The sequence below is a fragment of the Cobetia sp. Dlab-2-AX genome, from assembly GCF_024124625.1.
GTDB lineage: Bacteria > Pseudomonadota > Gammaproteobacteria > Pseudomonadales > Halomonadaceae > Cobetia.
Genome location: NZ_JAMXRV010000001.1, coordinates 576,716 through 692,058, shown reverse-complemented (window position 1 = coordinate 692,058; position 115,343 = coordinate 576,716). Strand labels below are relative to the sequence as shown.

Genomic DNA, 115,343 nt, shown 5'->3' with positions numbered 1-115,343 from the left:
ATCGGCATCGGTCTGATCGGCATCGCCGATGGCCTGGGGCTGTCCGAAGCGATCACCGCCGGTGCGGTGATTTCCGGAGCCTACTTCGGTGACAAGCTCTCGCCGCTGTCCGATACTACCAATCTGGCGCCAGCAGCGGCCGGCACCACGCTGTTCGCGCATATCCGCCACATGCTGTGGACGACCGTGCCCAGCATCCTGCTCGCGCTGGCAGGCTTTCTGTGGCTCGGTCACGACTCCGTCTCCAGCCTGCAGACGCCGGAGCAGGTCGCCAACCTGCGTGCCCAGCTGGGCGAGCAGTTCAACATCGGCCTGCATCTGCTGATTCCCCTGCTGATGCTGCTGGTGATGGCCGTGCGTCAGATGCCCGCCTTTCCGGCGATCTTCATCGGCGCGGCGCTGGGCGCCGTCTTCGCGGTCATCTTCCAGCCGCAGGCGGTGGTGGGGCTGGCAAGCGTCACTGACATGTCCACCGCCATGGCGCTGCTCAAGGGGGTGTGGATGTCGATGTTCGATGGCTATGTCTCCCACAGCGGTGATGAGGTGATCGACTCGCTGCTCTCCAAGGGCGGCATGAGCAGCATGCTCAACACCGTGTGGCTGATCCTGTCGGCGATGACCTTCGGTGGCGTGATCGAGCGCCTTGGCCTGCTGGAGCGTCTGGTGCAGAGCCTGCTGGGCGCGACACGCAATGCCGGTTCGCTGGTCATCACCACGCTGGGCACCTGCCTGGCCTCCAATGTGGTGACCGGCGATCAGTACATCTCGGTCATCCTGCCGGGGCGCATGTATCGCGCCGAGTTCCGTCGCCGCCGCCTGGCGCCGGTCAACCTGTCACGCGCGCTGGAAGATTCCGGCACCATCACCTCGCCGCTGATTCCCTGGAACAGCTGCGGCGCCTACATGGCGGCCACCCTCGGCGTCGCGACCTTGAGCTATCTACCCTTTGCGCTGTTCAACCTGACCAATCTGGCGCTGGCGGTGGCCTACGCCATGGTCGGCTTCAAGCTGGAGCGCCTTGAGGAGGGTGAGGGAGCTGAAGGTGTGGAGCCGACGCCGCTGGCCGAGTCGCTGGTGCTGGATACGCCCCACGACACCTCGGAGTCACGCTGACTCAGCCCTGAGGGATAAAGAGAAAAAGCCCGCCACGTGGATCACGTGGCGGGCTTTTTGCTGTCTGCAGGGGTCAATCAGACCGTGCAGGATTGGCGCAGCTTACTTGTAGGCAGCGGCCTTGAGCGCGGCGATACGGTCATCCAGCGGCGGGTGGCTGGCGAACAGTTGCTCCATCAGCTTGCGGCTCTTGCCGGTGGTGATGGCGAAGGCGGTCATGGTGTCGGGCATCTGGTCCGGCAGCTCATGTTCCTGCTTTAGGCGAGCCAGGGCGTTGATCATCGAGCCGCTGCCCGCCAGGCCTGCGCCTGCGGCATCGGCACGGTATTCGCGCCAGCGCGAGAACCAGGCGACGATCATCGAGGCCACCAGGCCCAGCAGCAGTTCGAGCACGAAGACCACGGCCATGTAGCCGAAGAAGCCCAGGCCGCCATTCTCGTCATCGCGCTTGAGGAAGGCGTCGATGGCGTGTGCGGCGATACGCGCGAAGAACATCACGAAGGTGTTCACAACGCCTTGGATCAGCGTCAGCGTCACCATGTCGCCGTTGGCGACGTGGCCGATCTCGTGCGCCAGCACGGCGCGCACTTCCTCGGGGCGCATGCGATTGAGCAGGCCGGCCGAGACGGCGACCAGCGCATCATTGCGGTTCCAGCCGGTGGCGAAGGCATTGGATTGCTGCGCCGGGAAGATGCCGACTTCCGGCATCTTGATGCCAGCGTCACGCGCCAGTTCACCGACGGTGTCCAGCAGCCAGCGCTCGGTGTCGTTCTGCGGCTGTTCGATGATCACGGTGCCGGTCGAGGACTTGGCCATCGTCTTGGACAGGAACAGCGAGATCACGGAACCGGCCATGCCGATGATGAAGCAGAAGATCAGCAGCGCCGTGTAGTTGATGCCGTTGGCTTCCATGTAGCCATCGAAGCCCAGCAGGCGCAGCGTGACACTGGCCAGCAGCACCACCGCCAGGTTGGTGATCAGGAAAAGGGCTATCCGCATCATGGGGTCAGGTCTCCAATGCCAATATATCGGTAGGGCACAATTATCTGCCCGCGATACTGACAGTGAGATGAATCACTGGCGGTGGCGCGGGCAGAAATTGCGTCGATAGTCTGCAAGAACAGTCTGCAAGAACGATCTGCAAGGACAGCAAGGTATCACCACTGGAGGCGACCTGCGTAGCCCCTTGATCGCGGGGCCGGGCCGATGTCAGGCCTTGCGACGTCGCGCCAGGAAGCGGCCGAGGCGCTCGATGGCTTCTTCCAGCTGGTCGGCGTAGGGCAGGGTGACGATGCGCAGGTGGTCCGGATTCGGCCAGTTGAAGGCGGTGCCCTGCACCAGCAGCATCTTCTCTTCCAGCAACAGCTCCAGCACCATCTGCTGATCGTCCTCGAAGGGGTACATCTCGGGGTCGAGCCGCGGGAACATGTAGAGCGCGCCCTTGGGCTTCACGCAGCTGACGCCGGGAATCTCGTTGAGCTTCTTCCAGGCCGCGTCACGCTGGGCCAGCAGGCGTCCGCCCGGCAGTACCAGATCATTGATCGACTGATAGCCACCGAGCGCCGTCTGAATGGCGTGCTGCGCCGGCACATTGGCGCACAGGCGCATGCTGGCCAGCATGTCGAGGCCGGAGATGAAGTCGGCCGCCGGGCGCTTGTCGCCGGAGAGAATCATCCAGCCGGAGCGGAAGCCCGCGCAGCGGTAGCTCTTGGACAGACCGTTCATGGTCACGACCAGCAGATCATCGGCCAGCGCGCCGGTGGAGACGTGCTCGGTACCGTCATAGAGGATCTTGTCGTAGATCTCGTCAGAGAACACCACCAGACCGAATTCGCGCGCGACCTGCAGGATGTCCTTCACCACCGCGGGCGGGTAGACCGCACCGGTCGGATTGTTCGGATTGATCAGCACGATGCCCTTGGTGTGGCTGGTCACCTTGGCGCGGATGTCCTCGATGGAGGGCGCCCAGTCCTGCGCTTCGTCACACAGATAGTGCACGGCGCGACCACCGGCCAGGTTGGCGGCAGCAGTCCATAGCGGGTAATCCGGCGCCGGTACCAGCAGCTCGTCGCCATCATCGAGCAATGCCTGCATGGCCAGCACGATCAGCTCCGAGACGCCGTTGCCGACATAGATGTCCTCGATCCCGACACCCTGGATATCCTTGCGCTGGCACTCCTGCATGATCGCCTTGCGCGCAGAGTAAAGCCCCTTGGAATCACAATAGCCCTGCGCTGTCGGCAGGTTGCGCATCACGTCCTGCAGAATTTCTTCCGGTGCCTCGAAGCCGAAGGGCGCCGGGTTGCCGATATTGAGCTTGAGAATGCGATGGCCCTCGTCCTCGAGACGCTTGGCGTGTTCGAGAACCGGCCCGCGAATGTCATAGCAGACGTTGTCCAGCTTGTGTGACTTGCGAATTTCGCGGGGCTTTCTTTGCTCGGTATCCATGATGCTTTCCGTAGATCTCCGTCACGTAAGGTGTAGGGGCGAGCGTCCAGCATATCGCGGCGCTGGCCTGCCGCGCCACGGCCAAGGGCCAATAGCGTGGTTAAATTTGTGGTTTGAGATGTTCAGGCAGAAAAAAATCCCGCCAGAGGTTTTCTGGCGGGATTTTCAACTGGTATTCAAGCGTCCCCCGCAGGCGGGGGCCAGGTGAGAGTCGCGTTAGCGCCTTGTTCTGGTAGCGTTATTCGCTCTCTTGCTCACGCGTCTCGGCTCCATCTTCTGTCTCGCCACTGGCTTCCGGCACCGGCTCGGCAGGAATGTCGGCGGGTGTTTCCAGTGTCAGGCGCCCCAGCTTGCCATCGCGCAGTTCATGCAGCAGCACCTCGGCGCCGCGGTGCAGATCGATGATGCCACCGGCACGCAGGCCGCCGCGCTTGCTGGCGATCTCTTCCAGAATCGCGACCCCATTGAAGCCGGACAGCGCCATCAGATCGACCTTGCGCGGCCCGTCACTTTCGACTCGCTCGGCGTCAGGGTTGGCGCTGTAGGCCGGCAGTGACTTCAGCTTGTAGCGTGCGGTCAGCTCCGTGGGGTAGCGCTTGGCCAGCTCCGCCGCGACGATCACCGCCACATCGGTGTAATCGATGGCGGTGTCGCGGATCGCGCCGCTGCCGGCCAGACGATAGGCGCTGGCCTGGTCCTCGATCTTCGGCCACATCACCCCGGGGGTATCGATCAGGGCGATGCCACCGTCGATGCGAATCTTCTGCTGGCGCTTGGTGACGGCGGGCTCGTTGCCGGTCTTGGCGATCTTGCGACCCGCCAGACCATTGATCAGCGTCGACTTGCCGACGTTGGGGATGCCCATCACCATCACGCGCGCATCACGATCGACGCGGATATGGCCGGCCATCTCGCGGCACAGCCGCGGGATCTGCTTGAGATCACGCGCCTCAAGCGTGGTGATCGCCAATGCACGAGTATTGGGCAGGCCATCGAAATACTCGACCCATTCGCGGGTGCGTGCCGGGTCCGCCAGATCGGCGCGAGACAGCAGCTTGAGTACCGGCTTGTGGCGGGTCAGTTCGGACAGCACCGGATTGGTGCTGGAGTAGGGGAGGCGGGCATCGAGGACTTCGATGACCACGTCGATCTCGGGCAGCGCGTCCTTTATCTGACGGCGTGCCTTGTGCATATGTCCCGGATACCAGCCCAGCATGTCGCTTCTCTCCTGCCGTCAGGGGTATGACGGTTGATCTGTCACCTCTGTCCTGCCTCCTTCTTCCCGCATGCCAGGCAGGACGCTCATCCATCAGGGATGGCGCTACATGGCATGCGAAAGAGGAGGGGACGCGTATGGCGACGCATTCTATCAGAGGCGGCCTGGCCATGGAGGCGCGCTATCCGGTCATCACTGCTCGGCGCCTCTATCGACTCTCCATGCCCCGGGCGTCAGGCGCGTATCGGCTTGAAGCGCAGCGCGACGGAGTTGATGCAGTAGCGCTGGCCGGTGTCAGTCGGGCCATCCGGGAAGACGTGCCCCAGATGGGATTCGCAGCGGCGACAGCGCACTTCCACGCGACGCATGCCATGGCTGGTATCGAAGTGCTCCTCAATGGCGGCATCGGCATGGGGGCGGTCGAAGCTTGGCCAGCCACAGCCGGAATCGAACTTGGTGTCGTTGTCGAACAGCTTGGCGTCACAGGCGATGCAGTGATAGGTACCCGGCGTCGGGCTGACTTCGTGATCGCCGGTGAAGGGGCGCTCGGTCCCTGCCTCGCGCGTCACCCGGTATTGTTCCGGCGTCAGTCGCTTGCGCCACTCCTCTTCACTGCGAATCAACTTGTCCTGAGTCTGCGGGTCTTGTTCGCTCATGATCTCTTCTCTCTATCTATGCGTTTCTCGAATGCGTGCTCGTGTGAACCTGCCAGCAAGTTCTCCTGCGCGGCAATTCGAAAAAGAGTGGTTGCCGGTCTTCACGCGAAACCCGGTACATACCCCAAGAATGCGGGCGTCAGGGCGTGACCACAAGCATGTGGTGGATGTACTTGGCCAACGCCGGAAAAATCCTGTTGAAGCAGGGGGTTGACGAAGGGGGAGGGGATTTGTAATATACGCGCCACCTCGACGAGGCAAGAACGTTACGTCCCATTCGTCTAGTGGTCCAGGACACCGCCCTTTCACGGCGGTAACAGGGGTTCGAACCCCCTATGGGACGCCACTTTCTTGCAGCGTAGAGACCGGAGTGCGGGAATAGCTCAGTGGTAGAGCACAACCTTGCCAAGGTTGGGGTCGCGAGTTCGAATCTCGTTTCCCGCTCCATTCGGAACAAGTGGTGTGACAAGGTCGCGAGCTGAACGTCAGCCCGGTCGAATCTCATCTCTCGCTCCAAAGGAAAAGGCAATGCGACAAGGTCGCGAGCTGGTTCGCCAGTCCGATCGAATCTCGTTTCCCGCTCCATTTAGATCAGGCATGTCTTGTTCTAACGTGTGTCCCATTCGTCTAGTGGTCCAGGACACCGCCCTTTCACGGCGGTAACAGGGGTTCGAACCCCCTATGGGACGCCATCTTCGGTCTTGTGTGGTCGCATGATCTGCTTGTGTTGCGGGAATAGCTCAGTGGTAGAGCACAACCTTGCCAAGGTTGGGGTCGCGAGTTCGAATCTCGTTTCCCGCTCCATTAGGAACAAGTGGTGTGACAAGGTCGCGAGCTGAACGTCAGCCCGGTCGAATCTCATCTCTCGCTCCAGAGGAAAAGGCAATGCGATAAGGTCGCGAGCTGGTTCGCCAGTCCGATCGAATCTCGTTTCCCGCTCCAGTACGTCCCATTCGTCTAGTGGTCCAGGACACCGCCCTTTCACGGCGGTAACAGGGGTTCGAACCCCCTATGGGACGCCATGCAGAGCATGATGGTGTGGCAAGCCAGCAGTAAGACAGATGTCGTGATCACAGGATCATGACACCCGGTGCGGGAATAGCTCAGTGGTAGAGCACAACCTTGCCAAGGTTGGGGTCGCGAGTTCGAATCTCGTTTCCCGCTCCAAAGGAAAAGGTAATGCGACAAGGTCGCGAGCTGGTTCGCCAGTCCGATCAAATCTCGTTTCCCGCTCCAGTACGTCCCATTCGTCTAGTGGTCCAGGACACCGCCCTTTCACGGCGGTAACAGGGGTTCGAACCCCCTATGGGACGCCATTCTGTTTTACGCCGCAGTTTTTGTGTTTCGACAGGCGGGAATAGCTCAGTGGTAGAGCACAACCTTGCCAAGGTTGGGGTCGCGAGTTCGAATCTCGTTTCCCGCTCCAGTCGAATGTAACGTTGCAAGCAAAAGCATGACATAGCAGTACACCATCGCCTGACAGGCACGATCATCGTGTTACGTCACTGGCGATTTTTTTGTGCCTGGAATCCCTCTCCACCCTGTTCTGCACCTCTCGCTGGTGCTGTCCCCCGTGTGATTTTCTCTCTCTACTTGTTTCCCGTGGCGCACTAATGCCTTTCTGCCGTGTGTCTGATGTGGCAGCGCCGAATGCGTTACCATGCGCATCCAATATCTTGCGTCTGATTTTCATGTTCGCGGACGGCGAAACGGTGCCATCACTGTTGCGCAATTGTTCTCAGATGCGTCTTTTCTGCTGTGCTGGCTGACAGCGTCAATCGATTACAGGTGTCCGATGTCACGACCTGCCTTGTCTATCCGTGGCCTGACCAAGGTCTACGGCAACGGTTTTGAGGCGCTCAAGGGGATTGATCTTGACGTCCCCGAGGGCGATTTCTTCGCGCTGCTGGGCCCCAATGGGGCCGGCAAGTCCACGACCCTCGGCGTGGTGAGTTCGTTGGTGCAGAAGACCACAGGCAAGGTCGAGATCTCAGGAATCGATATCGACAAGGACTTCTCGAAGGCCAAGTATCACCTCGGTGTCGTACCGCAGGAGTTCAACTTCAATCAGTTCGAGAAGGTGCAGGACATCGTGATGACCCAGGCGGGTTATTACGGTATGCCGATGAAGGAAGCGCGCCCGCGTGCCGAGCGCCTGCTAAGGGACCTCGGGCTTTGGGACAAGCGCGATACCCCGTCACGCATGCTGTCCGGTGGCATGAAGCGCCGCCTGATGATTGCCCGTGCGCTGATCCACAAGCCACGTCTGTTGATTCTTGATGAGCCGACGGCCGGTGTGGATATCGAATTGCGCCGCTCGATGTGGGAGTTCATGCGCCGCATCAATCGTGAGGAGGGCACCACCATCATCCTCACCACGCATTACCTGGAAGAGGCCGAGAGCCTGTGCCGCAATATCGCCATCATCAACCATGGCGAGATCGTGCATAACACCAGCATGCGTGAGCTGCTCAAGGAGCTGGATGCGGAAACCTTTCTGCTTGATATTCGTGAGCCGTTGAGTGAGGCGCCGGCAATTGACGGCTTCGAGGTGTCCTTGAGCGATTCCCAGCAGCTGGCGCTCGCCGTGCGCAAGGGCCAGTCGATCAATACCGCCTTCGCGGCGCTGGATCGCGCCGGTATCACCGTGGTGTCGATGCGCAATCGTGCCAATCGTCTCGAGGAGCTGTTCGTCGACCTGGTCGAGCGCTCCAACGCCGAAAGCGGTATCGCCTCCAATGTTGCCAAGGAGATCACGCAGTGAACCCCCGTCAGCTATGGGTGGCTCTGGTCACCATCGTCGTCAAGGAAGTCCGTCGTTTCACGCGCATCTGGCCGCAGACGCTGTTGCCGCCTTCCATCACCATGACGCTCTATTTCGTCATCTTCGGCAATCTCATCGGCTCGCGCATCGGCACCATGGACGGCATCAGCTACATGGATTACATCGTGCCGGGGCTGATCATGATGTCGGTGATCACCAACTCGTATTCCAACGTGGCTTCATCATTCTTCTCCAACAAGTTCCAGCGCAGCATCGAGGAGCTGATGGTCTCGCCACTGCCCTCGTGGATCATCCTGCTCGGCTACATCATCGGTGGCGCCGTACGCGGTCTGGGGGTCGGCATCATCGTGACCGCCGTGGCCTTCCTGTTCACGGACCTGGATATCCATCACCCCATCCTGACCGTCGTGGTCGTGGTGCTGACGGCGCTGCTGTTCTCCATCGGTGGCTTCATCAATGCGCTGTTCGCCCGCAAGTTCGATGACATCTCGATCATTCCGACCTTCGTGCTCACGCCGCTGACCTACCTGGGGGGCGTCTTCTATTCCATCCACATGCTGCCGGAATTCTGGCAGGCGGTGTCGCTGGCCAATCCGATCCTCTACATGGTCAACACCTTCCGCTACGGCATTCTGGGCGTCTCGGACATCAGCGTCGGCCCGGCGATGGCGGCTATCGTGGCCTTCATCATCGGCCTGTTCGCCTTCGCGCTGTGGCTGCTGGAGCGTGGCAAGGGCATCCGCAGCTGAAGATGTCGCCCAGACGATGATGGTAAGATGCGCGCTATCGCGCCAGTGCATGCAACGCCGGCTTCTGCCGGCGTTCTGCTGTCTGCGCCCCTGATACCGATACGTTATTGGCCTATTTCACTGGAGTGCTGTCATGGCTCACCCCACTGCTGTCAACGTGCCCGATGAGGCGCGCCCCGAGACCCTAAAGGATGCCCCACTCGGGCGAGAATCCGCCTATCCCGAGCACTACGATGCCAGCTTGCTGTTCCCCATCGCGCGGGCAGCCAACCGTGGCCCCATCGGCATCGATGACGCGGCGTTGCCGTTCGTCGGTGAGGATGAGTGGCACGCCTTTGAAGTCTCCTGGCTGGATGAGGCCGGCAAGCCGTGGGTGCGCGTGGCCCGTTTCCGCCTGCCGGCAGCCTCGCCGAACCTGATCGAATCGAAGTCCTGGAAGCTCTATCTCAACAGTCTCAATCAGAGTCGTTTCCCCGATCAGGCAGCGGTGCAGGCAACGCTGGAGCGTGACCTCGCCGCCGCGGCCGGTGCGCCGGTCGAGGTGCGTCTGCTGGAGCTGGACGATAGCGAGCTGGACGTCGGGCGTCTGCCGGGAGAGTGCCTCGATGACTTGCCGATCAGCGTCGAGCACTACACGCCGTCGCCGGAGCTGCTCAGCGCCGATGCCGCCGACATCGTCAGCGAAGACCTGCACAGCCATCTACTCAAGTCCAACTGCCCGGTCACCGGTCAGCCCGACTGGGGCAGCGTCTGGATTCGTTATCGCGGCCCGCGTATTGATCGCGAGCGCCTGCTGGCCTATCTGATCAGCTATCGCCAGCACCAGGATTTCCATGAGCACTGCGTCGAGCATCTGTTCGTCGACCTGATGGCGCGCGTGAAGCCCGAGTCCTTGCTGGTGATGGCGCGCTATGTGCGACGCGGCGGCCTGGATATCAGCCCGTGGCGTGCTACGCCAGATCTCGAGGCAGAGGCCCGTGCCAGCCTGCCGCTGCGTCTCTCGCGTCAGTAGTTCTCTCTATGCTCATGTCGCCTGATCGGCTTGCCAATCAGGCAGATAGCAGCGAGTGATGAGACGACGTACCGGCGACATGCTAGTGTGAGAATCATTCTTATCTTAAGTCTGTGACAGGAGAGACGATGGACGCGCTGACGTTACTGCATGAACGCAATTCCATGGGCAAGTTGATGGCGCCGGCCCCGAGCGCTGAGCAGATGGAGGCCATCTACCAGGCCGCCCTGCGCGCGCCGGACCACGCCGAGCTGACGCCCTGGCGCTTCATCGAATTCACGGGGGGCGGGCTTGAGCGCCTCGGCGAGCTGTTCGCCGAGGCGGAGCGCAACAAGTCGCCGGCCGGTGACGAGGCCGCCCAGGCCGCCGCCAGCAAGAAGCCGCTGCGTGCGCCGATGGTGATCGCGGTGATCGCCAGGGTCACGCCGAACCACCCCAAGGTGCCGCGTGTCGAGCAGGTGGTCAGCGCCGGCTGTGCCGCTCACGCTATGCTGTATGCCGCTCAGGCCCAGGGGCTCGGTGGCATGTGGCGCACCGGCGGTTACGCCTTTGACCCCATCGTGCACGCAGGACTGGGCATGGGCGACCAGGATGAGCTGGTCGGCTTCCTCTATCTCGGCACCCCGGGCGGACGCCTCAAGCCATTGCCGAACCGCAACAGTGCCGACTTCGTCGAACGCTGGCAGTGAGGCGCTGAATGAACGAGCCGTCGCGCTTGAGTGGTGAGGCCTGGCCACCGTTGCCTTTGCCGCGTGACGGGCAGGGGCGGTTGGGCAGTCTCGTGGCACCGGTCAGCGACGACCTGTCACGGTTTTGTGGTTGGTTGACGCAGGCGATCCCGCTGGCCGCTCATCTGGGGCTTGTCGAGATGCAGTGGTCAGAGCCCGAGCGTGCGACGGGTCAGCTGAGCTGGCATCTGCATCTGCCGCCCAATCTCAACGACAAGGGCACGGCGTTTGGCGGCGCCATGAGTCTCGAGGCGACCCTGTGTGGCTGGAGCTGGCTGACGCTCTGGCTGCGTGCCCGCGGTATCCAGCGCGATATCGTGGTGTCGCAGGCCAGCCAGCAATTTCTGGCTCCGGTCAGTGGCGACTATCACATCCTCTGCGCGCCGGATGACACGGCGGCGCTGCACGAGGTAGGCGAGCGCCTGGCGGCAGGACGGCGAGCACGACTGTCGCTGACCCAGCAGCTGTGGTGTCAGCTCGAAGGGCAGTCCGCTCCGCGACTGTGTTTCGAGGCCCGTGGCGATTACGTGGTGCTGGGGCCGTGATGACGAGCACGGCCTCGGGCCAATGCGCGGGCTGAGAGTGCAGGTTGAAAGCGCAGGGCGGAAGTAGAGTGAGAGCGCTGACGCTATCTATCTGAAAGTTTTTGGAAAAAAGGCTTGCGCCACTCGAAGGTTATCGATAATATACGCCGCGTTCTCAAGGGAAACACGACGCAGTCGGGTGACCAATGAGAGCACTGATCTGGAGGGGTGTCCGAGTGGTCGAAGGAGCACGCCTGGAAAGTGTGTAAGTCGAAAGGCTTCGAGGGTTCGAATCCCTCCCCCTCCACCAGATTCAGAAAAGCCCGCATCTCACGATGCGGGCTTTTCGCGTTTCTGAGGGGGCTGTCGAGCTCGCGCTACAGCGTCTGTCATCCTGAGCTGTTATCATGCCCGCCTTCAGACTCACCCCATCGCCTGTCGAACCTTCCCCGAACGCCTGATCTCGCGTCATGACGCTGTCATGCCGTCAGTGGCGTGGTCGGGTGACGTCGGGCCCGCCTCCGGGATGCCCGGGGCACGAGATGGCGTGAGGCAAGACCGATTCCGCCTGCAAGAGGACATGAGATGGCTCGTATTGCCATGGCACGCCACATTCTGGTGAAGACCGAGGCCGAGGCGCAGCGTCTCAAGCAGTCACTGGAGCGCGGCCAGCCGTTCGAGAAACTGGCGAAGAAGCACTCCACCTGTCCCTCCGGCAAGCAGGGCGGTGATCTGGGCGAAGTGCGTCCCGGCCAGATGGTCGGCGGCATTGATCGTGCCATCTTCAAGGGGCCGCTCAATACCCTGCAGGGGCCGCTGAAGAGCAAGTTCGGCTATCACCTGCTGGAAGTCTTCTTCCGCGGCTGATGTCTGCCAGGCCTTTGCGGCTCCCCGTATCTCCCGGCGCCAGCGTGACGCTTCGTCACCGCCCACCTTTTTCATTTCAAACGGATATTCCCTCGTGATCTCTACCGCCAATCTCACCATGCAGTTCGGTGCCAAGCCGCTGTTTGAAGACGTCTCCGCCAAGTTCGGGCGTGGCAATCGCTACGGTCTGATCGGCGCCAACGGCTGCGGCAAGTCGACCATGATGAAGATTCTCGGTGGCGATCTGGAGCCGTCCGGTGGTCATGTCATGCTCGAGCCCAATACCCGCCTGGGCAAGCTGCGCCAGGACCAGTTCGCCTATGAGGAATACACGGTGCTCGACACCGTCATCATGGGTCACGAGCGTCTGGCCGTGGTCAAGGCCGAGCGTGACCGCATCTACTCGCTGCCGGAGATGAGCGAGGAAGACGGCATGAAGGTCGCCGACCTCGAGGTCGAATTCGCCGAGCTGGATGGCTACACCGCCGAAGCGCGTGCCGGTGAGCTGCTGATGGGCCTCGATATCCCCATCGAACAGCACCTGGGGCCGATGAGTGAAGTCGCGCCGGGCTGGAAGCTGCGCGTGCTGCTGGCGCAGGCGCTGTTCTCCGATCCTGACGTCCTGCTGCTCGATGAGCCGACCAACCACCTGGACATCAACACCATCCGCTGGTTGGAAGGCGTGCTGACCGCGCGTTCCAGCACCATGATCATCATCTCCCACGACCGTCACTTCCTGAACAGCGTCTGCACCCACATGGCGGACCTGGATTACGGAGAGTTGCGTCTGTTCCCGGGCAACTACGACGAGTACATGACCGCCGCTACCCAAGCGCGTGAACAGCTGCAGGCCGACAACGCCAAGAAGAAGGCACAGATCGCCGAGCTGCAGTCCTTCGTCAGTCGCTTCTCCGCCAATGCCTCCAAGGCCAAGCAGGCGACCTCGCGTGCCAAGCAGATCGACAAGATCCAGCTCAACGAGATCAAGCCGTCCTCACGTGTCAGCCCGTTCATCCGCTTCGAGCAGACCAGAAAGGTCCACAACAACGCGGTGATGATCGACAAGCTCGCCAAGGGCTTCGACGGCAACACCCTGTTCGAGAACTTCAGCTTCACGGTCGCCGCCGGTGAGCGTGTCGCCATCATCGGCCCGAACGGCATCGGCAAGACCACGCTGCTGCGCACCCTGGTCGGCGAGATGCACCCGGACGCCGGTGAAGTGAAGTGGACCGACGCCGCGGATGTCGGCTACTACGCGCAGGACCACGCCCATGACTTCGCCAACGACATGAGCCTCTATGACTGGATGGCGCAGTGGACCGGCGGCGGCGAGCAGGTCGTGCGTGGCACTCTGGGTCGCATGCTGTTCTCCAATGACGATATCCAGAAGTCGGTCAAGGTCATCTCCGGTGGCGAGCAGGGCCGCATGCTGTTCGGCAAGCTGATTCTCAAGCAGCCCAACGTGCTGGTGATGGATGAGCCGACCAACCACCTGGACATGGAATCCATCGAGGCACTCAACCTCGCGCTGGAAAACTACCCGGGCACCCTGATCTTCGTCAGCCACGACCGTGAATTCGTCGGTTCGCTGGCCACCCGCATCATCGAGCTGAAGGCCGATGGCGTGGTCGACTTCTCCGGCACCTACGACGACTACCTGCGCAGCCAGGGCGTCATCGTCTGAGACACGCCGTGACTGGCTAGTCTGTCCGGTCTGACAAGACACCCTCATCGTCTCTGACGGTGGGGGTGTCTTGTTTCCCATGTCCGGCCGCTGGCTGCGGCAGGCTTCTGGTAGAATGCCGGCCCGCGTGTGTCTGCACAGCCGATTTCCTTTCCTTTCTTCGCTTCACGGAGTGTCCCGCATGGCCACATACGACGTCATCATCATCGGCGCAGGCGCGGCAGGCCTGATGTGTGCCGCCACGGCAGGCTATCAGGGCAAGCGCGTGCTGGTGCTGGACCACGCCAACAAGGCCGGCAAGAAGATCCTGATGTCCGGCGGTGGGCGCTGCAACTTCACCAATCTGGATGCCGGCCCCGCCAACTTCTTCTCACGCAATCCGCATTTCTGCATCTCGGCGCTCAAGCGCTACACGCCGCACCATTTCCTGGAACTGGTGGAGCGCCATGGGCTGGAGCACGTCGAGAAGAAGCCGGGACAGCTGTTCTGCGCCGATTCCGCCAAGGACCTGCTGGCGATCCTGCTGACGGAGTGTGAGTGGGCCGGGGCGGAGATTCGCCTGAGTACGCGCATCACCTCGCTGGAGCGCGCGGGCGAGGGCATGCGGGTCGAGACCAGCAATGGCACGCATACGGCAGGGCGCGTGGTGGTGGCCACCGGCGGTATGTCGATTCCGACGCTGGGCGCCACTGGCTTCGGCTACGACATCGCGCGCCAGTTCGGGCTCGAGGTCACTGATACTTACGCCGCGCTGGTGCCATTCACGCTGACCTCGCAGTGGAAGGAGCGTCTGTCGCCGCTGTCAGGGCTTGCCTGTGACGTCAGCGTCACCGCCGGCAAGGGCCATTATCGCGAACCGATGCTGATCACCCATCGCGGGCTTTCCGGTCCTGCGATGCTGCAGGCCTCCAGCTGGTGGACACCCGGTCAGCCGCTGGACATCGACCTGCTGCCGGGCGTGGATGCCTACGCCGAGCTGCTGGCCCTGCGTGAGCAGCATCCCAGACGCCAGATCGGCCCCTGGCTTGGCGAGCGCCTGCCCAAGCGCCTCGCCCAGTCGCTGGTCGAGTGGCAGGACGCCGATGCCGGCCGCATCAGCGAGCGCAGTCTCGCCGAGCTCTCCAACGCGCGTCTCGAACAGTTGGCCAAGGCGCTCAATCACTGGCAGCTCAAGCCCGCGGGTACCGAAGGCTGGCGTACCGCCGAGGTCACCATGGGCGGCGTGGTCACCGATGCCATCTCCCAGAAGGACTTCAGCGTGCGCGATCTGCCCCAGCTGGCCTTCATCGGCGAGGTGCTGGATGTCACCGGCGAGCTTGGCGGCTACAACTTCCAGTGGGCCTGGTCTTCGGCGGTGGCTTGCGGCCTGAACTGCTGACCGGCACCTTCTCGCCACTGGCTGCGCCTCACGCCATCTGCTGGCGGATGGCGGGCAGGCGCTGCTCGACCAGCGCGACGAAGGCCTCGATCACCGGACGGGCCGGTGTGGTGGGGTAGTGCAGCTCCAGCGGTACTGCGCCGAGTGCCGGGCGCAGGGGAATGAACTGGCAGCCATCACGTTGCAGGCGGCGAATGCAGCCGGGCGCGATGGCGACTCCCAGTCCCGCCGCCACCTCACTGAGCAGTGTCTGCATCAAGGCCGGTTGGCGCTGGATGCGTGGTGAGAAGCCGGCATCGCCGCAGGCACTGATGATCTGATCGAACAGCCCCGTCGCCTGCCCGCGCTGAAACAGCACGAAATCTTCCTGCGCAAGCTCGCTGAGGGCCAGTCGCTTGCGGTGCGCCAAACGATGCCCCTCGGGCACCACCGCCATCAGCCTATCCTCGTAGACCGCCAGGGCGGTCAGGCTGTCACGCTGCTCGCTGGGAAGCGGGCGCGACAGCCCGATGTCGATTTCGTCACGCGCGAAGGCATCCAACTGCTGCTGGGCGCTCATCTCATGCAATGACAGGCTGACCTCGGGATGGTCGCTGGCAAAGTCGCGCATCAGTTCGGGCACGAAGCTTGCGCAGGCCGAGCTCATGTAGCCGATGCGCAGTGTGCCGGTCTGGCCGCTGGCAGCCATCGCCACGCGCTTGCGTGCCTGCGCCTCCAGCGCCAGCATGCGCTGCGCTTCTTCCAGCAACGCCTCCCCCGGTGCCGTCACCTTCACTTCCCGCGTATTGCGCCATAGCAGGCTGACGCCCAGTTCGGCTTCGAGATCGGCGATCTGGCGGCTGATGGCGGGTTGCACGGTATGCAGCTCGCGGGCGGCGGCCGAGAAGCTTCTGTGCGTCGCCACCGAGACGAAGGTTTTCAGTGTGCGGAGTTCCATGCCGGCCCTCGTGGTTGATTGATGTCCAGTCAGTATAAGTCATATCAAGGATTGTCATTTCTATTATAAGCCTGCACTCGCTAGTCTGAAGGCCTGCCAAATCTCCCTTCGTCAGTCTCTGCCGTCTCGCCTTGTCTCCTGTCTCTTGCTGCTTGCCGCTGGCCTTGCCTCGCAAGCACGCAAGCACGCAAGCACGCAAGCACGCAAGCAGGCGGGGCGCGTAGCGGCTGACAGGAGGGTTCTGAATTCGAGTGGAGCCAATATGACGACATCAACGAGTGGAGTGGCCGCGCAGGATACGTGCGGACCCTCACAACCGCTTTCTGCCGGCGGCCGTTTCACGCTGCTGGCCATTGCCTGTCTGACCATCATGGTGGGCACAGTGGTCGCGCCGGGGCTTCTGAGCATCGCTTCGGCGCTTGAGGTGGCGAGCCATGCCAGCTGGCTGATTACTCTGCCGTCGCTGGGTGCCGTGCTGTTCGCGCCCATCGCCGGGCGCATGATCGATCGTGTCGGTGCCTATCGCTCGCTGGTGGGCGGGCTGTTCCTGTATGGCGTGCTGGGCGCGGGCGGCGCACTGCTGGAAGGCACCGTCGTCGTGTTTGCCGATCGCATTCTGCTCGGGGGCGTGACCGCCGTGGTGATGGCGGGCGGCACCACGCTGATCTCCGAGTGGTATCACGGCCATGCGCGTCTGGCGATGATCGCCCAGCAGGGCATGTCCATCGAGCTTGGCGGCGTGATCTTCCTGTTCGTCAGTGGCGTGCTGGCGGGCATCGCCTGGCAGCTGCCTTTCCTGCTCTATCTGCTGGCATGGCTACTGCTGGTCATGTTGTGGATGATGGTGCCGAGGAAGTCGCCTGAAGCGCCTGCCGAGGAGAGCGGAAATGCCGGCGGTGAGGCCTTGTCCTCCTCGCTGACCAGCATCTACCTGGCCGCGGCCATCTCGTTGACGCTGTTCTTCACCGCCATCGTCATGCTGCCCGAGCGTCTGAGCATGCTGGGATTCGACGAGACCGCGACCGGCATCTTCCTGGCGGCGATCTCGCTGGTCGCGGTGGTGGCGGCGATGCTGATGCCGAAGGTCTCACGTGCCTTGCGCGAGATGCCGACGCTGATACTTGCCTTCCTGCTCTATGCCGGCAGCCTGTTCGTCTTCCAGCAGGCCGAGACCATGACGCTGATGAGTGTCGGTGCCGTCTTGTCTGGCATGGGCTTCGGCTTCTCGATCCCCCTGCTCAACCACATGACGGTGGAGCGCAGCCACGCCTCGGTGCGCGGTCGCAATCTCTCCTACCTGACGATGGCGATATTCCTGGGACAGTTCCTGACGTCCTTCCTGGAGTTCCTGCCCGATGACGGCAGCAATGTCTTCGGCGCCGCCGCCGTGCTGGGACTGATCTTCGCGGTGCTCTATCTGGGCGTGTATCTGCTCAAGCGTGACAGCCGCAGCGCCTGATCGTGGCAGGAGTCACGGAGCTGCACGCTGCAGAGACGAAAAAAGCCCCGCCACCTGAATGTCAGGTGGCGGGGCTTTCGCTGTAATACCGTGATCATTTGTCGAGCAGTATTCTCAGACGGCGAATCATCACCCAGCCCATCAACCCGCGCTTGAGCAGGCTCAGGCCCTTTTTTGGCCGGAACCCGCCCCGCGCCGCGATCAGGCCGCCCACCAGTACCAGCGGGCCGCGGTATTGCTGGACCTTGGCCCAGCCACGGTCGATGGGGGCGGTGGCTTCCTTGAGTTCGCGCATCGCATGGCTGACATCGAGGCGCTGCTGACTGATGCGTGCTTCGAGTTCCGCACGCCGGGCGTCACGCGGATGTGCTGACCGGCGTCCGCTTCCCTGTACGGGGGGCAGCGCCGGCTCGCGTCGCGCGAGGGACTGTCTGGAAGAGCTCATCTCGCCTCCTTGGCAGGCACTGGCAGGCGGGGCATCAATGGTGTTCGCGTTGGCGCTGGCGTTCCAGTGCGTCGGCCCGCACATCCTTGAGGCTGTCGCTGTCACGGCTCAGGTTGCTGAGCGTGGAGCGCAGCAGGCTGCGCTGGGAAGCGATCACCTTGACGCGCCAGGCGATCAATCCCCCCAGAGTCAGCAGGATGCCGCCGCTCAGGGCGATGGCCAGCAGGCGATGGGTATCCCAGAAGGCCACGACCACCAGCAGGATCGCCAGACCGATGCCGAAGCAGATCAGCATCAGGGCGATACCCGATAGCAGCAGCATCACGAATAGCCGCTCGCGCTCTTCCTCGAGTTCCAGCACGGCGAGACGCAAGCGCGTCTCGCCACTCTCGACCAGGCTCGCGGTCAGACGTCGGATGGCGCCAAGTACGCGTTCAACCGGCCCTTGCTCCTGCATCAGCGACGGCCAAGCAGCATGCCGACGACGACACCGGCGGCCGCGCCGATACCGATGCTGGTCCACGGGTTGTCGTGCACGTAGCGATCAGCGCAGTCCACGGATTCGCGCGCGCCAGCGGCGAGGCGATCGCCCTGGGCGCTGAGGCGGGCGCGGGTAGCTTCCAGGCGAGTCTGGGCGCGGGCGCGGGCTTCCTTCATGCTCTCGCGGGAATCTTCAGCCGAGGCGTGCAGCAGTTCCTCGACGGTCTGGGACAGATGGCGCAGATCTTCCTTCAGCTGGTCGGTGTTGGCACCGGTCGCGGAAGTGGTGTGATCGCCGATCTTTTGCATAGCCATGGTGTAACTCCTTCCCGTATGTCGAATCAGATTTCGCGAATGGTGAGCGCGGTGTTGTCTGCGCTTGACTCTCGAACTCTCTCTTCCCTGGGGCGCCGCAGGCGGCAGGGCATGACCTGAATCCGCTTGCGCGAGACTTCCTGCAAGCATCGTCAGCACGTCGTCATGACGCGTCTTGCGTGGTCATGCACAAGTCGTGGGGGTCGAACGCGACAAACACAAGGGCAAGACACGCACAGAGCACGATATCGCCATGTCGCGCGCGGGAGGCATGATCTGGATCATGGATGTGCCACTAGGTCTACATGGGCGTGCCACTAGGTCTACATGGGCGTGCCACTAGGTCTACATGGGCGGTCCACATGAGGAAGGCGCATACGGGCGGGGCAGATGGCAAGACGGGCAGCCTGGGCTGCCCGTTGCGAGAGGGTCATGTGAGTGCTTGCATCAGCACTCTTTGATCAGAATTTCTGGACCAGGTCTCTTTATCAGGTCTCTTTATCAGGTCTCTTTATCAGGTCTCGGGCGAGCCGGCGAAGAAGGTATTGATCGAGAAGCCCAGGCCAAAGCGATTCACGCTGTGGTCGTAGTCGATCAGGCTCTCACCGTAGCCGTGGTAGTACTGCACGTAGCCACGTACCTTGCCGAACAGCGGGAAGGAGTAGTCGAGCTGGTTGCCGTAATTGCCCTTGGAAGGGTTGCCACGCACCATCCAGGTGACTTCGTGCTGATCCGCGGTATAGCCGACCGTGATGTCGCCGTAGCCGATATAGTTGTAGAGATCCGGGTTGTCGTCTTCGTCGGACTCCTCCGGCACGCGCCAGTGCGGCGTGACCGCAATGGCCCAGTCGCCATTCTGGAACATCATGTCGGCGTAGACACGGTTCCAGCTGCGCGACAACGGGTCGGAACGACCGTTGGACTGATGTGCGAAACCGATGCGGTTGCGGGTATTGGTCCAGCCGAACAGCTCATAACGGTTGTCGAACTGCAGGAAGGCTTCCGGCTCGTAATTGGTCTCGCGGAACGGCGCCGAGGCATCGGAGTTGTAGGCCTGCCACCAGCTGCGCTGGGTATAGGCGAAGAACACGTCGCCATTGTCACCGAAGATGTCATCCATCAGCTCGACCTTGAGGCTGAGCTGGTATTTCACCTCGGTCTTGTCCACCTCGCCTTCCCGGGTGACTTCGGCAAAGCCGTTGGCATCCGGGTTGGTGTTGTAGGCCCAGGGCAGCAGGTAATTGCGCTTGTAGGCGGTGATGGCCAGCGGATTCTTCTCGGCATCGTCCTCGAGAACGACACGCTCCTTGGCACGCTGCTGGGCCAGGCTTTCATCGAGGGGCGCATCGATGCTCTGGCCTTGTGCCTGCTCGATCTCGGCCGCTTCCGCCGAGTAGCGCTCGTCATCCGCGTCTTCGCGGTTGGAGAGGAAGACCTGCTCGGTACGCGGGTCACTCTCGACGTCCTCCGCCGTGCCCGGTGCAGACGCCTCCATCTCGCGCCAGTCAGCCTGGCTCATGGCACCCGCGCGGGCCTGGGCGGCAGTCATGCCCAGCGCTTCGGGAGCGAAGCGTTTGCCGTTGGCCAGTACCACGCGTCCCTCGGCATCCATGGTGTAGGGCACGTCGGCCGCTGCCGGTGCGGCGGCACCCAGCAGTACTGTGGCCAGCACTCCCGAGAGGCGTGCAGGTACGGACCGGAATCCGATGGAGGCAAGGCGGAGGGGCATGGAAATATCCTGTCGGTTACACCGCGGCGGGGGAGCAGCGCATTATGGAGCAATGTTCATGACATGTCTGCCATTCTACTGGTGACGCTGTGTCCGGTTCCAGCACGAAGATTCCGACAGGTGCGTCGCCTCGATGCGACGATGTATGTCGCTCACGTTGGCCTGCAAGCACCGCTTTCTCGCCCCGTCATTCTTTGCTGCATTTTCTCGTTCATTCTCCCCCTCATCCTTTGCTGGGCGCCCGCCGGCAGACGTTTGCCGACAAGGATTGCGCGGGATGCAGCGCCAGTCGACAATGCGGCCCTTGCCCGCGTTTGCGGCCTGCCACGATGCCATCCTGCATGGCTGGCGGCGGCCTGGCGGGCAGTAGAGCCGATGAAGAAGCGCGGTGGTGACCATTGAGGAGACAGCTGTGACAGGTAACAAGTCCTTGAGACTGATGGTGTTGGCAGGCGCCTTGCTGCTGATGGTGCTGCTGGCTTGCGTGCCGGCCACGGCCAGTGCGGACGCCCCGAAGCGTGCTGATGTCCAGACTCAGCTTGAAGACCTGCAGAGCGTCGAGAAACCGGATGCCGACACCCGTCAGCGCATCGCGGACCTCAAGGATACCCTGACGGTGCTCGACGACCTCGCCGAGGCCACCAGCAGCCTGAATTCCCTCAAGAGTGAGGTCAAGGAGGCGCCGGCGGAGTTGGCGAAGGCGCAGGCCGAGCTGGCGCGCCTGCCTCAGGACTACACCCCGCCCAGCATCGCCTCGCTGGAAGACGAGTCGGTCGAGGCGCTGGACAAGCGCATGACCTCGATTCTCGACTCGCTGCAGAACCTGCAGGACCGGCTGGCCGATACCAACCGGCGCCTGATCAATGCCCAGAGCCTGCCGGAGCGTTCACGCTCGACCCTGGCCGATGCACAGCAGCAGGTGCAGCGCCTGCAGACCCAGCTGGGTGGCAGCGGCGATGCCGACCTGTCCGGCACCGGGCGTGACCTGATCGAGGCGCGTCTGGCATTGGCCGAGACGCGTGGCGAGCTGAGCCATTCAGAGCTCAATTCAAGCTCCCTGCTGCGTGAGCTGGCCCAGGTGCGCAAGACCCTCTACAGCCGCCAGATCGCCAATCTGGAGCAGGACCTGGAGCAGGTCCAGACGCTGGTCAACGACAAGCGCCGCAACCAGTCCGAGCAGACCATCGCCGATGCCACCAGTGGCGAGAATGCCGCGCTGGCCGACAATCCCATCTTCCAGCAGGTGCTCAACCGCAATCGCGAGCTCAGCAGCCAGTTGCTGGCGATCACCGATCGCGTCAACGCCGTGATTCGCGACGGGCTGGAGGTACGCACCCAGCTTGATCGCGTCACCCAGGTCGAGCGCACCATGAGCGAGCAGATCGAGGCCATCAAGGGCAGCGTCCTGCTGGCACGTATCCTTCGCGAGCAGCAGAGCCGCCTGCCGCAGGTCGATGTGCGCAAGGACTTGAAGGAAGAGATCGCCGACCTGCGCCTCAAGCAGTTCGAACTCAACAAGGTGCGCGAACAGCTCGCCGATATTCCGGGCTATCTCGATTCGCACGTGCTGGGCGAGGCCGCGGCGCTGGAGCGCCCCGGCGGCAATACCGATGTCAGCCAGGTCAGCGCCGAACTGCGTCAGGCGCTGATCGGTCAGCTGGAGGCGCGCAAGGAGCTGGTCGACAAGCTCGACAAGGAATACGACAGCCTGTTGGCACGTGCCATTGACCTGCAGCTCAACCAGCAGCAGTTGCTCGAAGTCTCCGGACGCCTGCGCCAGACCATCGAGGAGCAGCTGTTCTGGGTCGCCAATGGCAAGCCACTGGATCTGGAATGGCTGTCACGCACCCCGGAAATGCTTGCCGAGGAGCTCAAGCCCACCGTCTGGCGCGGCGTGGTGGCGGGGCTGTCCAAGGGCTTTCAGCTCAATGACCTGTGGGTGGCGCTGCCGGGCTTGCTGCTGCTGATCTTCATCACCTGGAAGCGTTCACGCATCCGCGCGCGCCTGGCGGATCTGCATGCCCAGATAGGGCGCCTGAAGCAGGACACCCAGCTGCATACGCCGCGCGCCATTCTGCTCAACGTCCTGCTGGCCATTCCCGGCGCGCTGGCGCTGGCCTTGATTGGCGGTGTGCTGTCGCTGGGTGAGGGCATCATGCTGTGGGCGCTGGGCCAGGCGCTGTTGAAGCTGTCGCTGGCGTGGGGCATCTTCGCCATCTTCCGCCGGCTGCTGGTCAAGGACGGCGTCGCCGAGCGTCACTTCCAGTGGCCGGCCACCTACGTGGCGGAGCTGCGCCGCCACATCTGGTGGCTGGGCTTCGCGCTGCTGCCGGTGGTGCTGACCACCAACATCATCAGCGAGGCGGACCTCAACCTGCTCGAGCGTCCGCTGGGGCTGGCCATTCTGTTCGTGGGCCTGATGGCGATGAGCTTCTGTCTCTCGCGGCTGATCCTGGCGCATGTGCCCTTCTTCGGGCTCAAGCTGTTCCGACTGATTCTGGGCCTTGTGATGGCGCTGGTGCCGGTGGCGCTGGGCGTGCTGATCTGCCTCGGTTACGAGTACACCGCGCTGCGCCTGTGTGGCCGCTTCATCACCACCATCTTCCTGTTCGGGGCCTGGATCCTGGTGGAAGCCACCGTGGTGCGCGGTCTGGCAGTCGCCGCGCGGCGACTGGCCTATCGTCGCGCCGTGGCGCGTCGCCGCGCCCAGGTGCAGGAGGGCGCCGAAGGCGGTGTCGAGGTGGTGGAAGAGCCGCCGCTGGACATGGAACAGGTCAACTCCCAGTCACTGCGTCTCTCGAAGCTGATCCTGGTCATCAGCTTCCTGGCGATCTTCTATGTGGTGTGGGCCGACCTGCTCAATGTGCTCAGCTATCTCGACAGCGTGGTGGTGTGGGAAATCGCCGCCTCCGTCGAGGGCGATTCGGCGACGCCCATCTCGCTGGCGGATCTGATCGCGGGCATGATCACCCTCGCCGTGGCGGTGATGATGGCGCGCAACCTGCCGGGCCTGCTGGAGGTCTCGATCCTGTCGCGGCTCGAGCTCAAGCAGGGCTCCAGCTACGCGATCACTTCGCTGCTGTCCTACGTGATCATGGCGACCGGCTTCGTGATGACATTGGGCAGCATGGGCGTCAGCTGGGACAAGCTGCAGTGGCTGGTGGCGGCGTTGAGTGTCGGGCTGGGCTTCGGTCTGCAGGAGATCTTCGCCAACTTCATCTCGGGCCTGATCATCCTGTTCGAGCGCCCGGTGCGCATCGGCGACACCATCACCATCGGCAACCTGCATGGCACGGTCAACCGCATCCGGATCCGCGCCACCACGGTGACGGATTTCGATCGCAAGGAGATCATCATTCCCAACAAGGTGTTCGTCACCGACCAGCTGATCAACTGGTCGCTGTCGGACAACGTCACGCGGGTGGTGCTCAATTTCGGTGTCGCCCATGGCAGTGATCTGGATCTGGCGCACCGGCTGCTGATGCAGGCCGCCCAGGAAAACAGGCGAGTGCTCAAGGACCCGGAGCCACTGGTATTCTGCCTGACCTACAACCAGGACAACTTCGGTTTCGAGCTGCGCATCTACGTCAATGACCTGACCGATCGCCTCTACGCCACCGATGAGATCAACCGCTGGGTGGATGCTCGCTTCCGTGAGCATGGCCTCAAGGTCGCCTTCCAGCAGATGGATGTCTGGCTGCATCGCGCCGATGGCACCGAGCGCCTCGTCGAGCAGCGCAGCGCCTCGGCGGAGCCATTGCGCCCCGCCAGCGGCTCATTGGAAAGCAGCGAGGCGGAAAGCACGGAGTATCAGAGCAGCGAGCACCGGGAAGGTGGTGCACTGATCGCGCGTCGCAAGCCCGCTGATGGTCTGGCAGGCCGTGAGGACGCCGGGCTGCGTGAGGCCGCTCCGGATGCCGATGGCGCTGACGGTGGTGGAGATGCCGGCGGTGGAGATGCCGGCGGTCGCTGACGCTGAATCCTCTCGCTCATCTCTTGGATTGCCGCATGGCATCACGCACAAGGCGCCCCGCGGGGCGCCTTGTGCGTGATGGGCTCGGAGCTGTGTCCAGTACGTTTACAGAACGAGAGGGGCTAGCCAGCTCTGACGCCACGCATCATTGGTTCAATTCTGGCGGCGTGGCTGACGGGGTCTGCCTCTGAATCTGACCCTGACTCGTCTCACCGACAACGGGAGCGGGTGCCTCGAATTCCAGCACCCAGCGGCTCAGGAAGCTGGCCTGCTTGAGGCGATCGAGCGTCGCCAGCAGGCCAGGGCCGATCTCGATCGGGCGCAGCGCATCGCCCAGCTGTTCGCGCATATGCTGAGCGCTGCCCTCGCCACGCACCTCGGGGTGCAACGCGCCCAGCTGGCTGTCGCTGGCCACTGCCTGCTGGCCTTCCAGACTCAGCCACCAGTCGAGGAAGGTTTCACCAGCCTCGGGGTGAGGTGCCTGCTGGGGGACGAAGGCCAGCCGGCGCTGAATCAGCACATAGTCTTCCGGCACGATCACCACCAGCTCCGGATGGGCACGGGCAAAGGTCACCGCGTAGGGGCCGACCAGGTTGTAGGCGATGTCCACCTTGCCGCTGGCCAGCGCCTCGAGCATGGCGCCGGTGGTGCTGACCAGCCTGGCATCGGCTTGCCCCATGGCGCGCACCAGCGTCCAGTAGCGCGGTGATTGACGGGCGTCGGACACGGCATAGGTAAAGCCGGAGCCGCTGCGGCGCGGATCGTAGCTGATGATGCGGCCGCGCAGCTGCTCGCGGCGCGTCTCGAGCAGGTGCCAGAAGTCGCGATGACTGCGCAGCACATCGAGGGGATTGCGCAGGCCGTCGAGGTCCGCCAGGTGCTTGAGCGCATCACGTCGCGCCACCATCACGATCGGCTCGAAGCTCATCGCATACAGCTCATTGCGCCAGCGTGAGTTGGCCGGCCAGGCGGTCAGGTTGGGGGCCTCGAGTGCCAGAGCATGACCCTGATTGGCGAGTCGGTACTGCAGCCCCATGGCCGAGGAGATCATCAGATCGGCCTGCGGTGTCAGCGGCGCCTGCAGGTACTGTGCTTCAAGTCCCAGGGCGGAGCGATTGACGTAGTGCAGCACGCGCTCAGGATGCTGGCGGCTGTAGCGCAGCAGCAGCGGGCGAATCTCGGGCAGATCCAGCGCGGCGTGTATCGTCAGGTCGGCCGCGAGGCTGGCGCCACTGTCAGGCGCGGGCGCCGTGAGTGGCTGGCCGCCCTGCAACCACAGCGATTGATGCTCTTCGAGCAGCGGATCGAACGCCGTCCGGGCCCCTGTCTGGGTTGCGGCCTGACTGACGGGGCTCAGGAGCATGGCCAGCCCCAGGCAGACCACCAGTCCTCCAGCGCGCTGTCTGCCCGGACCCTGATTCACAGGGCTGTGATTGCCAGAGCCGTGACTGTCAGGGCTGTGTTTGTCAGGGCGCTGCCGCCCGATTCGCGGACGTCGCGCTAGCATGCTGTGCCTCCTGTCGTTGCAGGCTTGCCGGCCTGTGCCGATTCATCGTCCTCATCCTCTCTCACCTCAGGCGCTGCACAGGGTGCCAGATGCAGACTGACGCATAGCCCGCAGGACGCGCCTGTCTCGGCGGCGTCGCCCGTGCGGGTTGCAGGATCAACAGCCTGCGTCACGCTGCGTGCTGTCGCGTCGCTGAGCGTCAGGCGCGCATCGTGGTGTCGCGCGATGCCATCGACGATCGCCAGCCCCAGTCCGGCGCCTTCGTGATGCTTGAGCTCATCGGGCTGCTGCGTCGGCGTCTGGGCATGACTGTCGGGCTGGGTGTTGCGGTGGAAGGGGCGCAGCACCAGCAGGCGCCGTTCGGCGTCGATGCCCGGGCCGTCATCCTCGACACTCAGCCGCCAGCGGCCCGCCAGTGCGGCGCTGTCCGGTTGCGTGAACGTGGCATCGCTCGGTGCCGCCATCCGGCTCAGGGTGAGTGTGACGGTGCGCGCGCCGTGCTTGCAGGCATTGTCGATCAGATTGGCCTGTGCCTCCTCGAGCTGCCATTCGACGCCCAGCGTCCAGGCGGCGCCATCGATGTCCGGGGCGATCTCGAGGCCGAGGTCCACCCCGGCGCGATCACAGCGCAGGAACAGGCGGCTGACGGTGGCGCGCGCCAGCGCCGACAGCTCCAGCGGCACGCGCGGCGGCTGCACTTCCGGGTTGTTGAGTCGTGTCAGCGACAGCAGTTGATTGGCCAGATGGGCGGTATGGCTGGCGGTGGCCTGCATCTGGCCCAGCGCGGCATGCCAGGCGCTGGGGTCCTGCTGACGCAGTGCCAGCTCGGCGTGAGCGGAGAGTCCCGCCAGCGGGGTGCGCAGCTGGTGCGAGGCATCACCGATGAAGCGTTCCTGATTGGCGCGCACGCGGCGCATGCGCGCCAGCAGGTCATTGATGGTGTGCTTGAGCTCCTCGAGTTCGCGCGGCAGGGGCAGGTTGAGTGGTGCCAGACTGCGTGAGTCGCGTTCGCGAATGGCGCGCCGCAGTCGGGTCAGCGGCGACAGCGCCAGCCGTACGCCGATCAGCACCACCAGCAGCGCCAGCGTGGCCATGCCCGCCAGACGTACCAGTGAGCCACTGAACAGCTCACGCGTCAGGGTGTCTCGCCCCTCGCGGGTATGGGCGACGCGAATGCTGTAGCGCTGGCCGTGGCGTGGGTCATCGCCCCAGCCGCCCAGCCGGGTATCGAGGCTGCCCAGCCGCAGTGCCTGCCCCTGCCAGGCGATATCGCGAAACGACAGCTCGCCGCTGCGTCCGAGCGATTCCTGTGGGGTCAGGCGACCATCGGCGGCGCGATTGGCGTCCGGCAGGTGGGTATTGCCGGTGACCTGCTCGCCATCGGCATCCACCAGGCTGTAGAAGACGCGCTCCTGGGCGTCGGTGGCCAGCATCTCGAGCGCGGCGGGCGGCAGGTCGAGCCACAACTGGCCGTCCTGCCATTTGACCTGCTCCGCAATGGTGACCAGCGAGGCCTCCAGCAGCCGGTCATAGGCGCGGTCCGCTGCCTCGCGCGCCGACAGGAAGGCCTGCACCAGCAAAAGCGTGCCCAGCGCCAGCAGGGGCAACAGCAGCCAGCTCAGCAGGCGCCGATAGAGGCTGATGCTGCGTTTTGCCGCCGAATGCGGGCGTGGTGAGGGTGCGGAATTCAAGCGCTGTCGTCCGTGGTCTGTTCCAGTAGATAGCCAAGGCCCCGGATGGTGCGCAGATTGACATCGCTGCCTTCCAGGCGCTTGCGCAGGCGGTGTACATAGACCTCGATGGCGTTGTCGCCCACGGCTTCCTCCTCGCCGAAGGCCTCCCGGGTCAGGCGCGCCTTGTCCACCGGCTCGCCGGCATGCTGGATCAGGCAACCCAGCAGGCGCTGTTCACGGGGTGGCAGCGCCAGCGGGGTATCGGCGAGCAGAAAGCGTGCATTGAGTGGTTCGAAGACCAGGCTGCCGAGGGTCAGGCGTGGGGCAATGCCAGGCGAGGGCGCCGGTTGCTGGCTGGCCTGCTGACTGGCCTGAAGAGTGGCATGGCGGCGCAGCAGGGCGCGCACGCGGGCTTCCAGCTCATCGAGCACGAAGGGCTTAGCAAGATAGTCATCGGCGCCCAGGTCCAGCCCGCGCACGCGATCTTCGATGGCGCCGCGCGCGGTGAGAATCAGCACCGGGGTCTGGCGGTCGTGCTGGCGCAGCGCGGCCAGAATCTCGAGCCCGGAAGCGCCGGGCAGGTTGAGATCCAGCACGATCAGCGCGAAGCCGTGATCGTGGTGGGTCGCCAGGCGGGCAAGCGCCGCGGCGCCGTCGGCCAGGTGGGTGACCGCAAGGCCCTCGGCGGAAAAGACGCTGCACAGTGTGCTGGACAGCAGGGCGTCGTCCTCGACCAGCAACAGGGCCGGGGGCGGTGCGGTGGCTGGACCATGCGCTGAAGCGTCAGCCGCTGAGGGGAGTGAGTCGGGAGAAGTCATCCGGGCTCCGCAAGGGCGCGTCAGGTACGCGACAAGAGTGATGAGAGTCAGGCTCAGGGCCGGTCTGCGACCTGCAATGGCCGCTTGAAGGCGCAATATTGCCTCAAACAGGCAGCCAATGGCGCTTGCGCCAGCGTATCATTGGTGGCCTGTTTCGTGTCGCTGACAAGGAAGCCAGCATGCCATCCGTTCCGCTATTGCAGCGCCTCAAGGCGCGCGCCTCTCGTCTCTCGCCAGCCCATTGGCTCACGGCTGTCATGTCGCTCAGGGCTGCTATCTCGCTCAAGGCTGCTATCTCGCCCAGGGCTGCTATCTCGCTCAAGGCTGACGTGCCGCTCAGGCCGCTGCTGACCTCACTGGCGCTGGGGGTGGTGGGCGGCTGGCTGTTCCAGTTCACCGGCATGCCGCTGGCGTGGATGCTGGGGCCGCTGGTCGCCAACCTGCTGGGCGCGATGGCCGGGTTGAGGCTCGGTGTGCCGGACCGCCTGCGCAACCTGTTTCTGGGCGTACTGGGTCTGACGCTGGGCGCGCGCGTCTCGCCGGAGCTGGTTTCGCACCTCTCCAGCTGGTGGTTGTCGGCGTTGCTGCTGCTGGCGGGGGTATGGGCCTCGACGCTGGCCTGCGCCGCCTGGTATCGCCGCTGTGGTTTTGACGCCACCAGCGCGTGGTTCTCCTCGGTGCCCGGTGCGCTGACGGCGATGGTGGTGATCGGCGAGCGCATCGGTGGCGACCCGCAGCGCATCGCGGTGGCGCAATCCTTGCGAGTGCTGCTGGTGATCATGATTCTGCCGCCGCTCTATTGGGTGCTGGAAGGCGCGGCGGGCACGCCCGGCATCGGCAGCGATGTGGCGGTAAGCGGCCTGTGGCTGATCGCGGTGCTGCCGATTCTGCTGCCTCTGGCCAGGCGACTGCGCATTCCCAATGCCTCGCTGCTGGCGCCGCTGTTGCTGGCGCTGGTGCTGTCGCTTGGCGACGTGGTGCGTTTCTCGCCACCGGTATGGGGCACCGATGTCATGCAGCTGGTGCTGGGCTGCGCCATCGGGACGCGCTTCAAGGGCCTTGCGCCGCGGGTGCTGGTCGGGGTGATGGGGCAGTCGGGCGTGGCGACCCTGATCTCGCTGTCGGTGCTGGGCTGCTTTGCCGAGCTGATCCATCAGCTGATGGGCGTGCCGCGTGACGTGGCCTTCCTCGCCCTGGCGCCCGGCGGTATCGGCGAGATGGCGCTATTGGCGGTGGCGCTCGATCTCGACCCGATCTTCGTCGCCTTCCATCATCTTCTGCGCCTGATCGTCCTGATGCTGTTGCTACCGGTGATGGCGCGTCATTTCCGCCATCGCCATGCGCGTGAGGCAACGCTATAGCCCGTGGCGTGATCTCCCCCTTGTGAGGGCGGCGATGCGCTGTTATAGTGTACGCCTTGATCACGCCAAGTGCTTGAAGTTCAAGCGATTGGCTCGGTAGTTTACCGAATGATCATGTTTGTGGTGGCCCTATCGGTCCTCCCGCAATGCTAGGCTGCAAACCCCGCCAGGCCCGGAAGGGAGCAACGGTAGTGGCTGACGCGTGTGCCGGGATGTGGCTGATGGGGCCGCCTCCATTTCAGGGACCTGAAAGTGGCTGCTCATGAAATGTCCGCATCATCCCGCCTGCTGTGCAACGCTCCATTGCAAGCCCTTGCATTGCAAGCCCTCGCAAGTCCTTCGCTTCACGCTGCCTGAAGCTTTTCGCCACGCCCTCGCTGTCTGAACCTGTCATCTCCTGCCTGACCCGAGCCCCGCTTGGCGTTTCGTCGTGCCCGCAATTCGGGGTGCACCACGCCTGTCATCCGGCGTCGTGCCCTCAATCCTGCTGCGCAAGTGGCATCGTGCTTTGAAGCCACTCGGCAAGTCGCTAGAATGAGCGCATTCTCAGCGAGGCCTCGTCATCGGTCTCCGTCTGTCGATCGTCGGGGGTGAAGCCCAGCCGGATCGTGCAGATTTCAGCTCATGTTTCAGATCGCCCAAGGAATGCCCCGCTCAATGAGCTATCAGGTATTGGCGCGCAAGTGGCGCCCGCGCAATTTTCACGAACTGATCGGTCAGGAGCATGTCAGCCGTGCGCTGGTCAATGCCCTCGATCAGGGGCGCCTGCACCATGCCTATCTGTTCACCGGGACCCGCGGTGTCGGCAAGACGACGCTGGCACGCATTCTGGCCAAGTGCCTGAACTGCGAAGAGGGCGTCAGCTCCAGGCCGTGTGGCGTGTGTGGCACCTGTCGCGAGATCGATGATGGCCGCTTCGTCGACCTGATCGAAGTTGACGCCGCCTCGCGGACCAAGGTCGAGGACACGCGTGAGCTTCTGGACAACGTCCAGTACGCGCCGACCCAGGGCCGCTACAAGGTGTACCTCATCGATGAGGTGCACATGCTGTCGACCCACAGTTTCAATGCGCTGCTCAAGACGCTGGAAGAGCCGCCGCCCCATGTGAAGTTCCTGCTCGCGACCACGGACCCGCAGAAGCTGCCGGTCACCATCCTGTCGCGCTGCCTGCAGTTTACGCTCAAGAACATGCCACCGGTGCGCGTGGTCGAGCACCTGTCTGACATTCTCGCCCGCGAGGAAGTCAGCTTCGAGAAAGATGCACTTTGGCTGCTCGGCAAGGCCGCCGATGGCTCGATGCGTGACGCCATGAGTCTGACCGACCAGGCGATTGCCTTCGGCCATGGTCAGGTACGGCGCGAAGATGTCGCCGCCATGCTCGGCACGCTGGATCACCGTCATGTGCTGGCGCTGCTGGAGTGCCTGGCCTCGCTGGACGCCGCGAGTCTGCTGGCGGAGGTCGCGACACTGGCCGAGCAAGGGCCGGACTACGGCGGGGTGCTGGACGACATGGCCTCTGTCTTCCATCGCCTGGCGATCGCCCAGATGGTGCCGAGCGCGCTGGACAACGGGCATGGCGACCGTGATGCGCTGCTGGCGCTGGCAAGCCGTTTCACCGGTGAAGACGTGCAGCTCTATTACCAGATCGCCCTGCAGGGGCGTGGCGACATGGCCAACGCCCCGGATGCGCGCACTGCGCTGGAAATGACGCTGCTGCGCATGCTGGCCTTCCGCCCGCAGGGCGTGCCGCGCCCGGCGCAGACGCCGCTGCCGATGACCGGCCAGGCGGAGGGGGCGAACGCGCCTGGCGCTCAAGCCCCGGCGCCTGTCCAGCAAGCGCCTGTTCCAGAAGCCCCGGCTCAGCCTCAGCAAGCGCCGGCGGCCCCGGTGGCGCCCGCGCCCCAGTCTGCTGCATCAGTGGCCGCGCCAGCGACCGACGCACAGCCGCCGATGGCCGACGAGCCGCCCCCGTGGGCGACGGAGGACGTCCCGCAGGACGCCCGGGATGCCGGCTTTCGCGACGTAGCGCAAGACGAACCTCAGCCTGAGACCGCGCCGGAGTCGGCGCCAGCGCCAGAACAGACGGCAGCTCCCGCACAGGCGCCCGCTGCGCCCAGTTCGGCGATGTCACGCCTGAGTGCCGCCTTCGGTTCCGCGCCGGCGCAGCCAGAGGCTGCTGAGTCACCAGCGCCGCAGCCTGCTGAAGCCGTACCAGCAGCACCGCAGCCCGCTGAAGCCGTATCAGCAGCGCCGGAAGCCGCTGAAGCTGAAACATCAGCGCCAGCACAACCCGAGCCCGCTGCATCGCCGGCGCCTGAGCCGGTCGTGTCTGAGCCTGTCGCAAACGAGCCAGCCGTGGCAGAGCAACCGATGCCGGAGCCGGCAGCCGCGGCTGCTCCCTCGCCGGTGCCAAGCGCCTCGAGTGCCGATGGTCGCTTGAATCACGCCGCGTGGCTGGAGCTGTTCCCCTCGCTGGGGCTGGGCGGCATCACGCGCAATATCGGCGCTCATTGCCTGGTCGAGCACGACGACGGCACCCACCTCAAGTTGAGGCTGGACCCCGCCCAGTCGGCGATGATGGCCGAAGTCCACCAGGAGCGCATTCGCAAGGCGCTGGCGGGCCAGGGTGTGGAGCGTGTGCTGGAGATCAGCGTCGCGCCCCTGCCGGAGGGTCTGGAAACGCCGCACAGTCGTCGCATTCGTCTGCTGGGTGAGCGTCATGCGCGCGCGGTTGAAGCCTTGCGTGCTGACCCGCATATCCAGTCCATGGAGCAACAGCTGGGTGCTCGTCTGATCGAGGAAAGCGTCAACTCCTTCGAGCCGGATGATTTCTGACGCTATGGGCAGTTTCGACCGAGTGTCGGCGGTGCCGGGTACCACTGATGCTTCCCCGGATTTGCGGTGTGTGTGCCGGCAAGGTACGCATACCAAAGGCCAGAGGTGCCACGACATGGCACGTCTGGCAGACAGTTTTTATCGTTAGGTCATGTTCAACACGTTATTGATGAGGTGAGCCATGTTCGGTGGAAAAGGCGGTATGGGTAACATCATGAAGCAGGCGCAGGAAATGCAGGAGCGCATGCAGAAGGTCCAGGAAGAAGCCGCCAAGGCGGAAGTCCAGGGCGAATCCGGCGCGGGCATGGTCAAGGTCACCATGAATGGTCGTCATGACGTCGCGCGCGTCGAGATCGATCCGAGCCTGATGGAAGAAGACAAGGAGCTGCTGGAAGATCTGCTGGCGGCCGCCGTCAATGACGCGGTGCGCAAGGTCGAAGTCAATTCCAAGAAGCAGATGGAAGAGGCGACTGCTGGCTTGAACCTTCCGGCCGGCTTCAAGATGCCGTTCTGATGGGGTTTTCGCCGCTGGTAGATCAGTTGCTGGATGCCTTGCGCGTGCTGCCGGGCGTTGGCCCGCGAACGGCACAGCGCATGGCGCTGCATCTGCTGGAGCGTGATCGCATGGGTGCCGATCGTCTGGTCGGCGTGCTGGGCGAGGCGCTGGAGCGCGTCGGCTATTGTGCGCGCTGCCGCACGCTGACAGAGGAGGAGGTCTGTCAGCTGTGCCTGAGTCCGCGGCGTGATGAGCGTGTGCTGTGCGTGGTGGAATCGCCCGCCGACCAGCTCGCCATCGAGGGCGCGGGTGGCTATGTGGGGCGCTACTTCGTGCTGCACGGCCATCTGTCGCCGCTGGATGGCATCGGGCCCGAGGATATCGGGCTGGATGCGCTGGAGACCCGCGTCCGCGAAAGCCAGATCGAGGAGCTGGTGCTGGCCACCAACCCGACGGTCGAGGGTGAGGCCACCGCGCACTACATCGCCGAGCAGCTTCGCGATGTGCAACACGGTGGGCAGCCGCTCAAGCTGACGCGTCTGGCCTATGGCGTGCCGATGGGCGGCGAGCTGGAATACGTCGATGGCGGCACGCTCAGTCGTGCCTTCAGCGGCCGTCTGCCGTTCACCCTCGGCGAGATCTGATGCGATGCCGGTGCCGATGCTCGGCACCGGCATCGATATCGAGGCAGCTTCTGCAAAAGGCAGCTTCGGTAGCAAAGCAACTACAGCAGCACGTCTGCGGGCGTGGTGGTCAGGAACCACCACGCCCGCGGTCGTTTACCGCCCGGTGTCTGGCGAGTGCCCGTCACCTTCAATTCCCGCTTGCCCGGGCAAGCCTGTCACCACGAGATTTCCTTGCTGATGAGTGATCAACCCGCCACCGCACTGCTGTCAGAGCTCGATTTCGAGGCCGTCTGGATCGAGACCCCCGAGGCGCTGGCCGCTGCCTGTGCAGAACTGGAAGGCGCCGATTGGCTGGCGTTGGACACCGAATTCATCCGCGAGTCGACCTTCTTCCCCATTCCGGCACTGGTGCAGCTGATGGCTGCCCATGACGGCGAGCTGCCCGGTGCGGACGGCAAGACGCCGCGCATCTTCCTGATCGACCCCACCGTGGTGCCGGCCAGCGAGGCGCTCAAGCGTCTGCTGGGGGCAGAGGGTCCGCTCAAGCTGCTGCACGCCTGTGGCGAGGACATGGAAGTCTTCCTGCGCTGGGCGGGCGTGGCGCCGACGCCGCTGATCGATACCCAGATCGCCGAAGGCCTGACCGGCGGCGAAGCCTCGATGGGCTATCAGCGTCTGGTCGAGCGTGTGGTGGGCGTCACCGTGCCCAAGGAAGAGACGCGTTCCAACTGGCTCAAACGCCCCTTGAGTCAGGCGCAGTGCGACTACGCCGCGCTGGACGTGCTGTTCCTGCCGCAGGTGTGGTCCGAGCAGCGCGATGCGTTGCTCGAGCTGGATCGCATGGCCTGGCTTGAAGAGGACTGCCGGGACCCGGGCAGCAGCGGTGGTGCCACGCCGGACCCGGAGTACTGGAAGCGTCATCGCAGCCTGTGGAAGCTCTCGCCGCGTGGCCTGGCCGCCTGGCAGGTGCTGTGCGACTGGCGCGAGGAGCAGATTCGTCTGCGCGACGTGCCGCGTTCACGCCTGCTGGCCGATGCGCAGCTGTTCGGTATCTGCGAGCGACTGCCGACCAATCGCTTCGAGCTGGCCAAGGTCGATGGCATGCATCCGCCGCAGATCAAGCGCCACGGGGACACCGTGCTGACGCTGCTCAAGGACGTGGCCATGATCGATGACAGTCAGCTGCCGCGCGTGCCGCCGTCGCCGTTGGCGCCGGAGTGGAAGAACTGCATGAAGCGTCTCAAGCGGGAGGTCAATGCGGTGGCCGAGGAGACGCAGCTCAAGCCGGAGATTCTCGGCAAGCGCCGTGACATGGAAGCGCTGGTGATCGCCGATTATGAGGGCGAGCCGCTGCCCTTGCCGCAGGGCTGGCGCGGTGAGCTGCTGGCCGCGCGCCTGGCCAAGGCGCTCGAGAGCTGACGCACGCCGCTTCTGCGGGCCAGACTGCAAAGGGGCATGCGCAAGGTTCGCGCAGCCTGGTCTGCCAGCAACACAGGTCAGACGCACAGGTTAAAAACACAGGCCAGAAACCGATAGTGAGCTCTCGGGTCATGCCCGTGACGCCAGAGCTCGCTGATGCGCGCAAGCGCTGCAAGATGATGGGTAGCCCGATGACAGACGACAAGATGATCTGCGAGATCTACAAGAGCGCCAAGAAGGACGAGATGTACCTCTACGTCGAGAAGGCGCGCGGACTCGAGGATGTGCCGGAATCCCTGCTGGGCATCTTCGGCACGCCGACCCCTTTGATGACACTGCTGATTCGTGCCGACAAGCCGCTGGCGCGCGTTGCCAGCACCACGGTGCTCGAGAAGATTCGCGAGCAGGGCTTCTATCTGCAGATGCCGCCGGCCAAGGAAAATCTCCTCAAGGAGATTGGCGTGACGCCGCCGGAAACGCATTACTGACGCTCTGTCCGGCAGACAAGACCGTACTGATGAAACGACCCTGCTGCCCGGCAGGGCGAGGAGAGCAAGATGAGTGATGTTCCGCAGCCTGACGGCGGAAAGCGTGAGCGTTTCTGGGAGCGCCACGCACTCTCGGAGCTGAATACCGCCGAGTGGGAGGCGTTGTGCGATGGTTGTGGCCAATGCTGCCTGCTCAAGTTCGAGGATGAAGGCAGTGGCGATATCGCGGTACTCGATGTCGCCTGTCGCCTGCTGGATGTGCGCAAGGTCAGTTGCCGCGATTATCCCAATCGCGCCACGCGCGTGCCGGGCTGCATTCCGCTGGATGTCGAGACGGTGGGCAAGCTGCGCTGGCTGCCGGAAACCTGCGGCTATCGTCGCCTGAATGAAGGCCGTGAGCTGCCCGAATGGCACCCGCTGTTGACCGGCGATGCCAGGAGCGTCAAGCGCGCCGGGGTCTCGGTGTCACGCTTTGCCGTCTCCGAGGTGTCTGTGCGCCAGCAGGACCTGGAAGACCACATCATCGCGATCATAGACCCCGAGAGCTGAAGCGCGCCGCGGGCGCGTGTCAGATTGCAGGTGGATGCCTTAGAAAGCGCAGCTCGATGAGCTGCGCTTTCTTGTATCTGGCATTCTGTATCTGGCATTCCGTACCTGAAATTTCGAGTCAGGCATTTCGATTCAGGCATTTCGAGTCAGGCATTTCGAGTCAGGCATTTCGATTCAGGCATTTCGAGTCAGGCATTCACTGGCCTTGTATTTGACGCCTCTGCCCCTCAGTCACGGTTTGATCTGTTGCATAAGCTGATTTGCATGAGCTGGCTTGCATGGCCAAGGCGCGGGCGTGCACTCAGGTACGCAATGTCTGGTTGAAAATAAATGAACGTTCATTTATTTTGTGGAGATTCGCTCGAGATAAGAACAGACAGACTAGACCAGAGGTAGACGGGCCATGCGTCATCGTGATGAACACAAGCAGCAGGCGTTGCTGGAAGCCACGCTGCATGAGGTGGCCGAGCATGGTTTTGCCGTGACCTCCGTGGCGCGCATCGCGCGTGCCGCCGGCATGTCGCCCGGCACGCTCTATCTCTACTACCGTGACAAGGATGACCTGCTGGAGGCGACCTTTCGTGAGGTCAGCCGTCGCATCATCGCGGTCGCCATCGAGGCCTTCCAGGCCGAGCCTGTAGAGGTGCTCGGGGACGAGCCGTCAACGCTGCCGCCGGCCGCCCAGCAGCTGAAATCGGCACTGTGTCGGGTATGGAATGCCTTGGTGGCGTTGGGGCGCCATCAGCCCGCGTTGTTCCGCTTTCACGATCAGTTTCTGCACTCTTCCCATATGCAGGATGCCCTGAAGGTGGCCAATCAGGAGCGCGCCGCGCCCTTGCTGGACGCCTTCGCGCTGGGCCAGCAGACCGGCATTCTCAAGCAGATCGATCTCGCCCTCATCGAGGTGTTCATGTTTCGGTCGATCTACAGCCTGCTGCAGGGCTCCGGTTGCCAGGTGCCAGCCATCAGTGATGACAGCTTCGACCAGGCCTTCGAGATGGCCTGGGACGCGATCGCGCTTCGCCAGTGAGGGCAGCCAACCCCTCAGCGCACGCCGGACAGATGACAGATTTCGCTTGTGACATTCCATTCCAACGATTCAAGGGCCCGCTGATGAAACTTCGACCTGGTGCCAAGCCACACCTGCGTACTCCTTTCGCCTGGCGGGGAGGCCGCGTCCTTCAGCTGTTCGCCGGACTCCTGCTGGTCCTCGGGCTTGCGGCCTGCAGCGAGGCCGAGGCGCCGCTGGAGAAGCAGAAGGTGCATCCGGTCAAGTTGCTGTCGTTGTCGGATGAAGGCGGCGGGGTCATCCAGCGCTATCCCGGTGTGGTCGAGGCCTCGGAGCGCTCCAACCTGTCGTTTCGCATCGGCGGTGAGCTGCGCGAACTCAAGGTCCAGGCCGGCCAGGAGGTCGAGAAGGGCGAGTTGATCGCCCGTCTGGATGATCGCGATGCCAGAAGCGAGCTCAACAATGCCCGTTCCAGCTTCAATCTGGCGCAGGCGACCTACAAGCGCATGAAGTATTCGGTGGAGAAGGGCGCCATCAGTCGGGCACGCTTCGATGAGGCGCAGGCCGAATTCCAGTCTGCGCAGGCCCAGTATTCCCAGGCGCAGGACCAGCTCAGCTACACCTATCTCAAGGCGCCCTATGACGGGGTGATCGCGCGCGTGCCGGTGGACAACTATCAGGTGGTCGCCGCCCAGGAAACCATCGCCGTGCTGCAGCAGCCGGGGCAGATCGATGTGATCTTCAACATGCCGGAGCGCCAGGTGCGCGCCATCGATCGTGAGCGTGCCGAGGCCGGGCGCCTTGAGGATGCCGCCCTGGCCTGGGTGCGCTTCGGCAGTGGCGAGTCGCGCTATCCGGCCCGTTACAAGGAGCACGACACCAGCGCCAGCGAGGGCTCGCTGAGCTATGAAGTCACCTTGACGCTGCCGGAGCCGCAGGACATCACCGTGCTGTCAGGCATGAGCGCCACCGTGGAGCTGGACATGCAGCAGCTGACGGCGGCGACCCAGGGCCATTGGCGCGTGCCGATCGAGGCGGTGGTCACTCAGGAGGAAAGCCCGAACCAGGCCGTGGTGTGGCGCTATGTGCCCAATGGCGGTGACGCCCAGGCGAGCGCATCGATCAACAATGACGCCACCACGGACACCGGCTCAGTCGACGGCAGGAATGAGGGCAAGCGCGAGGGCAAGCAGCAGGAAGCTGGTGCCCAAGGCACCGTCGAGGCCGTGCCGGTCACGGTACTGCAGGCCACCGGCGAAGGGCTGGTGATCACGGGAGAACTGAGTGCCGGTGACCGTCTGGTCACGGCGGGCGCCAGTCGCATGGAAGCCGGGGAGCCTGTGCGTCCCTGGGTCAAGGAAGCGGGGCTCTGATCCATGGTCGATTATTTCCTGAGACACAAGGTCATCAGCTGGATGGTCGTGCTGCTGCTGTCGGTGGGTGGCGTGACCTCCTTCTTCGGCCTCGGCCAGCTGGAATTTCCCGAGTTCACCATCCGCAACGCGGTGGTGATTACCCAGTATCCGGGTGCGACGCCCAAGCAGGTGGAAGAGGAAGTCACGCTGCCGCTGGAGAAGGCGATCCAGCAGATTCCCAATCTCAAGCGCGTCAGCTCGGTCAACAGCTCCGGCCTTTCCCAGATCACGCTGGAGCTCGAGAGCAGCGTGCGCGAGGGCGAGATGCAGCAGTACTGGGACCTGCTGCGCCGCAAGATCAATGACGCCCAGTCGAGCCTGCCGCCCGGCAGTGGCTCCTCGATCGTCAATGACGACTTCGGCGATGTGTTCGGGCTGCTCTACAACCTGAGCGGCAAGGGCTATTCGGCGCATGATCTCGAGGACCAGGCCGACTTCCTGCAGCGCGAACTGACGCTGGTGGAGGGGGTCAAGAAGGTCTCCATCGTCGGCGCGCGCAGCGAGCAGGTCATCGTCGCGCTGGATCGTGATCGCATGCAGGCGCTGAACATCTCGCCGGATCAGCTCGCCAACCTGCTCAATGCCCAGAACGTGGTCGGCGACGCCGGGCGTATCCGTCAGAACGGTCTGTCGCTGGAACTGCAGCCAAGTGGCGAGTTCCAGAGCGTGCAGGACCTGGAGCGTCTGGTGGTCGGGCGCCCCGGCAATGGTGGCCTGATTCGTCTCGGCGATATCGCCTCGGTCAGCCGCGAGTACACCGAATCGCCGTCGCGCCTCTATCACACCGATGGTGAGACGGCGCTGTCGCTGGGCATCTCGTTCGCCTCTGGCGTCAATGTGGTCGAGGTCGGTGCGCTGGTCGACAAGCGTCTTGGCGAGCTTGAGTCGCGCATGCCGCTGGGCATGGAGCTGACCACGGTCTATCACCAGCCCCAGGTAGTGGATGAGGCGGTGTCCGGCTTCTTGATCAACCTGGCCGAGGCCATCGGCATCGTGATTCTGGTGCTGCTGGTGTTCATGGGCGTCAAGAGTGGCGTGCTGATGGGGCTGGTGCTGTTGATCACCATTCTGGGCACCTTCGTCATGATGTCGATCCATGGCATCGAGCTGCAGAAGATCTCGCTGGGGGCCTTGATCATCGCGCTGGGCATGCTGGTGGATAACGCCATCGTGGTCACCGAGGGCATGTTGATCGGTCTCAAGCGTGGCAAGACCAAGCGCCAGGCCGCCTTCGAGGTCGTCAATCAGAACCGCATGCCGCTGCTGGGGGCCACGGTGATCGCGATCACTGCCTTCGCGCCCATCGGTCTGTCGCCGGATGCCACCGGCGAGTTCGTCGGGTCATTGTTCTGGGTGCTGTGCTACTCGTTGCTGTTGAGCTGGATCACCGCCCTGACGCTGACACCGTTCTTCTTCGACATGTTCTTCCGCGAAGCGCGGGAGACGAAGGACAGTGACACGGACGAGAATCAGGAGGAAGACCCCTATCGTGGCGTCATCTTCCGTGGCTTCCGCAGTCTGCTGAGCTGGGCGATTCGCCTGCGCTGGCTGACCCTGGGGGGCGCGGTGGCGTTGCTGGTGGCGGCCGTGATGAGCTTCGGACAGGTCAAGAATGCCTTCTTCCCGGATGCCTCGACCCCGCTGTTCTTCGTCGATATCTGGATGCCGGAAGGCACCGATGTGCTGGCGACGGAAGCGCGTATCGCCGACCTGGAGCAGCAGGTGCTCAAGATGGACAAGGTCAAGCATGTCACCAGCGTCACCGGTGGGGGCGCCCAGCGCTTCACGCTGACCTACTCGCCGGAAGACAGCTATGCCAGCTTCGGGCAGCTGATCGTCGAGACCCGGGACCGGGCCAGCCGCGAAGCGCGCATGGAGGAGGTGATACGCCTGGTGCGCGCCGAGTACCCTGAAGTGGAATACAAGGTGCAGGCGTTGCAGGTCGGGCCATCGGCCAAGGCGAGTCTCGAGGCGCGCCTGTACGGCGAAGACCCCGCAGTACTGCGTCAGCTGGCGGGCAAGGTACGTCGCGTCTTCGAGGAGGAGCCGCTGGCCGACAGCATTCGTCTGTCATGGCGCAATCGCGTCAATCGCATCGAGCCCGAATTCCTGGATGATCAGGCGCGGCGTGTCGGCGTGACGCGTGACTCGCTGCATCAGGCGCTGCTGATCAACAGCGACGGCGAGAGCGTCGGTGTCTATCGCGAAGGCTCCGAGCTGATCCCGATTCTGCTGCGCGGTGAGGAGCGTCAGCGCTTCGATCTCGACACCCTGGCGAGTCTCAACGTCTGGAGCGATGAGCAGGAGACCTACGTGCCGGCGGGCTCGGTGATGGGGCCGCTCAAGACAGAGCTGCGTGACCCTTTGATCAAGCGTCGTGATCGTCAGCGCATGCTGGCGGTCTACGCCGAGCCAATGCCGCTGTCCGGGGAAACGGCCGCCAGCGTGCTGGGACGTATCCGTCCCAAGATCGAGGCCATCGAGCTGCCCGAGGGCTACCACCTGGAGTGGGGCGGCGAGTATGAAACCTCATCCGAAGCTCAGCAGGCGCTGTTCTCCTCGCTGCCGATGGGGCTGCTGGGCATGTTCGTGATCACGGTGCTGCTGTTCTCCAACCTGCGTCAGGCGCTGGCCATCTGGTCCATCGTGCCGCTGACGCTGATCGGTATCGTCAGTGGTCTGATCGTGTTCGGTGCGCCTTTCACCTTCATGGCGCTGCTCGGCACCTTGAGCCTGATCGGCATGGTGCTCAAGAACGCCATCGTGCTGGTGGAGGAGATCAACGTGCAGCTCGATGAGCAGGAGGATCGCTTCCAGGCGGTGGTGCAGGCGGCCGTCAGCCGTGTGCGGCCGGTGTCGATGGCGGCCATCACCACCATGCTGGGCATGATTCCGCTGTTCCCGGATGCCTTCTTCTCGAGCATGGCGGTGGTGATCGTGTTCGGGTTGGGCGTGGCGACCCTGCTGACGCTGGTGGTGCTGCCGGTGGCGTACTGCGCCTTCTTCCGTATCCCGACCAGCAACCAGTCCATGAAGACATCCTGATGTGATGATCCTGATGTGATGAGAATGCGGTAATCTTGGTCTGCGCAGTCGCGGCCACCCACACCCTGACGCCCGATGACAGTGCCTTTGTCATCGGGCGTCAGGGTGTGGTTCGTGCTCGCTATCCTGCGTGAGGGGCATCGCCGCAAGCCCCTTTCCGTTACACTATGCGCCGCCGGTTGCGAGTTGCCCGGTCGCAAGTGTTGCGTCAGTCGAATCCTATCGAGTCGTGAGGTGTGCCTTGGTCGAACCCCTGAGTGCCTGGTGGGGGCAACAGCTGGTGTTGTGCGGTTGGGGTTTCAGTGCCGCGCCGGAAACGATGTGGACACCGGCCCAGGCGTGCGCGCGTCTGAAGGCCCAAGAAGTCCCGGATGCGGGGGAGTTGGGATGGCGTCTGCTGGAGGCTTTCCCCCATGACACCCCGGACCCGCTGCACCAGCTGGAGGCGTTGGAATTGCTGGCGCTGGCACGTACCGCCGGCTGGCTGTCGGAGGCGCGCACGCGTGCCTGGCTGATACGTCTGCTCACGGCGATCGGCGGGCGTTTCACCTCGCTGGATGACTGGCTCAAGGCCCTGGCCCATTCGCGCAGCGATGCGGGCTGGACGCGAGGCGATGATGGCTTCTTCGAGGCCAGTCTCGCGCTGTCCCAGTTGGAGCACGAAGACGCCGGTGTCACCTGGCCGCGTCTGCTGGAGGCGCTGGAGGCACAGCCTCCGGTGACGGTTACGCAGCTCTGGCCTCAGGGTGAGCGCGACCGGGTCTGGATGGCGCGCGCCATCTTCTCGCCGTGGCTCGGCGGTCGGACATTGACCACCGATGACAGCGGCCCGCACGAAGACGGTGTCAGCGGTTTTGACGCCGCGGCGCACTGGCCGGACGTCACGCGCTGGCTGGCCGAGACCTGGGCGATCACCGGGCGTGATGAGCTGATTCGACTGTTGCTGTGGCTAGCCTCCCAGGGGCATCGCTATGGCTGGGACATCGACAGCGCACGCCTGATGACGGCCAGCGACAGCGAGCGTGCCAAGTGGCTGGATGAGCTGGAAGCGGACGCGGCTCAGGAAGAGGCCGAACGCAAGTCGGCAGGGCGCAAGGGCGCCCCCGCGCATGCCTCCTCCAGCATCGACGTCGCCGATGGCGGGCTGGAAAAGCCCCCGTCACCCGCGGCCTACGGCGAGCTGCTGCTGCAGTATCTCGATCGTGGGGAGCCGCTGGAATTCGCCGCCTGGGACTGGCTGCGTCTGGTCGATCTCGCCTTCGCCGGGCTATGTGCCGGCTGGCTGAGTCGTGAGGAGGGCGAGGACTTCGCCGCCCACGGCATCGACCTGCTGGTGCGCCGCTATGCCGACTGGCAGGGCGTGGCCCGCGCCTATCAGCGCGGTCGCAGCCTGTTCGAGGGTGTCGATCTGACCCGCGACACCGAGAGTGACTGGCGTCCGCTGATGGCGTCACCGCTGACGCCGCTGCGTTGCGAGCTGCATGCGCTGCTGCCTGCCGCCCAGCGTGAGCGCTGCCGCACGGCGATTCGCGCGTGGCGCAATGACAGCCGCCACTGGGTGCTGGCCATCGCCAGTGTCCGCGAGCCTGACCTGCTCTATCGTCAGGGGCTTGTCGCCGAGGTCGATACGGCGCGCCGCGAAGAGGCACGTCAATATCTCAATGAGACGCTGGCGCTGGACACCCGCGATGGCGTGCAGGGCATGGCGCGCTTCTGGCTGCCGGCGCAGGCGCATCATCTCAATCAGTTGGCCGCCGATGCCGCGCGTGGTGCCTTGCCCGATGCCCAGACGCCCTTCGGACGTGCCGATGCCGTCGAGCTGGAGCGCCGTCAGCGGCTGGCCGTCTGTCATCGCTATCCTGCCAGTGTGGTGATGGCCGAGAAGTACGCCTTCTATCTTCTGATGGTGCAGGACAGCGGTGATTTCCCCGCCGATGAGCTGGCCCAGTGTGCCGAGCGTCTGCGCAGTGCCCTGTGCCGCTACTATCCGGACGCCACGCGTCTGCTGGAAGCCTGGGCGGTATGGGAATCCGCGGTGCCGGAACTCGAGGACCATCCGCTGGTCAACGAGATCCGCTGGCATCTCGATGACCCCGGCAGCCTGTTCCATTGGCTCGACTGGCGGGCCAGCGACTGGCAGGAGCCGGGGCTGCGCCCGAGTCTGGATCGCTTCACGGCGCTGGCGCTGAGCGGCCCGCTCAATACGCCGTGCTGGGGCGAGCCGATGGTGGAGTACGGGCGGGGCGTCGAGGAACTCAGCGGTTGGCTCGAAGGTCATTACGGCCTCGCCAATGCCGAGGCGCTCAAGGGCTTCCTCGACTTCCTGCGCGATGCCGGTGATCGGGACGAATACCAGATCAATTACGGCCCCTACACCCTCAATCGCGCTCGTCTCGACAATGAGATCGACGTGCTGGAAAGCGCCGAGCGCGGCGATGATGAGCAGGTGCATCTGGACCGTCTGCGACGCGTCAGGGACAACGAGGCGCGCTGCAACGAGCTGGATATGGCAGCGTGGGACATCGCCCAGATGGTGGACCTCGCGATTGCCGGGCGACAGCTGGGCTGGCTGGACGACACGACCTTCACTGCCTATCTGGACAGCGCCTATGCGATGGCGCGTGACCACTACGGCAGCTGGAAGGAATATGCCCGTGGGCTGTTCGCCGGCTATGCCTTCTTCATGGGCGACACCGACCAGCGTGACAACTTCCTGCGCGGCTTCCGCGATGCGCTCATCCAGTGGTTGACGGCGGCGCCACCGCTGGCCGGTGCCTGGTCGAGTCTCGATTTTCCGGGCGCGCGCCCGGGGCATTGGCCGGCGTTGCATCTGGATGTGCTGAGCGGAGACGCTCGCACGTTGCACTGAGCGGGATTCAACCCAGGTCGGGTGAGCGGCAGGGGTACGTTCTCTGATGCTTTGGTCTAAATTCTGCGGTAATGGCATACGGTTTGCGGAGACATGAACTACTATCCTGCGAACGACTTGGGTTTGTCATCTGTCTGTCGTCATCGTGCTGCAAGGTGTGCTGCTGCCTGATCCGGCACACCTTGTCAGATGGTCACCGTGTTATCCCTGATCGATCAACGATCATCGTCATGCATCAATGGTTATCGCCGTCCGCAAGCGCTGCTCACCTTCACCCTTCCAGCGCCGGGCCCACGACGAGGAATGCTGGATGCGCCACGCGTTATTATGCTGTTTTCTGATCCTGCCACTGGGTGTGGCAGGCTGTGCCAGCCACTCAACACCGTCCAATGAAGTGGCCTACTACGATGTGGATCTGCCGGAACTGCCGAAGCTCAAGCGCTATCGCCAGTCCGCGCCCCAGCCGGTCGCCGAGTCGCAGGACTACGCCATGTCTGGGCCGAGCATCCGCGATGTCCTGCTGGAAGAGCATGATCGCTGGGCCGGGACGCCCTATCGTCTGGGGGGAACCAACACCCGCGGCATCGATTGCTCCGCCCTGATGCAGCATGTCTTCAGTGATGGCTTCGGTATCGATCTGCCGCGTACCACTACTGACCAGGTGAAGCGTGGCAAGCGTATCGACAAGTCGCAGCTCAAGCCGGGTGATCTGGTCTTCTTCCGTCCCTCACGTCGTTACAACCATGTGGGGGTCTATGTCGGCAACGGCTACTTCCTGCACGCCTCCACCTCGCGTGGCGTGAAGTTGTCGCGACTCGACAATGTCTATTGGTCCCAGCACTACTGGCAGTCGCGTCGCCCGATGCCCTACGAGGCCATGCAGATGAAGCTGGCCATGCGCAGCCAGTGAGCCGATCACACTTGGCACTGAAACAGACAAGCGCTGACACAGACAAGCCCTTGAATAGACAGGCCCTTGAATAGACAGGCCCTTGAATAAACAAGTGTCTTCTTCGACATCACCCGGCCCTGGCCGGGTGTTGTCGTTTCTGAGCCCCGGCAAATGTCAGCCACTCTCAGGAAGGGGGATCCAGTGCAATGCTGCGGGCCTGATCATCAGCGCTCAAGGCGTCCGAGGTGGGCCTCCCGGCTGCCGAGTGTTCAATGACGAAATCGACCAGCGCCTGCTCGGCACGCGACAGGCCGCGCTCGCGGCGCCAGGCGAGTGACAGCTCAAGCCAGGCGGGCTCATCGAAGGAGACGGCGGTCAGGTTGTTCTCTTCACGGTCGTCCTCGACCACACGCTTGAGGAAGGTGGTGATCCCGAAGCCGCGCGCGACGATCGCCTTGTTGAGGGCGATCAGGTTCGATTCGAAGGCGATGCTCGGCGCGAGACCATGCTGGCTGGCCAGGCGCTCGATGAAGTCGCGATGGAAGTAGCCGCGCTTGAAGACCACCAGCTCCTCGGCGAAGAACTCCTCGACGCTGATCTGCGTGCGGGCGGCCAGCGGATGATCGTTCGCCAGGCAGACCACCATTTCCTCGCTCAGGAAGTGGCGTCGAATCAGGCCGTGGGTGTCGGTGCCGAGCTGATCCTCGACGATGACGCCCAGATCCAGCTCGGCATTGTCGATCATCCGGCGCAGGCTCAGGGTACCGCCCTCGATCACGCTGAGCTTGATGTCGGGGTAGCGTGCCTTGAACGCCATCAACAGGGGCGGGAAGTAGTAGGAGCCGAGCATCGAGGAGACGCCGATGCGCACCTCGCCCTTGACCAGCCCCTCGAGCTCGGCCATCGCCAGTGCCGCGCGCTGTGCCTGTTGCAGCATGGGCCGGGCATGTTCGAGCAGCGTGTCGCCGGCCGGTGTCAGGCGCAGACCGCGTGAGCCTCTGACCAGCAGCTGCGTGCCCAGTCGGCTTTCGAGCCCGGCGATCGACTGGCTGACTGCTGACTGGGCCAGGCTGAGGTTTTGAGCGGCGGACGTGAAGCTCTGATGCTCGACGACACTGACGAAAATCTCGAGTGCACGCAGATCGAAGGGCAATTTCATCGCGGGGTCCTTTTGATCGCGAAGTTCCTTTCAGCGCGAGGTTCTTTTTAACGCGAGGCTCTTTTCATCGTGGAGTCCTTTCACAGTGCGGCTCCCTTCTCGGCGCAGTTTGCGTCATCCCAGTGCCGCCATTGCCATCAGCTTTGCTGATGGGCAGCATCATGTCGAGCTATTTTACTGATGCGAGCGCGCGGCGCAGACTGGCACCATCCCCATGCTTGATTGAGTGCAGGTACCTGATGGCTTCATCGCTTTCCGCGTCTTCTTCCCCCGATTCCGACGCCTCGTTCTCCGCCGCACAGACAGAGCTGCCCGAGCCGCTCAAGGCGCGCGGGCGTGACTGGCGGCGCATGACCCAGGCGCTGTGTCTGGGCTCCTTCGTGGTCTTCATCAACCTCTATCTGGTGCAACCGCTGCTGCCGCTGCTGGCGACGGATCTGGGCCTGAGCTCGCTGCAGGCGAGTCTGTCCCTGTCGGTAAGCACCCTGACGCTGGCTCTCGCATTGCTGGTGTTCGGTCCGCTGTCCGATGCACTGGGGCGGCGGCGTATCCTGCTGTGGACCCTGGCCGGCGGGGTGGCCTGTTCAGGACTGGCCCTGTTCGCCGAGGGCTTCTGGTCGCTGCTGGCGGTGCGCGCGCTGCAGGGCTTTCTGCTCGGCGGCCTGCCGGCGGTGGCAGTGGCGTACATGAGTGACGAGATGGAGCAACCCGCCTTGATGGTGGCGGTGGGGCTCTATATCAGCGCCAATTCACTGGGCGGCATCTCCGGGCGGGTCGCGGGGGGCGTGATTGCGGAGCATTGGGGCTGGCAGGCCAGCTTTGCCGCCATCGGCGGTGTCAGCCTGCTGGTGCTGGGGGCGTTATGGCAGCTGCTGCCGCGCCAGAGACGCTTCGTCGCCCAGCCGCTCAAGCTGAGCAGCATGCTGGCAGGCCTGGGACGTCATCTTCGCAACCCCCGTCTGTGGCCGGTATTCCTGCTCGGCGGGCTGAATTTCTTCATCTTCGTCAATCTCTACAGCTACATGACATTCCGACTGAGTGAGGCGCCCTGGTCACTCAGCAGTCAATGGCTGGGGCTGTTGTTCCTGACCTATCTGGCAGGCACCTTCGGCGCCTCCCAGTCTGGCCGGCTGGCACGGCGTCTGTTGTCGGGGGCCGCGCCTGAGGACGGCGAGGCCGCGCTGGCGATCGCTCAGCGACGCGGTCAGGCATTGACCATGATGCTGGGCACCGGCATCGTGGTGCTTGGCACGCTGCTGACGCTGAGCCATTCGCTGATCGGCATGCTGATCGGCCTGAGCCTGAATGCCTTCGGCTTCTTCCTCGCGCATGCCACCGCCTCGGCCTGGGTCGGACGCAATGCCGAAGGCGCGCGGGCCAGTGCCAGTGCGCTGTATCTGACTGCCTACTATCTGGGCGCGAGTCTCGGTGGCTTCTGGCTGGAACCCTTCTGGCAGGCTGCCGGATGGCCCGGGGTGGTGGCCGCCAGCGTAATGGTGCTGGCGGTGACCTTCGCGCTGGCGACCCTGTGCTGGCGCCGGGCCGCCACGCAGTATCGAGACTGAGATCAGCTCAGACAGCAGAGCACGCAAACGACAACGGCTCGCCAGATGGCGAGCCGTTGTCGTTCAGAGGGCCTGGAGGGCGGAATCAGTGCGCGGGGGCGTCGTCACCCCAGATCTCCTCCAGACGATCATCGCGGCCACAGCCGGCGCGGTAGAAGCGATAGCGCACCGGGTTCTTCTTGTAGAAGTCCTGATGGTAGTCCTCGGCCGCATACCAGGGGCCTGCCGCCTCGATCTCGGTGGCGATGCCTTCGGGGAATCTGTCTTTCAGCGCCTCGCGACTGGCCTCGGCGGCGTCACGCTGGGCCTCATCGAGGGGGTAGATGCCGCTGCGGTACTGGGTGCCGGCATCACAGAACTGGCGATCCACCGCGACCGGGTCGATGTTGTGCCAGAAGACATCCAGCAGGGTGTCGTAGCTGACCTTTTCCGGCTCGTACACCACCTTGACCGCTTCGGTGTGCCCGGTGCTGCCCGAGGAGACCTGCTTGTAGGTCGGATTGTCCTGTTCGCCGGCGGTATAGCCGGAGGTGGTCGAGATCACACCGTCCAGCTTGTCGAAGGGTCCCTCCATGCACCAGAAGCAGCCACCGGCGAAGATGGCGACTTCCTGGCCCTGGGCGACACCCTCGGCGACGCCCTTGGGCGCCGTTTCCGGGTCGAAGGCATTGGCGTGGCCGACAATCAGCAGGCCGCCGAGCAGGCTTGCCAGTGGCGTGAGGCGTCTGAGCGCTGGGAAGGGGATTCGCGTGTATCGGGTCATGGTGTCTCCGGGAAAGGCGTCATTCCTTCGAAGTGAGAACATGGAAATCTCCATGTCCCGGTGGGCTGCGAGGTGGCTGGCCTTGCCATTCACTCACTGCCTGTATCAGGGTTCTACGCGAATAAACGTGGGATGGATGCGAACATGCAGAATGAAACGTTACCGTTGTCGTGATCAAGCCACAGCCATTCACCCCGCTACGCGAATCAGTGCATCCAGTCAGCGACATGCCTCGTAAGGACACGGTACCTCCCAATGACATGCCCATGACGGCAGGAATCGAAAAGGAAATCGCCAGTGAATAAACGCAAGTTACTGCTTCTAGGCGCCATCGTCGCTGCCATCGTGGTGTTCTTTGCCAGCGGGGCACAGGACTACTTCACTCTGCAGAGCCTCAAGGCCAGCCAGGCGGAATTCCAGGCGTTGTTCGCGGAATCGCCGTACAAGGTCGCGGGCACCTTCTTCGTCGTCTACGTGGCGATGGCGGCACTCTCGCTGCCCGGGGCAGCACTGCTGACGCTGCTGGGGGGCGCGCTGTTCGGCTTCGGCTGGGGGCTATTGCTGATCTCCTTCGCCAGCACCATCGGTGCGACGCTGGCCTTCCTGATTTCCCGCACTCTGCTGCGCGAGAGCATCGAGAAGCGCTTCCGCCGTCAGCTGGAATCCCTCAATCGTGGCGTCGAGCGTGAGGGTGGTTTCTATCTGTTCACGCTGCGCCTGGTACCGGTCTTCCCGTTCTTCATCGTCAATCTGGTGATGGGCCTGACCCGCATGCGCGTGGTCACCTTCTACGTGGCAAGTCAGCTGGGCATGCTCGCCGGAACCGCCATCTACGTGAATGCCGGGCGTGAACTGGGCCAGCTCGAGTCGCTGTCCGGCATCCTCTCGCCGGGACTGATCGCCTCCTTCATTGCACTGGGCGTCTTCCCGCTGATCGCCAAGAAGATCGTCGGCGTGCTGCGCAAGCGCAAGCAGCAGGCGGCCTTCGACAAGCCGAAGACCTTCGACTACGACATGGTCGTGATCGGTGCCGGTTCGGCGGGTCTGGTGACCAGCTATATCGCTTCTGCCGTGAATGCACGTGTCGCGCTGATCGAGCGTCACAAGATGGGGGGGGATTGTCTCAACACCGGCTGTGTACCCTCCAAGGCGTTGATCCGTGCCGGACGTGCGGCTCATGAAATTCGCCAGTCCCAGCGTTTCGGGATCACCGCCAGTGAGCCGGAAATCGATTTCGCCAAGGTGATGGGCCATGTGCAGGACGTGGTCGAGAGTGTCGAACCGCATGACAGCATCGAGCGCTACGAGAGCCTGGGCGTGGAAGTCCATACCGGCAATGCCAGACTCAGGACGCCCTGGGAAGTGGAAGTCGATGGGCGTGTGCTGACCACCCGCAATGTGGTGATCGCCACCGGTGCTCGTCCGCGTGTGCCTGCGATCCCCGGGATCGAGCTGATCACGCCGCTGACCTCTGACAATCTGTGGGATCTCAGGGTGCAGCCCAAGCGCCTGGTCGTGCTGGGTTCCGGCCCGATCGGCATGGAGCTGGGTCAGAGCTTCGCGCGCCTGGGCAGTCACGTCACCATCATCGAGGGTGCGCCACGGGTGATGCCGCGTGAAGATGAGGAAGTCAGCACGCTGATGCACGAGCAGCTGGCTGGTGAGGGCGTCGATCTGCGCATCAATTCCACCGCCACGCGCATCGAGGTGCTCAAGGACAAGGACAGTCAGCCAATGCGCCATCTGGTCGTGAGCTCTTCCGACGGCGAGGAGAGCTGGATCGAGTTCGACGAGCTGCTGGTGGCCATCGGGCGCGAAGCCAATGTCGAAGGCTTCGGTCTGGAAGCGCTGGGCATCGCGGTGTCCGAGCGCGGTACCATCGATGTCTCCGAGTCGCTGCAGACCCTGCAGCCGAACATCTGGGCATGCGGCGATGTGGCTGGCCCCTACCAGTTCACCCATGCGGCGGGTCATCAGGCGTGGCACGCGGCGGTCAACGCCTTGTTCGGTGGCCTGAAGACCTTCAAGGTCGACTACCGTATCATGCCGATGGTCACCTATACCGAGCCGGAAGTGGCACGTGTCGGCCTCAATGAGACCGAAGCCAAGGCCCAGGGCTATGAGTACGAGGTCACCCATTACGAGATGGGTGAGAGCGATCGTGCGCTGGCCGAGCGGGCCACCGAAGGCTTCGTCAAGGTACTCACCGAGAAGGGGCGTGATCGCATCCTGGGTGTGACGCTGGTCGGTGCCTATGCAGGGGAGTGGCTGGCCGAGTTCACCATGGCGATGAAGCATGGCATCGGCCTCAACAAGATCCTCTCCACCATCCATCCGTACCCGACACTGTCGGAAGCCAACAAGGCCGCGGCTGGCATGTGGAAGAATGCCCACAAGCCGGAAGGCGTGCTCAAGGTGCTCGATCGTTACTTCACCTGGCGCCGCAACGGCCGCTTCGAACCGACCAAGACGCTCAAGGCGACGGACACCGTGAGTGCTCCGGCTGCTGAAAAACACTAATCGATGACTGATGCCGCGCACCCGCATGTCCGGGACGCGGCATTTTCCTATCAGGAGATCCCCTCATGGAGACGAATCACAAGCCAGGCCGTCGTCGTGCCCTGGCGTTGATGGGCGGATCCTTGCTGTTGATAGCGGGCGTGAGTGCTTCGCCCTGGTCCACGGCACTGGCGTATGCGGCCGATGCGCAGGCCGGGCGCCCGACCCCTGAGCTCGCTTCGCTCGAGTGGCAGGTGATCGCCGAACGCGCACGTGGTCAACGTATCGACTTTCATGCCTGGGGCGGCAGTGAGGCGACCAACGCCTATCTGCGTGCCCAGGCCGAGACGGCAGCAGCGCGGCATGGCATCGAGGTGCGCCACGTCAAGATCGCCGATACCGCCGAGAGCGTCTCGACCCTGCTGGCCGAGAAGGCAGCCGGGCGCCGTGATGGCAGCATCGATGTGATCTGGATCAACGGCGAGAACTTCCGTGCGCTCAAGCAGGCCGAGCTGGTGTGGGGGCCCTTCGTCGAGCGCCTGCCCAACAGTGACTATCTGCTCGAGGAGATCGGCGCGCGCGATTTCGGGCTCGCCACCGATGGCATGGAGGCGCCCTGGGGGCGTGCGCAGCTGATCTTCATGTACGACACCGCGCTGCTGGAATCGCCGCCGCGCTCGATGCAGGCACTGCTGGAGGTGGCCAGAGAGCATCCCGGGCGCGTGACCTATCCGCAGCCGCCCAGCTTCCACGGCACCACCTTCCTCAAGCAGGCGTTGCTGGAGCTGTTGCCCGCCGAGCAGCGCGAGGTGCTGGCATCTCCCGTGGCGAGTGATGCTCAGTTCGCTGAGGTGACCGCACCGCTGTGGGACTACCTCGATGCGCTGCATCCGCTGATGTGGGCGCAGGGCGAGCGTCAGCCTGCCGGTGCCGAAGAGCAGATGAAACTGCTCGCTCAGCGCAGCGTGTGGATAGCGCTGACCTTCGTGCCTCAGGAAGTGGCCAATGCCCGTCAGGAAGGGCGGCTGCCACCGACCATCGAGCCGTATATCCATGACGGTGGCACCCTCGGCAATGTGCACTATCTTGCGATTCCGGCCAGTGCACCGCACAAGGCCGCTGCACTGGTGTGGATCAATCAGTTGATGTCCGCCGAGGCCCAGGCCGCCAAGGCCGACCCCTCGCGCTGGGGCGATGACACGGTGCTGGATGTCGCCCGCCTGCCGCCGCAAGAACGCGCCGCCTTCGAGGCCTTGCCGCAGCTGCCCGGCAGCATGTCGCCAGAGGCGTTGGGCACACCGCTCAGCGAGCCACACCCGAGCTGGACCGATGCGTTGGAGGCCGAGTGGGCGCGACGCTATCGCAAATGACGCAATGGGTCGCTGATCGCTGGCGTGTCGCGCCCGCCACTGGTCACGCGCCGCTGACGCCCGCCCGAGTGCTGCGCTGGGGCGTCCTGCTGTTGCTGCTCGGCCCGACGGCGCTGGGGCTGGCCGGACTGGTCGCGCCGGCCTTCGGGCTGTGGCCGACACTGGGCTTCGAGGAGGTCTCGGCGGTCGCCTGGCAACGCTGGTGGGCCTTGCCCGGACTGGCGGAGGGCTTTCGTCTGACGCTGGTCAGTGGCCTCGGCGGCACGTTGCTGGCGGTGCTTTTGACCATGGGGTGGGTCTCGGCGGCCGCCGGGACTCGCTTCGGTGAGCGCATGGAGCGTCTGCTGGCCCCGATACTGGCGATGCCGCATCTGGCGCTGGCACTGGGGCTGCTGTGGCTGGCGGCGCCCAGCGGCGTGCTGATGCGCCTGCTGCTGGCACCTTTCGAGGTGCTGGTGCCGCCGCAGTATCCGCTGCCGGATGCCCATGGCATCTCGCTGGCGGTCGGTCTGGCGCTCAAGGAGGCGCCATTCTTGATGCTGATGGCGCAGACGGCGCTGTCACGCCTGCCGGTCACGGCGCAACTGCAGGCAGGCCAGGCGCTCGGCTACAGCATCCCTCAACTGCGCTGGCGTATTCTGATGCCCCAGGTGATGCGCGCGATCGCCTTGCCCATCGGTGCGGTACTGGCCTACTCGCTGGCGGTGGTGGATGTGGCCCAGGTGTTGGGGCCGACGCGCACGCCGACGCTGGCAGTCCGCCTGATCGAACTGTGGCGTGACAGTGACCCGACGGCGCGTCTGCCGGCGAGTGTCGGCGCCCTGATGCTGGCCCTGCTGGTGATCGGGATGATGGCGCTGGGCGCGGCGCTGGGACGCGCTTTGCTCACCTGGCACCGCGACTGGGTATTGAGCCATCACCCGGCGCGCGCAAGCCGCCTGGCGCTGGCGAGTGAAGTCATGTTCGGGCGTGTCGCGCGCGGAGTGCTGGGCGGGGTCACGCTGATCTCACTGCTCGCTTTCGTGGTGATTGGTGTGCAATCGGTGGCCAGGAGCTGGTTCTTCCCTGCGCTGTTGCCGTCTCGTTGGGGCTGGGAGAGCTGGCACCAGGCCCTCGCTGGCCTGGGGGATGCCTTCAGCAACAGCCTGTGGCTGGCGCTGCTGGTGGCGACGCTGGCCGTCATCCTCAGCGTCGCGGTGTTCGAGCGTGAGCGGGAAAGTGGCCGCCTGCGCGGCTTCGTGGTCTGCCTCTATCTGCCATTGCTGCTGCCGCAGGCCAGCTTCCTGTTCGGCTTTCAGGTCGGCTGGTTGAGCCTGGGGGCCAGCCCCGGTTGGGCGGGAGTGGTGATCGGCCATCTGCTGTTCGCCTTGCCTTACGCCTGGCTGACGCTGGCCGGACCCTGGGCGCGCTTCGATACCCGACTCGAGCAGGCAGCACGCCTGCTGGGGCGTTCACGGCTCGAGGTGCTGATCGGTATCCGCCTGCGCCTGATGCTCAGGCCGCTGGCCATCAGCTGGGCAGTGGCCTTCGCGGTCAGCATCGCGCAATACGTGCCGACGGTGGTGCTGGGCGGCGGGCGTGTCCCGACCCTGACCACCGAAACCCTGGCGCTGGCGACGGGGGCCGACCCACGTCTGACCGCGGTGGCCGCCTGCCTGCAGGCTTGTCTGCCGCTGGTGGTCTACCTGCTGGCGCGTGCGGTACCTGCCGGGCGCTCGGTCTCGCCGACGCGCGGCTGAGCGCCTGTCAGGCGCTGGAATGACGATGATCTCAACGACTTCATGGGAGTAGATGCAACATGCTGGACAAGTGGACCTCACGCTGGGTACAGCCGCCTCTGAAACGTCTTGCGAAAAGTGCGGCGGCGCGCGGTCTGCATCCTGATCAGCTGACCCTCGCAGGCTTCGCCATCGGCATGCTGGCGTTGCCGTTGCTGGCTTATGGGCATTTCGGTCTCGCGCTGGCCGCGATCCTGATCAATCGGGTGGTGGACGGGCTGGATGGCGCGCTGGCGCGGCACGCCGGCCTGAGCTCCGATGCCGGTGGCTTTCTGGATATCTGTCTCGATTTCCTGTTCTACGCCGCTGTGGTGGTGGGTTTCGCCCTGGCAGACCCTGCCGCCAATGCGATGGCGGCGGTGGCGCTGCTGTTCGCCTTCGTCGGCACGGGCTCGAGCTTTCTGGCCTTCGCCATCATGGCGGCCAAGCATCAGCTGGAGCGACCCAATTTCACGCGCAAGGCCTTCTATTATCTGGATGGCCTGACCGAAGGCACCGAGACCATTGCCTTCTTCGTGTTGGCTTGCCTGATGCCACAGCATTTCGCATGGCTGGCGTGGATCTTCGCCGCGGCATGCATCCTGACCACGCTGACGCGCGTATGGGGAGGGTATGTCACCTTGCGAGCCCAGGACCAGAACGAGCATCACGGCATCGTCCCAGATTGATGCGCTGCGAACCTAGCCGTCCCGGTGACATGGCGTTTCACCTTCCTCACTTGCCTTGCTCAGGCACATCGGAGTCCTGCCAATGAAGATTGCTTCCCGTCAGTTGCCGTCATTCCTGCCCCTGTTCGCGGCAGTCGCCTCCAGCGGCCTGCTGACGGCGCTACTGCCCTCTGTGGCCCACGCGGCTGACAGGAGTTTCTCGCCTGCGCAGATTCTTGCCTGGGGTGAGAAGACCTTTGAAGGCCAGACGGCCTATCGCGTGGTGGAGCGCGACGGCAGCCCTGCGCTCGAGGCGCGCGCCCGGGGCCAGGCGTCCGCACGCTATCTGGAGCAGGAAATCTCGCTCGAAGAGACGCCCTACCTGAAATGGTGCTGGCAGGTGGATGGCATCTATCCGGGCCTGAACGAGAAGACCAAGGGCGGCGATGACTATCCGGCACGCCTCTATGTGGTCAACAAGACCGGCATCCTGCCGTGGCAGGTGGAAGCCATCAATTACGTCTGGTCCAGCAATGAAGCTAAAGGCAGCCATTGGGACAACGCCTTCACGGATCGTGCCGTGCTGCTGGCGGTTGAATCCGGTGACGAGAAGGTAGGACAGTGGGTGGCGGAGGTGCGCGACCTGCGTGCTGATTACGCGTCACTGTTTGACAGCAAGCCGAGCGAGATTGCCGGTCTTGCGCTGATGGCTGACGGCGACAATGCCGCCGGGGATGCCACGGCGCTGTTTCGTGGTCTGAGCCTTTCCAGCGATGCCACGCCGCCCGACTGCGGTGCCTGATCCGGGAGCATGAGTGATCAGGGCTGTGAATCGATGGCTGAGCCAGTCTGACCAGCGCGCCAAGCCAGCCAGGCCGACACGAAGCCAGACACGAAGCCAGACACGAAAAAGCCCCGCGACTGATGACTCAGTCGCGGGGCTTTCGGTTCCGGCCTCCCACACTGTGGGAGGCGCTCATCCGGGGCGAGGCCTCAGATGAGGGAAGAGGCGGAGCTTAGTGCTCCACGCCACCTTCGCCGTGAACGTGGCCGTGTTCCAGCTCTTCGGCAGAAGCTTCACGCACGTTGGTGATCTGCACGTCGAAGTTCAGGGTTTCGCCGGCCAGCGGGTGGTTGCCATCGACAGTGACAGTGTCGCCTTCGACCTTTGTGACGGTGACCATTAGCGGGCCGCCCTGGGTCTGCGCCTGGAACTGCATGCCAGCTTCGATGTCTTCGACACCCTGGAAGGCTTCACGCGGCACTTCCTGGACCAGGGCTTCTTGGACTTCGCCGTAACCTTCTTCCGGAGAGACGGCAACTTTCAGCTCGTCGCCGGAAGTCTTGCCATCGAGTTCCTTCTCGAGGCCCGGGACGATGTTGCCAGCGCCGTGGATGTAGGCCAGCGGCTCGCGGCCTTCGGAGCTATCCAGCACTTCCCCTTCGTTGTTGGTCAGGGTGTAGTGGAAGGATACGACGGCATTCTGGGCGATTTGCATGATGAGAGCCTTTCGATAGGTATATGAACGTCAATGGTAACGTGCCCCTGAGGTGACTGTCAGGGGGGAAACTGGAAAAAAGCCGCGTATCACGTGGCTCTTGGCCCGCTGATGACATTGCCAGAGAGGCAATCCAGCGCACGTTACCTTGTCTTGAAAGTATAGGTGACGCTCGCAGGCGTGCATTTCAACCCTGAGGCAGGTTTTTTCTCACCCCAGACGCCATCGGTGAACAAAGGAGCAAAACGGTTGGATCATCAGGTGTCTGGCGGGGTTACCCTGTCAGCGCACAGCGGGCTTGCTGCTGGCGGCCATGCAAGGTTGGGGCGATGGCTTGCGAGGGCCACGGGGTCTGGTTACTCTGCCTACTCGGATATTGCGGATTCTGACGCGCGGCCCGAGGTGGCCTCGCTCTGCACACTCTGTCCCGTCGCCTGACGGGAAATGACAACTCAGGTCAGGCGCCATGCGACCCTATTTTTCAGGAGAGAATTTCGATGACCGTGACATTGATCTGGCTGGTGAGCTTCGCTGCGATCTTCATGCTGTGCTTGAACCGCTGGGAAGGCTCGCTGGGTGCCACCGTCAAGCGTGTCCTGCCAGAGGCTCTGAGCATCGATAGCGGTGACCGCTACGTCTGGGGCGTGGCCCTGGGTATCCTGGGGGCGACCTTCATCGTCAACCCCATCTCCATGCTGATGGCATTGATCGTGCTGGCGCTGATCGTTCTGATCGGCGGCAAGCTGATCTGCTGGGGCATGAGCAAGGTCAAGATGCACTGATCTCACCAGCAGCAACCTTCTGGGAAGCATGACGTTTCCCGCAGACAGAAAGGCCGGGCTATCTGCCCGGCCTTTCTGTTTCTGCTCATCTGTTTCTGCCCATCAGGCTTTTCTCATCGGACTCTTCTCATCGGGCTCTGCTCAGCCATCGCTGCCTGTCAGTGCCGATTGCAGCTCAGCGCTGACTCACAGCCAGGTCGAGAGCGTCAGCGAGCCGAATTGATCGCTTTCCTGCTGCGTCTCGAATTCGTGAGTGCGCCACACGTTGACGAACGCCAGCTGCCAGCGTTGCCAGCTGAGCGCGAAGCCCATCTGCAGATCGCCGACCAGTGGGCGACGGTCCACCGAGGCACTGTCCTCGAAGCCATTGCCATCCAGCAGCATGTTGTAGGCCATCGCGCGGCCCTCGATATTGGCGAACAGGTACCAGGCGAAGTCGCCGTCGGAATGGAAGTACTGACGGCCGCCCTGGGCTGGCGCGACTGTCGGTATCCCGTAGCTGCGGGTCAGCCCCTGGCCGATGCGTACTCCGCCTCCGACGCCCGCATAGGTGTAGAGATTGCCCAGCGCCACGGAGGCGGATGGCCCGTATTCCACCTCCAGCCCTGCGGCCCTGGCGGGCAGCCATAGCTGCGTCTGCCAGCCGGTATTGATCACCGGCTCGTTGTGCAGCTGGTGATCCCAGCCTTCCGGCTCATCGCTACTGGTCAGCTTGTGTACCGCCTTCTGGGCATCCTTGGCGCCCGAGGCCGGGCCGACGATACCGAGATCCAGATTGAAGGTATCCACCCGTCGCCAGTCATCTCCTTCTTCACCGGCGAACAGCGAGACGCCACCGAACAGGTAGCCTGCGTAGGGGCGGTCATCCTGATCTGGTTGCTCTCGCGTGATGTCATTGGGGGTATAGATCTGCTGCCCGAAGCGGTAGGCCGTGGCGTCCAGTCGCGCAGCGCTGAAGCCGGGCACCCAGTCCGCGAATGAGCGTGACCAGTGCTGCTCTGGTGTCTCGAAGGTGTAGCTCAACGCAAAGCCGTTGGTGTAATGGCCATCATCGCCGGAGGTGAGAATGTCGTTCTCGACCTTCAATGACAGCACGCCACCCTCGTCCTCGGCTGCCTCCACCATGGGGGCCAATGCCACCGCACCCAGCATGATCAATGCCATGCCCAGGCGCCGGGTCGAGAAGGCCGGCGCCATCTGCGGGGCATGGCTGAGGGCGGTGGCACCGCCGGGACTGTCATTGACTGCGCTGGGGCAAGCGCGGGGGGAGCTTCTTGAAGATGACGTGCTACAAGACAGCTTGCGGGTGCCTGGGTGAGAACCTGCTGGACGGGCAGTGACGGGACGCATCGCAACTCCTGGAACGAAAAGTTGTACACAGAGTCAAGTTAGGCTGCATATGTATAACTTTGCACAAAAAATCACGATTTCATAGCCTGTTAATCAATAGGCGATCTGCAGATTGTTCGCTGAGACGAACCGTTCATGCGTGTAACCGGAGGAGGGAATACGAAGCGACGGGACAAGGAGAAATAAACGGGGGCAGCAAGCAGGAGGAGATGAGGCGGATGTAAATACGGGAGCGCAAGAGATGTGAAAGGCGCGAGAGATGCGGGAATGCGCTCGCTTGGCGAGTCGAAGGTAAAGTGTGGCAGTGCTGCCCGCGCAGAGCTTGCGGCAGGAATCGATAAAGGGCGCAGAAACAAAGCGGCTGGCGCCCCGACAGGGGAGCGCCAGCCGTCGGAGACTCAATAAGGCGCGACGCTCAGGTTGGCGCCGTAGCCGACCAGGCGGACACGTTGGCCAACCGAGAAGGCGGTGTCGGCTTTCTGGACGACGATGAGGCTGTCGCCGGCATCGCGGCGGACTTCAATCTCGTAGGCGTCGATCTGGTCGACGTTGTCGGCGATCGACTTGCCGGCCACGCTGCCGCCGATGGCGCCCGCGGCAGTGGCGATCGCACGGCCGGAGCCGCCGCCGATCTGGCTGCCGAGCAGGCCGCCGACGACCGCACCCCCCAGGCCACCGAGCACGCCGCTGCCTTCATCCTGTGCCTGGATCTGCACCGGTCGCAGTGAGGTGATGGTGCCGTAGCTGACGGACTGTGCGCGCTTGGCCTGATCGCCGGTATAGACGTTGCCGGAATAGATGTCGCTGTTCGCGCAGCCGCCAAGCGTCAGCACGCCGAGTGCGATCACGGGCAGCCAGCGGCGTGCGCCAGTCGATCGTTTGTGAGTCAGTGAGAGTGTCATGGTGTATCTCCTCGCATGATGCGGTGCAGCTTGAGGTTGTGATGGATAATGCCGAGTGCTGAGAGAGCAAGGCTCAGGTAGGCGATCACTTCCTTGGGCCGCCAGCAGATTCTAGTCACGCCGAGCGTGCGAGAACACTGTTTCTTAACATTATAGACCACGTGGATCTGGACGGGTTCCCGGTCTGACACGCTGAGATGATGCAAATCTGGTTCTTGCCTGTCGCATGAATGCTACCACCCGCCGTTCTGCCTTCGGCGTATCGCCTCCGGTCGAGGGGCTTCACGTCGTATGCACGCGAAAAAGCCCGCGTGAGCGGGCTTCAGTCAGTCGTGGGCCAGGCACCTCGTGCAATCCCGGCATGATGTCGAGGTGCCTTCCCGTCATCTCGAGACACCTGTGCCTCGAGCTTGCTGTCGTGATGGCGCCGCTGGCAGCGCCTGGAACGGGTCCTCTTAGAACTGGTCTTCTTCCGTGGAACCCGTCAGCGCGGTGACGGAGGAGTTGCCGCCCTGAATGACGTTGGTCATGTCATCGAAGTAGCCGGTACCGACTTCCTGCTGGTGCGCCACGAAGGTATAGCCCTTCTCGGCTGCCGCGAATTCGGCTTCCTGCACCTTCTCGACGTAGTGCTTCATGCCTTCGCCCTGCGCATAGTCGTAGGCAAGATCGAACATGTTGAACCACATGTTGTGGATACCGGCCAGAGTGATGAACTGGTACTTGTAGCCCATGTCCGACAGTTCCTGCTGGAACTTGGCGATGGTGGCATCGTCGAGGTTCTTCTTCCAGTTGAAGGAAGGCGAGCAGTTGTAGGCCAGCAGCTGGTCCGGGTATTCCTTCTTGATCGCTTCGGCGAAGCGGCGCGCCTCCTCGAGGTCCGGCTTGGCGGTTTCGCACCAGATCAGGTCGGAGTAGGGCGCGTAGGCCAGACCGCGGGCAATGGCTTGATCCAGACCTGCCTTGACGCGATAGAAGCCTTCGTCGGAGCGCTCACCGGTCAGGAACGGCTTGTCGTAGTCATCGACATCGGAGGTAATCAGGTCAGCGGCGTTGGCATCGGTACGTGCGATGACCAGGGTCGGCACACCTGCCACGTCAGCGGCCAGACGGGCGGCCACCAGCTTCTGCACCGCTTCCTGAGTCGGCACCAGTACCTTGCCACCCATGTGACCACACTTCTTGACAGAGGCCAGCTGGTCCTCGAAGTGCACGCCGGAGGCACCCGCACGGATCATGGCGGTCATCAACTCGTAACCGTTGAGCACGCCACCGAAACCGGCCTCGGCATCCGCCACGATAGGCGCGAAGTAATCGACGAAGCCGGCATCGCCGGGGTTGGCCCCTTTTTGCCACTGGATCTGGTCGGCGCGACGGAAGGTGTTGTTGATGCGCTTGACCACGGTCGGCACGGAATCCACCGGATAGAGCGACTGATCTGGGTACATGGCTTCGCTGGTGTTGTTGTCGGCAGCCACCTGCCAGCCGGACAGATAGATGGCTTCGATACCGGCCTTCACCTGTTGCATGGCCTGGCCACCGGTCAGGGCGCCCAGACAGTTGACATAGCCCTTCTTGGCATCACCATTGACCAGTTTCCAGAGCTTCTCGGCACCGCGGGTCGCCAAGGTGTTGGCTTCCTGGACGGAACCGCGCAGGCGCACCACATCCTCGGCGGAATAGGGGCGAGTGATCCCTTTCCAGCGCGGATTCTCGGCCCAGTCCTTTTCGAGCGCGGCAATCTGATCGGCACGTGTGTGACTCATGGTGGCATCTCCTGATGGCTTCGTCGTCGGGGCGCAGCCCCTGGCGTGTTGTCTGTGTCTTGTGTCTGTTCGCTTGTCTATCGTCTGGCGGTTGACGCGAGAGCGACGCGTGAAATGGGAGTGCCGGCGCTCTGCGTCTTGAGGTTGCTGCATGACAGTTTGTTGTTGTTATTGATCTTTCAGGCGTCACCAGTGGAGTCACCCCGTGCGACAGAAGACGTCGTCGGTGGCGTTGTCGAGCTCCACTGGCTCAGCAAGTCTGAAGCGAGCCTTGATCACGCCAAGGCAGGCAGTTTCCAGGCCGGGTGCCGCTGTCAGCGTGATGCTGTCCAACCAGGGCATCAGGAAGTACAGGCTGGCTTCCAGCGTGGGTAACGTGCAGTGGCTGAGGGTGAGGGCGATGCGCGGTGGCCTGCCGTTTGGCGCGCGCAGCCGTGAGATCAGTTCTCCCCAGCACAGTGCTTCGCGTACGCTGCTGACCTGGGCAATGGCCAGTACCGAATGACGTTCACCGCGATGCCGCGCGGCGGCCAAGGTCCAGAGGGCCCGAGGGAGCGGGCGGTTGCCCAGCTGCATCCCCGTCACGTCATCGGTGAGTCCGGCAAGTGCCAACTGGTCAGGTGCGTCCTGCGTCTCGCCAGCGGTTGCCGGCTGCGCGCTGCACTTCAACTGCCAGGCGCTGCCCTGTGAGCGCAGTTGCCACTGCTCGCCGGGGAGTTGCCAGCGCTGGTCGCGACTCAGATGGCAGATCGTCTGCGCCTGTGCCGCCACCGACTCCGCTGTCTGCGGTGGCAGCAGGTCCTTGAGGGGGCGCGCCAGCTTGAGAATCCGCGTTCGGATCTCGGCGTTGTGCCATTGCTCGGCCAGAGCGGCATCCTCAGGCTGCCCGAGTACCTGGTCACCTCTACCGCCCACCAGGGTGATCTGCGTTCGTGAGTCTGAGGTGAGCATGGGCGAATCTCCTGAAGGCGGTGCCGAGTCGGGCAGCGCGTCATGTTGCAGTGCAGCGTAAATGACCTGATCTCTAGCATCGCTCCGAAATTGAGTGCTGTCTTTCATTCCTTGGTCGCATTAAAACGATCGTTTTATATCAGATTCAACGTTGCGTGATTCCTGTTGGCAAACAGTCGTTTTAATATTTCTTAGTGACGTCATGATGTCAGTCATCATGGGCCTTGGGGAATGATGACTTGGTCAAGGAGCGGGTTGTAGCCAGACTACAAGAACATTCATGGCACAAAAAAACCGGCCCCAAATGGGGCCGGTTTTCGTAAGGCAGACGCTAAAATTCAGTTCAGAATCAAGCGCATGCTGCGGTGCGGTATGCCGGCATCGAGAAACTCGTCGCCGTAAGCCGTGAAGCCGAGACGTTGATAGAATTCCAGCGCATGGGTCTGAGCATCCAGTAGCACTTCAGCGTGGCCAGCCTGACGCGCAGCATGGATGACCGCTTCCATCAGGCGTTGGCCAAGCCCCAGCCCGCGTGCTTCGGAGAGAATGGCGACACGGCCGACATGGCCGTCCGGCAATAGACGGGCCGTGCCGACGGTGCGGCCATCCAGATGCACGAGGAAGTGTTCGCAGGCGTCGTCGCGCCCGTCCCACTCCTCCTCCCGCGGCACCTGCTGTTCCTCGATGAACACGACGCGGCGGATCTCGCTGGCCTCGTTGCCCAAGGTCTGCCAGTCGCCCCGTTCCAGGCTGATCATGGCGTCACTCATTCTTCATCGTCCTCTTCGTCCTGAAGGTCACATTCCAGTATCAGGCTGCCGCGGTTGATCAGCGCCGTCAGCAGGCTGGCCACGGCACTGCGATCAAGGTCTGCCGTGGTGTAGTCAAGCAACACCGCGGTAAGGCGCTGATCGGAGGCCAACGCTTCCGCCAGCGGCTGGGGGGCCAGGATGCCATCGCCATCGACGAACAGCGTGCTGTTGCCATCTTCACCTTGACGGAAGGCGAAGCGTGATCCCAGTGAGCGCACCAGTACGCCTTCATCTTCCAGATACTCGACCAGCTCATGCGTCTTGAGGGCCGGTTCGCGAGCGGCGAGCTGCTCCAGATACTTGGGCTGGGTCATGTAGCGGCCGAACCACTGCGCCAGCTGGGTCGGGTTATCCAGCGTACTGAGCAGCAATTCGCGCACACGCTCGAGCGAGGCGTCGTCCAGCTCGCCGGCATTGGCGACCGGGGCCATGCCCTGGTCACGGTAGCGCAGCGATTCCGGCAGGCTGGCACCCAGATAGTCGGCGTAGGAGGTGACGACTTCATCGGCGGAAGGCGCGCGGAAGCCGACGGAGATGGTCATGCAGTCATCGGACTGGCTGACACCGTGGTGCGCCAGGCGCGGCGGTACGTAGAGCATGTCGCCGGGTTCCAGCACCCAGTCCTCGCCCGGCGTGACCTCGAAGTGCTTGAGGATGCGCAGGTCGATGCCATCGATGATCTCGGCGTCGTCACCGTGCATGCCGCCCAGCTGCCAATGACGCTGGCCCTGGGCCTGCAGCAGGAAGACATCGTAGTTGTCCAGGTGCGGGCCGACGCTGCCGCCGGTCGGCGCGTAGCTGATCATGATGTCATCGAGGCGCCAGCGCGGCAGGAAGGTGAAGGGCTCGAACAGCGCGGCGACGTCGGGGACGTAGTGATCCACCGCCTGCACCAGCAGGCTCCACTGGCTGTCGTCCTTGGCGTCGAGACGCGCGAAGGTCGCCTCATCGAAGGGGCCGTGGCTGACCTGCCAGGCCTTGTCCGGGCCGTTTTCCTCGACCAGACGCGCTTCGATGCCATCTTCACAGGCCAGACCGGCCAGTTCATCGGCTTCCAGCGGCGTCTCGAAGTCTGCGAAGGCCCCGCGGATCAGCAGCGGCTTCTGCTGCCAGTAATCGCGCAGGAATTCGCGGATGCTCAGGCCGCCCAACAGCGCCAGAGGCGTGTCGGTGTCGCGGGGGGCGGGGGATGTGCTCATGCAGAACCTCTCGAACGCGAACGGCAGCCTGTCAGGGGGCGGCGGTCTCGCGATGACGTCGTTGAAGCCGTTTTGCCGGATGGCAGAAGGCGATGCGTTCCATGCCGAGCCTTGAGAGCGTGGCATGTCGTGCCCACTGACGAAGAACGTCAGTGGTCGTGAATCCAGGGTGTCATTCAGTGTGCTGCGTGTTGCATGCGTCTAATGCGCAATGCATGACGCCGGAGCAGAGGCCCCGGCGTCCAAAGATTTGCAGTGACCTGCGCCGCTTAGAGCGCCTTGGCCTGTGCAATGGCGTTGCCGATGTAGCTGGCCGGGCTCAGTGCCTTCAGCTCGGTCTTGACGTCTTCCGGCAGTTCCAGCGTCTCGATGAAGGCGGCGAAACCGGCCTGGTCGATACGCTTGCCACGGGTCAGCTCCTTGAGCTTCTCGTAGGGCTTCTCGATGCCGTAACGGCGCATGACGGTCTGGATCGGCTCGGCCAGCACTTCCCAGCTGTTGTCCAGGTCGGCGTCCAGGCGCTCCGGGTTGGCTTCCAGCTTGCTGATGCCTTTCAGGGTCGCCTGGTAGGCGATCAGACCCTGCGCCAGGCCGGTGCCCAGGTTGCGCAGCACGGTAGAGTCGGTCAGGTCACGCTGCCAGCGGGAGATCGGCAGCTTCTGTGCCAGATGGCCCAGCACGGCGTTGGCGATGCCCAGATTGCCTTCGGAGTTCTCGAAGTCGATCGGGTTGACCTTGTGCGGCATGGTGGAAGAGCCGATCTCGCCGGCCACGGTGCGCTGCTTGAAGTAACCCAGCGAGATGTAGCCCCAGATGTCACGATCGAAGTCGATCAGGATGGTGTTGAAGCGGCAGATGGCATCGAACAGCTCGGCGATGTAGTCGTGCGGCTCGATCTGGGTGGTGTACGGGTTGAAGGTCAGCCCGAGGCTCTCGACGAAGGTTTCGGCGTTGGCCGCCCAGTCGATGGCCGGATAGGTGGTCAGGTGGGCATTGTAGTTGCCCACGGCACCGTTGATCTTGCCGAGCATCTCGATGCGTTCGATCTGCGCCAGCTGACGACGCAGGCGCGCGGCGACGTTGGCCATTTCCTTGCCGAGGGTGGTCGGGCTGGCCGTCTGGCCGTGGGTGCGCGACAGCATCGGCTGTTCGGCGTGCTGGTGGGCCAGCGCGACGATCGCTTCGGTCACTTCACGCATCTGCGGCAGCAGCACCTTGTCCAGGCCGCCACGCAGCATCAGGGCGTGAGACAGGTTGTTGATGTCTTCACTGGTGCAGGCGAAGTGGATGAACTCGGTGACGGCGTTGAGTTCGGCGTTGCTCTCGACCTTTTCCTTCAGGAAGTACTCGACCGCCTTCACGTCGTGGTTGGTGGTGCGTTCGATGTCCTTGATGCGCTGGGCATCCTCGACACTGAACTCACTGACGATGCCATCCAGCACGGCGTTGGCATCCGCGGAGAAGGCCGGCACTTCAGCGATCTCGGCGTGGGCGGCCAGGCGTTGCAACCAGCGCACCTCGACGATGACGCGGGCACGGATCAGGCCGAATTCACTGAAGTGCTCGCGCAGGGCCTCGGTCTTGGCGCCATAGCGGCCATCGACGGGAGACAGGGCGGTGAGGGCGGACAGCTGCATGATGAGAATCTTCCGATGGTGGCAGGACATGACGCGCTGCCGGTTCAAGTGTCTCGGAGCCCGGTTCACGGGCTCCAGCGTTGTTGAAGCGAATTCGGGTGTGAATCAGGTGGTGCAGGTGACGCGCGAGCGCGGAGGCGGGCTCAGTCCAGCTGCTGCAATGACTTCTTGAGCGCGCTGCGCTGGAAGACCAGCTTCCAGCGACGGCCACCCTGCTGGTCCCACAGCAGTGCGAAGCGCACACCCGCCAGCAGGGCGCAGCGGATGCGTTCCGGCATCATGCGTTGCTGCAGCAGGCCGGGATCGCCCTGCACCACGATCCGGTAGCGGAAGGTGGAGAGGGTCTGTTGATAAAGCTCGCCCAGGCTTGCGATCACGTTCTCGTGGGTCGGCCCGAAGTGCTCGGCCTGGCCCTGGATGCGGGTCAGGCCCGCGCCCAGCTTGTCCAGCATGTCCGGGTCCTTCTTGAGCTTGCTCATCAGCATCACCAGCGAGAAGCCGTAACGCATCACCACGGGTGAGACCTGGCGACGTTCCATCACCGCACTGACGGTGTCGATGCCGAGCCGCAGGCGGTTATGGTGCCCGCCGTAGATGGCTTCGAAGCTTTCCGGGTTGGTATCCAGCGTGGCATTCACCAGAGTTTCCCAGGCGCGCTCATCGCACTGGCCGTGGCGGGCCAGCTCATCGACCAGCGCGGCTGCCTGGAAGACGCCCGCCAGCGCGAGTGCCTGACGGGTGGTGGTATCAGTGACGGGACGGATCGGCACGCTGGTCATTGCGCGGCGGACTCCTCGGGGCCAGAGAGCGGGGCGGTGGAAGCGCTGGCGTCCGCCGCTGGAAGTTTCCAGGCGGCATCGATCACGCCGCCGCCCAGACAGATGTCGCCGAGATAGAAGACGGCAGACTGGCCGGGCGTGACGGCGCGTTGCGGTTCATCGAAACGCACCTCGACACGCTGGCCGTCATTGACGATCAAGGTCGCGGCCTGGTCTTCCTGGCGATAGCGGTTCTTGCAGCGAATGCGCAGCTCGCCATTGGCGTCGGTCTGCGGCGGCTCGCCTGCGACCCAGTCCACGGATTCGGTGCTCAACGCCTGAGTGTAGAGCAGGTCGTGGTGCTTGCCCTGCACGGCGATCAGCACGTTGCGCTCCAGATCCTTGGCACACACGAACCAGGGCGCGTCCGGATAGCGCTTGAGGCCACCGATTCCCAGCCCCTGGCGCTGGCCGAGGGTGTAGTACATCAGGCCCATGTGCTCGCCGATGACGTCCCCATCGGGAGTCTCGATCTTGCCGGGCTGAGCGGGCAGGTACTGCTTGAGGAAGTCGGCGAAGCGCCGCTCGCCGATGAAGCAGATACCGGTGGAATCCTTCTTGCGCGCGGTGATCAGCTCATGCTTCTCGGCGATGGCGCGCACTTCGTGCTTCTCGAGCTCGCCGACCGGGAACAGGGTGCGCGCGATGGCTGCCTGCGGCACGGCATGCAGGAAGTAGCTCTGGTCCTTGTTGGTGTCCAGGCCCTTGAGAAGGCGCGGGAGACCCTCGCGCACGCCGCCACGCACGTAGTGACCGGTGGCGATCAGCTCGGCGCCCAGCATCTCGGCATACTCGAGGAAGACCTTGAACTTGATCTCGCGGTTGCACAGGATGTCGGGATTCGGCGTGCGACCGGCCTTGTACTCGGCCAGGAAGTGCTCGAAGACGTTGTCCCAGTACTCCGCGGCGAAGTTGGCGGTGTGCAGCTTGATGCCGAGCTTGTCGCACACGGCCTGGGCATCGGCCAGGTCTTCGAGGGCGGTACAGTATTCGCTACCGTCGTCTTCGTCCCAGTTCTTCATGAACAGGCCTTCGACGTGGTAGCCCTGCTCCATCAACAACAGGGCAGAGACGGAGGAGTCGACACCGCCGGACATGCCGACGATGACCTTGGTTCCGGTACCGGTTTCAGCGGTCATCAGTTCTCTCGTCACCCGCATGGCCGCGGGTTGTCACAAACAGGGGAGGCGGCAGACCCGTCATTCTGGCGCCGCTCGAATGGCCGGGATTATACCTGAATGCGGGGCAGGGATTCACCCCGCCTGCGCCCGGGCGATCGCTCAATCGTGCAGCACATCCAGCGGGAAACGCTTGCCACGCTGGCTATCGCGGATACGACGGGTCACCAGGGGGCTGCGCAGGCGGCCCATGTCCTCGAGCTGCTCGATCTCCTCAAGCGACAGCCAGTGCGTTCTGACGATGTCAGGGGCCAGCGGCGTGCACAGGTGCTCAAGGGCGGCGGCCTCGAAGCTGTGGGAGTGGAAGTGGGTCCCGTCCTCGGCCACGTGCACATAGAGGCCGAGATAGCCGGTGAGCAGGATGCGCCAGGCGGTTTCCTCGCGAACTTCGCGTTGTACGCCGTCGATGATGCGCTCATGGGGTTCGAGATGGCCGGCCGGTTGGTTGAACACCGTGCAGGGCCCGCCCTTGTCTTCCTCGACGATCAGGTAGCGCCCGGCGCGTTCGACGACACAGGCGACGGTGACATTCGGGGTCCAGCGAGCAGCCATCAGGATTTCCTTCCTTTCTTGGGGGATGAGGGGCGCCGGGAGGCGGCGCCGGGTGTCTTGCCTGAACCTTGACCTGAGCCCTTGCTGAAACCCTTGCCATTCCTGGCTTTACTGCTTCTACTGCCACTGCCCCGGGGGCCAGCGTTGCCGGTGCGGCGCTCGCCCGTCGCGCCCTTGTGGCGTGGCGAGCGGGACTCGCGACGAGGTGGCGCTGGCATCTCGACTTCCTCGCTGCGCCATTCACCAGGGGCAAGGCCATCGAGCTTCCACGGCCCGATGGCTGCGCGGATCAAGCGCAGGGTCGGCAGGCCGACGTGGGCGGTCATGCGGCGCACCTGGCGATTGCGACCTTCACTGATGATGATCTCCAGCCAGTGGGTCGGAATGCTGGCACGGAAGCGCACAGGGGGTTGCCTGTCCGGCAACGCCGGCGGGTCAATCAGCCTGACCTTCGCCGGCCGGGTCATGCCATCCTTGAGCTCGACACCGGCTCTCAACGCGGCGATGGCCTGTTCATCGGGGGCACCTTCCACTTGCACCCAGTAGGTCTTGGGCTGCTTCTTCTTCGGGTGCGCGATCTGGTGGGAGAGCGCGCCATTACTGGTGAGCAGCAGCAGTCCCTCGGAGTCATAGTCGAGGCGCCCGGCGGCATAGACATCCGGCACGTCGATGAAGTCAGCGAGTGTCTGGCGGCCCTGATCGCGGTCGGTAAACTGGGTCAGGACGCGGTAAGGCTTGTGAAGCAGATATATGAGAGACATGGTTTAGACTTTTGTCGCGGCTGCCGTATAAGCCTACTGTGAGAAGCGGCACGGGTGCTATACTCGCGCCTCCACTGAATCCATGACAGGGGAGTTATCAATGGGGTTCCAGAAGATTGTCGTCCCGGAAGGCGGTGCCAAGATCACCGCAAATTCCGACAATACCCTCAACGTTCCGAATAATCCGATCATCCCGTTCATCGAAGGCGATGGTATCGGTGTGGACGTGACTCCGGCCATGAAGATTGCCATCGACGCTGCTGTCGACAAGGCCTATGGCGGCGAGCGCAAGATTCACTGGATGGAAGTCTACGCCGGTGAAAAAGCCACTCACGTTTATGATGCTGACACCTGGCTGCCGGAAGAGACTCTCGAGGCTGTCAAGGATTACATCGTTTCCATCAAGGGCCCGCTGACCACTCCGGTGGGCGGTGGTATTCGCTCTCTGAACGTCGCTCTGCGTCAGAAGCTGGATCTGTACACCTGCCTGCGCCCGGTGCGCTGGTTCACTGGTGTGCCGAGCCCGGTCAAGAAGCCGGCTGACGTCGACATGGTCATCTTCCGTGAAAACTCCGAAGACATCTATGCCGGTGTCGAATGGAAAGCGGGAACCCCGGAAGCCGATAAGGTCATCAAGTTCCTGCGCGAAGAGATGGGTGTCACCAACATCCGCTTCCCGGAGAACTGCGGTATCGGCGTCAAGCCGGTCTCCGAAGAAGGGACCAAGCGTCTGGTCCGTCAGGCTGTCCAGTACACCATCGACAACGACCGTGAGTCGCTGACCTTGGTGCACAAGGGCAACATCATGAAGTTCACCGAAGGTGCCTTCAAGGACTGGGGCTACGAAATCGTCAAGGACGAGTTCGGCGGCGAGCTGCTGGATGGCGGCCCGTGGATGACCTTCAAGAACCCGAACAACGGCAAGGACATCGTGGTCAAGGACGTCATCGCTGACGCCATGCTCCAGCAGATTCTGCTGCGTCCGGCGGAATATGACGTCATCGCCACCCTGAACCTGAACGGTGACTACCTGTCCGACGCCCTGGCGGCGGAAGTGGGTGGTATCGGTATCGCGCCGGGTGCCAACCTGTCCGACACCGTCGCCATGTTCGAAGCGACTCACGGTACTGCACCGAAGTACGCGGGTCAGGACAAGGTCAACCCGGGCTCCGTCATCCTCTCTGCCGAGATGATGCTGCGTCACATGGGGTGGGTCGAAGCGGCTGACCTCGTGCTGAAAGGCGTCGAGAAGGCCATCGCCAAGGGCGAAGTCACCTATGACTTCCATCGCCTGATGGACGATGCCAAGCTGCTGAAGTGCTCCGAGTTCGGTCAGGCTGTCGCTGACAACATGGATGCCTGAGATCCTGCGTTGATCTGATGCCCAGGCATCAGGTTGCGTGACAGGTTTCAGCAGAAGGCCCCCGGACATGTCCGGGGGCCTTCTTGCGTTTGAGATGGAAGCTTCTCGGTTGCGCGCCCAGACGGCTGCCAACGATTGCTACTCCTGGGCATTCTGCGTGGAGCGTTCTGCGCGGTCGCATTCCGGGTTTCATTGAGCGGCGAGGCGCTTGAATGGGTCGTCAGGTGGCGACGCCTGTCGAGAAGTGTCTGTCGCGTATGTGAGCGAAAATGCATGCAAATGCCCGCATTCATGTCAGAGCGTCGCGATGCAGGCATGAACGTGTACGCTTGGGCGGACGCGACCAAAGCTTGCAACCAGATCGACAAGCCCCCATCTTTTCCTTATCACACCCACATTGAGACGACGTGGCAGCGCTTGACCTTCTTCGCGGCGCGTTGAGGCAATCTGCTTCGTCACGGCTTGTGTTCACCGGATCAGCCCCTTATGTTCAAGACAGAGACATCGCGCGGCAGTCCTCCCTTTCTGGAGACACTGTCGATCAGCAATCAGGCCCCGTCGGCTCAGGACCCCGGATACCAGGAAGACCACGAAGGTGATCTGGCATTCGAGACCGCTGAGCCTGAACTGGCTCCACCGCCCATGTACAAGGTCGTTCTGCACAATGATGACTTCACGCCGATGGACTTCGTCGTGGAGGTGCTGACCACCTTTTTCAACAAGGATCAGGAGCAGGCAGTACAGATCATGCTCGCTGTCCATCATCAGGGAAAAGGAACCTGTGGCATCTTCAGTCGCGACATCGCGGAAACGAAATGCCACCAAGTCAATCAATATGCTCGAGAGTGCCAGCATCCGCTGCTGTGCGACATCGACCGGGCGGAGTGATCCGTCCAAGACGCGGCCTAGAGGGGACTTGCCATGTTGAGCAAAGAACTTGAACTGACCCTGAACACGGCCTTCACCGTGGCACGCTCCAAACGCCACGAATTCATGACCGTGGAACACCTCCTGCTGGCACTGCTGGACAATGCCTCCGCTGCCGATGTCCTGCGCGCCTGTGGTGCCAATCTGGACAAGCTGCGAGTCGACCTTCAGGACTTCATCAACTCCACCACCCCGCTGATTCCGGAAGAGCAGGAAGACCGCGAGACGCAGCCGACGCTGGGCTTCCAGCGCGTCCTGCAGCGTGCCGTCTTCCACGTGCAATCTTCCGGCAAGAGTGAAGTGACCGGCGCCAACGTGCTGGTGGCCATCTTCTCCGAGCAGGAAAGCCAGGCCGTCTACTTCCTCAAGCAGCAGAATGTCGCGCGTGTGGATGCGGTCAATTACATCGCGCATGGCATCTCCAAGGTCGCGGGTCACACCCAGGCGCCCCAGGCGTCGGTCGAGAACGAAGAGAGCGAAGAGGCGAGCAGCGAAGGCGGCAACAACCCGCTGACCAACTACGCCACCAACCTCAACGAGCAGGCGCGTCTGGGCAAGATCGACCCGCTGATTGGTCGCGACGAGGAGCTTGAGCGTGTGGTGCAGATTCTGGTGCGTCGCCGCAAGAACAACCCGCTGCTGGTCGGTGAGGCGGGCGTCGGCAAGACTGCCATCGCGGAAGGTCTCGCCAAGCGCATCGTCGAGGAGGACGTGCCGGACGTCATCAAGGAAGCCGTGGTCTACTCGCTGGATCTCGGCGCGCTGCTGGCCGGCACCAAGTACCGCGGCGACTTCGAGAAGCGTCTCAAGTCGCTGCTGGCGGAGCTGCGCAAGGAACCGAACTCGATCCTGTTCATCGACGAGATCCACACTGTCATCGGTGCGGGTGCTGCGTCCGGTGGCGTGATGGATGCCTCCAACCTGCTCAAGCCGCTGCTGTCTTCCGGTGAACTGCGTTGCATCGGCTCCACTACCTTCCAGGAATTCCGCGGCATCTTCGAGAAGGACCGCGCCCTGGCGCGTCGTTTCCAGAAGGTTGATGTGATGGAGCCGTCGGTGGATGACACCATCCGTATCCTCAAGGGGTTGCGTGGTCGCTTCGAGGAGCACCATGCCATCAAGTACACCGATGCCTCGCTGGAAACGGCAGTGCGTCTGGCCGATCGCTACATCAACGAGCGTCAGCTGCCGGACAAGGCCATCGACGTGATCGACGAGGCCGGTGCCCACCAGCGGCTGCTGCCGGAGAGCATCCGCGCCGACACCATCGATACCGAGCAGGTCGAGGCGATCGTCGCCTCCATCGCTCGCATTCCGCCGAAGACGGTCTCCAGCTCCGACAAGAAGCTGCTGTCCAATCTCGAGCGCGATCTCAAGATGCTGGTGTTCGGGCAGGACGACGCCATCACCGGACTGTCCGCGGCGATCAAGCTGTCGCGTGCAGGCCTCAAGGCGCCGGACAAGCCGGTGGGCAGCTTCCTGTTCGCGGGCCCGACAGGCGTCGGCAAGACCGAGGTCGCTCGTCAGCTGGCGGCGCTGATGGGTATCGAACTGGTGCGCTTCGACATGTCCGAGTACATGGAGCGTCACACCGTCTCGCGCCTCATCGGGGCACCGCCGGGGTACGTCGGTTATGACCAAGGCGGTCTGTTGACCGAAGCCATCACCAAGCAGCCGCACTGCGTGCTGTTGCTAGATGAGATCGAGAAGGCACACCCGGAAGTCTTCAACCTGCTGCTGCAGGTGATGGACCACGGCCGCCTGACCGACAACAACGGCCGCGAAGCGGACTTCCGCAACGTCATCATGGTGATGACCTCCAACGCGGGTGCCGAGCAGGTGGCGCGTCGCTCCATCGGCTTCAAGCACCAGGATCACTCCACCGACGCCATGGAAGTCATCCGCAAGACGTTCTCGCCGGAATTCCGCAACCGTCTGGATGGCATCATCCAGTTCGGCGCGCTGGATCTCGCCGTGGTGCGCAATGTGGTCGACAAGTTCCTGGTCGAACTGCAGGCGCAGCTGGATGAGAAACGCGTGCAGCTGGATGTCGCTGATGAGGCGCGCGACTTGCTGGCGACCCTCGGGTATGACCCGGCAATGGGGGCTCGCCCGATGGCACGCGTGATTCAGGAGAAGCTCAAGAAGCCGCTGGCAGAAATGATCCTGTTCGGCGACCTTTCCGAGTCGGGCGGCATCGTGCATGTCACAGTCGACAACGGCGAGCTGCACCTGGAAACGGAAGCGGAAATGGCGTGATCTGACGCTAAGCCTCCTGCCTTGAGGGGGGCGACATGAACGGTCAGTGCTCAAGCACTGGCCGTTTTTTATGGTCGCCAGTCAGCAGGCTGTCCGCATGTAGCTAACATGGAGTCGATTGCTCAACCTGGACACGCGCGCACGCCAAGGGGTTCGCGATCCTCAAGGGGAGGGCGGGGAGTTGGATGAGTACTGCGAGGAGGCGAATGCGTATCGGGGGAAGCGAATGCGTATTGAGGAGAAAATGCCCAGCGGGGATGAGCCGCCTGTCATCATACAATGGGAGCGAAGACCAGATTGGCGTTCGGGCTCAAGACACATTCATGGGACAAGGCGGCATCATCGGAATACTCAGGCATACGCCATCGAGGTGGCGGGTGTCTCGCCGTGAAGGGCAAGTCTTGCAACCTCGATGCGTTCCGGGTCCGGGCGGAGGGTTCAGGCGGAGGTGACGCTGGTGCCTGAGATGCCGGGAACGACCGGTTCAGCCAGCCGGTGTCATGATGATCGCATGCAGGTCCAGGACGTGCAGAGTGATCGATGGCATGGCAACCGGCAGGGCAGTCTGACCGTGCTTAGCGCGAACGGTAGACGATACGGCCCTTGGACAGGTCGTACGGAGTCAGCTCAACCTTGACCTTGTCGCCAGTCAGGATGCGGATGTAGTTCTTGCGCATCTTGCCGGAGATGTGTGCGGTCACGATGTGGCCGTTTTCCAGTTCAACACGGAAAGTGGTGTTCGGAAGGGTGTCGACGATGACGCCTTCCATTTCAATATGATCTTCACGCGCCATATAGGCTGATCCTCACTTATTACAGGGAATACTGCTGGTAGTTCCGAGCCGCCTCAGCACAAAAAGTGCCCGATTCGGGACTTCGATACGCGATATTGTGCCGTAAGGGCGGCGGCAAGGCAAAGCCGAAGCGCGATTGTACGCTCCTTGAGCGCCTGTGGGCAGTTCAGGAGGAAGATAAAAATCGGCTTCTTGCGCCGGGGCAACTTCCGGGAGGCGGTTGGTCGGCAGTCGGCGCTGTCTGGTGAGCTCCTGCTAGCTGAACGATGCTCATCTTGACGTTGTCAGACGCGCTTGCGTCGAGAGGGCGCCCGCAGAGCGCGTCACTCGCCGGGTGTCACTGACGCGCCTTGCTTGACCAGGCTCAGTGGCAGATGGCTATCGGTATGATTGGCCGGTATGCGTCGCCGCCAGTGGCTGCCATCCAGATACTCGAGCGGCTGAAAATGCTGCTTGTAGTTCATCTTGCGGCAGTCACGGATCCAGTAGCCCAGATAGAGGTGGGTCAGGCCTTCGCGGCGTGCCTGCTCGATCTGCCACAGCACCGCGTAGGTCCCCAGCGAGCGCTGATTCAGTGATTCATCCGGATCGTAGAAGGTATAGATGGCGGACAGGCCATGACTCATGCGGTCCATGGCGGCGACGGCCACCAGACGGCCGTCGAGGCGAAAGCTCACCAGACGGGCGTAGTCATCGCGGGAGGTGAGGAAGGTGCGATACTGCTCATGACTGGGCGGGAACATGTCGCCATCCGCATGACGGCTGCGGATGTAGTGGGCGTACAGGCGATAATGTTCGGGGTCGAAGAGTGCCGGCCCCTCTTCGATGACCAGGTCGGCATTGCGACGCACCAGACGCTTCTGGGTGCGGTTGGGCGTGAAGTCGGCGATCGGCACGCGGACGGAAATGCAGGCACGGCAATCACCGCAATGCGGACGATAGAGATGAGAGCCGCTGCGGCGAAAGCCGAGCAGGGCAAGGGCGTCATAGACACCGGAATTGGGCGCTTCCTGCGGATCGAGAAACAGCGTGGTCGCCTGGCGGCCTTCCAGATAGCTGCAGGCGTGCGGTACCGTCAGAAAGAAGCGCAGATCGCGTTGCGGTTGCTTGGGGGTATTGCTGCTCACCGTTGCATCATCTCCCTCTTGGAATTGCCGTGGCCATCATTCCCGGGCGTGCTGCGTGGGCCGAGATGTCAGTGACCACTTGCCCTCATGCCCTTGGCCAGTGGCATACTGGTCAAGATAGCTGATGAAATCGCTGCGGGCGATGCTGCGGGCGCCAAGACTTGCCAGGTGCGGAGTATGCATCTGACAGTCGATCAACGGAAAATCCCGTGCCTTCAATTCCTGGCACAGGATCACCAGCGCCAGTTTCGAGGCATCGGGCACGCGCGAGAACATCGACTCGCCGAAGAAGATGCGTCCACAGGCGACGCCATACAGGCCGCCCACCAGAGAATCGCCCTGCCAGACTTCAACGCTGTGGGCATGTCCCATGGCATGCAGGGCGATGTAGGCCTGCTGCATTTCTGGCAATATCCACGTGCCTGCCTGGCCATCGCGAGGAATGCTGGCACAGGCATTGATCACACCGGTAAAGTCGCGGTCGATACTGTAGCTCAGGCCTGCATTGCGCAGGCGCTTGGCCAGACTGCGGCGTACACGGACTTCCTCTGGCTTGAGCACCATGCGTGGGTCCGGTGACCACCACAGGATAGGATCACCCGGACTGAACCAGGGAAATATGCCGCGGGGGTAGGCCGCCAGCAGCCACTCGGGACTGAGTTCGCCCCCTGCACACAGCAGGCCGTCGGGCTCGCTCAGGGCGGTGGAAGCATGCGGAAAGTGGACAGGGGCAGGGGGAAGCCAGGGAAGCATGAGCAGCCTCTTGTCGGTTCGGGAACATGCACGGAGCAATGGGCTCCTGGCGCCTTGGCGTCATGAGCGGACGTGAATCGGCAATTATGACGTCACTGCCATCGAATGGTTATGATAACCGGCTGAAGGTACATGGAAAATCGCCCACAAGGTGCAAGGGGGATGGCGACTTGACTGCCAAGAGTGCCAGAAAGACAAGTCGGGAACAGGCCAAGCCTGAAACCCGTAGCCGCCGTGCGGCAGCAACACCCAGGAAGCGTGCCCGTCAGAAATCGGACTCGCCGGGCTTCTTCGCGCGTCTGCGCGGTGCTTCAGCCACAGAGGCTAGCTCGGCGCGCAAGACGCCGCGCGTCTCGGGCAAGCCCGCGAGGAAGGATGCCAGCGGCCAGCCTGCTGCCAAGACCAGAAACACGCCACGCGTGCAGGAAGAAAGCCCTGCAGCCCAGCGCCGCGCCGAGCGTCAGGCCGAACGCGCCGAACGCCAGGCCATCCGCGCCGAGCAGCGTGCGGAGAAGGCAGCGCGACCACCGTCACGCCTGACCACCACCCTGCAGGGCGTCAGCCGTGAAGGCGTGGTCATTCTCATGCTCAGCCTATGCGTCTTCATGCTACTGGCGTTGTTCAGTTATGCGCCGACGGACCCCGGCTGGTCCTACAGCGGCCCTGAACTGACGCCCAGCAACTGGATGGGCAGCATCGGCGCCTGGCTGTCAGACGTGTTGTATTCGCTGTTCGGCGGCAGTGCCCTGTGGTGGCCGGCGATGCTGGGCTTCGGTGCCTGGCGTCTGATGCGTCAGCCCAGTACAGAGCTGGTGTGGGATCCGACGACCATCGCGGTGCGTGCTGGCGGCCTGTTCCTGTTGATCATGGCGACCTGCGTCATCGGCGATATCCAGTTCTACAGCCCCGACAGCCAGCTGACCAACGGCGCGGGTGGCATTCTCGGCAAGGGCATTGCCGGTGCGCTGACGCCGCTGATCGGCATGGGCGGCACGGTACTGGTCGCGCTGGCCAGTTTCCTGTGCGGTTTCACGCTGTTTACCGGCATGTCGTGGCTGACGGTCATGGATGAGCTGGGCAATGGCTGCATGCGGGTGTCCGGCTGGTTCGCCGAGCGCTTTAACAGCCGCCGCGACGATCAGGACGCCTACGATGACGAGGCAGCCTACGCCGAGGAGGCGCTGACTCACGAGGATGGTGAAGAGGATGACGCGGATCGTGAACCAGCCCCCAGACTGAGCTGGTGGCAGCGTCTGCTGCCGGGCCGGCGTGCCCGTGAGGAGAAGTGGGATGAGGACAGCGACGAGATTCTGCTTGGTCGCCGGCAGGAGGCAGAAGGTATCGCCGCCGAACCGCGCGGCCAGCGCCGTGTCGAGCCGTCGCTGGATGGCGGCACCGACGAGGCCATCAGCGCTCGCGATGACTTCACGGACGACCGCAGCACCGATATCCCGTGGCAGACCGCTGAAACCACGCCTTCCGCAAAGGTGCCGGGCGCTGCCTACACCGAGCGCATGACGGTGCAGAGCGCCAATGTCAGCATCGAAGGGGTTGACCTGGCCGCGGCCCTGAAGACCGCCGTGGCGGCAGAGACAGCCTCCGCGCCGCGTGTCGCGCATGCCGATGTCACGCGCTCTCGCCTGCCCCAAGCCGCTGCCATTGAGGCTGAGCGCCAGCGTCATGCTGACGCCTCAGCCACGGCACAGGCTTCCAAGGCACCGACGCCAGGCCCTGCTGTCGAAGATACGGCATCAGCCTCCGACAGCTCGGCTGCCCCTGCTGCCTGGGATGCTGCCTCTGCCTTTACGCCGGCCGCTCGTCATGAGACCGCCCGTCACGAGACAGCGCAAGAGGCTCAGGCGCAGAGCGAGGCCGAAGCTCACAAGGCTTCGTCGCAAGCTCAAGATCCGTCTCAGGCGCAAGCTCAGGCTCGCAAGCAGGAGGCACAGCGCTTGGCCGAGCAGGAAGCGCAGCGTCTGGCAGAGCAGGAGGTGCAGCGCGAAGCAGAACAGAAAGCGCAGCGTGCAGCCGAGCAGCAAGCGGCAGAGCGACAAGCGCAGCTTGAACAGCAGGCGCAGCTTGAGAAAGAGGCGCAGCTTGAGAAAGAGACACAGCTTGAAAAGCAGGCACAGCGTGAGCGCGACGCGCAACTTGCGCGCGAGCGCAGCGGTGTCGCGCCGGATAGCCGCAATCAACCGCCGGAGCCCAGGGACGACGACGATGCGCCCCTGCCCGGCAGTGGTGGTCAATTCGCCACGGCCGCAGGGCTGGCAGCCGGTGCGGGTGTGATGGCGGCCGGTGTCGCAGCGGCCTCTTCCGAGACTCCCGCTCGCAAGGCGGTCGTTTCCTGGGATGATGCCTTCGAGCAGCCGACGGGCAACGCGCCGACACCGGCAGACGCGCCTGCGGCGTCAAGCAGCCCGTCTGCGACGCCGCAGCAGCATGCCCCTGAGCCGCGTCAGCCTGCAGCGCCCCATCAACCGGCCGAGCCGGTCGCGCCAGCAGAGCCCGATTCCGTCGCACCTCAAGCCGAGCATGTGCCGCCCTTCGAGGCTCAGCCTGCCACGCCGGAAGCGACACCCGCACCGGCCGAGCGTCCCTCCTGGGCCTATGACGGCGATGAGTCCGGCATGGTGCCGGGGGGCGGTCGTCTGGCGACGGCGGAGGATGCACAGGCGGCTGCCAGCGACCCCTCCGGCCCGACCCTGTGGACCGTGGAGCACATGCAGAGTCAGCGCCATGAAGGCGCCGATCAAGAGGAGGAGCCGGAAGGGGACTTGCCGCAGCTGAGCCTGCTGACGCCGCCGGATGCCCAGAAGCCCAACTACAGCGAAGAAGAGCTCGACCAGATGGCCGAGCTGCTGGTGGTGCGTCTGCGCGAGTATGGCGTCAAGGCCGAGGTGGCGGATGTCTGGCCGGGGCCGGTCATCACACGCTTCGAGATTCAGCCGGCGCCGGGCGTCAAGGCGTCCAAGATCTCCAACCTGTCGACTGACCTGGCGCGTTCACTGCTGGTCAAGAGCGTGCGTGTGGTCGAGGTGATTCCAGGCCGTCCGACAGTCGGCATCGAGATTCCCAACCCCAACCGCGCCATGATCCGTCTGCGCGAGGTGTTCGATTCCGATGCCTACCAGCTGGCGGAATCTCCGGTCACCCTGGCACTGGGTCAGGACATCGGTGGCGCTCCTGTCGTGGCCAACCTTGGCAAGATGCCGCACCTGCTGGTCGCCGGTACTACCGGTTCGGGCAAGTCAGTCGGCATCAACTCGATGCTGATCTCGATGCTTCTCAAGGCCACGCCGGACGAAGTGCGCATGATCATGGTCGACCCCAAGATGCTGGAGCTGTCGGTCTATGACGGCATTCCGCATCTGCTGGCGCCGGTGGTGACCGACATGAAGGAGGCCGCCAACGCCCTGCGCTGGTGTGTCGCCGAGATGGAGCGTCGCTACAAGCTGATGGCCGCCATGGGCGTGCGCAACCTGGCCGGCTTCAATGCCAAGATCGATGAAGCCGAGGCACATGGTGCCCAGATCGCTGACCCGCTGTGGGAGCCGCAGCCCTGGGAGATGCATCAGCATCCGCCGGTGCTCGCCAAGCTGCCCTACATCGTGGTGGTGATCGACGAGTTTGCCGACATGTTCATGATCGTCGGCAAGAAGATCGAGGAGCTGATCGCACGTCTGGCCCAGAAGGCCCGTGCCGCGGGGATTCACCTGATTCTGGCCACCCAGCGCCCGTCAGTGGACGTGGTGACCGGCCTGATCAAGGCCAACATTCCGACGCGCATGGCCTTCCAGGTCTCCTCCAAGATCGACTCGCGCACCATCCTCGATCAGGGCGGCGCCGAGGACCTGCTGGGCCACGGTGACATGCTCTACCTGCCGGCCGGTGCCGGCATGCCGACGCGCGTGCACGGTGCCTTCGTCGATGATGACGAGGTTCACCGTGTGGTCGACGACTGGAAGCGTCGCGGCTCGCCGGAGTACATCGAGGAGATCCTCACCGGTGGTGTGCAGGCGGATGCGTTGGCCGGTCTCGAGGCTGAAGGCGAGGACGGCGATGCCGAGCAGGATGCGCTCTACGATGAGGCCGTGGCCTATGTGGTCGAGTCGCGTCGTGCCTCCATCTCTGCCGTGCAGCGTCGCTTCAAGATCGGCTACAACCGCGCCGCGCGTCTGGTCGAGGCGATGGAGATGGCGGGTGTCGTCTCCGCGATGGGCACCAATGGCTCGCGGGAAGTGATCGCGCCCAACCACAGTGGCTAGCCGCCGCAGGTCTGGTCGCTGAAACACACGAAGGGGAGCTTTTTGCTCCCCTTCGTGTCAAAGACGTCAGATAACAGATCGCTGCCAGCAGGATGTTGGCAGCAATCATCCCGAATCGCTGAAACGGTGATGGTCAGGTGCAGGGCCTCGATGCCGAGGCTCGCCACTGGTCTTCCTCATCGCAAGGAGTTTCATGAAGACATTGTCGCGTTCTTTCGCATCTTCGTTGACCGCTCGTCTGGCCAAGGGGCTGGGCGCCGCTCTGATGCTGGGTATGGCCGCTCTGCCTGCGCACGCCGAGGAGTCGGCAGGCGATCGCCTGTCGCGCCTGCTGGAGCCGCTCAAGACCTATGCTGCCGACTTCGATCAGCAGATCCTCGATGCCTCCGGTCAGCGTCTGCAGGAAGCCAGGGGAAAGATGTGGCTGTCGCGCCCGGGCAAGTTCCGCTGGAGCGTCGATGCGCCGTACCGGCAGGAAGTGGTGTCGGATGGCAAGGAAGTCTATCTGCATGATCCGGACCTCGAGCAGGTCACCGTGCAGCCGCTGGATGAGCGTGTCACCCACACGCCGGCGTTGTTGCTGTCAGGTCGTTCCAGTGAGCTGACCGCCAACTATGCGGTCAAGCGCCAGCAGCAGGGCGCACGTGAGACCTTCACGCTGACGCCCAAGCAGGCCGATACGCTGTTCGAAAGCCTCAAGCTGACCTTTGACAGCGAGCAGCTCGACATGCTGCAGATGGCGGATTCCACCGGTCAGCGCACGGCGATCGACTTCAGCAACGTGCAATACAATCCGTCGCTGCAGGATAGTCGTTTCGTGTTCCAGATCCCGCAAGGCGCCGACGTCATTCGCGAGCAGTGATCGCGCCCAAGGTGCAGCGCAAATTGTGAGCACATCGCAATATGCTGAACAAACAGGAACGCCCGGACCAGATGGTCCGGGCGTTCTTGTTAGTGCCAGTCTCGACTCGGCAGGCACGTGCGCGCAGGATTCGCCGCTGATCAGCTCTGTCCGGGCGTCTCGCCACGGTCTGCGGCGGCGTCCTGCTCGCGGCGCCAGCGCTCGATCTCGGCGAAGCGCTTCTCACCACCATGCTGGGTCGGGCGGTAGAACTGCTGGGTCGGCAGCTCTTCTGGCCAGGCATCGTGGGAGCTGCCGGCCGGATAGCCATTGGGCTCGTTGTGGGCATAGCGATAGCCTTCGCCCATGCCCAGCTCCTTCATCAGCGTGGTCGGCGCATTGCGCAGATACACCGGTACCTCGAAGTGGGGCTGTTGGCGCACGAAAGCGCGGGCTTCCTTCCAGGCCACCTCGATGGCATTGCTCTTGGGCGCGATGGCCAGGTGGATCGCCGCATGCGCGATGGCGCGCTGGCCCTCGTAGTCACCGAGGCGCAGATAGGCATCCCAGGCGGCGATGGTCAGCGGCAGGGCGCGCGGGTCGGCGTTGCCAACATCTTCCGAGGCAATCGCCGTCAGGCGCCGCACGACATCCAGCGGGTCGCCACCGCCATCCATGAAGCGCGCCATGTACAGCAGCGCCGCGTCGGGCCGTGAGGAGCGTATCGACTTGTGGATCGCCGACAGCAGGTCGTAATAGTCATCGCCTTGCTTGTCGAAACTGGAGGCCTGATGGCCCAGCACGGCCTCAAGCGAGCTGTCCTCGAGTATCTCGCGCGTTCCCCCCTGGCCGTCGGGCTCACGGCGCACGAAGTCACAGGCGGTCTCCAGCAGGCCCAGGGCACGGCGTGCATCGCCGGAGGCCGAGCGCGCGATGCGGGTCAGCGTCTCGCGGCTGGCGTCGATGTGACGCTTGCCGAGGCCGTTGACCTCATCCTTGAGGGCGCGCGTCAATACCTCGATCAGGTCTTCCGTCTCCAGGGCCTTGAGCACATAGACCCGCGCCCGTGACAGCAAGGCCGAGTTGACCTCGAAGGACGGGTTCTCGGTGGTCGCGCCGATCAGCGTCAGCAGGCCGGATTCCACATGCGGCAACAGGGCGTCCTGCTGGCTCTTGTTGAGGCGGTGGATCTCATCGAGAAACATCACCGTCTGGCGATCGCTGGCCTGGAAGTGTCTGGCGCGCTCCACCACCTCGCGGATGTCCTTGACGCCGGCCATCACCGCCGAGAGCTGCTCCAGATGGGCATCACAGCCCTTGGCGAGAATCTCGGCCAGCGTCGTCTTGCCGACCCCCGGCGGCCCCCACAGGATCATCGAGCGCACCACGCCCGAGGCCACCATCTGGCGCAGTGGCATGTCAGGCCCGACCAACGCTGTCTGTCCGATGTAGTCATCCAGGGTGCGTGGGCGCATGCGGAAGGCCAGTGGCGCATGGGAATTCGAGGCGGTATCGGCAAAAAGATCCATCGGCGAGTCTGGCTCCGGCAGGCGTGGGGCAGTATTGCGCTCATCATGGCCGATCCTGCGGACCTGTACAAATCAGCAGTGGCGGCGCGCTCAGTCAGCGGCCTCAGGCCGCGCGTGGCATTGCACCAGACTGTCATGTTTCTTTGCCAGCATGAGACGCTCATTCAGGCAATCCCACCCAACGTCTAACTGGCGCTCGAGGGATGTGTCCTACACTTCTAGGTGACGACATTGCTACATTCGGTAGCAATGCCCGAGGCGGCAGCGCTGTCTGCCAGCATCGGCCACCTGTTCCGTCAGGAGGAGGAAGTCATGCCCAATGTGACTCAGCTGCGCCAGGACCACGCCAACATGGCACGTCTGCTGCACGTGCTTTCGCATCGCCACAAGACGCTCGTCAGTGGTGAGCGTCCCGACTTTCGCATGATGCGTGAGGTGGTGGATTACATTCTCGATTACATGCAGGGCTTCATCATTCCGCTGGAGCGTCAATGCACCCAGATGCTGTGCGAACGCTCCGAAGACGCCGCGCCACTCTGTCAGCGCCTCATCCAGCAATATCGCACCCTGCACGAGCGTCTGGACAAGCTGTCCGACAATCTCGACAGCATTCTGATGGACCAGATCATCCCGATGGACCAATTCAATGCCGACCTGCGCGAGTATGTGGAGGCACACCGTGACTACCTGCGTGCCGAGCGCACCGAGCTGTTCCCGCTGATGCGCGACAACCTCAGTGACGAGGAATGGCAGCAGCTGACCGATGCCATCCCGCATGCGCGCACCGAGCTTGAGCGCCTCCAGAAAGCCTACCCGGAACTCTACGCCGAACTGACTGAGAGTGATGTCGTGACCGCCTGATCCATGCGTTCTGCTGTGTGACGCTGCGCGCGATTCCCCGCAACACAGAAAGAATCCCCACTCTGCCCGCCACAACAGAAAGAACGCCAAGTCGTTGGCGGGTATTCCGAAAGTCTCCACGTCTCATCTCCCCCACACTGAGGTCATCACATGACGCCCGCCGCGTTTCGGTGGGCGTTGTCCTTGGCGGTGTTCCGCCTTCTCAGATGACGGCCGAGCGGCCCGGGAGACAAGCGATGAGTGCTCAATCTCTTGCACGACAGTGGGCAACTTCCCAGGACGGAGCGACGTCCGAGCCTGCCCAGTTCGCCAGCGAAGGCATTGCTCTGGAAGACCCGCGTCTGTTTCGCCAGCTCGCCTACGTGAATGGCTACTGGGTGCATGGCGAAGGCGGACGCGAGGAGGCGGTCTTCGACCCTGCCACCGGCGAGCGCCTCGGCCAGGTGCCGTGGCTCGAGGAGGCGCAGATCGACGCCGCCATCGCCGCCGCCGATGCGGCCCAGCGTGAATGGCGCAAGCTGCGCGTCGACCAGCGCGGCGAGCTGCTGGATGCCTGGTACGACCTCATCCGTGCCCACAAGGAAGACCTGGCCATGCTGATGACGCGTGAACAGGGCAAGTCGCTGGACGATGCGCGTGGTGAGGTGGAATACGGCGCCAGCTTCGTTCACTGGTTCGCCGAGGAGGGCAACCGTGCCTTCGGCGAGACCATACCCAGTCATATTCCGAATGCCGCGCTGGGCACCGTGCGTGAGCCTATCGGTGTCGCGGCGCTGATCACGCCGTGGAACTTCCCGCTGGCGATGATCACCCGCAAGGCCGCGGCCGCACTGGCGGCGGGCTGTACGGTGCTGGTCAAGCCGGCCGGCGAGACGCCGTTCTCGGCGCTGGCGCTGGCGGAGCTGGCCGAGCGCGCCGGCATTCCCGCCGGTGTCTTCAGCGTCATCACCGGCGAGGCCTCCGAGGTCTCCAGGCAGCTGTGTGATGACCCGCGCGTCGCGGGGCTCTCGTTCACCGGTTCCACCCGGGTCGGGCGTCTGCTGCTGAAACAGTGCGCCGACAGCGTCAAGCGTGTCTCGCTGGAACTGGGCGGCAATGCCCCCTTCATCGTCGGGCCGGACATGGACCCCGAGGAGGCTGCACGCGCCGCCGTCGATGCCAAGTTCCAGACCTCCGGTCAGGACTGCCTCGCGGCCGACCGTATCCTGGTCCACGACAGCCTCTACGAGGACTTCCTGAGCCACTTCGCACGCATCATGAAGCAGCTCAAGGTCGGCAATGGCCAGGTGAAGGGGATCGACCTTGGCCCGCTGATCCACCGCGACGCCGTCGCCAAGGCGCAGACCATCGTCGATGACGCCGTCGAGCGGGGCGCGCGGCTGATCCACGGTGACCAGAGCATGGCGCCGGGCCCCAACTTCTTCATGCCGGTGCTACTGGCCGACATCACGCCGGACATGCGCGTCTGGCGCGAGGAAACCTTCTCGCCGGTGGCCGGCATCACCGCCTGGCACGATGAGGAAGAGGTGATCGCGATGGCCAACGACACCGAATACGGCCTCGCCGCCTACGTCTATACCCACGATGTGCGCCGCATCTGGCGACTGATGCGTGGCCTGCGCTTCGGCATGGTCTCGGTCAATTCCGTCAAGATGACCGGCGCGCCGATTCCCTTCGGTGGTGTCAAGCAATCCGGCCTGGGCCGCGAAGGCGGTCGTCAGGGGCTCGAGGAATATCTCGATATCAAGTACTACTGTCTGGGTGGGCTGGAAAGCGCCTCCGGAAGTTGAGACGGACATCCTTCACTGTCACATGTCGATCATAGCGACCGGTGGCCATTGAGCAACACTACCGGTCGATCGCCCCTAGTTGAGCATTCGGAGAGTCACATGAGCACCGATAACACCCTGAGTCAGGCCGCCAGCTTCGACGACGCGACCTCGACCGATGAACTGATTCGCCGTGATCGCAAGGTCACCTTCCATGCCTCGACCCACCTGCGCGATTACGCCCAGGGCGATGCACCGGGCCGCGTGATCACCGGTGGCGAAGGCATCCGCATCCGTGAGCGTGACGGACGTGAGCTGATCGACGGCTTCGCCGGCCTCTACTGCGTCAATATCGGTTACGGGCGCACGGAAGTCGCCGATGCCATCCACGAGCAGGCCCTCAAGCTAAGCTACTACCACACCTACGTCGGCCACTCGAACGAGCCGCAGATCGCGCTGTCGGAGAAGATTCTCGAGCTGGCCGGCCCCGGCATGTCCAGGGTCTATTACGGCATGTCCGGCAGTGATGCCAACGAGACCCAGCTCAAGCTGGTGCGCTATTACCACAACGTGATCGGCAAGCCCGAGAAGAAGAAGGTCATCTCGCGCTGGCGCGGCTATCACGGCTCCGGCATCGCCTCTGGCTCGCTGACCGGGCTGGCAGCCTTCCATGATCACTTCGATCTGCCGATTCCGGGCATCCTGCACACCGAGGCGCCGGACTACTACCGCCGTCCTGCCGAGTGCGCCGAGATGAGCGAGCGCGAATTCTCCACCTGGTGCGCCGAGAAGCTCGAGGCGATGATCCAGGCCGAGGGGCCGGAGACCGTCGGCGCCTTCATCGGCGAGCCGGTGCTGGGCACCGGTGGCATCGTGCCGCCGCCGGAGGGCTACTGGGAGGCCATCCAGGGCGTGCTCAAGCGCCACGACATCCTGTTGATCTGCGATGAAGTGGTGTGCGGCTTCGGGCGCATCGGCAGCCAGTTCGGCTTCCAGCACTTCGGCATCAAGCCGGATTTGGTCACCATCGCCAAGGGCCTGACCAGCGCCTATCAGCCGCTGTCCGGGGTCATCGTCGGCGACCGCGTGTGGAAGGTACTGGAGCAGGGCACCGGCGAATTCGGCCCCATCGGCCACGGCTGGACCTACTCCGGGCATGCGCTGGGCGCCGCCGCCGGTGTCGCCAATCTGGAGATCATTCGCCGCGAGGGCCTGGTCGACAATGCCCGCGATACCGGCGCCTATCTGCAGAACGCCATGCAGGCCGCCTTCGCCGATCATCCCATCGTCGGCAATGTGCGTGGCATCGGCCTGCTGGCGGCACTGGAGTTCTCGCCGCAGCCGTCACAGCGCAAGGCGTTCGACTCAGGGCTCAAGGTCGGCCTGCGCATCTCCGCGGCGGCCCTCGAGGAAGGCCTGGTGGCACGCGCCATGCCGCAGGGCGACATCCTCGGCTTCGCGCCGCCGCTGGTGGTCACCCCCGAGGAAATCGATGACATCGTCGCCCGCGCGCGCCGCGCCGTGGACAAGGTGCATCAGGAGCTTGTCGACAATGGTGATCTCTCTTCCGGTGACCAGTAAGTCATGGCATTGACCTTACCCCCGCTCAAGAGCACACGGGAAACGCCGCTGGCGCTGGCCGATATCCATGCCGCGCGCCAGCGGCTGTTTCATTCATCGACGGCCACGGGTGTCGAACGCACGGCGCTGGTACCGTCACCGGGGCTGTCGCGCCGCTTCGATGCCGAGATTCTGCTCAAGCTGGAGACCCGCCAGCCCACCGGCGCCTTCAAGCTGCGCGGGGCCAGCAATCTGCTGGCCGCCGTGGCGGAGCAGGCCTCCGGCGAGGCGTTCGAGCGCCTCCAGCGCGGCGTGACCACCGCCTCCACCGGCAATCACGGTCGCGCGCTGGCCTACGCCGCGATGCGCCGTGGCCTCAGGGCGGTCATCTGTCTCTCCGAGCAGGTGCCCGCCAACAAGGTGCGTGCCATCGAGGCGCTGGGTGAGCTGGGCGGTGCCACTGGCGGCAGTGTCGAGGTGCGCCGGGTCGGGCGCAGCCAGGACGAGGCCTTCCACGAGGTCAATCGGCTGGTCGAGGAGGAGGGCATGCTGGCGGTGCCACCCTTCGATGACCCGCTGATCGCGGCCGGTCAGGGCACCATCGGGCTTGAGTTGATGGAGGATTGCCCGCAGCTCGATCAGGTACTGATCGGACTATCCGGCGGCGGCCTGCTCGGCGGTATCGGGGCGGCGCTCAAGGCGATTCGCCCCGAGACCCGCGTGCATGGCATCAGCCTCACCGAAGGCGCTGCCATGTGGCACAGCCTGCAGGCAGGCGAACCGGTGGAGGTGGAAGAGGTCGCCAGTCTCGGCGACTCACTGGGCGGCGGCATCGGGCTTGGCAATCACACCACCCTGCCGCTGGTGCGCCGCGTGATGGATCACCACCATCAGGTCAGCGAGCGCGCCATCGCTCGCGCCATGCTGATGCTGCTGGAAGAGGAGAAGCTGCTGGTCGAGGGCGCCGCCGTGGTCGGTATCGCCGCACTCGAGGCCTCACGGCTGGGCGAGAGTGACCCGTGGCTGGCCGAATCGATCCGCGGCCAGCGTGTCGCGCTGATCATCAGCGGCAACGGTGTCAGTCTGGAGACCTTCGATCAGGCCCGAGCGCTGCTGGCGGACGCTCAGCAGTGACTTTTTCGCCCATGGCTCACAGCGTGAGACAGCTGACGGCACACCAGAAGGAGGGCGCATGACGGAAACGACTCAAGAAAGCATGCAGACATATTCCCGTGAACAGATCGAGCAGGTCGTGGGGCTGGACGCCACGGCACTGGGCACCATTCGCGATGCCTTCATCGCGCTGGGCCAGGGCAAGGTGGTGCAGCCGCCGATCCTGTCGATGGCCATCGAGGAGGCCAACGGCGAGGTGGACGTCAAGACCGCCCATATCCAGGGGCTCAAGCACTTCGCGATCAAGATCAGCCCCGGCTTCTTCAACAATCCCGCCCGCGGCCTGCCAAGCCTCAATGGCCTGATGGTGGTGTTCTCCGCCGAGACCGGCCTTGCCGAGGCGCTGCTCAATGACGGCGGCTATCTCACCGCCATTCGTACCGCGCTGGCCGGTGCCGTGGCGGCGGAGGCCCTGTCACGCCCCGACAGCAAGCGCGTCGCGCTGATCGGCGCCGGTGAGCAGGCGAGCCTGCAGCTGGAGGCGCTGCGGCTGGTGCGCGACATCGAAAGTGTCGATGTCTGGGCACGCGACAAGGAGCGGGCGGAGCGCTTCGCGCGGGACACCGAGCAGCGTCTGGGCCTCACCGTACGTAGTCATGACAGCCTGCACGCGGTCTGCCAGAACGCCGACATCATCGTCACTGCCACGCCGTCTCACACGCCGCTGCTGGAATACACGATGCTGCCGGAAGGCGTGCATGTCACCGCGATGGGTTCCGACAGCCCCGAGAAGCGCGAACTGGAAGCCGACGTGCTGACCGATTGCGACTACTTCGTGTGTGACAGCCGCGCCCAGTCGGAAATCAATGGCGAGCTGAAGGGGCTGGATGACGACCAGGCCAGGGCGTGCGAGGTGCACGAGCTGGGCAAGCTGCTGGCCGATGGGCGCCGTCTGCGTGAGGGTGATCAGAACAGAGGTGAAGAGACCGAAACCACCACTGATACCCGCATCACGGTGGCAGACCTGACCGGCACCGGCGTGCAGGACACCGCGATTGCCAGCCTGGCGCTGGCTCGACTCGCCCAGCGCTAGCGCGCAGCGACAGCGGGTCGTGAAGGCGCGACGGACTTGCCCAGCGCGGCGCCGCATGCGAGGGTCACGCAGTAACGGCAGGAAGCCGTTGACTCCCTCGTCCACTCGGAGCCTGTCGTGACTCGAACCATGCCCTCACCCCCTGCTGCGCCGCGCGCCCTCAATGCTGCTCCCGGGGTAGAGGTCCGCCGCTCGCCGCTGGCGGACCTCTGCGCCGACTGCGATGCCGTGACGCTGCTGCCACCGCTATCCCCGCCGGGTGAGGGATATCTGCGCCATTTCTGCCAGCTGGACTCCCCGCTGGCGGTGTTCGATCTCGACGATACCCTGCTCGATGGCGACTGCACTGGCATGTGGATGCGCTGGATGGCCGCCTGTGGCTGGATCGAGGATGTCGAAGCCTTCATGGCCATCGGCGAGCGCCATCAGAGCGAGTATCACGCCGGCACTCTGGATATCCACGAGCACACCGGTCATCTGCTCAGCCCGCTCATCGGGCGTCATCGCGATGAGGTACGTCGCGAAGTCGATGATTTCGTGGAAGAAATGGTGATGCCGCGTCTGCTGGAAGGCGGCATCGCCCGTCTCGCCGAACACGGCGAGGCGGGCCATCGCACCCTGATCATCTCCGCCTCCATGCACCATCTGGTCGGCCCCATTGCCAGTCGCCTGACCGCCGATGGCGCGCTGGCCACCCATCCTGCCTTCGATGAAGCGGGCCGCTTCACCGGCGAGACCACCGGCATCGTCACCTTCCGCGAAGGCAAGCTGGCGGCGCTGGATGCCTGGCTGGAAGACGCCAGCCAGCTCAAGCGTGCGCCGCAGGCACTGTGGGGCTACTCCGATTCCCACAACGACCTGCCGCTGCTGGAGCGGGTCGATCATCCCCACGCCACCCAGCCGGATGCGCCGCTGCGCCAGTTCGCCGAAGCGCGTGGCTGGCCGGTGGTCGACTGGCGCCAGTCGCACCTGTCCATCGAATCGGACTGAGCGTGCATGAAGCCGGCGACTGACTCCCACCTCGCGCGTGGTCACAGCCCGGATGCTAGAGCCCTGCAGGCGCGTGGCGTCGCGCTGACGGCGCTGGGCGTGCTGCTGATCTCGCCGGATGCGCTGTTGCTGCGCCTCGCCGATGTCGCCGATGGTCCGCTGGTGTTCTGGCGCGGCCTGCTGACGGCCATCGGCTTTGCGCTGATTCTGCTGCTCACCCAGCGCGGCGGGCCAGGCCAACGCTTTATCAGTGCGCTGGCACGCATGCGTGGCTGCGGGCGCACGGGGCTGTGGGTCGCGCTGCTGTTCACCGGCTCCACGCTGGGCTTCGTGCTCGCCAATCAATACACCCGCGCCGGCAATGTGCTGATCATCCTCGCCGCCAGTCCGCTGTTCGCGGCACTGATGTCGCGGCTATGGCTGGGCGAGCGCCAGCCGCGCCATGTATGGGGCGCGATTCTGGTCTCGCTGGCGGGCATCACGCTGCTGGTGATGGACGAGGCGGGCAGCGGCTCGCTGAGCGGCAATCTGCTCGCGCTGGGCTGCAGCCTGTCGCTGGCGGGCAACTTCACGCTGTGTCGCACGCGCCCGGGCCTCGACATGAGCCCGATGCTGACACTGTCAGGACTGCTGACCGCGCTGTGCGGCCTGCTGGCCTGCATATGGTTGGCAGCCTCTGGGGGAGGGGTAGGCGAGGGTGCAGCAGAGGGCCTCGAGAGCGTGCTCACCCAGCTATGGCCCTCGCACAGCGATGATTTCGCTCAGCGCGCCGGCTGGCTGGTGCTGCTGTGTCTGGTGCTCTCGCCGCTGGGCTTCACGCTGATCCAGCGCGGCCCGCTGTATCTGCCGTCCGCCGAGGTGGCACTGCTGATGCTGCTGGAAAGCGTGTTCGGCATCCTGTGGGTGTGGTGGGTGCTGGACGAGTCGCTGACCCTGCGCGGCTGGGTGGGCGGCGCCATGGTGCTGGGCGCGATGCTGATCAAGAGCCTGATCGACCGCCGCCTGCGTCACCTGCAGGCCACGCGCGCGCCTTCTGCGGATGCGTCTGCGGGCGGCAACTGATACAATTCCGCCTATCCCCGAGTTTATTCACTGTCAAATGACAGCCCTCCGGACGCCTCACGGCGACCGGAGCGAAGAGCTCATGGCGCGAAGAAAGCCACAGTGCGACCGGAAACGATAGCGACTTCACGACGCGAGCCAGGCGCGAGCGGCACTGCCCCTGACGGCAGTGATGAAGATTGCCACAACCGGACGCCAGACTGACTCGACAGCGCCAGGATTCAGCACGCACACCACCTTCCCCAACCTGTTGCGGACGACTCGATGACAAGCAGCCTCAAACAGCAGTGGCTCTCCAACCTCCGGCCCGACATCCTGTCCGGCCTGGTGGTGGCGTTGGCCCTGATCCCCGAAGCCATCGCCTTCTCCATCATTGCCGGTGTCGACCCCAAGGTCGGCCTGTATGCCTCCTTCTCCATCGCCGTGGTGACCGCCATCGCCGGTGGCCGTCCGGGTATGATCTCCGCCGCCACCGGTGCCATGGCACTGCTGATGGTCGACCTGGTCAAGGACCACGGCCTGGAATACCTGCTGGCCGCCACCGTGCTGACCGGCGTGATACAGATCATCTTCGGCTACTTCAAGCTCGGCTCGCTGATGCGCTTCGTGTCGCGCTCGGTGGTCACTGGCTTCGTGAATGCGCTGGCGATCCTGATCTTCATGGCCCAGCTGCCGGAGCTGACCAACGTCACCTGGCACGTCTACGCCATGACCGCGGCCGGCCTCGGCATCATCTATCTGCTGCCGCTGGTGCCGAAGGTCGGCAAGCTGCTGCCGTCGCCGCTGGTCTGCATCATCGTGCTGACCATCTTCTCCATGGTCGTCGGTCTGGATATCCGCACCGTCGGCGACATGGGCGAGCTGCCGGACAGCCTGCCGGTGTTCCTGATTCCGGACATCCCCTTCAATCTGGAAACCCTGTGGATCATCCTGCCGTACTCGCTGCCGCTGGCGGTCGTGGGCCTGCTGGAATCCCTGATGACGGCCACCCTGGTAGATGACCTGACCGACACGCCGTCCGACAAGAACCGTGAGTGCAAGGGCCAGGGCGCGGCCAACGTCGTCACCGGCTTCCTCGGCGGCATGGCGGGTTGCGCGATGATCGGTCAGACGATGATCAACGTGAAGTCCGGCGGTCGTACGCGTCTCTCCACCATGGTGGCGGGTGTCGTGCTGCTGATTCTGGTCGTGTTCCTCGGCCCCTGGGTCTCGCAGATTCCGATGGCCGCACTGGTCGCGGTGATGATCATGGTCTCCATCGGTACCTTCTCCTGGCAGTCGATCCGTGACCTCAAGACCCACCCGATGTCCACCAACGTCGTCATGCTGGCGACGGTGGCCGTCGTGGTCGCGACCCACAACCTCGCACTCGGCGTACTGGTCGGCGTGCTGCTCTCGGCGCTGTTCTTCGCCAACAAGATCGGCCAGGTGCTGCATATCGGCAGCGACATGAATGCCGATGGCCGGACCCGCGAATACCGCGTGGTCGGTCAGGTGTTCTTCGCTTCCAGCGAGCAGTTCCAGGCCGGTTTTGACCTCAAGGAGACCGTCGAGCGTGTCGTCATCGACGTCAGCCGTGCGCACTTCTGGGATATCACCGCCATCGGCGCGCTGGACACCGTGGTGGTCAAGTTCCGCCGCGAGGGGACCGAGGTCGAGGTGCGTGGCCTCAACGAGGCCAGCGCCACGCTGGTGGATCGCTTCGCGGTGCATGACAAGCCGGATGCGGTCGAGAAGCTGATGGGTCACTGATCCCGTTGGTGCCACCCGCCTGATCGAGAGTGATGGCGCCAGCAGCGTGATTCATGCGGAAAGACGGCGGGCAGCCCCACACGGGCTGCCCGCCGTTTGCGTTGATGGGGCCGGAAAGTGGTAATCTCGAAACAGGTGCCTGAAGCGCCAACCTTGATCGTCAGCATAAGGAAGCACGCCATGAGCCAATCCTCTGCCAGTGCCCCGACAGGCCATGACAAGATCACCGCCTGCATTGACGGCTCCGCCTTTGCCGTCGCCGTGTGTGATGCCGCCGTATGGGCCAGCCAACGTCTCTCGGCGCCGCTGAGCTTCCTGCATGTGATCGACCGCCATGAAGGGGCGGGCGAGACCACCAGTGATCTCTCCGGCAGCATCGGGCTCGGCGCGCGCGAGCACCTGCTGGAAGAACTCGCCACCCTGGATGAGCAGCGCGGGCGCATCGCCCAGGAGCAGGGCCGTCTGATGCTGGAGGCCGCCTACAAGCGCGCCGTGCAGGCGGGTATCGCCGAGCCGCGCCCACGCCAGCGCAATGGCGAGCTGGTCGAGACCCTGGAGGAACTGGAAGACGAGATTCGCCTGCTGGTGATCGGCAAGCGTGGTGAAGGGGCGGAGCAGGCCAGCGAGCACCTGGGCAGCAATCTGGAGCGCGTGATTCGCAGCCTGCATCGTCCCGTGCTGGTGGTGCCGGGTGAGTTCAACCTGCCGACGCGGGTGCTGATCGCCTTTGATTGCAGCAGCACCATCAAGCGCGCCGTGGAGGTGTTGGCGGCAAGCCCGCTGCTCAAGGGCGCGGAGCTGCACCTGGTGATGGTCGGCGCGGAAACGGTGGAGCATCAGGCACCGCTGGACGCCGCGCGCGACACTCTCACCGCGGCAGGTTTCAGCGTGCAGGCCAGCTTCAAGGCGGGGGAGGTAGAAGCCTGCCTGCGCGAATATGCCCGACAGCACGCCATCGACATGCTGGTGATGGGCGCCTACGGCCACTCGCGCATCCGTCAGTTGCTGGTCGGCAGCACCACTACCGAGATGATTCGCAACGCCACGATGCCGCTGCTGATCCTGCGCTAGCATCGTTCAGCCCACGCCCTGCCGGGCAATGAGAACGCCGCGCCTTCCCGTATCATGTCGGGACGGCGCGGCGTCTTCATTTCTGCCCCTTGGGGAGTGGCTACAGGTACGCAAGGCAGAAACCCTCTCGACGACTTGAAAATACCCCGCAGGTCGCGTTGCGTCGCCCGCCGGAATCTGGAACGCTGATGGCCGCCTATCCTCATTGCGCGCCATGCCGCTGCGGGGCCTTCCCTTACGCAGGCGCGTCTTTCACCACTCCAAGAAGAACGGTACAAGGACACTCTCCATGAGCGATATCCAACGTCACGACACCAAGGCACGCATGAGCCGCGCCGTGATCCACAACAACACCATCTACCTGTGTGGCCAGGTCGCCGGGCCGGACCACCGCTTCGGGAATATCACTGACCAGGCCAACAGCATGCTGGCGCGTGTCGATGCGTTGCTGGAAGAAGTCGGCACCGACCGCGAGCACCTGCTCTCCGCCACCGTCTATCTCAAGACAATGGACGACTTCAAACCCTTCAATGACATCTGGGACACCTGGGTGCCACAAGGCCACGCCCCCGCCCGCGCCTGCGTACAAGCCGCCATGGCCAGCCCAGAACTGCTGTGTGAAATTACCGTGGTCGCTGCGGTTAAGTAACTAGAAGTATGCTTTTTAAGCCCGCTAGATTTTTAGTGGGCTATATTATTTTATAGTAGCATTCTTGGAGCTGATATGAATAACGACCAAGTCTGTAGTGTATATAGTATTGGCCATGGCTCTAGGAGTATTAATGAGTTTTTAAAGCTTATTGTGAAATATAAGATTCAATATGTTGTTGATGTTAGAACTAAGCCAGGATCAAAATACCATCCTCAATTTAATATGGAGTCTTTGAGGTCATCACTGAAAGCAGAGGGGGTAGGATATGTTTTTATGGGTGATACTTTGGGAGGGCTTCCAAAGGATGACCAATGCTATACAAAGTTAGGTTACGTTGATTATACGATATTAGCTAATAAGATTTTTTTCCGCAATGGTTTGTCAAGGCTTGTTTCTGCGAATGATCAAAAGATCAATATTGCATGTATGTGTAGTGAGCTAGATCCATGTGATTGTCATCGTTCAAAACTTATCGGGAGTGAGTTATATCACATAGGACTTGAAATGAACCATATTGATGCACGTGGCGAATTAATAGCTCAAGCAAAAGTGATGAACGATATTGTCAATAAAAATGGTAATGATCTTTTTTTAGGTGATTCACCGATAAAGTATTCCGCAAAATCGTATAGGTGATAATATGGAAGTTGTTACTGAAGAAATTGTGATATTGGCACGTACTACCATGGCCGGTGGGGTATGTGTAGGCGCTTATGATACAAATAATAATAATATGATTAGGCTCTTTGATGAAAATGGTCAAAACTTGATGTCCCATGCACCATATAGGGTTGGCGATATATATAGTGGAAAGTATAAATTCAAACGTTCATTAGCTTATCCTCATGTTGAAGATGTAATCGTTATTGAGGCAGCTTATGAGGGCAGCGTATTTGAGAATGAACGTTTTGAACGGACTTTCAATACTTTAATCGATAGCCTTGCTTATAAAGATTTAAATCCCTCGGATTTATTCGATGGCAAGCTGGTTTGGGAAAGGTCAGCATTTGTTGAGATAGATAACAGGCCTACTTATAGTGTTATGATAGCTAGCTTGGATCGTGATTTGCATAAGGATGGTGATTATTTCATATGGACTGAATTTTACGATGTTTACAGGGTTAAGTATGTAGGAACTAAGCCTATAGAGCAGCTGCCTGCTACTATTAATGCTGGCATGTTTATTCGACTTTCTCTTGCTCGGTTCTGGGATAAAGATAAGGATGGTGTGAAGCGTTCATATCTTCAGCTATCTTGGGTTTATTAGCTGTAATGGCTTGTAACTCAATCTAAAACCTTCTTTGTTACGACAAAAGTATAAAAAACAGGTATTTTATTTTATGCCTCTATAGAAAATTTGTGACTTGATAAAATCTTAGTTAGATTTAGGCTTTTAGGTAGTTGACATCTTTGCAACAATGGTTAAATATTGTCTGTGTTCTTTGATACTTAAGAGGTGATTTATGTCTATTGCTCGTGTTGCAGTTACTCTCGATGATAATGTGCCTGAATATATGTCGGGAATTGTTAGGTGTCTTACTGTCATTTCTGAGGATGAAGATGGTAATGAGATTAAAGATTATCCAGAGTTGATTGATAACACAGAGTATACTAATAGAGAGGATCTTATTGAAGATGTTGCTCGTAGAATTAATGTTTCTACTGATATCATAGATATAGAGGGTTGAATTATAAGGAATATTATGGTTATGCCGTAGATATGTGGTCTATGTATTTTTTTAACTTAATCCTAGCCTCATATCTCACCCATTCCCGATAAAACCCATCCAATCGTTCTGTCTCGCTGAGGTGTGATATCTCGGCGAGACGTTCGCGTGCGTCTGCAGGCAGCATGGCGATGCGGGCGTCGAGGTCGTGGGCGTGGCGGGGGTTGCGGTATTCGAGGTCCAGCCCGAGCGGGAGGGTGGCGAGGCCGACGAGCACATGGCCGTGGCGGTGGGCGATGGAGACATGGAAGCCTGCCGGTAGTGCAGGATGGTGGGGCGCCTGGCCACGCGATGACCAGTCGGTCAGTGGCAGCGCAATGCCTTGTGCAGCGGCGAGTTCACCGAGCAGCAGGCGAGCGAGGTGCGATTCGGCTTCACGTTGCTGGCGACGGCGGGCCTTGGCAGATGACACGGGGGTGTCCGCGTTATCCACATCCGCATGCTGAGCGTGGATCGTGTGACGGCGGGAAGCCTCAGCCGAGGAGCTGGCAGAGGAATCCGCCAGATCAGCACAGGAGGCTGGCAGTACACAGGCCTCGGCCAGCCACAGACTGGCTGGCCGAGAGGATGATGCAGAGCAGAGATTCAGCAAGGCGCAGGCAGCGCCGTCAGTTGCAGATACCAGGCAAGCGGCGAGGGCGTGGGGATCATGCGAAATCAGCGGCTCGGTGCTTGGCAGCTCGGCACTCAGCGGTTTAACGCTTGGCGAAACACTGCTCATCGAATCAGTGCTCAGCGAGTCAGTGTTCAGCGAGCCCGTGCCCGGTGAAGCGGAGCCATCCGCTGCACCATGCCCCAGCACCACGCAGCGATAGACGGGGTGATCGGTCGGGCGCCTCGCAGACGTGCCTGCCACGTCTTCCTCAACCGGCTCACTTGACCCGCTCACGCCACTGCCTTGCCTGACCGCCATATCGAGGAATCAGTTCTTCGGATGCAGGATCACCAGATCCCCGCGCAGCGCCACACCCGCGACGATATTGCCCGCATGGCACTCGTACTTCTCGCTGCTGGAGTAGGGCACGTTGTCATAGTCGCTGCGAATGTTGATCACCGCATTGGCACCATACTCACGCGCCTTCTTCTGCAACTCGCGCAGCGCCGACAGGAACACCCAGCGACAGGCCTCCGCATCGCTCTTGTTGGACGCGTTGGTCTTCGGATTCACCCGCGCCCAGCCACGCTTCTCGATGCGCTCGTAGGGCTGCTTGTCACCGAAGAAGAAGGCCACGTCCTTGCCCAGCCGCTGACTGGCCGCGGTGCTGGCCATCACCGGCATGATCGGCATGAAGTGCTGCGTGTCCCGCGCCTCTGCCGGCATGGAGGCCAGCAGGCTGGCAGAGCCGGTCACCAGGGCGGTGGCCATTGCCATGCCACGTGCAGAGCGCGCGGCACGCAACATCCAAGAGAATGACTGAGCAACGGATGACACCATGTGAAACCTCTCCTTACCGTGTGATTGACTGGCGCGACGCCAGCGAATATCGCCGTCAAACAGCCAGAGGCGTGAGCCAATCACACCATAGACCATGCAGCGGGCGCGTATCTTGCGCCAGAACTGACCCGCTGCAAAGTCGTCTGGTGGCGACAGTCGTGCGCCAGTTGGCTCGCTCTGCGGGTCAGTCTTGCCAGCGACGCAGAATCAGCGAGGTATTGATGCCACCGAAGGCGAAGTTGTTGCTCATCACGGTGTCCGTCGCGATCTCGCGGCCTGCGCCGGTGAGGTAGTCGAGCGGTGCGCAGCGCGGGTCGATGTCCTCGAGATTGGCGGTGCCGTGGAACCAGCCCTCGCGCATCATCTCGATGGCGACCCAGGCCTCCAGCGCGCCACAGGCCCCCAGGGTATGGCCGGTGAAGCTCTTGAAGGCGCTGATCGGCATGTGCTCGCCGAACACCGCATGGGTGGCATGGCTCTCGGCGATATCACCGCGCTCGGTAGCGGTGCCATGCGCGCTGACATAGCCGATCTGTGAGGCCTCGACACCGGCATCCTCCAGCGCCATGCGCATCGCGGCTTCCATCATGCTGGCATCCGGCTGGGTGACGTGACGGCCATCGGAGTTGGTGCCGAAGCCGAGAATCTCGGCATGGATGGTCGCGCCACGTGCCAGGGCGTGCTCCAGCTCTTCCAGAATCAGCGTACCGGCGCCCTCGCCGATCACCAGGCCATCACGCTGGGCATCGAAGGGCCGCGGTGAGCGGTCCGGCTGGTCATTGCAGGTACTGGTGGCAAACAGGGTGTCGAACACGGCGGCGTCGGCGGCGGACAGCTCCTCGCAGCCACCGGCGACCATCGCGGTCTGGCGGCCGAAGCGGATCGCCTCATAGGCGTAACCGATGCCCTGACTGCCGGAGGTGCAGGCGCTGGAGGTGGTGTGGATCCGCCCCTTGATGCCGAGGAAGACGCCGATGTTGACCGGCGCGGTGTGCGCCATCATGCGGATATAGGAATTGGCATTGAGGCCATCGGTGGAGTGATTGATCAGCATGTTGCCGAAGTCCGCCACCGCATCCGGCTCACCGGCCGAGGCACCGTAGGCGATGCCCATCTGGCCGCTGTCCTTGAGCGGGCTGTCACTCAGGCCGGCCGCTTCCAGCGCCAGTTCGCTGGAGCGGGTCGCCAGCTGCGCCACACGCCCCATGCTGCGCAGCGCGCGGCGGTTGTAGTGCTTGGGTAGCTCGAAATCGTTGACCGGCGCGCCGAGGCGGGTGTTGAGGCCGTCGTACTTGTCCCAGTCCTCGATATAGCGGATGCCGGTGCGTCCGGCGGCCAGATTGGCGCGCAGGGTCGGCCAGTCATTGCCGATGGGCGAGAAACCATGCATGCCGGTGACCACGACACGTCTGCCGCGCAACGCGTGAGAGGAAGCCGTCATCAGAACATCCCCCCGTTCACCGCGATGGTCTGGCGGGTGATGTAGCCGGCGTCCTTCGAGCACAGGAAGGCCACGGTGGCGGCGACTTCCTCGGCTTCTCCCGCGCGGCGCATGGGAATCATCTTCAGCGCCTCTTCCATCTCGACGCCTTCGGTCATCTCGGTGGTGATGACGCCGGGTGCGACGGCATTGACGGTGATGCGGCGCTTGGCCAGCTCCACCGCCAGCGCCTTGACCGCGCCGATCAACCCCGCCTTGGCGGCGGAATAGTTGACCTGACCGCGATTGCCCATCATGCCCGACACCGAGGACATCACGATGATGCGCCCCGGCTTGCGGCGGCGCACCAGCGGCATGCTGAGCGGCTTGATGACGTTGTAGAAACCATCGAGGTTGGTGCGGATGACGCTGTCCCAGTCGTCATCGGTGAGCGCCGGGAAGGCGTTGTCGGCATGGATACCGGCATTGCAGACCACTCCGTAGTAGCAGCCGTGGGCCTCGATATCGGCTTCCAGCGCGCTGCGCGCGGCGTCTCGGTCGGCGACATCGAAACTCAGGATGCGCGATTCGCCGCCCAGGGCGCTGATCTCCCGCGCGACCTCCTCGGCGGCGTCACGGCGCGAGCGACAATGCAGCACCAGGTTGTAGCCTTCGCGGGCCAGTCGCAGCGCGATGGCGCGGCCGATGCCACGGCTGGAGCCGGTGACCAGAATCCACTCGCGGGGAGGGCGGGTGTCAGCATCGGGAGCGTCGTCAGCAGGGCTTGTGTGGATAGAGCTTGTGGGGACTGAGTGCTCGGACATCGGTCTTTCCTTACGATTCATTGCCACCGGTGTCCCGGGGAGTCTGTGATGACTGCGAGTCGTCCGTCGTCCCACCCGCGGGCGGTTCGAAGACGTTGATCACGCAGGAGGCGACTTCCCTGTCTTGCTCATCCTGTATGTGGGCCGTGAACGCGCCCAGTCCGTTGGCAGCACGATAATCCAGCCGAACGTGGATTTTCCAGCGCTGCCGGCAGGCGAAATGCGCCACGTTGCAGTGGTAGCGGCGCGTACCGAGCAGAAAGCCGACCCGCGGTGCCTGACGGGCCAGGGCTGCCTCGACCCCCGACCAGGCCGCGATGGCCTGCGCCATCCATTCAAGCCCCACGAACGCCGGAATCACGAACTGCTGCTCGGCGTCAGCGTTCGGACTGCGCTCGGCCGGGCCGCGATCGGCCGGGCCGCGTTCGGCCGGGCCGCGTTCGGCAAAGACATCACTCGCCTGAGGCACCACATCCGCACTCAGGCTCGTGGTATCCCAATGCAGGATGCGATCCAGCAGGCACATGCCGTGCTCGTGGGGCACGTAGTCGGCGATGGCGCAGGGGAATGCCGGCAGCATCGCAGGACTGTCACTCATGCCTCACCTCCCGGGCTGTCCGCTGGCTGGGGGTGGCGCTCGAACAGCAGCGAGATGTTGTTGCCGCCGAAGGCGAAGGCGTTGCTCATCACTCTGAGCGGCGGGGTCTCGGGGCGGTCACGCGTGACGACATTGAGCTCGGGCAATGTCGGGTCCAGTGCCTTTTGCGGCGTGGCATGCGGCGGCAGGCGGCCATGTTCCAGCGTCAGCCAGCAGAAGGCGGCTTCCAGTGCCCCGCAGGCGCCCAGCGTATGGCCGGTCAGCGCCTTGGTGGAGCTGACGGCAGGCAGATGGGGCTCGTCAGTACCCGAAGCGGCATCTGTACCGAACAGGCGGCTGATGGCGAGGCTTTCCATCGCATCATTCAGCGGCGTGGCGGTGCCGTGCAGGTTGATGTAGTTGATCTCGCTCGGGGTGCGCCCGGCATTGGTGAGCGCACCGCGCATGGCGGCCTCGGCACCGTTGCCTTCGGGGCAGGGGGCGGAGATGTGGTGGGCATCGCTGGATTCGCCGACCCCGGTGAGCTGCACGCCGCCACGCTCGCGCGTGACCACGAACAACGCGGCGGCCTCACCCAGGTTGATGCCATCGCGCTCGGCCCCCAGCGGCAGGCAGGGCTGACGACTGACGGCCTCCAGACTCATGAAGCCCTTCACCGTCATGTGGCACAGGCTGTCGGCGCCACCGGCGATCACCGCATCACACTGGCCGGAGGCCAGCAGACGGCGCGCACTGGCCAGGGCCTTGGCGCTGGAGGTGCAGGCGGTGGAGAGGGTGTAGACCGGCCCGCGTGCGCCGCTCAGCCAGGCGACACAGCTGGCGGGGGCGCCCAGCTCCTGGCGGCCGTATTCGAAGTCCGGCGGCCAGCTCTCGCCACTCGCCTTGCCGGCGGCGATACCGGCGCGATAGGCCGGCATCATCTGCTCGGTCTCACCGACACCTGAGGTGCTGGTTCCGAGCACCACGCCGATGCGCTCCGGCGCGATGCCCTGGCGCCTGAGGGCCTCAAGCTCCGGTGCCAGCTGCTCAAGCGCGGTGGCCAGCAGGCGGTTGTTGCGTGAGCGCAGCGGGGCCGGCCAGTCGCTGTCATCCACCAGCCGTGCGGTGACGCGCCCCAGTGACAGCGGTGTGCCGGGGCTGAAGTCATCGCTGATACGCAGGCCGCGGCTGGCGCTGAACAGCGCACTGCTGATCAGGCCGTGGTCTGCGCCCAGCGGGCAGACGATGCCGGGGCGTGACAGGCGACAGGCGTTGCCAGTGTCGTGGCCCTTCGTGGTAGCAGTGTCCACGGTTGCAACAGATTCAGTCATGCGCGGGAGCTTCCGGTGAGTCGTCAGGGGCGTTCTGTGTGCTGGGCGCTGCCAGCGGTTCCAGCGTCAGCTGCATGTCGGCTGCCGGGTCGCGCAGCGTCACGCGGCCGCTGGTATCGCGGCTCAGTTCGGCGATGGTCACACCCTCTTGCGTGATGATGCGCTGCGCGGGCTGGCGACGTTGCTGCCAGTCGCCGCGTTGTACCAGCTGCCAGCCTGTGTTCGCAAAGGATGAATCGATCGCGGCCTGCGGCCAGTGCACCCAGGCGATACGCCGCGCCAGCCAGTCGGCGCTGAAGGGCAGCTTCTCGAGCACCTCGGGGCGTGCCTTCTCGAAACGGCTGCTATCGGCGTCATGCACCAGCGTCAACAGACGTTGGCCCTGCACGCTGAGCATGACCAGTCGCATGGCCTCGGGCGATTGGCGCAGTACGCCGATGAGAGGCGGCAGGTTGTGCTCCTGCGCACCCTCGCCATCGACTGCACGCTGTGCGCTGTCATCACTCTCTATACGCGCCACACGCAGAATCAGACGTTGGGTGCTGGTCTGCTCGAGATTCGCCAGCGCCGGCATCGGGCTGGCAGCCTCCAGCGGCTTTGGGGCGAGCAGGCTGCAGCCGCTCAACAGCAGCGTGGCGGCCACGGTAAGGCTGGCCAGCCCGAGGCGGCTGCTCAGCCCAGTAGAGCGCAGCCCGACTGAGCGCAGCCTTGTGGAAACAACGTGAGAGGCGAAAGACATGTTTTTCATGACGCTACTTTACCTGTTCTCGCCGACGCTTGCTGCGCGGCCGAAGGCGCTGAGGCCAGCGAGCGAGTCGCTTTCCCGCACCGCGTCTGGCGCGAGTGCCTGCTCGGGCGCGGTCAGCCTGGCAAGGGCCGTCAGGCGGCGGCGACTGGCACTGACGAAGGGGTTGGCCGTGTCCCAGGCGTAACCGGCGAGCACCGCGCTGATCATCTGGCGAATCCGCGCATGCGGCTCGGGATGATAGATGATGTCGGTCAGGCGGCTGTCGTACCAGGCGGTGACGAATTCGCGGAACACCTCGATGCCACGGCGCAGCGGCTGCTCGTATTCGCTGGCCCAGTCGGGGCGCTGGGCGGCATGCTCGGCGGTCAGCTCGCGTTCGACCAACGGCGCGGCACGCAGTGCCGATTCCAGTGCGATGGTCACGCCGGAGGAGAACACCGGGTCCAGAAACTCGCCGGCATTGCCGAGCAGCGCATAGCCCGGGCCATGCAGGCGACTGACATCGGCGCTGTAACCGCCCAGTGACTGCACGGCGTTGGCCGGCCGAGCATCGCGCAGCAGCTCCGCCAGGCGCGGTTCTTCCATCACCCACTGCCACAGGCGTGACTGCGTATCGTCCCCGGCGGCAGGCTCGATCAGCTCGCGCGGGCCGACCACGCCCAGCGAGGCGCGGCCATTGGCGAAGGGAATCAGCCAGTACCAGACATCGGGATGCACCGGGTGCGAGGCGATCAGGATATTGTCGCGGCGATAGTTCTCGGCGGGTGGCGCAAGGTCGGCGATGCCATCGTGGACATGGCCGAACAGCGCCATGCGCGGCTCCAGGCGCGGGTCACGCTCAAGGGATTCGAGGCGCGCCAGCACGCGGCCATAGCCGCTGGCATCCAGCACGAAGGCGGCCTCAAGCTCGCGGCCACCTTCCAGCGTGAGGCGTGGCCCCTGGGCCTGGCTGCTGGCATCGCTCTGCGCGGGGCGAGCGGGAGTGAAGCCCGTGACCGTGACGCCGAATTCGACCTCGGCCCCTGCCGCCCGTGCGCCCTCGATCAAGCGCTGATCGAAGTCGGCGCGCTCCACCTGCCAGGTGATGGCGGGGCCGTCAGTGAACTTGTCGCGAAAGTCGATCACGCGATGCTCGCCGCGGCGGGTGAAGGCCGCACCGGTCTTGCGCTGATAGCCACCGGCGGCTGCGGCCTCCAGCAGGCCGCAGGCCTCCAGATGCTGCATGCAACGCGGCAGCAGGCTCTCGCCGATGGAGAAGCGCGGGAAGTGGCTGCGCTCCAGTACGCGCACCGCATGGCCCGCGCGTGCCAGCCACGCCGCCGCCGCCGCACCGGCGGGCCCGGCGCCGATGATGATGACTTCCTTGCGTGGTGGGTTGTCGCTGCGATCTGCCGATTCCATGGCATCGTCCCCTGTCGTCGTTGTCGTTATGTGTTGATGTTGCGCTGCGTTTCCTGCGGCTTGCTTGCCTCTCGCTTATGGCCCGAATCAACTGCGCGCGAAGGGCACCAGACACCAGGTAGCGCTCAGCCCCAGCAGGCAGGCCAGCCCCAGTGCCGCCAGCGCCGGTGTCTGACTGAAGCTCAACAACCCAAAGGCTAGCAGGCTGGAGGCGCACGACAGCGAAATCGCCAGCAGGCTGGCCTGCGATGCACGGCTGGCGGTGTCTCCGATCCTGTCTTTTTCTGCGCTGCGCGCCGGATGCTCGGCACAGAAGATGCCCGCACTGCTTTTTTCTGCGCTGCGCGCCGGATGCTCGGCACAGAAGATGCCCGCACTGCTTTTTTCTGCGCTGCGCGCCGGATGCTCGGCACAGAAGATGCCCGCATCCAGGCCAATCCCCAGTACCAGCAATAGGCCCAGCAGGTGGAAGAGGTTGAGGCCGACGCCTGCCAGCGTCAGGGCTGCCAATGTCAGTACCAGTCCGCCCAGCGGTGGCAACAGCGCCCGCCAGGTACTGCGGCGATAGCGCAGCGCCAGCAGCAGGCTGATCAGGATTACTGCGCCGCCGACCAGCCAGGCCATCTCGCTGCGAATCCTGCCCAGCGTCGTCGAGAGCCTGGCGACCTGATCGACATACTCGAGGCTGTCGTCATTCGCGGCGAGGCGTGCAAGCGCTGCGCTGCCCTCGGCCGTGACATCGCCGAAGCGCACGATGCCGATGGCGGCGCTGCGCGAGTCGAGCCACAGTCGCTGGCCCATCTCACCGGCGGGCAGCGCGACCCAATCGGCCGGGCGCAGCGGGTGGGCGTCTGCGATGGCCTGCTCGGCACGTGTGACCAGCTCGGGCGGCAGGCCTGCGGTGCGCAGCACCTGGGGCAGCAGGGTGCGGGTACGTTCACGCATGGCGCCGAGGTTGGCCTGCTGCTGTACAAGTGTCGGCAGTTGCTGAGCGAGGCTCGCCCAGTGGCCCAGCTGCTGTTGAGCACTCAGTCGCTGGAAGGTGCTTTCTAGGGCATGCAGGCGCGTGAGCAGGGCGGCGTCGGTCTCGGCCTGCACGATCAGGTAGCGCAGGCCGTCCGGTTCGGCGAGCAGGCGCTGGACCTCGCGTTGCTCATTGATCAGCGACGCAGGTGAGGGATTGAGCTGAGTGAGACGGTCATCGCTGCGCAGTCCGAAGAGGCTGGCCAGCGCAACTAGCAGCAGCAGCGCCAGTGCCTGCCAGCTGCGCTTGCCGGGGATGGCGCGCGCCAGACGTCCTGCGGCGCGGGCGGCGGGGGAATCCACGCGGGTGGCCTGGGCCGGCAGTGGCAGTTGCGGCAGCCACAGGCGCACGCTCAGCCAGGCACCGATCAGGCCGAGCGCCGCGAACATGCCCATCTGACGCAAGCCGGGCATCGGGGTCAGGGTGATGGCCAGATAGGCGGCGAGACTGGAGCACAGCCCCAGCGTCAGGCCCGGCCACAGCGCGGCGAGCCCGCCACGGCCATGCGTCGCCAGACGGCGCATGCATTCCAGATGCAGCACATAATCGATGGAGATGCCGATCAGGCTGGCGCCGAAGGCCAGCGTCAGCACATGCAGGCTGCCGAAGGCCCACCAGGTCAGCGGCAGCGCGAACAGCACGCCGGTGGCCACCGGTACCAGCAGCAACGGCAGCCGCCGTGGGGTGCGGAACACCGCCCACAGCAACAGCAGCACGCCGATCAGCGAGCCGAGCCCGATGGTCGACATCTCCTGCTTGGCCTGCCGCGCGCCGTTGCTGGCATGGAAGACCAGCCCGGAGCGCAGCAGCCGGATGTCGGGATAGTCGGCCTTCACGCCATCCACGGCCTGCTCCAGCGCCTGCTGGTCACCCATTGCGTAGGCGCTGCCCGTCAGGGTGGCGCTGATCAGGCGATAGCCGTTGCCGGGTTGGTCACCGCCTGACGCCGGCGAGCGCAGCAACAGCTGGCCACCGGACAGCGACAGGTTGTCGGGCGTCAGCCAGCTCTGCCAGGCATTGGCCAGCCCGAAGGGATCACGGATCAGGTCACGCTGGCCGCCGGGCTGGAACAGTTGCCTGAGCGCGCGCGCCTGCCAGTCATCGTCACTCAGGCCGGCAAGCGACGGGGCGATCAGGGCCGGCTGGATCTCTGCCGGCAGGCGCAGGCTTTCGAGGCTCTTGCCGTCATCCAGCCTCGCGATGGGCGCGAGCGCCTGACGCAGCGCCTGGGCTGCAGCGTCACGCTGCTTGCGTGCGGCGGCGCTGGCGTCGCGACTGCCGACCAGAATCACCAGCCGGTTGGCGGTGTCATCCAGCGATTCGGCGCGCGACGCCAGCGGGCTGCGTTCCTGCTTCGGCAGCATGGCGGTGATGCGAGTGTCGATCGCCCCTCGCCATGGGCTCTGCGGGGCGAGTTTCGCGGCCAGCAGCAGGGCGCACAACAGTAGGGCGGCGGCCCACAGCCAGCGCCAGACGGCGCGATCCAGCCCCTTGCGCGGCTCATGACTGGGTGATGTCATCGCTCGCAGTGACCGTCGGCGGTGAGGGTCAGCTCAAGGCGATCACCGTCGCCGCTGGCGAGATTCACGTGTTCCAGCCAGCTGCCACCGTCGATCTCGAGGCGCTCGATGGCCTCGGCCAGCCGGGCATCGTTGGGCGTCAGGCTGGCCTGCCAGTCATCCGGCGTGCCCATCAACGTGAGGGAGAAGTGCTCCTCCAGCGCCTGCCAGTCGCCGTGGAAGAAGCTGATCAGCAGCTCCGCCATCGCCTGTTGGTCGGCCGGCAGCGGTTCGCCATTCGGGCCTTGGCTGGCATCGGGGCGCATCTCGAGACGGTCTTCAATCGGCGAAGTGGTTTCCCACACCAGGCCCTCAGGCGCGTTCGGGTCACCGATCAGACGGAAATGACCCCGGCTCTCGAGCTCTGCACCGACATCCTCGAGCCAGCGTGTCTGCTGGAAATCACCGCAGGCAGGCGCGGTGCGCGCCAGCTGTTGGGTCAGGGCACGGGTGTCGAATTCGGCGGCCTGGGCCAGCGAGGTCGCTCCGATCAGCAGGGCAGTGGCGACAATGGCAAGGCGTGACGTCATCGCGGCGTTCCTCGGGTATCGGAAGGGGGGTCAGGTGAATCGTTGGCGTGTATCAGTGTCTGTTCGGCCTGCCACTTCGCCAGCCGCTCGCTGAGCGCGGCGGGTGAGGCCAGCAGCATCTCGCCATCCTCCAACCCGACGGCGACCTGCACGCTGTAGCCACGGGTCAGGCGCTTGCCGCTCTCGACATCGCGGATCACGTAGTCGAGCTTGAGGCGGTTTTCCCACTCGCGCAGCCGCGCGGTGACGGTGATGCGCTGACCGAAGCGCGCCGGACCGGCATAGCGCAGGCGCAGGTCGATCACCGGCCAGGCGTAGCCCGACTCACGCATCTGCGGATAGTTGTAGTCGAGCATGTCGAGCAGCTTGCAGCGGGCGATCTCGAGATAGCGCACGTAATGGCCGTGCCAGGCGACTTCCATCATGTCGACGTCGTGGAAGGGCACTTCCATCTCTACCGTGGCGGTCGGCATCGGGGTATCTGTGGGCTGATTCATGGCTTGTCTCTCGTTCAATGCTGCCTCGCTCAAGGCTGTCCGCTCACTCATGCGTTGGCCTCGCCAGCGCTCAGGGTCCAATGGCGCTCACGGATGCGCGCGCACAGCAGGCGCAGGTCGGCTTCCAGAGCGCGATCTTCCTCGAGGGGCGCGATGTCTTCACGCAGCTCGCGGGTGAAGGCGGCCAGCCTGGGCGGCGTGGCAGCCTGGCCCGTGATGTCGGCGCGCTGCTCGCTGCCCTGCACGGCGGCGTGTAGGGTGGCGGCGGCGACCTGTTCCACTAATGTCAGCACGCGCAGCGCATCCCGCGCGGCGATGGTGCCCATGCTGACCTTGTCCTGATTGTGGCACTCGGTGGAACGCGAGAAGACGCTGGCGGGCATGGTCAGCTTGAGAGCTTCCGCCGTCCAGGCCGAGGCGCCGATCTGCACCGCCTTGTAGCCGTGATTGAGCGGCGCGCGCTCAGGCGTGGCACCGCTGAGGTTACTGGGCAGGCCACGGTTGTAGCGGCTATCGACCAGCAGGGCCAGCTGGCGGTCGAGCAGGTCGGCCAGGTTGGCGACCGCCGTCTTGAGGCTGTCCATCACCATCGCCACATGGCCGCCGTAGAAGTGGCCGCCGTGGAGAATCTTGCCCGCCTCGACATCGATCAGTGGATTGTCGTTGGCGCTGTTGAGCTCGGTCTCCAGGAAGCTGCGCCACCAGTGCAGGCTGTCCTCGACCACGCCGATGACGTGGGGCGCGCAGCGCGTCGAGTAGCGGTCCTGCAGGCGCGGCGAGTTGATCGGCGTGGCATCCACTTCCGGCGCCGCCGGGTGGGCCAGATCATCGCGCAGCCACTGGGCCACGCGGGCCTGGCCGGGATGCGGTTTGGCGGCGAACAGGTCGGCATCGAAGTGATAGGGGTTGCCCTCCAGCGCCTGCACGCTGAGCGCGGTGATGCGTGCGCTCAGGCGGCTGAGGTAGGTGGTGCGGCCGTAGGCCAGCGCGGCGAGGGCCGTCATCACGGCGGTGCCGTTCATCAGCGCCAGACCTTCCTTGGGGCGCAGCACATAGGGCGTCAGGCCGTGTGCCGCGAAGACCTCCGCCGTCGGGCGCAGCGCGTGGGGCTGGCCTGCGCCGGGGCGCACCCACACCTCACGCTCGCCACACAGCACGGCGACCACATAGGACAGCGGGGTGAGATCGCCGCTGGCGCCCACCGAGCCTTCCTCGGGAATGCGCGGCAGGATGTCGTGATTGAGCAGCCATACTAGGCGCTCCAGCAGCGCCATGCTGACCCCGGAGACACCCCGGCACAGCGAGACGAGGCGTACCATCACCACCGCGCGACTGCTGACCACATCCAGGTCCGCGCCCATGCCACAGCCGTGGAAGGTGTAGAGGTGGCGCGGCAGGGCTTCGAGGTCCTCTGCCCCCTGCACGGCTCGCGTCACGGAATCGCCGTAACCGGTGGTGACACCGTAGACCACGCCTTCCTCTTCCAGCAGGCGTTCCAGCAGGGCCGGGCCGGCCTCGATACGGGCGCGGAAGGCGGCATCCGAGGTCAGGCGCACCTCACGGCGGCCTTCGGCGACATCGATCAACTGCTCGAGGGTGATATCACTGCCGTCGAGAATCAGGGCGGAGGAAGAGGTGGCGGGCTGTGACATGACGAGGTACCTGGCGAAGTAGAGAAGCGTGACAAAGCGCTGAACGTGAAGGCCGAATAGGGTGCAGGCAGCGTAGCCGGGCGCGAGGCAGCGTTGTCGCAGGCCCGGCGCGGATCAGGCGCCCTGTTTCGGAGCCGACGAGCTGTCTGGATTCGACGTGCTGTCTGGCGCCTGATGCCAGAAATCGAAGAAGTTGAACCACTGCAGCGGATGGCGCTTCACGCGCGCTTCCAGATGACGGGCGTGGCGCTGCATGGCCTGCTGGATCCACGCCTCGCGACCGCTGCGCTTGACGGCGCGGCTGTCATCGAAGGGCGCGAAGTCGACCCGGAAACGCGGATTGGCCCCGCCCTGTTCGCGAATGCAGCTCAGGGTATAGACATGACAGCGCAACAGCGCGGCCAGCATGAAGGGCCCCTGCGGGAAGGGCGCGGGCTGATCGATGAAGTCACAGTGCAGCACGCGCGGTGAGGCCGCGGCACTGGCCGGCGACGCGGGTCGGCTGCCTTCTGCCATGTTGGCTTCGACCGAGTTGGCATCTGCCTTGCCATCGTCGGCGGTGGGCGGAATCGGCACGCGGTCGGCGGCGATGACCACGAAGCCGCCGCGATTGACGCGATCGCCCAGCGCCATGGCGGTGGCAGGCGTGATCTCGCTGACCTCGATCATCTGCGGCGGCTTGCGGCCGGTGGCCTGCTCCAGCAGTTGATTGAACTTCTCGGCATGGCGCGTGTGTACCAGCGCGCACAGGTCGATGTCGTGGCGCTCACCGATGGCATTGATCACATCCAGATTGCCGTGGTGGGCGACGAGGATGATGCCGCCCTCGCCCCGCAGCGCGGCGTCGCGCAGGTCTTCCGGGCCGGTGCCGGTCAGCGAGGACAGCGGGATCTCGCCGCTCCAGGCCGAGACCTTGTCCATGATCGCCTCACCGAACTGCATGAAGTGGGCAAAGCTTCTTGTCCACAGGCGCACGCCGCCAAGCTCTGGTTCAAGGCGCTTCAGGAAGTCGAAGGAGGCCCGGCGCGCCACCCCGCGCAGCAGGAAGTACCACACCAGCACCGGAAACAGCGCGATGCGAAACGGCCAGGCACCGAGGCGTCGACGAATCGTCACCATCAGGCGCATGCCAGTGGTAGAGCCGGTTTCCGACAGGCGTGCCCAATGGGTCATTCGTGTTTCCCCTTCGCGTCGTCAGGCTGCGAGGGGCGACTGACATGAGTGGATGTTGTCTTGCCATTGCGTCCCGACAGCGTGCGCCAGGCAAGTCTCGGCGAGCGCGGCAGCATGCCGAGAAACAGCCGCGCATGCATCGCGGTGATCAGCAGATTGTCGTGCCCGTGGCGGAAATGGCTGACGCCATCGGTGGGATAGCTCACGCGGACTGGCAGATTGGCGACCTCGCCACCGCCCCAGTACCAGCGCACCAGCACCTCGGTGTCGAAGGCCATGCGATCACCACAGTCATGCCGCGCCAGCAGCCGGTTGGTGGCGGCCAGCGGGTAGAGACGCACGCCACACATGGTGTCGCGGATGGCCAGTGACAGGGTATTGATCCACACCCAGATATGGGTCAGGTAGCGGCCATAGAAGCGGATGCGTGGCACGCTGGCATCGTACTCGGGATAGCCGATCTGCAGGCAGTCGGGGCGCCTGTGCATGGCGGTGAGGAAGGCCGGCAGGTCGCTGGTGTCATGCTGGCCGTCGGCGTCCACCTGCAGGACATGGGTGAAGCCGAGCTGCTCGGCGGCCTGCAGGCCACTGCGCATCGCGGCGCCCTTGCCGCCATTGCGCTCACGCCGCACCAGGTGATGACCCTCGGCTGCCAGCTGATCCAGCACCTCGGCGCAGGGCGCGCTGCAGCCATCATCCACCAGCACGATGGGCAGCCCGAGCGGCGCCAGACCCGCACACACGCCGGCGATGGTGGCGGGGTGGTCGTAGACCGGTATCACCACGCAGGCGCGCAGTGGCGACTCGCTGGCGGGGGGAGAGGGTGTGTGGCCGGTCATCGGCGCCTGGGGCTGGCTCATGACGCCTCCGGTGTGGGTGTCGTCTGGGGTGAACTAGGTAGCGAACTGAGTGGCGAACTGAGTGGCTTGTCATCGGTTTCAGCACCGTAGCGCAAGCGGCCGCTGGCATGCAGGCCTGCGCGGGATTCCAGTCGAAAGTCGATACGCAGCCCGTGGCTGTCGGCAATCAGTGTCGTGGCCAGCATGAAGCGCATGCCCGGCAGCAGCAGGTTGGAGAACTTGATGCGCTCGAGACGCTGGAAACGGCTTTCTTCCACGCCGACACCCGCCAGGCGCAGGCGACGGCCGAGATCGCGCGCCCACTTGAGCATCACCACGCCGGGGACCACAGGCTGTGCGGTGAAATGGCCCTCGAGATAGATCAGGCTGTCAGGCACCTCGGCTTCCAGCGTCAGCTGGTGCGGGCCGCTGGAGGTCTCGCCCAGCCAGCGTGGCAGACGTGTATCGTCGAGATCGGCAAACAGCCGTGCGACGGCGTCCTCCGTGAACTTGCCCTGGGCATTCAGCGGCAGGCGCGTGACGAAGCGCCAGTAGCGCGGCAGGGCGATGCGCTCGAAGCTCGGCATCAGCGCACGGCGCAGCCGCACGATCAGGGCGCGGCGGCTGGCGTGGTCCTGCGGCAGTGCGCTCTCCTCCATCACCACCACCGCGCCCAGGCGATGATCGCGAGTGGGCATCGGCAGGCAACGTACCTCCAGCACCTGCGCTTGCTCGCTGAGGCAGCGCTCCACCGCGCTCAACGAGACCCGCTTGCCGGCCAGCTTGACCAGCCGGTCACTGCGCCCCAGCAGCTGGAAACGTGGCGCTGCGTGCTGATCACCTTGCGACGGCGGCTTCGCCGTCACTGGCGCGGCGTTGTCGGCCTGCTGCCACCACTGGTCCGGCTCAGCCAGAAACGGCGAGCGCACCGCGAAGTCGGGCGAGAAGCGCAGCTCGACCTGGGGCAGCGGTGTCCAGTGGGGTGTCTCATGCTGGCGGCGATGCGCGATGCCGCCCGTTTCGGTGCTGCCGTAGATCTCGATCACCGGCGCCTGCAGGCAATTCTCGGCATGGCGGGCGGCCACGGCCGGCAGCGGAGCCCCCGAAGAGAACACTCGCAGCACCTGAGCCTGAACCTGAGTCTGAGCCTGGCCCGCCACGCGGCTCTCGTCACTGGCCTGGGGCAGGCGCGCCAGCTGGGCCGGCGAGCTGATCAGCTGGCAGCGATACCCGAGACCGGCCAGCTGTGCGATGGCAGCGACCAGCTGCTCGGGGTAATGACAGGCGTCACTCACGAAGGGCACGCCTTCGCTGAGCGGGCGCAGCAGCGAGACCAGCAGGCCGTAGATATGCTGATGGCTGACCTGGCTGAGGCTGACGATGTCTGTGCCTGTATCTGTGTCAGCGCCCGGCTCAGACGCTGCGTCAGCGTCCGAAGCGTCCGGTACCAGCGGCCACAGAGCGCGATGCACGGCCAGTTCGGCCTCGAGCTGAGCGAAGCGCTTGGCGATGCGCAGCGGTTCGCCGGTGGAGCCGGAGGTGCAGAGTTCCAGCGCGAGACGCGCGCCGTCAGGCGTGATCGCAGGGCGTGTGCCGGGCGCCGCGCCCGAGTCGAGCGGCTCGGGCGGCCAGCCAGCGGGGCTGGTCTCGGGCAGCTGGCCATCACTGCTCTCGGCCAGACGAGCCAGGGTTTGCGGGCGGTCGTCGCCGGGCAGCACGGCGAGCATGCCGCGCTCCCACAGCGCCAGCAGCTGCACGCAGGCGCCAAGCGCCGTGGGCTGGAACAGCACCCAGCGTGCGCCGGGCCGGCGGCCAGCATGTGCAGCGGGCAGGTTGTCCAGCCACTGATGCCAGGCATCGACGCGTGCCATCAGCTCGCCACGGCTCAACGCGCGCAGCGGCTGACCGGGGCTGGCCAACCAGCAGGCCGGCGCCTCGGGCGCGAGTCGGGCAAGCTGACGCCAGCTCTGACGTATGAGGGGGGTAGCGCGCTGGGCGGCGTCTTGCTCAGTGGCGCGACTGGCAGGCTGGCGGGCATCAGTCATGTGGGTCAGACAACTCTTCAGAAAGTCGGATTCATCGGGAACAGGGCGGTTGGCCGGCAACGGTCTGTGCGCTCAGTCATCGGCGCGGCGCAGGCGAAGGCGTACCAGCCACTCGCCGCAGAACAGCAGTCCCATCAGCACGTAGCTCAAAAGGCCGTTGTAGAGCGTCCAGGTCGCCAGGTCGGCATACAGCGCCGTGGCCGCGGCGACACTGGCATTGAAGACGAAGAAGCCGCACCACACGCGAGTGACCTTGCGGGTATAACGCACGCCGGCGGCGGGCAGATCAGGCTCCTTGAGACGCGCCAGGCGCTCGATCACCGGCATGCCGCGCCACAGGCTGGTGGCGAACACGCTGAGCATGGCCAGATTGACCAGCACCGGATAGGCGCGCAGCCCCAGCTCCGCTTCGCTCACCACACTGACGACGATCAGCAGTGCCCCCAGCGTCAGGCGCAGTAGCCACGGCAAGGGCAGGCGCTGGATCAGCAAGGCGCCCAGCGCGATCAGTGCCCATATCCAGGGCGAGACATGTTCGCTAGTCGCGTCGCCCGTCGGGGCTGTCGTCAGTCGCGAGAGCAGGGCGTAGACCAGCAGCGGCCAGCATATGGCCGCCACGACACCCAGCCCGCCAAGCAGCAGACTCGCCAGTGACGGGCGTCGTCCTCGAGCGGAGGACAATGACGTCATGCCTGGCGCTGCAACAGCTGCTCGACGGCGGTCACGATGTCATCGAGGGTGCGCACGCTCTTGAAGTCATTGGCGTCGATGCGGCGGCCGGTGAACTTCTTGAGCTCGACCACCAGATCCACCGCATCGATGCTGTCGATGTCGAGGTCTTCATAGAGGCGTGCCTCGGGATGGATGTCAGCGGCATCGATCTCGAACAGCTCGATCAGGGTGCGGCGCACATGGGCATGGATGTCCTCGCGGGAGAGGGCCGCTCGATCAGCGCTCACGACGGGTCTCCACCAGTTCACGCAGGGCATCGAGGCTGGCGAAATGCGCGCGGGTGTCCTCGGCTTCGGCGTCCAGGGTGATGCCGTACTGCTTCTGCAGCGCGAGGCCGAGTTCCAGGGCGTCAATCGAGTCCAGCCCCAGGCCGTCCACGAACAGCGGCTCATCGGCGACGATGTCGTCCGGGGTGATGTCCTCAAGCTCCAGGGTATCGATGATCAGTTGCTTGAGTTCCAGTTCCAGCGCTGGCGTATCACTCATGGAGGGTCCTCTCTGGCGTGTCAGGGTCGTTGAACGGTGAGACGTCGATCTCTCGATCGGCGATAGGGAAA

Annotated in this window: 96 protein-coding genes, 9 tRNA genes and 1 other RNA gene (1 of these 106 cut by a window edge); 58 read left to right on the top strand and 48 right to left on the bottom strand. The window is 63.8% G+C overall.

Translation table 11 applies throughout. From position 1 onward, the window contains the following. Nucleotides 1-1,113: the 3' portion of a Na+/H+ antiporter NhaC gene (nhaC, locus tag NH396_RS03005; RefSeq protein WP_253061491.1), read on the top strand. 444 nt of this gene lie to the left of the window's left edge; only the last 1,113 of its 1,557 coding nucleotides appear in the window; the start codon falls outside the window, past its left edge; the stop codon is at nucleotides 1,111-1,113. Nucleotides 1,114-1,215: 102 nt separating this feature from the next. Here the strand turns inward: nhaC and htpX are convergent, their stop codons facing one another. The 4 genes from htpX to msrB form a co-directional block, all read right to left on the bottom strand. Continuing rightward, nucleotides 1,216-2,115, bottom strand: coding sequence for a protease HtpX (gene htpX / locus NH396_RS03000; protein WP_176677779.1), 900 nt, complete (start codon nucleotides 2,113-2,115; stop codon nucleotides 1,216-1,218). Between the two features lie 207 nt (nucleotides 2,116-2,322). Further along, nucleotides 2,323-3,561 carry a pyridoxal phosphate-dependent aminotransferase gene (locus NH396_RS02995; RefSeq protein ID WP_043334294.1) on the bottom strand — a complete coding sequence of 413 codons (1,239 nt, stop codon included), beginning with the start codon at nucleotides 3,559-3,561 and terminating at the stop codon, nucleotides 2,323-2,325. Between the two features lie 238 nt (nucleotides 3,562-3,799). Beyond that, a complete protein-coding gene (ylqF, locus tag NH396_RS02990) occupies nucleotides 3,800-4,777 on the bottom strand; it encodes a ribosome biogenesis GTPase YlqF (protein WP_253061489.1) in 978 nt (325 codons plus the stop codon). A gap of 233 nt (nucleotides 4,778-5,010) precedes the next feature. Continuing rightward, nucleotides 5,011-5,433, bottom strand: coding sequence for a peptide-methionine (R)-S-oxide reductase MsrB (gene msrB / locus NH396_RS02985; RefSeq protein ID WP_253061487.1), 423 nt, complete (start codon nucleotides 5,431-5,433; stop codon nucleotides 5,011-5,013). Between the two features lie 270 nt (nucleotides 5,434-5,703). Here msrB and NH396_RS02980 point away from each other — a divergent pair. From NH396_RS02980 to NH396_RS02900, 17 genes are all read left to right on the top strand, one after another. Then, nucleotides 5,704-5,779: transfer RNA gene (locus NH396_RS02980), tRNA-Glu, on the top strand. 26 nt (nucleotides 5,780-5,805) lie between these two features. Beyond that, nucleotides 5,806-5,880, top strand: a tRNA-Gly gene (locus NH396_RS02975). A 169-nt stretch (nucleotides 5,881-6,049) separates the two neighbouring features. Beyond that, nucleotides 6,050-6,125 (top strand) — tRNA-Glu (locus NH396_RS02970). Between the two features lie 37 nt (nucleotides 6,126-6,162). Next, a tRNA-Gly gene (locus NH396_RS02965) sits at nucleotides 6,163-6,237 on the top strand. A gap of 142 nt (nucleotides 6,238-6,379) precedes the next feature. Then, nucleotides 6,380-6,455, top strand: a tRNA-Glu gene (locus NH396_RS02960). 70 nt (nucleotides 6,456-6,525) lie between these two features. Continuing rightward, a tRNA-Gly gene (locus NH396_RS02955) sits at nucleotides 6,526-6,600 on the top strand. Between the two features lie 73 nt (nucleotides 6,601-6,673). Further along, a tRNA-Glu gene (locus NH396_RS02950) sits at nucleotides 6,674-6,749 on the top strand. Between the two features lie 35 nt (nucleotides 6,750-6,784). Further along, nucleotides 6,785-6,859 (top strand) — tRNA-Gly (locus tag NH396_RS02945). Nucleotides 6,860-7,228: 369 nt separating this feature from the next. Then, complete coding sequence (locus NH396_RS02940) at nucleotides 7,229-8,197, top strand: ABC transporter ATP-binding protein (RefSeq protein WP_253061485.1); 969 nt, start codon at nucleotides 7,229-7,231, stop codon at nucleotides 8,195-8,197. Continuing rightward, nucleotides 8,194-8,967 (top strand): ABC transporter permease, encoded by a 774-nt coding sequence (locus tag NH396_RS02935; protein WP_253061483.1) that lies wholly within the window; start codon nucleotides 8,194-8,196, stop codon nucleotides 8,965-8,967. Before NH396_RS02940 ends, NH396_RS02935 begins: the two co-directional genes overlap by 4 nt. Before the next feature lie 133 nt (nucleotides 8,968-9,100). Beyond that, nucleotides 9,101-9,979: an NADPH-dependent 7-cyano-7-deazaguanine reductase QueF gene (gene queF / locus NH396_RS02930; protein ID WP_253061481.1), complete on the top strand. Its 879-nt coding sequence runs from the start codon at nucleotides 9,101-9,103 to the stop codon at nucleotides 9,977-9,979. A gap of 128 nt (nucleotides 9,980-10,107) precedes the next feature. Beyond that, complete coding sequence (locus NH396_RS02925) at nucleotides 10,108-10,668, top strand: NAD(P)H nitroreductase (RefSeq protein ID WP_253061479.1); 561 nt, start codon at nucleotides 10,108-10,110, stop codon at nucleotides 10,666-10,668. 8 nt (nucleotides 10,669-10,676) lie between these two features. After that, nucleotides 10,677-11,252: a YiiD C-terminal domain-containing protein gene (locus tag NH396_RS02920; RefSeq protein ID WP_253061477.1), complete on the top strand. Its 576-nt coding sequence runs from the start codon at nucleotides 10,677-10,679 to the stop codon at nucleotides 11,250-11,252. 201 nt (nucleotides 11,253-11,453) lie between these two features. Continuing rightward, nucleotides 11,454-11,541: transfer RNA gene (locus tag NH396_RS02915), tRNA-Ser, on the top strand. 275 nt (nucleotides 11,542-11,816) lie between these two features. After that, nucleotides 11,817-12,098 carry a peptidylprolyl isomerase gene (locus tag NH396_RS02910; RefSeq protein ID WP_043333877.1) on the top strand — a complete coding sequence of 94 codons (282 nt, stop codon included), beginning with the start codon at nucleotides 11,817-11,819 and terminating at the stop codon, nucleotides 12,096-12,098. Between the two features lie 94 nt (nucleotides 12,099-12,192). Continuing rightward, the gene (locus NH396_RS02905; protein ID WP_176677771.1) at nucleotides 12,193-13,782 is read left to right on the top strand and encodes an ABC-F family ATPase; all 1,590 of its coding nucleotides are present in this window, start codon (nucleotides 12,193-12,195) and stop codon (nucleotides 13,780-13,782) included. Between the two features lie 181 nt (nucleotides 13,783-13,963). Further along, on the top strand, nucleotides 13,964-15,160 hold the full coding sequence (locus NH396_RS02900) for an NAD(P)/FAD-dependent oxidoreductase (protein WP_253061475.1): 1,197 nt from the start codon (nucleotides 13,964-13,966) through the stop codon (nucleotides 15,158-15,160). Nucleotides 15,161-15,188: 28 nt separating this feature from the next. Here the strand turns inward: NH396_RS02900 and NH396_RS02895 are convergent, their stop codons facing one another. Further along, nucleotides 15,189-16,097, bottom strand: coding sequence for a LysR family transcriptional regulator (locus tag NH396_RS02895; protein ID WP_253061473.1), 909 nt, complete (start codon nucleotides 16,095-16,097; stop codon nucleotides 15,189-15,191). 262 nt (nucleotides 16,098-16,359) lie between these two features. Here NH396_RS02895 and NH396_RS02890 point away from each other — a divergent pair, with 262 nt between their 5' ends. After that, nucleotides 16,360-17,556: an MFS transporter gene (locus NH396_RS02890; protein WP_253061471.1), complete on the top strand. Its 1,197-nt coding sequence runs from the start codon at nucleotides 16,360-16,362 to the stop codon at nucleotides 17,554-17,556. A 94-nt stretch (nucleotides 17,557-17,650) separates the two neighbouring features. On the opposite strand, the gene NH396_RS02885 is transcribed toward NH396_RS02890, so the two are convergent. The 4 genes from NH396_RS02885 to NH396_RS02870 form a co-directional block, all read right to left on the bottom strand. Then, complete coding sequence (locus NH396_RS02885; RefSeq protein ID WP_253061469.1) at nucleotides 17,651-18,001, bottom strand: YqjK-like family protein; 351 nt, start codon at nucleotides 17,999-18,001, stop codon at nucleotides 17,651-17,653. A gap of 34 nt (nucleotides 18,002-18,035) precedes the next feature. Next, nucleotides 18,036-18,458 (bottom strand): phage holin family protein, encoded by a 423-nt coding sequence (locus NH396_RS02880; protein ID WP_253061467.1) that lies wholly within the window; start codon nucleotides 18,456-18,458, stop codon nucleotides 18,036-18,038. Then, nucleotides 18,458-18,796 (bottom strand): DUF883 family protein, encoded by a 339-nt coding sequence (locus tag NH396_RS02875; RefSeq protein ID WP_253061465.1) that lies wholly within the window; start codon nucleotides 18,794-18,796, stop codon nucleotides 18,458-18,460. The genes NH396_RS02880 and NH396_RS02875 overlap by 1 nt, the downstream gene beginning before the upstream one ends. A gap of 514 nt (nucleotides 18,797-19,310) precedes the next feature. Then, nucleotides 19,311-20,525, bottom strand: a complete 1,215-nt coding sequence (locus tag NH396_RS02870) for a phospholipase A (protein ID WP_253061463.1) — start codon at nucleotides 20,523-20,525, stop codon at nucleotides 19,311-19,313. A 412-nt stretch (nucleotides 20,526-20,937) separates the two neighbouring features. Between NH396_RS02870 and mscK the strand changes: the two genes are divergently transcribed. Then, nucleotides 20,938-24,498 carry a mechanosensitive channel MscK gene (gene mscK / locus NH396_RS02865; protein WP_253061461.1) on the top strand — a complete coding sequence of 1,187 codons (3,561 nt, stop codon included), beginning with the start codon at nucleotides 20,938-20,940 and terminating at the stop codon, nucleotides 24,496-24,498. A gap of 145 nt (nucleotides 24,499-24,643) precedes the next feature. On the opposite strand, the gene NH396_RS02860 is transcribed toward mscK, so the two are convergent. From NH396_RS02860 to NH396_RS02850, 3 genes are all read right to left on the bottom strand, one after another. Then, a complete protein-coding gene (locus tag NH396_RS02860; protein WP_253061459.1) occupies nucleotides 24,644-25,861 on the bottom strand; it encodes an ABC transporter substrate-binding protein in 1,218 nt (405 codons plus the stop codon). A 137-nt stretch (nucleotides 25,862-25,998) separates the two neighbouring features. Next, the gene (locus NH396_RS02855) at nucleotides 25,999-27,696 is read right to left on the bottom strand and encodes a sensor histidine kinase (protein ID WP_253061457.1); all 1,698 of its coding nucleotides are present in this window, start codon (nucleotides 27,694-27,696) and stop codon (nucleotides 25,999-26,001) included. Next, entirely contained in the window at nucleotides 27,693-28,496 is an 804-nt protein-coding gene (locus NH396_RS02850; protein ID WP_253061455.1) for a response regulator transcription factor, read from the bottom strand. Before NH396_RS02850 ends, NH396_RS02855 begins: the two co-directional genes overlap by 4 nt. 179 nt (nucleotides 28,497-28,675) lie before the next feature. Here NH396_RS02850 and NH396_RS02845 point away from each other — a divergent pair, with 179 nt between their 5' ends. The 13 genes from NH396_RS02845 to NH396_RS02785 all read left to right on the top strand — a co-directional run bounded on the left by NH396_RS02845 (nucleotide 28,676) and on the right by NH396_RS02785 (nucleotide 45,518). Next, nucleotides 28,676-29,857 carry an AbrB family transcriptional regulator gene (locus NH396_RS02845; protein ID WP_253061453.1) on the top strand — a complete coding sequence of 394 codons (1,182 nt, stop codon included), beginning with the start codon at nucleotides 28,676-28,678 and terminating at the stop codon, nucleotides 29,855-29,857. Nucleotides 29,858-29,987: 130 nt separating this feature from the next. Continuing rightward, nucleotides 29,988-30,084: signal recognition particle sRNA small type (gene ffs / locus NH396_RS02840), an RNA gene on the top strand. A 430-nt stretch (nucleotides 30,085-30,514) separates the two neighbouring features. Next, the gene (dnaX, locus tag NH396_RS02835; protein ID WP_253061451.1) at nucleotides 30,515-32,692 is read left to right on the top strand and encodes a DNA polymerase III subunit gamma/tau; all 2,178 of its coding nucleotides are present in this window, start codon (nucleotides 30,515-30,517) and stop codon (nucleotides 32,690-32,692) included. A 181-nt stretch (nucleotides 32,693-32,873) separates the two neighbouring features. Further along, complete coding sequence (locus NH396_RS02830) at nucleotides 32,874-33,206, top strand: YbaB/EbfC family nucleoid-associated protein (RefSeq protein ID WP_175088413.1); 333 nt, start codon at nucleotides 32,874-32,876, stop codon at nucleotides 33,204-33,206. Continuing rightward, a complete protein-coding gene (recR, locus tag NH396_RS02825; RefSeq protein WP_043333870.1) occupies nucleotides 33,206-33,832 on the top strand; it encodes a recombination mediator RecR in 627 nt (208 codons plus the stop codon). Before NH396_RS02830 ends, recR begins: the two co-directional genes overlap by 1 nt. 219 nt (nucleotides 33,833-34,051) lie before the next feature. Beyond that, nucleotides 34,052-35,233, top strand: a complete 1,182-nt coding sequence (gene rnd, locus NH396_RS02820; RefSeq protein WP_253061449.1) for a ribonuclease D — start codon at nucleotides 34,052-34,054, stop codon at nucleotides 35,231-35,233. Nucleotides 35,234-35,364: 131 nt separating this feature from the next. Then, complete coding sequence (locus tag NH396_RS02815; RefSeq protein WP_306424362.1) at nucleotides 35,365-35,721, top strand: YcgL domain-containing protein; 357 nt, start codon at nucleotides 35,365-35,367, stop codon at nucleotides 35,719-35,721. Nucleotides 35,722-35,790: 69 nt separating this feature from the next. After that, nucleotides 35,791-36,270, top strand: a complete 480-nt coding sequence (locus NH396_RS02810; protein WP_253061447.1) for a YcgN family cysteine cluster protein — start codon at nucleotides 35,791-35,793, stop codon at nucleotides 36,268-36,270. 403 nt (nucleotides 36,271-36,673) lie between these two features. Further along, the gene (locus tag NH396_RS02805) at nucleotides 36,674-37,300 is read left to right on the top strand and encodes a TetR family transcriptional regulator (RefSeq protein WP_253061445.1); all 627 of its coding nucleotides are present in this window, start codon (nucleotides 36,674-36,676) and stop codon (nucleotides 37,298-37,300) included. An 83-nt stretch (nucleotides 37,301-37,383) separates the two neighbouring features. Next, complete coding sequence (locus NH396_RS02800) at nucleotides 37,384-38,652, top strand: efflux RND transporter periplasmic adaptor subunit (RefSeq protein WP_253061443.1); 1,269 nt, start codon at nucleotides 37,384-37,386, stop codon at nucleotides 38,650-38,652. A 3-nt stretch (nucleotides 38,653-38,655) separates the two neighbouring features. Next, nucleotides 38,656-41,739 (top strand): efflux RND transporter permease subunit, encoded by a 3,084-nt coding sequence (locus NH396_RS02795; RefSeq protein WP_253061441.1) that lies wholly within the window; start codon nucleotides 38,656-38,658, stop codon nucleotides 41,737-41,739. Nucleotides 41,740-41,980: 241 nt separating this feature from the next. Beyond that, entirely contained in the window at nucleotides 41,981-44,608 is a 2,628-nt protein-coding gene (locus tag NH396_RS02790) for a YbeU/YbeR family protein (protein WP_253061439.1), read from the top strand. A gap of 310 nt (nucleotides 44,609-44,918) precedes the next feature. Beyond that, the gene (locus NH396_RS02785; RefSeq protein ID WP_306424363.1) at nucleotides 44,919-45,518 is read left to right on the top strand and encodes an NlpC/P60 family protein; all 600 of its coding nucleotides are present in this window, start codon (nucleotides 44,919-44,921) and stop codon (nucleotides 45,516-45,518) included. Between the two features lie 166 nt (nucleotides 45,519-45,684). On the opposite strand, the gene NH396_RS02780 is transcribed toward NH396_RS02785, so the two are convergent. Then, nucleotides 45,685-46,659: a LysR family transcriptional regulator gene (locus NH396_RS02780; protein ID WP_253061437.1), complete on the bottom strand. Its 975-nt coding sequence runs from the start codon at nucleotides 46,657-46,659 to the stop codon at nucleotides 45,685-45,687. A 239-nt stretch (nucleotides 46,660-46,898) separates the two neighbouring features. On the opposite strand from NH396_RS02780, the gene NH396_RS02775 reads away from it, so the two are divergent. After that, nucleotides 46,899-48,224: an MFS transporter gene (locus tag NH396_RS02775; RefSeq protein WP_253061435.1), complete on the top strand. Its 1,326-nt coding sequence runs from the start codon at nucleotides 46,899-46,901 to the stop codon at nucleotides 48,222-48,224. Between the two features lie 85 nt (nucleotides 48,225-48,309). Here the strand turns inward: NH396_RS02775 and msrA are convergent, their stop codons facing one another. Further along, complete coding sequence (gene msrA / locus NH396_RS02770; protein WP_176677752.1) at nucleotides 48,310-48,987, bottom strand: peptide-methionine (S)-S-oxide reductase MsrA; 678 nt, start codon at nucleotides 48,985-48,987, stop codon at nucleotides 48,310-48,312. 297 nt (nucleotides 48,988-49,284) lie between these two features. On the opposite strand from msrA, the gene NH396_RS02765 reads away from it, so the two are divergent. The 5 genes from NH396_RS02765 (at nucleotide 49,285) to NH396_RS02745 (ending at nucleotide 56,083) form a co-directional block, all read left to right on the top strand. Continuing rightward, nucleotides 49,285-51,507, top strand: coding sequence for an FAD-dependent oxidoreductase (locus NH396_RS02765; RefSeq protein WP_253061433.1), 2,223 nt, complete (start codon nucleotides 49,285-49,287; stop codon nucleotides 51,505-51,507). Between the two features lie 65 nt (nucleotides 51,508-51,572). Then, the gene (locus tag NH396_RS02760; protein WP_253061431.1) at nucleotides 51,573-52,856 is read left to right on the top strand and encodes an ABC transporter substrate-binding protein; all 1,284 of its coding nucleotides are present in this window, start codon (nucleotides 51,573-51,575) and stop codon (nucleotides 52,854-52,856) included. After that, nucleotides 52,853-54,595 carry a hypothetical protein gene (locus tag NH396_RS02755; protein ID WP_253061429.1) on the top strand — a complete coding sequence of 581 codons (1,743 nt, stop codon included), beginning with the start codon at nucleotides 52,853-52,855 and terminating at the stop codon, nucleotides 54,593-54,595. Before NH396_RS02760 ends, NH396_RS02755 begins: the two co-directional genes overlap by 4 nt. Before the next feature lie 59 nt (nucleotides 54,596-54,654). Continuing rightward, nucleotides 54,655-55,302: a CDP-alcohol phosphatidyltransferase family protein gene (locus NH396_RS02750; protein WP_253061427.1), complete on the top strand. Its 648-nt coding sequence runs from the start codon at nucleotides 54,655-54,657 to the stop codon at nucleotides 55,300-55,302. An 82-nt stretch (nucleotides 55,303-55,384) separates the two neighbouring features. Then, nucleotides 55,385-56,083 (top strand): DUF3047 domain-containing protein, encoded by a 699-nt coding sequence (locus NH396_RS02745; protein ID WP_253061425.1) that lies wholly within the window; start codon nucleotides 55,385-55,387, stop codon nucleotides 56,081-56,083. 214 nt (nucleotides 56,084-56,297) lie between these two features. On the opposite strand, the gene NH396_RS02740 is transcribed toward NH396_RS02745, so the two are convergent. After that, nucleotides 56,298-56,780: a peptidylprolyl isomerase gene (locus NH396_RS02740; RefSeq protein ID WP_043333860.1), complete on the bottom strand. Its 483-nt coding sequence runs from the start codon at nucleotides 56,778-56,780 to the stop codon at nucleotides 56,298-56,300. Nucleotides 56,781-57,277: 497 nt separating this feature from the next. Between NH396_RS02740 and NH396_RS02735 the strand changes: the two genes are divergently transcribed. After that, nucleotides 57,278-57,562 (top strand): hypothetical protein, encoded by a 285-nt coding sequence (locus NH396_RS02735; protein WP_166018928.1) that lies wholly within the window; start codon nucleotides 57,278-57,280, stop codon nucleotides 57,560-57,562. 186 nt (nucleotides 57,563-57,748) lie between these two features. On the opposite strand, the gene NH396_RS02730 is transcribed toward NH396_RS02735, so the two are convergent. From NH396_RS02730 to NH396_RS02680, 11 genes are all read right to left on the bottom strand, one after another. Next, entirely contained in the window at nucleotides 57,749-58,726 is a 978-nt protein-coding gene (locus NH396_RS02730) for a lipid A deacylase LpxR family protein (protein ID WP_253061423.1), read from the bottom strand. A 584-nt stretch (nucleotides 58,727-59,310) separates the two neighbouring features. Then, entirely contained in the window at nucleotides 59,311-59,814 is a 504-nt protein-coding gene (locus NH396_RS02725) for a glycine zipper 2TM domain-containing protein (RefSeq protein WP_052384587.1), read from the bottom strand. A 455-nt stretch (nucleotides 59,815-60,269) separates the two neighbouring features. Continuing rightward, the gene (gene aceA / locus NH396_RS02720; RefSeq protein WP_253061421.1) at nucleotides 60,270-61,580 is read right to left on the bottom strand and encodes an isocitrate lyase; all 1,311 of its coding nucleotides are present in this window, start codon (nucleotides 61,578-61,580) and stop codon (nucleotides 60,270-60,272) included. A 198-nt stretch (nucleotides 61,581-61,778) separates the two neighbouring features. Beyond that, nucleotides 61,779-62,531 (bottom strand): hypothetical protein, encoded by a 753-nt coding sequence (locus NH396_RS02715; protein ID WP_253061419.1) that lies wholly within the window; start codon nucleotides 62,529-62,531, stop codon nucleotides 61,779-61,781. A gap of 338 nt (nucleotides 62,532-62,869) precedes the next feature. Further along, nucleotides 62,870-63,301, bottom strand: a complete 432-nt coding sequence (locus NH396_RS02710) for a GNAT family N-acetyltransferase (protein ID WP_253061417.1) — start codon at nucleotides 63,299-63,301, stop codon at nucleotides 62,870-62,872. Beyond that, the gene (locus NH396_RS02705) at nucleotides 63,298-64,542 is read right to left on the bottom strand and encodes a cupin domain-containing protein (RefSeq protein ID WP_253061415.1); all 1,245 of its coding nucleotides are present in this window, start codon (nucleotides 64,540-64,542) and stop codon (nucleotides 63,298-63,300) included. The genes NH396_RS02710 and NH396_RS02705 overlap by 4 nt, the downstream gene beginning before the upstream one ends. Before the next feature lie 269 nt (nucleotides 64,543-64,811). Continuing rightward, nucleotides 64,812-66,179, bottom strand: coding sequence for an adenylosuccinate lyase (purB, locus tag NH396_RS02700; RefSeq protein WP_176677741.1), 1,368 nt, complete (start codon nucleotides 66,177-66,179; stop codon nucleotides 64,812-64,814). A gap of 143 nt (nucleotides 66,180-66,322) precedes the next feature. Further along, nucleotides 66,323-66,958 (bottom strand): high frequency lysogenization protein HflD, encoded by a 636-nt coding sequence (gene hflD, locus NH396_RS02695; RefSeq protein WP_253061413.1) that lies wholly within the window; start codon nucleotides 66,956-66,958, stop codon nucleotides 66,323-66,325. Then, on the bottom strand, nucleotides 66,955-68,136 hold the full coding sequence (gene mnmA, locus NH396_RS02690; RefSeq protein WP_253061411.1) for a tRNA 2-thiouridine(34) synthase MnmA: 1,182 nt from the start codon (nucleotides 68,134-68,136) through the stop codon (nucleotides 66,955-66,957). The genes hflD and mnmA overlap by 4 nt, the downstream gene beginning before the upstream one ends. A 141-nt stretch (nucleotides 68,137-68,277) precedes the next feature. After that, nucleotides 68,278-68,727: an NUDIX hydrolase gene (locus NH396_RS02685; protein ID WP_253061409.1), complete on the bottom strand. Its 450-nt coding sequence runs from the start codon at nucleotides 68,725-68,727 to the stop codon at nucleotides 68,278-68,280. Then, nucleotides 68,727-69,488 carry a pseudouridine synthase gene (locus NH396_RS02680; protein ID WP_176677738.1) on the bottom strand — a complete coding sequence of 254 codons (762 nt, stop codon included), beginning with the start codon at nucleotides 69,486-69,488 and terminating at the stop codon, nucleotides 68,727-68,729. Before NH396_RS02680 ends, NH396_RS02685 begins: the two co-directional genes overlap by 1 nt. Before the next feature lie 100 nt (nucleotides 69,489-69,588). Between NH396_RS02680 and icd the strand changes: the two genes are divergently transcribed. From icd to clpA, 3 genes are all read left to right on the top strand, one after another. Then, nucleotides 69,589-70,851: an NADP-dependent isocitrate dehydrogenase gene (gene icd, locus NH396_RS02675; protein WP_043333852.1), complete on the top strand. Its 1,263-nt coding sequence runs from the start codon at nucleotides 69,589-69,591 to the stop codon at nucleotides 70,849-70,851. A 486-nt stretch (nucleotides 70,852-71,337) separates the two neighbouring features. Further along, nucleotides 71,338-71,739 (top strand): ATP-dependent Clp protease adapter ClpS, encoded by a 402-nt coding sequence (gene clpS / locus NH396_RS02670; RefSeq protein ID WP_176677737.1) that lies wholly within the window; start codon nucleotides 71,338-71,340, stop codon nucleotides 71,737-71,739. A 33-nt stretch (nucleotides 71,740-71,772) separates the two neighbouring features. Then, nucleotides 71,773-74,037 carry an ATP-dependent Clp protease ATP-binding subunit ClpA gene (gene clpA, locus NH396_RS02665; RefSeq protein WP_253061407.1) on the top strand — a complete coding sequence of 755 codons (2,265 nt, stop codon included), beginning with the start codon at nucleotides 71,773-71,775 and terminating at the stop codon, nucleotides 74,035-74,037. A gap of 575 nt (nucleotides 74,038-74,612) precedes the next feature. Here the strand turns inward: clpA and infA are convergent. The 3 genes from infA to aat form a co-directional block, all read right to left on the bottom strand. Continuing rightward, nucleotides 74,613-74,831 (bottom strand): translation initiation factor IF-1, encoded by a 219-nt coding sequence (infA, locus tag NH396_RS02660; protein WP_024953359.1) that lies wholly within the window; start codon nucleotides 74,829-74,831, stop codon nucleotides 74,613-74,615. 323 nt (nucleotides 74,832-75,154) lie between these two features. Further along, on the bottom strand, nucleotides 75,155-75,958 hold the full coding sequence (locus tag NH396_RS02655) for an arginyltransferase (RefSeq protein ID WP_253061405.1): 804 nt from the start codon (nucleotides 75,956-75,958) through the stop codon (nucleotides 75,155-75,157). A gap of 36 nt (nucleotides 75,959-75,994) precedes the next feature. Then, nucleotides 75,995-76,711 carry a leucyl/phenylalanyl-tRNA--protein transferase gene (aat, locus tag NH396_RS02650; protein ID WP_253061403.1) on the bottom strand — a complete coding sequence of 239 codons (717 nt, stop codon included), beginning with the start codon at nucleotides 76,709-76,711 and terminating at the stop codon, nucleotides 75,995-75,997. Between the two features lie 170 nt (nucleotides 76,712-76,881). Here aat and NH396_RS17000 point away from each other — a divergent pair, with 170 nt between their 5' ends. Continuing rightward, the gene (locus NH396_RS17000; RefSeq protein ID WP_290441663.1) at nucleotides 76,882-80,979 is read left to right on the top strand and encodes a DNA translocase FtsK 4TM domain-containing protein; all 4,098 of its coding nucleotides are present in this window, start codon (nucleotides 76,882-76,884) and stop codon (nucleotides 80,977-80,979) included. A 193-nt stretch (nucleotides 80,980-81,172) separates the two neighbouring features. Beyond that, a complete protein-coding gene (gene lolA, locus NH396_RS02635; protein WP_253061401.1) occupies nucleotides 81,173-81,841 on the top strand; it encodes an outer membrane lipoprotein chaperone LolA in 669 nt (222 codons plus the stop codon). A gap of 140 nt (nucleotides 81,842-81,981) precedes the next feature. Here the strand turns inward: lolA and NH396_RS02630 are convergent, their stop codons facing one another. Further along, on the bottom strand, nucleotides 81,982-83,349 hold the full coding sequence (locus NH396_RS02630) for a replication-associated recombination protein A (protein ID WP_253061399.1): 1,368 nt from the start codon (nucleotides 83,347-83,349) through the stop codon (nucleotides 81,982-81,984). Nucleotides 83,350-83,661: 312 nt separating this feature from the next. Between NH396_RS02630 and NH396_RS02625 the strand changes: the two genes are divergently transcribed. The 13 genes from NH396_RS02625 to NH396_RS02565 all read left to right on the top strand — a co-directional run bounded on the left by NH396_RS02625 (nucleotide 83,662) and on the right by NH396_RS02565 (nucleotide 96,960). Next, nucleotides 83,662-84,210 (top strand): hemerythrin domain-containing protein, encoded by a 549-nt coding sequence (locus NH396_RS02625; protein ID WP_253061397.1) that lies wholly within the window; start codon nucleotides 83,662-83,664, stop codon nucleotides 84,208-84,210. Nucleotides 84,211-84,446: 236 nt separating this feature from the next. Further along, the gene (locus NH396_RS02620; protein ID WP_253061395.1) at nucleotides 84,447-86,000 is read left to right on the top strand and encodes an NAD-dependent succinate-semialdehyde dehydrogenase; all 1,554 of its coding nucleotides are present in this window, start codon (nucleotides 84,447-84,449) and stop codon (nucleotides 85,998-86,000) included. Between the two features lie 99 nt (nucleotides 86,001-86,099). Further along, a complete protein-coding gene (locus NH396_RS02615; protein ID WP_253061393.1) occupies nucleotides 86,100-87,560 on the top strand; it encodes an aminotransferase in 1,461 nt (486 codons plus the stop codon). A gap of 3 nt (nucleotides 87,561-87,563) precedes the next feature. Beyond that, nucleotides 87,564-88,673 (top strand): pyridoxal-phosphate dependent enzyme, encoded by a 1,110-nt coding sequence (locus tag NH396_RS02610; RefSeq protein WP_253061391.1) that lies wholly within the window; start codon nucleotides 87,564-87,566, stop codon nucleotides 88,671-88,673. Between the two features lie 58 nt (nucleotides 88,674-88,731). Continuing rightward, nucleotides 88,732-89,745 (top strand): cyclodeaminase, encoded by a 1,014-nt coding sequence (locus tag NH396_RS02605; protein WP_253061389.1) that lies wholly within the window; start codon nucleotides 88,732-88,734, stop codon nucleotides 89,743-89,745. Between the two features lie 117 nt (nucleotides 89,746-89,862). Continuing rightward, the gene (locus tag NH396_RS02600; protein WP_253061387.1) at nucleotides 89,863-90,735 is read left to right on the top strand and encodes an HAD family phosphatase; all 873 of its coding nucleotides are present in this window, start codon (nucleotides 89,863-89,865) and stop codon (nucleotides 90,733-90,735) included. 6 nt (nucleotides 90,736-90,741) lie between these two features. Further along, nucleotides 90,742-91,797 carry a DMT family transporter gene (locus NH396_RS02595; RefSeq protein WP_253061385.1) on the top strand — a complete coding sequence of 352 codons (1,056 nt, stop codon included), beginning with the start codon at nucleotides 90,742-90,744 and terminating at the stop codon, nucleotides 91,795-91,797. Between the two features lie 264 nt (nucleotides 91,798-92,061). Continuing rightward, nucleotides 92,062-93,549, top strand: a complete 1,488-nt coding sequence (locus tag NH396_RS02590) for a SulP family inorganic anion transporter (protein ID WP_253061383.1) — start codon at nucleotides 92,062-92,064, stop codon at nucleotides 93,547-93,549. Nucleotides 93,550-93,729: 180 nt separating this feature from the next. Then, nucleotides 93,730-94,620, top strand: coding sequence for a universal stress protein (locus NH396_RS02585; protein WP_253061382.1), 891 nt, complete (start codon nucleotides 93,730-93,732; stop codon nucleotides 94,618-94,620). Nucleotides 94,621-94,909: 289 nt separating this feature from the next. After that, nucleotides 94,910-95,269, top strand: coding sequence for a RidA family protein (locus NH396_RS02580; RefSeq protein ID WP_253061381.1), 360 nt, complete (start codon nucleotides 94,910-94,912; stop codon nucleotides 95,267-95,269). Nucleotides 95,270-95,344: 75 nt separating this feature from the next. Next, on the top strand, nucleotides 95,345-95,908 hold the full coding sequence (locus tag NH396_RS02575) for a DUF488 domain-containing protein (RefSeq protein ID WP_253061379.1): 564 nt from the start codon (nucleotides 95,345-95,347) through the stop codon (nucleotides 95,906-95,908). Between the two features lie 4 nt (nucleotides 95,909-95,912). After that, nucleotides 95,913-96,539 (top strand): hypothetical protein, encoded by a 627-nt coding sequence (locus NH396_RS02570; protein WP_253061377.1) that lies wholly within the window; start codon nucleotides 95,913-95,915, stop codon nucleotides 96,537-96,539. Between the two features lie 196 nt (nucleotides 96,540-96,735). After that, nucleotides 96,736-96,960, top strand: a complete 225-nt coding sequence (locus tag NH396_RS02565; RefSeq protein ID WP_253061375.1) for a hypothetical protein — start codon at nucleotides 96,736-96,738, stop codon at nucleotides 96,958-96,960. Between the two features lie 19 nt (nucleotides 96,961-96,979). On the opposite strand, the gene NH396_RS02560 is transcribed toward NH396_RS02565, so the two are convergent. From NH396_RS02560 to NH396_RS02475, 18 genes are all read right to left on the bottom strand, one after another. Continuing rightward, nucleotides 96,980-97,411, bottom strand: a complete 432-nt coding sequence (locus NH396_RS02560) for a hypothetical protein (protein ID WP_253061373.1) — start codon at nucleotides 97,409-97,411, stop codon at nucleotides 96,980-96,982. A 510-nt stretch (nucleotides 97,412-97,921) separates the two neighbouring features. Further along, nucleotides 97,922-98,434, bottom strand: coding sequence for an excinuclease ATPase subunit (locus tag NH396_RS02555; protein ID WP_253061371.1), 513 nt, complete (start codon nucleotides 98,432-98,434; stop codon nucleotides 97,922-97,924). A 184-nt stretch (nucleotides 98,435-98,618) separates the two neighbouring features. Beyond that, entirely contained in the window at nucleotides 98,619-99,875 is a 1,257-nt protein-coding gene (locus tag NH396_RS02550) for a beta-ketoacyl-ACP synthase (protein ID WP_253061369.1), read from the bottom strand. Then, entirely contained in the window at nucleotides 99,875-100,678 is an 804-nt protein-coding gene (gene fabG / locus NH396_RS02545; protein WP_253061367.1) for a 3-oxoacyl-ACP reductase FabG, read from the bottom strand. The genes NH396_RS02550 and fabG overlap by 1 nt, the downstream gene beginning before the upstream one ends. Nucleotides 100,679-100,688: 10 nt before the next feature. Beyond that, nucleotides 100,689-101,276, bottom strand: coding sequence for a hypothetical protein (locus NH396_RS02540; protein ID WP_253061365.1), 588 nt, complete (start codon nucleotides 101,274-101,276; stop codon nucleotides 100,689-100,691). Continuing rightward, the gene (locus tag NH396_RS02535) at nucleotides 101,273-102,586 is read right to left on the bottom strand and encodes a beta-ketoacyl-ACP synthase (protein WP_253061363.1); all 1,314 of its coding nucleotides are present in this window, start codon (nucleotides 102,584-102,586) and stop codon (nucleotides 101,273-101,275) included. The genes NH396_RS02540 and NH396_RS02535 overlap by 4 nt, the downstream gene beginning before the upstream one ends. Beyond that, a complete protein-coding gene (locus NH396_RS02530; RefSeq protein WP_253061361.1) occupies nucleotides 102,579-103,334 on the bottom strand; it encodes a DUF3261 domain-containing protein in 756 nt (251 codons plus the stop codon). Before NH396_RS02530 ends, NH396_RS02535 begins: the two co-directional genes overlap by 8 nt. Before the next feature lie 9 nt (nucleotides 103,335-103,343). Further along, nucleotides 103,344-104,735, bottom strand: coding sequence for a tryptophan 7-halogenase (locus NH396_RS02525; protein ID WP_253061359.1), 1,392 nt, complete (start codon nucleotides 104,733-104,735; stop codon nucleotides 103,344-103,346). Nucleotides 104,736-104,822: 87 nt separating this feature from the next. Then, on the bottom strand, nucleotides 104,823-107,279 hold the full coding sequence (locus tag NH396_RS02520; RefSeq protein ID WP_253061357.1) for a hypothetical protein: 2,457 nt from the start codon (nucleotides 107,277-107,279) through the stop codon (nucleotides 104,823-104,825). Then, nucleotides 107,276-107,848, bottom strand: coding sequence for an outer membrane lipoprotein carrier protein LolA (locus NH396_RS02515; protein WP_253061355.1), 573 nt, complete (start codon nucleotides 107,846-107,848; stop codon nucleotides 107,276-107,278). Before NH396_RS02515 ends, NH396_RS02520 begins: the two co-directional genes overlap by 4 nt. Continuing rightward, a complete protein-coding gene (locus NH396_RS02510; protein ID WP_253061353.1) occupies nucleotides 107,845-108,345 on the bottom strand; it encodes an acyl-CoA thioesterase in 501 nt (166 codons plus the stop codon). Before NH396_RS02510 ends, NH396_RS02515 begins: the two co-directional genes overlap by 4 nt. 47 nt (nucleotides 108,346-108,392) lie before the next feature. Continuing rightward, on the bottom strand, nucleotides 108,393-109,997 hold the full coding sequence (locus NH396_RS02505; RefSeq protein ID WP_253061351.1) for an aromatic amino acid ammonia-lyase: 1,605 nt from the start codon (nucleotides 109,995-109,997) through the stop codon (nucleotides 108,393-108,395). Between the two features lie 114 nt (nucleotides 109,998-110,111). Next, nucleotides 110,112-111,170: a glycosyl transferase gene (locus NH396_RS02500; RefSeq protein ID WP_253061349.1), complete on the bottom strand. Its 1,059-nt coding sequence runs from the start codon at nucleotides 111,168-111,170 to the stop codon at nucleotides 110,112-110,114. Next, nucleotides 111,167-112,030 carry a glycosyltransferase family 2 protein gene (locus tag NH396_RS02495; RefSeq protein ID WP_253061347.1) on the bottom strand — a complete coding sequence of 288 codons (864 nt, stop codon included), beginning with the start codon at nucleotides 112,028-112,030 and terminating at the stop codon, nucleotides 111,167-111,169. The genes NH396_RS02500 and NH396_RS02495 overlap by 4 nt, the downstream gene beginning before the upstream one ends. Next, nucleotides 112,027-114,054: an AMP-binding protein gene (locus NH396_RS02490; RefSeq protein WP_253061345.1), complete on the bottom strand. Its 2,028-nt coding sequence runs from the start codon at nucleotides 114,052-114,054 to the stop codon at nucleotides 112,027-112,029. The genes NH396_RS02495 and NH396_RS02490 overlap by 4 nt, the downstream gene beginning before the upstream one ends. Nucleotides 114,055-114,126: 72 nt before the next feature. Next, on the bottom strand, nucleotides 114,127-114,744 hold the full coding sequence (locus NH396_RS02485; RefSeq protein ID WP_253061343.1) for a hypothetical protein: 618 nt from the start codon (nucleotides 114,742-114,744) through the stop codon (nucleotides 114,127-114,129). Continuing rightward, entirely contained in the window at nucleotides 114,741-115,013 is a 273-nt protein-coding gene (locus tag NH396_RS02480) for an acyl carrier protein (RefSeq protein WP_253061341.1), read from the bottom strand. Before NH396_RS02480 ends, NH396_RS02485 begins: the two co-directional genes overlap by 4 nt. Next, complete coding sequence (locus NH396_RS02475; RefSeq protein WP_253061339.1) at nucleotides 115,003-115,272, bottom strand: phosphopantetheine-binding protein; 270 nt, start codon at nucleotides 115,270-115,272, stop codon at nucleotides 115,003-115,005. The genes NH396_RS02480 and NH396_RS02475 overlap by 11 nt, the downstream gene beginning before the upstream one ends. Nucleotides 115,273-115,343 lie beyond the last annotated feature (71 nt).

Coding starts and splice junctions, on each gene's coding strand:
- htpX (WP_176677779.1), bottom strand. CDS start 2,115: ATGATGCGGATAGCCCTTTTCCTGATCACCAACCTGGCGGTGGTGCTG.
- NH396_RS02565 (WP_253061375.1), top strand. CDS start 96,736: ATGTCTATTGCTCGTGTTGCAGTTACTCTCGATGATAATGTGCCTGAA.
- NH396_RS02625 (WP_253061397.1), top strand. CDS start 83,662: ATGCCCAATGTGACTCAGCTGCGCCAGGACCACGCCAACATGGCACGT.
- NH396_RS02570 (WP_253061377.1), top strand. CDS start 95,913: ATGGAAGTTGTTACTGAAGAAATTGTGATATTGGCACGTACTACCATG.
- NH396_RS02750 (WP_253061427.1), top strand. CDS start 54,655: ATGCTGGACAAGTGGACCTCACGCTGGGTACAGCCGCCTCTGAAACGT.
- aat (WP_253061403.1), bottom strand. CDS start 76,711: ATGCTTCCCTGGCTTCCCCCTGCCCCTGTCCACTTTCCGCATGCTTCC.
- NH396_RS02775 (WP_253061435.1), top strand. CDS start 46,899: ATGGCTTCATCGCTTTCCGCGTCTTCTTCCCCCGATTCCGACGCCTCG.
- NH396_RS02880 (WP_253061467.1), bottom strand. CDS start 18,458: ATGCAGGAGCAAGGGCCGGTTGAACGCGTACTTGGCGCCATCCGACGT.
- NH396_RS02995 (WP_043334294.1), bottom strand. CDS start 3,561: ATGGATACCGAGCAAAGAAAGCCCCGCGAAATTCGCAAGTCACACAAG.
- NH396_RS02760 (WP_253061431.1), top strand. CDS start 51,573: ATGGAGACGAATCACAAGCCAGGCCGTCGTCGTGCCCTGGCGTTGATG.
- NH396_RS02830 (WP_175088413.1), top strand. CDS start 32,874: ATGTTCGGTGGAAAAGGCGGTATGGGTAACATCATGAAGCAGGCGCAG.
- NH396_RS02590 (WP_253061383.1), top strand. CDS start 92,062: ATGACAAGCAGCCTCAAACAGCAGTGGCTCTCCAACCTCCGGCCCGAC.
- hflD (WP_253061413.1), bottom strand. CDS start 66,958: ATGACCAGCGTGCCGATCCGTCCCGTCACTGATACCACCACCCGTCAG.
- NH396_RS02705 (WP_253061415.1), bottom strand. CDS start 64,542: ATGAGCACATCCCCCGCCCCCCGCGACACCGACACGCCTCTGGCGCTG.
- queF (WP_253061481.1), top strand. CDS start 9,101: ATGGCTCACCCCACTGCTGTCAACGTGCCCGATGAGGCGCGCCCCGAG.
- purB (WP_176677741.1), bottom strand. CDS start 66,179: ATGCAGCTGTCCGCCCTCACCGCCCTGTCTCCCGTCGATGGCCGCTAT.
- NH396_RS02710 (WP_253061417.1), bottom strand. CDS start 63,301: ATGAGTGACGCCATGATCAGCCTGGAACGGGGCGACTGGCAGACCTTG.
- NH396_RS02730 (WP_253061423.1), bottom strand. CDS start 58,726: ATGGCATTGATCATGCTGGGTGCGGTGGCATTGGCCCCCATGGTGGAG.
- NH396_RS02475 (WP_253061339.1), bottom strand. CDS start 115,272: ATGAGTGATACGCCAGCGCTGGAACTGGAACTCAAGCAACTGATCATC.
- NH396_RS02725 (WP_052384587.1), bottom strand. CDS start 59,814: ATGACACTCTCACTGACTCACAAACGATCGACTGGCGCACGCCGCTGG.
- infA (WP_024953359.1), bottom strand. CDS start 74,831: ATGGCGCGTGAAGATCATATTGAAATGGAAGGCGTCATCGTCGACACC.
- mnmA (WP_253061411.1), bottom strand. CDS start 68,136: ATGACCGCTGAAACCGGTACCGGAACCAAGGTCATCGTCGGCATGTCC.
- msrA (WP_176677752.1), bottom strand. CDS start 48,987: ATGACCCGATACACGCGAATCCCCTTCCCAGCGCTCAGACGCCTCACG.
- NH396_RS02940 (WP_253061485.1), top strand. CDS start 7,229: ATGTCACGACCTGCCTTGTCTATCCGTGGCCTGACCAAGGTCTACGGC.
- NH396_RS02890 (WP_253061471.1), top strand. CDS start 16,360: ATGACGACATCAACGAGTGGAGTGGCCGCGCAGGATACGTGCGGACCC.
- NH396_RS02605 (WP_253061389.1), top strand. CDS start 88,732: ATGACGGAAACGACTCAAGAAAGCATGCAGACATATTCCCGTGAACAG.
- NH396_RS02745 (WP_253061425.1), top strand. CDS start 55,385: ATGAAGATTGCTTCCCGTCAGTTGCCGTCATTCCTGCCCCTGTTCGCG.
- NH396_RS02535 (WP_253061363.1), bottom strand. CDS start 102,586: ATGACTGAATCTGTTGCAACCGTGGACACTGCTACCACGAAGGGCCAC.
- clpA (WP_253061407.1), top strand. CDS start 71,773: ATGTTGAGCAAAGAACTTGAACTGACCCTGAACACGGCCTTCACCGTG.
- NH396_RS02495 (WP_253061347.1), bottom strand. CDS start 112,030: ATGAGCCAGCCCCAGGCGCCGATGACCGGCCACACACCCTCTCCCCCC.
- NH396_RS02850 (WP_253061455.1), bottom strand. CDS start 28,496: ATGACTTCTCCCGACTCACTCCCCTCAGCGGCTGACGCTTCAGCGCAT.
- NH396_RS02515 (WP_253061355.1), bottom strand. CDS start 107,848: ATGACGTCACGCCTTGCCATTGTCGCCACTGCCCTGCTGATCGGAGCG.
- NH396_RS02610 (WP_253061391.1), top strand. CDS start 87,564: ATGGCATTGACCTTACCCCCGCTCAAGAGCACACGGGAAACGCCGCTG.
- NH396_RS02900 (WP_253061475.1), top strand. CDS start 13,964: ATGGCCACATACGACGTCATCATCATCGGCGCAGGCGCGGCAGGCCTG.
- msrB (WP_253061487.1), bottom strand. CDS start 5,433: ATGAGCGAACAAGACCCGCAGACTCAGGACAAGTTGATTCGCAGTGAA.
- NH396_RS02510 (WP_253061353.1), bottom strand. CDS start 108,345: ATGAATCAGCCCACAGATACCCCGATGCCGACCGCCACGGTAGAGATG.
- dnaX (WP_253061451.1), top strand. CDS start 30,515: ATGAGCTATCAGGTATTGGCGCGCAAGTGGCGCCCGCGCAATTTTCAC.
- ylqF (WP_253061489.1), bottom strand. CDS start 4,777: ATGCTGGGCTGGTATCCGGGACATATGCACAAGGCACGCCGTCAGATA.
- NH396_RS02520 (WP_253061357.1), bottom strand. CDS start 107,279: ATGACATCACCCAGTCATGAGCCGCGCAAGGGGCTGGATCGCGCCGTC.
- NH396_RS02815 (WP_306424362.1), top strand. CDS start 35,365: ATGCCCGTGACGCCAGAGCTCGCTGATGCGCGCAAGCGCTGCAAGATG.
- NH396_RS02885 (WP_253061469.1), bottom strand. CDS start 18,001: ATGAGCTCTTCCAGACAGTCCCTCGCGCGACGCGAGCCGGCGCTGCCC.
- NH396_RS02595 (WP_253061385.1), top strand. CDS start 90,742: ATGAAGCCGGCGACTGACTCCCACCTCGCGCGTGGTCACAGCCCGGAT.
- lolA (WP_253061401.1), top strand. CDS start 81,173: ATGAAGACATTGTCGCGTTCTTTCGCATCTTCGTTGACCGCTCGTCTG.
- NH396_RS02715 (WP_253061419.1), bottom strand. CDS start 62,531: ATGCTCACCTCAGACTCACGAACGCAGATCACCCTGGTGGGCGGTAGA.
- NH396_RS02910 (WP_043333877.1), top strand. CDS start 11,817: ATGGCTCGTATTGCCATGGCACGCCACATTCTGGTGAAGACCGAGGCC.
- NH396_RS02755 (WP_253061429.1), top strand. CDS start 52,853: ATGACGCAATGGGTCGCTGATCGCTGGCGTGTCGCGCCCGCCACTGGT.
- NH396_RS02620 (WP_253061395.1), top strand. CDS start 84,447: ATGAGTGCTCAATCTCTTGCACGACAGTGGGCAACTTCCCAGGACGGA.
- NH396_RS02490 (WP_253061345.1), bottom strand. CDS start 114,054: ATGACTGATGCCCGCCAGCCTGCCAGTCGCGCCACTGAGCAAGACGCC.
- recR (WP_043333870.1), top strand. CDS start 33,206: ATGGGGTTTTCGCCGCTGGTAGATCAGTTGCTGGATGCCTTGCGCGTG.
- NH396_RS02525 (WP_253061359.1), bottom strand. CDS start 104,735: ATGGAATCGGCAGATCGCAGCGACAACCCACCACGCAAGGAAGTCATC.
- aceA (WP_253061421.1), bottom strand. CDS start 61,580: ATGAGTCACACACGTGCCGATCAGATTGCCGCGCTCGAAAAGGACTGG.
- NH396_RS02585 (WP_253061382.1), top strand. CDS start 93,730: ATGAGCCAATCCTCTGCCAGTGCCCCGACAGGCCATGACAAGATCACC.
- NH396_RS02540 (WP_253061365.1), bottom strand. CDS start 101,276: ATGAGTGACAGTCCTGCGATGCTGCCGGCATTCCCCTGCGCCATCGCC.
- NH396_RS02780 (WP_253061437.1), bottom strand. CDS start 46,659: ATGAAATTGCCCTTCGATCTGCGTGCACTCGAGATTTTCGTCAGTGTC.
- NH396_RS02680 (WP_176677738.1), bottom strand. CDS start 69,488: ATGTCTCTCATATATCTGCTTCACAAGCCTTACCGCGTCCTGACCCAG.
- NH396_RS02860 (WP_253061459.1), bottom strand. CDS start 25,861: ATGCTCCTGAGCCCCGTCAGTCAGGCCGCAACCCAGACAGGGGCCCGG.
- NH396_RS02805 (WP_253061445.1), top strand. CDS start 36,674: ATGCGTCATCGTGATGAACACAAGCAGCAGGCGTTGCTGGAAGCCACG.
- NH396_RS02550 (WP_253061369.1), bottom strand. CDS start 99,875: ATGACGGCTTCCTCTCACGCGTTGCGCGGCAGACGTGTCGTGGTCACC.
- clpS (WP_176677737.1), top strand. CDS start 71,338: ATGTTCAAGACAGAGACATCGCGCGGCAGTCCTCCCTTTCTGGAGACA.
- NH396_RS02785 (WP_306424363.1), top strand. CDS start 44,919: ATGCGCCACGCGTTATTATGCTGTTTTCTGATCCTGCCACTGGGTGTG.
- NH396_RS02530 (WP_253061361.1), bottom strand. CDS start 103,334: ATGAAAAACATGTCTTTCGCCTCTCACGTTGTTTCCACAAGGCTGCGC.
- NH396_RS02615 (WP_253061393.1), top strand. CDS start 86,100: ATGAGCACCGATAACACCCTGAGTCAGGCCGCCAGCTTCGACGACGCG.
- NH396_RS02575 (WP_253061379.1), top strand. CDS start 95,345: ATGAATAACGACCAAGTCTGTAGTGTATATAGTATTGGCCATGGCTCT.
- NH396_RS02895 (WP_253061473.1), bottom strand. CDS start 16,097: ATGGAACTCCGCACACTGAAAACCTTCGTCTCGGTGGCGACGCACAGA.
- NH396_RS02505 (WP_253061351.1), bottom strand. CDS start 109,997: ATGTCACAGCCCGCCACCTCTTCCTCCGCCCTGATTCTCGACGGCAGT.
- NH396_RS02875 (WP_253061465.1), bottom strand. CDS start 18,796: ATGGCTATGCAAAAGATCGGCGATCACACCACTTCCGCGACCGGTGCC.
- NH396_RS02800 (WP_253061443.1), top strand. CDS start 37,384: ATGAAACTTCGACCTGGTGCCAAGCCACACCTGCGTACTCCTTTCGCC.
- NH396_RS02580 (WP_253061381.1), top strand. CDS start 94,910: ATGAGCGATATCCAACGTCACGACACCAAGGCACGCATGAGCCGCGCC.
- NH396_RS02810 (WP_253061447.1), top strand. CDS start 35,791: ATGAGTGATGTTCCGCAGCCTGACGGCGGAAAGCGTGAGCGTTTCTGG.
- NH396_RS02925 (WP_253061479.1), top strand. CDS start 10,108: ATGGACGCGCTGACGTTACTGCATGAACGCAATTCCATGGGCAAGTTG.
- NH396_RS02795 (WP_253061441.1), top strand. CDS start 38,656: ATGGTCGATTATTTCCTGAGACACAAGGTCATCAGCTGGATGGTCGTG.
- NH396_RS02685 (WP_253061409.1), bottom strand. CDS start 68,727: ATGGCTGCTCGCTGGACCCCGAATGTCACCGTCGCCTGTGTCGTCGAA.
- NH396_RS02500 (WP_253061349.1), bottom strand. CDS start 111,170: ATGACCCATTGGGCACGCCTGTCGGAAACCGGCTCTACCACTGGCATG.
- NH396_RS02870 (WP_253061463.1), bottom strand. CDS start 20,525: ATGCCCCTCCGCCTTGCCTCCATCGGATTCCGGTCCGTACCTGCACGC.
- NH396_RS02630 (WP_253061399.1), bottom strand. CDS start 83,349: ATGGATCTTTTTGCCGATACCGCCTCGAATTCCCATGCGCCACTGGCC.
- NH396_RS02735 (WP_166018928.1), top strand. CDS start 57,278: ATGACCGTGACATTGATCTGGCTGGTGAGCTTCGCTGCGATCTTCATG.
- NH396_RS02740 (WP_043333860.1), bottom strand. CDS start 56,780: ATGCAAATCGCCCAGAATGCCGTCGTATCCTTCCACTACACCCTGACC.
- rnd (WP_253061449.1), top strand. CDS start 34,052: ATGAGTGATCAACCCGCCACCGCACTGCTGTCAGAGCTCGATTTCGAG.
- NH396_RS02555 (WP_253061371.1), bottom strand. CDS start 98,434: ATGGTGTCATCCGTTGCTCAGTCATTCTCTTGGATGTTGCGTGCCGCG.
- NH396_RS02920 (WP_253061477.1), top strand. CDS start 10,677: ATGAACGAGCCGTCGCGCTTGAGTGGTGAGGCCTGGCCACCGTTGCCT.
- fabG (WP_253061367.1), bottom strand. CDS start 100,678: ATGTCCGAGCACTCAGTCCCCACAAGCTCTATCCACACAAGCCCTGCT.
- NH396_RS02485 (WP_253061343.1), bottom strand. CDS start 114,744: ATGACGTCATTGTCCTCCGCTCGAGGACGACGCCCGTCACTGGCGAGT.
- NH396_RS02845 (WP_253061453.1), top strand. CDS start 28,676: ATGCCATCCGTTCCGCTATTGCAGCGCCTCAAGGCGCGCGCCTCTCGT.
- icd (WP_043333852.1), top strand. CDS start 69,589: ATGGGGTTCCAGAAGATTGTCGTCCCGGAAGGCGGTGCCAAGATCACC.